The organism is Paenibacillus sp. FSL L8-0663 (assembly GCF_038008125.1).
Classification (GTDB): domain Bacteria; phylum Bacillota; class Bacilli; order Paenibacillales; family Paenibacillaceae; genus Paenibacillus; species Paenibacillus polymyxa_D.
This window is the reverse complement of sequence record NZ_JBBOYM010000001.1, coordinates 992399-1107741: the sequence shown is the minus strand read 5'-3', so window position 1 is coordinate 1107741 and position 115343 is coordinate 992399. Positions and strand designations below refer to the sequence as shown.

At 45.5% G+C, this 115343-nt stretch carries 90 protein-coding genes, 7 tRNA genes, 3 rRNA genes, 1 pseudogene and 1 riboswitch (2 of these 102 running past the window's edge); of the genes and pseudogenes, 14 read left to right on the top strand and 87 right to left on the bottom strand.

The features are described 5' to 3' along the window. From MKY75_RS04930 to MKY75_RS04870, 13 genes and pseudogenes are all read right to left on the bottom strand, one after another. Window positions 1-41, bottom strand: a tRNA-Asp gene (locus MKY75_RS04930) (it extends 36 nt beyond the left edge of the window). 26 nt (window positions 42-67) lie between these two features. After that, a tRNA-Met gene (locus tag MKY75_RS04925) sits at window positions 68-141 on the bottom strand. 26 nt (window positions 142-167) lie between these two features. Then, a tRNA-Val gene (locus MKY75_RS04920) sits at window positions 168-243 on the bottom strand. Between the two features lie 10 nt (window positions 244-253). Further along, window positions 254-325 (bottom strand) — tRNA-Glu (locus tag MKY75_RS04915). 20 nt (window positions 326-345) lie between these two features. Beyond that, window positions 346-437, bottom strand: a tRNA-Ser gene (locus MKY75_RS04910). Between the two features lie 3 nt (window positions 438-440). Beyond that, window positions 441-516, bottom strand: a tRNA-Asn gene (locus tag MKY75_RS04905). A gap of 4 nt (window positions 517-520) precedes the next feature. Continuing rightward, a tRNA-Ala gene (locus MKY75_RS04900) sits at window positions 521-596 on the bottom strand. Between the two features lie 70 nt (window positions 597-666). Further along, window positions 667-783 (bottom strand): 5S ribosomal RNA (gene rrf, locus MKY75_RS04895). 151 nt (window positions 784-934) lie between these two features. Then, window positions 935-3859 (bottom strand): 23S ribosomal RNA (locus MKY75_RS04890). A gap of 353 nt (window positions 3860-4212) precedes the next feature. Next, window positions 4213-5768 (bottom strand): 16S ribosomal RNA (locus MKY75_RS04885). Together the 16S, 23S and 5S rRNA genes with 7 tRNA genes alongside form the textbook arrangement of a ribosomal RNA operon. A 1224-nt stretch (window positions 5769-6992) precedes the next feature. Next, window positions 6993-7745, bottom strand: a complete 753-nt coding sequence (locus MKY75_RS04880) for an alpha/beta fold hydrolase (RefSeq protein ID WP_029517537.1) — start codon at window positions 7743-7745, stop codon at window positions 6993-6995. Between the two features lie 355 nt (window positions 7746-8100). Further along, a pseudogene (locus tag MKY75_RS04875) lies at window positions 8101-8846 on the bottom strand (formylglycine-generating enzyme family protein); the annotation flags it as partial. Window positions 8847-9134: 288 nt separating this feature from the next. Next, on the bottom strand, window positions 9135-9773 hold the full coding sequence (locus MKY75_RS04870) for a glycoside hydrolase family 11 protein (RefSeq protein ID WP_025720875.1): 639 nt from the start codon (window positions 9771-9773) through the stop codon (window positions 9135-9137). 763 nt (window positions 9774-10536) lie between these two features. On the opposite strand from MKY75_RS04870, the gene MKY75_RS04865 reads away from it, so the two are divergent. Continuing rightward, window positions 10537-10614, top strand: coding sequence for a hypothetical protein (locus MKY75_RS04865; protein ID WP_340887063.1), 78 nt, complete (start codon window positions 10537-10539; stop codon window positions 10612-10614). Between the two features lie 163 nt (window positions 10615-10777). Here the strand turns inward: MKY75_RS04865 and MKY75_RS04860 are convergent, their stop codons facing one another. From MKY75_RS04860 to MKY75_RS04795, 14 genes are all read right to left on the bottom strand, one after another. Further along, window positions 10778-11617, bottom strand: coding sequence for a hypothetical protein (locus tag MKY75_RS04860; protein ID WP_340884505.1), 840 nt, complete (start codon window positions 11615-11617; stop codon window positions 10778-10780). Window position 11618: 1 nt separating this feature from the next. Next, entirely contained in the window at window positions 11619-12632 is a 1014-nt protein-coding gene (locus tag MKY75_RS04855; protein ID WP_029517539.1) for a peptidase U32 family protein, read from the bottom strand. 4 nt (window positions 12633-12636) lie between these two features. After that, window positions 12637-13461 carry a hypothetical protein gene (locus tag MKY75_RS04850; RefSeq protein ID WP_029517540.1) on the bottom strand — a complete coding sequence of 275 codons (825 nt, stop codon included), beginning with the start codon at window positions 13459-13461 and terminating at the stop codon, window positions 12637-12639. Between the two features lie 3 nt (window positions 13462-13464). Next, window positions 13465-14700: an MFS transporter gene (locus MKY75_RS04845; protein WP_029517541.1), complete on the bottom strand. Its 1236-nt coding sequence runs from the start codon at window positions 14698-14700 to the stop codon at window positions 13465-13467. Next, window positions 14701-15939, bottom strand: coding sequence for an ATP-grasp domain-containing protein (locus MKY75_RS04840; protein WP_141695515.1), 1239 nt, complete (start codon window positions 15937-15939; stop codon window positions 14701-14703). Window positions 15940-15955: 16 nt separating this feature from the next. Further along, window positions 15956-17614 (bottom strand): B12-binding domain-containing radical SAM protein, encoded by a 1659-nt coding sequence (locus tag MKY75_RS04835; RefSeq protein WP_029517543.1) that lies wholly within the window; start codon window positions 17612-17614, stop codon window positions 15956-15958. Next, window positions 17595-18875, bottom strand: coding sequence for an ATP-grasp domain-containing protein (locus MKY75_RS04830; RefSeq protein WP_029517544.1), 1281 nt, complete (start codon window positions 18873-18875; stop codon window positions 17595-17597). The genes MKY75_RS04835 and MKY75_RS04830 overlap by 20 nt, the downstream gene beginning before the upstream one ends. 13 nt (window positions 18876-18888) lie before the next feature. Further along, on the bottom strand, window positions 18889-20256 hold the full coding sequence (locus MKY75_RS04825; protein WP_069012388.1) for a glutamate-cysteine ligase family protein: 1368 nt from the start codon (window positions 20254-20256) through the stop codon (window positions 18889-18891). A gap of 21 nt (window positions 20257-20277) precedes the next feature. Further along, window positions 20278-21003: a class I SAM-dependent methyltransferase gene (locus MKY75_RS04820; protein ID WP_029517546.1), complete on the bottom strand. Its 726-nt coding sequence runs from the start codon at window positions 21001-21003 to the stop codon at window positions 20278-20280. 3 nt (window positions 21004-21006) lie between these two features. Then, window positions 21007-21441 carry a pyridoxamine 5'-phosphate oxidase family protein gene (locus tag MKY75_RS04815; protein WP_029517547.1) on the bottom strand — a complete coding sequence of 145 codons (435 nt, stop codon included), beginning with the start codon at window positions 21439-21441 and terminating at the stop codon, window positions 21007-21009. A gap of 22 nt (window positions 21442-21463) precedes the next feature. Continuing rightward, complete coding sequence (locus tag MKY75_RS04810) at window positions 21464-22678, bottom strand: radical SAM protein (protein WP_340884501.1); 1215 nt, start codon at window positions 22676-22678, stop codon at window positions 21464-21466. Between the two features lie 281 nt (window positions 22679-22959). After that, complete coding sequence (locus tag MKY75_RS04805; protein WP_029517549.1) at window positions 22960-23712, bottom strand: amino acid ABC transporter ATP-binding protein; 753 nt, start codon at window positions 23710-23712, stop codon at window positions 22960-22962. Between the two features lie 15 nt (window positions 23713-23727). After that, window positions 23728-24387 carry an amino acid ABC transporter permease gene (locus tag MKY75_RS04800; RefSeq protein WP_029517550.1) on the bottom strand — a complete coding sequence of 220 codons (660 nt, stop codon included), beginning with the start codon at window positions 24385-24387 and terminating at the stop codon, window positions 23728-23730. Between the two features lie 39 nt (window positions 24388-24426). Next, the gene (locus MKY75_RS04795; protein ID WP_029517551.1) at window positions 24427-25194 is read right to left on the bottom strand and encodes an amino acid ABC transporter substrate-binding protein; all 768 of its coding nucleotides are present in this window, start codon (window positions 25192-25194) and stop codon (window positions 24427-24429) included. A 318-nt stretch (window positions 25195-25512) separates the two neighbouring features. On the opposite strand from MKY75_RS04795, the gene MKY75_RS04790 reads away from it, so the two are divergent. The 4 genes from MKY75_RS04790 (at window position 25513) to MKY75_RS04775 (ending at window position 29612) form a co-directional block, all read left to right on the top strand. Beyond that, complete coding sequence (locus MKY75_RS04790) at window positions 25513-26439, top strand: ABC transporter permease (RefSeq protein ID WP_029517552.1); 927 nt, start codon at window positions 25513-25515, stop codon at window positions 26437-26439. A gap of 1 nt (window position 26440) precedes the next feature. Beyond that, window positions 26441-27391, top strand: coding sequence for an ABC transporter permease (locus MKY75_RS04785; RefSeq protein WP_029517553.1), 951 nt, complete (start codon window positions 26441-26443; stop codon window positions 27389-27391). Between the two features lie 197 nt (window positions 27392-27588). Further along, complete coding sequence (locus tag MKY75_RS04780) at window positions 27589-29232, top strand: peptide ABC transporter substrate-binding protein (RefSeq protein WP_340884497.1); 1644 nt, start codon at window positions 27589-27591, stop codon at window positions 29230-29232. Window positions 29233-29321: 89 nt separating this feature from the next. Then, window positions 29322-29612, top strand: a complete 291-nt coding sequence (locus tag MKY75_RS04775; RefSeq protein WP_340884496.1) for a DUF3899 domain-containing protein — start codon at window positions 29322-29324, stop codon at window positions 29610-29612. Window positions 29613-29932: 320 nt separating this feature from the next. Here MKY75_RS04775 and MKY75_RS04770 read toward each other — a convergent pair whose 3' ends face one another. The 20 genes from MKY75_RS04770 to MKY75_RS04675 form a co-directional block, all read right to left on the bottom strand. Further along, window positions 29933-30610, bottom strand: coding sequence for a vWA domain-containing protein (locus tag MKY75_RS04770; protein ID WP_029517556.1), 678 nt, complete (start codon window positions 30608-30610; stop codon window positions 29933-29935). Window positions 30611-30662: 52 nt separating this feature from the next. After that, on the bottom strand, window positions 30663-31208 hold the full coding sequence (locus MKY75_RS04765; RefSeq protein WP_029517557.1) for a hypothetical protein: 546 nt from the start codon (window positions 31206-31208) through the stop codon (window positions 30663-30665). Window positions 31209-31545: 337 nt separating this feature from the next. After that, the gene (locus MKY75_RS04760; protein WP_039272510.1) at window positions 31546-32646 is read right to left on the bottom strand and encodes a toxic anion resistance protein; all 1101 of its coding nucleotides are present in this window, start codon (window positions 32644-32646) and stop codon (window positions 31546-31548) included. Between the two features lie 96 nt (window positions 32647-32742). Beyond that, window positions 32743-33423 (bottom strand): hypothetical protein, encoded by a 681-nt coding sequence (locus tag MKY75_RS04755; protein WP_039272509.1) that lies wholly within the window; start codon window positions 33421-33423, stop codon window positions 32743-32745. A 58-nt stretch (window positions 33424-33481) separates the two neighbouring features. Beyond that, a complete protein-coding gene (locus tag MKY75_RS04750) occupies window positions 33482-34513 on the bottom strand; it encodes an ATP-grasp domain-containing protein (RefSeq protein ID WP_069012937.1) in 1032 nt (343 codons plus the stop codon). A 17-nt stretch (window positions 34514-34530) separates the two neighbouring features. After that, the gene (locus MKY75_RS04745) at window positions 34531-35367 is read right to left on the bottom strand and encodes an HAD family hydrolase (protein WP_029517561.1); all 837 of its coding nucleotides are present in this window, start codon (window positions 35365-35367) and stop codon (window positions 34531-34533) included. Next, the gene (locus tag MKY75_RS04740; protein WP_029517562.1) at window positions 35364-36515 is read right to left on the bottom strand and encodes a cysteine protease StiP family protein; all 1152 of its coding nucleotides are present in this window, start codon (window positions 36513-36515) and stop codon (window positions 35364-35366) included. Before MKY75_RS04740 ends, MKY75_RS04745 begins: the two co-directional genes overlap by 4 nt. Beyond that, window positions 36512-37990, bottom strand: coding sequence for a phosphoribosyltransferase family protein (locus MKY75_RS04735; RefSeq protein ID WP_080658626.1), 1479 nt, complete (start codon window positions 37988-37990; stop codon window positions 36512-36514). The genes MKY75_RS04740 and MKY75_RS04735 overlap by 4 nt, the downstream gene beginning before the upstream one ends. Continuing rightward, complete coding sequence (locus MKY75_RS04730; RefSeq protein WP_340884493.1) at window positions 37911-39098, bottom strand: HpcH/HpaI aldolase/citrate lyase family protein; 1188 nt, start codon at window positions 39096-39098, stop codon at window positions 37911-37913. The genes MKY75_RS04735 and MKY75_RS04730 overlap by 80 nt, the downstream gene beginning before the upstream one ends. Before the next feature lie 167 nt (window positions 39099-39265). Then, a complete protein-coding gene (locus MKY75_RS04725) occupies window positions 39266-40000 on the bottom strand; it encodes a TerC family protein (RefSeq protein WP_029517565.1) in 735 nt (244 codons plus the stop codon). Between the two features lie 26 nt (window positions 40001-40026). Next, the gene (locus MKY75_RS04720; protein ID WP_029517566.1) at window positions 40027-41295 is read right to left on the bottom strand and encodes a TerD family protein; all 1269 of its coding nucleotides are present in this window, start codon (window positions 41293-41295) and stop codon (window positions 40027-40029) included. A gap of 102 nt (window positions 41296-41397) precedes the next feature. Next, window positions 41398-41979, bottom strand: coding sequence for a TerD family protein (locus tag MKY75_RS04715; protein ID WP_023987194.1), 582 nt, complete (start codon window positions 41977-41979; stop codon window positions 41398-41400). Window positions 41980-42010: 31 nt separating this feature from the next. Beyond that, window positions 42011-42586: a TerD family protein gene (locus MKY75_RS04710; protein WP_013308970.1), complete on the bottom strand. Its 576-nt coding sequence runs from the start codon at window positions 42584-42586 to the stop codon at window positions 42011-42013. Window positions 42587-42632: 46 nt separating this feature from the next. Beyond that, window positions 42633-43226 (bottom strand): TerD family protein, encoded by a 594-nt coding sequence (locus MKY75_RS04705; protein WP_340884489.1) that lies wholly within the window; start codon window positions 43224-43226, stop codon window positions 42633-42635. Between the two features lie 28 nt (window positions 43227-43254). Next, window positions 43255-43701 carry a tellurite resistance TerB family protein gene (locus MKY75_RS04700; RefSeq protein ID WP_013369616.1) on the bottom strand — a complete coding sequence of 149 codons (447 nt, stop codon included), beginning with the start codon at window positions 43699-43701 and terminating at the stop codon, window positions 43255-43257. Window positions 43702-44132: 431 nt separating this feature from the next. Then, a complete protein-coding gene (locus tag MKY75_RS04695) occupies window positions 44133-47345 on the bottom strand; it encodes an AAA family ATPase (RefSeq protein ID WP_340884487.1) in 3213 nt (1070 codons plus the stop codon). Beyond that, the gene (locus MKY75_RS04690; protein ID WP_340884485.1) at window positions 47342-48055 is read right to left on the bottom strand and encodes a hypothetical protein; all 714 of its coding nucleotides are present in this window, start codon (window positions 48053-48055) and stop codon (window positions 47342-47344) included. The genes MKY75_RS04695 and MKY75_RS04690 overlap by 4 nt, the downstream gene beginning before the upstream one ends. Beyond that, window positions 48009-49418 (bottom strand): hypothetical protein, encoded by a 1410-nt coding sequence (locus MKY75_RS04685; protein WP_340884483.1) that lies wholly within the window; start codon window positions 49416-49418, stop codon window positions 48009-48011. Before MKY75_RS04685 ends, MKY75_RS04690 begins: the two co-directional genes overlap by 47 nt. Next, window positions 49394-50584, bottom strand: coding sequence for a Toprim sub domain-containing protein (locus MKY75_RS04680; protein ID WP_340884481.1), 1191 nt, complete (start codon window positions 50582-50584; stop codon window positions 49394-49396). The genes MKY75_RS04685 and MKY75_RS04680 overlap by 25 nt, the downstream gene beginning before the upstream one ends. A gap of 434 nt (window positions 50585-51018) precedes the next feature. Then, entirely contained in the window at window positions 51019-52050 is a 1032-nt protein-coding gene (locus MKY75_RS04675; protein WP_318628265.1) for a WXG100 family type VII secretion target, read from the bottom strand. A gap of 199 nt (window positions 52051-52249) precedes the next feature. Between MKY75_RS04675 and MKY75_RS04670 the strand changes: the two genes are divergently transcribed. Continuing rightward, complete coding sequence (locus MKY75_RS04670) at window positions 52250-53032, top strand: Cof-type HAD-IIB family hydrolase (RefSeq protein WP_029517570.1); 783 nt, start codon at window positions 52250-52252, stop codon at window positions 53030-53032. Window positions 53033-53121: 89 nt separating this feature from the next. After that, window positions 53122-53910, top strand: a complete 789-nt coding sequence (locus MKY75_RS04665; protein WP_029517571.1) for a formate/nitrite transporter family protein — start codon at window positions 53122-53124, stop codon at window positions 53908-53910. A gap of 86 nt (window positions 53911-53996) precedes the next feature. On the opposite strand, the gene MKY75_RS04660 is transcribed toward MKY75_RS04665, so the two are convergent. The 25 genes from MKY75_RS04660 to MKY75_RS04540 all read right to left on the bottom strand — a co-directional run bounded on the left by MKY75_RS04660 (window position 53997) and on the right by MKY75_RS04540 (window position 91983). Beyond that, window positions 53997-54242, bottom strand: a complete 246-nt coding sequence (locus MKY75_RS04660; RefSeq protein WP_023987189.1) for an HPr family phosphocarrier protein — start codon at window positions 54240-54242, stop codon at window positions 53997-53999. Between the two features lie 90 nt (window positions 54243-54332). After that, window positions 54333-55202: a DL-endopeptidase inhibitor IseA family protein gene (locus tag MKY75_RS04655; RefSeq protein ID WP_340884480.1), complete on the bottom strand. Its 870-nt coding sequence runs from the start codon at window positions 55200-55202 to the stop codon at window positions 54333-54335. 111 nt (window positions 55203-55313) lie between these two features. Next, window positions 55314-55547: a hypothetical protein gene (locus MKY75_RS04650; protein ID WP_039272563.1), complete on the bottom strand. Its 234-nt coding sequence runs from the start codon at window positions 55545-55547 to the stop codon at window positions 55314-55316. A 175-nt stretch (window positions 55548-55722) separates the two neighbouring features. Next, window positions 55723-57588, bottom strand: coding sequence for a rhamnogalacturonan lyase (locus tag MKY75_RS04645; RefSeq protein ID WP_445671523.1), 1866 nt, complete (start codon window positions 57586-57588; stop codon window positions 55723-55725). A 157-nt stretch (window positions 57589-57745) separates the two neighbouring features. Then, window positions 57746-58303, bottom strand: a complete 558-nt coding sequence (locus MKY75_RS04640; RefSeq protein WP_069012927.1) for a DUF1273 domain-containing protein — start codon at window positions 58301-58303, stop codon at window positions 57746-57748. 212 nt (window positions 58304-58515) lie between these two features. Beyond that, window positions 58516-58857 carry an iron-sulfur cluster biosynthesis family protein gene (locus tag MKY75_RS04635; protein WP_307353907.1) on the bottom strand — a complete coding sequence of 114 codons (342 nt, stop codon included), beginning with the start codon at window positions 58855-58857 and terminating at the stop codon, window positions 58516-58518. Window positions 58858-59112: 255 nt separating this feature from the next. Further along, a complete protein-coding gene (locus tag MKY75_RS04630) occupies window positions 59113-63165 on the bottom strand; it encodes an S-layer homology domain-containing protein (protein ID WP_340884478.1) in 4053 nt (1350 codons plus the stop codon). Further along, window positions 63162-66098: an S-layer homology domain-containing protein gene (locus MKY75_RS04625; protein ID WP_340884476.1), complete on the bottom strand. Its 2937-nt coding sequence runs from the start codon at window positions 66096-66098 to the stop codon at window positions 63162-63164. The genes MKY75_RS04630 and MKY75_RS04625 overlap by 4 nt, the downstream gene beginning before the upstream one ends. 195 nt (window positions 66099-66293) lie before the next feature. Continuing rightward, on the bottom strand, window positions 66294-67820 hold the full coding sequence (locus MKY75_RS04620; protein ID WP_340884475.1) for a glycoside hydrolase family 30 protein: 1527 nt from the start codon (window positions 67818-67820) through the stop codon (window positions 66294-66296). Between the two features lie 177 nt (window positions 67821-67997). Further along, the gene (locus MKY75_RS04615) at window positions 67998-70727 is read right to left on the bottom strand and encodes a glycoside hydrolase family 3 C-terminal domain-containing protein (protein WP_340884472.1); all 2730 of its coding nucleotides are present in this window, start codon (window positions 70725-70727) and stop codon (window positions 67998-68000) included. Window positions 70728-71216: 489 nt separating this feature from the next. After that, window positions 71217-72200 carry a Gfo/Idh/MocA family protein gene (locus tag MKY75_RS04610; protein ID WP_340884470.1) on the bottom strand — a complete coding sequence of 328 codons (984 nt, stop codon included), beginning with the start codon at window positions 72198-72200 and terminating at the stop codon, window positions 71217-71219. A gap of 200 nt (window positions 72201-72400) precedes the next feature. Next, a complete protein-coding gene (locus MKY75_RS04605) occupies window positions 72401-72895 on the bottom strand; it encodes a GNAT family N-acetyltransferase (protein ID WP_340884466.1) in 495 nt (164 codons plus the stop codon). Window positions 72896-73125: 230 nt separating this feature from the next. After that, window positions 73126-78093 (bottom strand): DUF4132 domain-containing protein, encoded by a 4968-nt coding sequence (locus tag MKY75_RS04600; protein WP_340884464.1) that lies wholly within the window; start codon window positions 78091-78093, stop codon window positions 73126-73128. A 15-nt stretch (window positions 78094-78108) separates the two neighbouring features. Next, window positions 78109-78528: a hypothetical protein gene (locus MKY75_RS04595; protein ID WP_165150009.1), complete on the bottom strand. Its 420-nt coding sequence runs from the start codon at window positions 78526-78528 to the stop codon at window positions 78109-78111. 345 nt (window positions 78529-78873) lie between these two features. Then, entirely contained in the window at window positions 78874-79731 is an 858-nt protein-coding gene (locus tag MKY75_RS04590; protein ID WP_039272474.1) for a MetQ/NlpA family ABC transporter substrate-binding protein, read from the bottom strand. A 202-nt stretch (window positions 79732-79933) separates the two neighbouring features. Then, window positions 79934-80605 (bottom strand): methionine ABC transporter permease, encoded by a 672-nt coding sequence (locus MKY75_RS04585; protein ID WP_039272472.1) that lies wholly within the window; start codon window positions 80603-80605, stop codon window positions 79934-79936. Next, complete coding sequence (locus tag MKY75_RS04580) at window positions 80598-81323, bottom strand: methionine ABC transporter ATP-binding protein (protein WP_069012919.1); 726 nt, start codon at window positions 81321-81323, stop codon at window positions 80598-80600. Before MKY75_RS04580 ends, MKY75_RS04585 begins: the two co-directional genes overlap by 8 nt. A gap of 139 nt (window positions 81324-81462) precedes the next feature. Continuing rightward, a complete protein-coding gene (locus tag MKY75_RS04575; protein WP_039272469.1) occupies window positions 81463-82254 on the bottom strand; it encodes an energy-coupling factor transporter transmembrane component T family protein in 792 nt (263 codons plus the stop codon). Then, window positions 82229-83680 carry an ABC transporter ATP-binding protein gene (locus MKY75_RS04570; RefSeq protein WP_165150005.1) on the bottom strand — a complete coding sequence of 484 codons (1452 nt, stop codon included), beginning with the start codon at window positions 83678-83680 and terminating at the stop codon, window positions 82229-82231. Before MKY75_RS04570 ends, MKY75_RS04575 begins: the two co-directional genes overlap by 26 nt. Continuing rightward, window positions 83680-84276, bottom strand: coding sequence for an ECF transporter S component (locus tag MKY75_RS04565; RefSeq protein ID WP_029517589.1), 597 nt, complete (start codon window positions 84274-84276; stop codon window positions 83680-83682). The genes MKY75_RS04570 and MKY75_RS04565 overlap by 1 nt, the downstream gene beginning before the upstream one ends. Window positions 84277-84526: 250 nt before the next feature. After that, window positions 84527-84636, bottom strand: a riboswitch (TPP riboswitch). A gap of 43 nt (window positions 84637-84679) precedes the next feature. Next, entirely contained in the window at window positions 84680-85477 is a 798-nt protein-coding gene (locus tag MKY75_RS04560; RefSeq protein ID WP_029517590.1) for a TatD family hydrolase, read from the bottom strand. Window positions 85478-85497: 20 nt separating this feature from the next. Continuing rightward, window positions 85498-88107, bottom strand: a complete 2610-nt coding sequence (locus MKY75_RS04555) for a polynucleotide kinase-phosphatase (protein ID WP_029517591.1) — start codon at window positions 88105-88107, stop codon at window positions 85498-85500. Next, a complete protein-coding gene (locus MKY75_RS04550; protein ID WP_165150001.1) occupies window positions 88104-89555 on the bottom strand; it encodes a 3' terminal RNA ribose 2'-O-methyltransferase Hen1 in 1452 nt (483 codons plus the stop codon). The genes MKY75_RS04555 and MKY75_RS04550 overlap by 4 nt, the downstream gene beginning before the upstream one ends. Before the next feature lie 21 nt (window positions 89556-89576). Next, on the bottom strand, window positions 89577-90395 hold the full coding sequence (locus MKY75_RS04545) for a nucleotidyltransferase domain-containing protein (protein WP_029517593.1): 819 nt from the start codon (window positions 90393-90395) through the stop codon (window positions 89577-89579). Window positions 90396-90414: 19 nt separating this feature from the next. Then, window positions 90415-91983, bottom strand: a complete 1569-nt coding sequence (locus MKY75_RS04540; RefSeq protein ID WP_029517594.1) for a hypothetical protein — start codon at window positions 91981-91983, stop codon at window positions 90415-90417. 199 nt (window positions 91984-92182) lie between these two features. Here MKY75_RS04540 and MKY75_RS04535 point away from each other — a divergent pair, with 199 nt between their 5' ends. Beyond that, window positions 92183-93508, top strand: a complete 1326-nt coding sequence (locus tag MKY75_RS04535; RefSeq protein WP_340884462.1) for a helix-turn-helix transcriptional regulator — start codon at window positions 92183-92185, stop codon at window positions 93506-93508. Continuing rightward, window positions 93483-94283, top strand: a complete 801-nt coding sequence (locus MKY75_RS04530; protein WP_029517596.1) for a WYL domain-containing protein — start codon at window positions 93483-93485, stop codon at window positions 94281-94283. The genes MKY75_RS04535 and MKY75_RS04530 overlap by 26 nt, the downstream gene beginning before the upstream one ends. Before the next feature lie 86 nt (window positions 94284-94369). Here the strand turns inward: MKY75_RS04530 and MKY75_RS04525 are convergent, their stop codons facing one another. The 11 genes from MKY75_RS04525 to MKY75_RS04475 all read right to left on the bottom strand — a co-directional run bounded on the left by MKY75_RS04525 (window position 94370) and on the right by MKY75_RS04475 (window position 107261). Beyond that, the gene (locus tag MKY75_RS04525) at window positions 94370-95347 is read right to left on the bottom strand and encodes an aldo/keto reductase (RefSeq protein WP_039272461.1); all 978 of its coding nucleotides are present in this window, start codon (window positions 95345-95347) and stop codon (window positions 94370-94372) included. 339 nt (window positions 95348-95686) lie between these two features. Further along, window positions 95687-96445 carry a TraX family protein gene (locus MKY75_RS04520; RefSeq protein WP_340884460.1) on the bottom strand — a complete coding sequence of 253 codons (759 nt, stop codon included), beginning with the start codon at window positions 96443-96445 and terminating at the stop codon, window positions 95687-95689. Window positions 96446-96491: 46 nt separating this feature from the next. Further along, window positions 96492-97271: a LytR/AlgR family response regulator transcription factor gene (locus MKY75_RS04515; protein WP_029517599.1), complete on the bottom strand. Its 780-nt coding sequence runs from the start codon at window positions 97269-97271 to the stop codon at window positions 96492-96494. After that, entirely contained in the window at window positions 97268-98614 is a 1347-nt protein-coding gene (locus tag MKY75_RS04510; RefSeq protein ID WP_245231541.1) for a sensor histidine kinase, read from the bottom strand. The genes MKY75_RS04515 and MKY75_RS04510 overlap by 4 nt, the downstream gene beginning before the upstream one ends. A 120-nt stretch (window positions 98615-98734) precedes the next feature. Continuing rightward, the gene (locus tag MKY75_RS04505) at window positions 98735-99331 is read right to left on the bottom strand and encodes an accessory gene regulator AgrB (RefSeq protein WP_230585093.1); all 597 of its coding nucleotides are present in this window, start codon (window positions 99329-99331) and stop codon (window positions 98735-98737) included. 9 nt (window positions 99332-99340) lie between these two features. After that, window positions 99341-101134: an ABC transporter ATP-binding protein gene (locus MKY75_RS04500; RefSeq protein WP_081317629.1), complete on the bottom strand. Its 1794-nt coding sequence runs from the start codon at window positions 101132-101134 to the stop codon at window positions 99341-99343. 14 nt (window positions 101135-101148) lie between these two features. Then, on the bottom strand, window positions 101149-101706 hold the full coding sequence (locus MKY75_RS04495) for a DUF5823 family protein (RefSeq protein WP_016819877.1): 558 nt from the start codon (window positions 101704-101706) through the stop codon (window positions 101149-101151). 15 nt (window positions 101707-101721) lie between these two features. Next, entirely contained in the window at window positions 101722-102993 is a 1272-nt protein-coding gene (locus MKY75_RS04490) for a lanthionine synthetase C family protein (protein WP_107735013.1), read from the bottom strand. A 10-nt stretch (window positions 102994-103003) separates the two neighbouring features. After that, complete coding sequence (locus MKY75_RS04485; RefSeq protein ID WP_069012912.1) at window positions 103004-106087, bottom strand: lantibiotic dehydratase; 3084 nt, start codon at window positions 106085-106087, stop codon at window positions 103004-103006. A 4-nt stretch (window positions 106088-106091) separates the two neighbouring features. Beyond that, a complete protein-coding gene (locus tag MKY75_RS04480; protein WP_209018268.1) occupies window positions 106092-107033 on the bottom strand; it encodes a S8 family serine peptidase in 942 nt (313 codons plus the stop codon). A 66-nt stretch (window positions 107034-107099) separates the two neighbouring features. After that, on the bottom strand, window positions 107100-107261 hold the full coding sequence (locus MKY75_RS04475) for an epilancin family lantibiotic (protein WP_080561132.1): 162 nt from the start codon (window positions 107259-107261) through the stop codon (window positions 107100-107102). Window positions 107262-107587: 326 nt separating this feature from the next. Between MKY75_RS04475 and MKY75_RS04470 the strand changes: the two genes are divergently transcribed. Beyond that, a complete protein-coding gene (locus tag MKY75_RS04470; protein ID WP_256026159.1) occupies window positions 107588-107716 on the top strand; it encodes a hypothetical protein in 129 nt (42 codons plus the stop codon). After that, window positions 107713-108033 carry a hypothetical protein gene (locus tag MKY75_RS04465; RefSeq protein ID WP_340884458.1) on the top strand — a complete coding sequence of 107 codons (321 nt, stop codon included), beginning with the start codon at window positions 107713-107715 and terminating at the stop codon, window positions 108031-108033. Before MKY75_RS04470 ends, MKY75_RS04465 begins: the two co-directional genes overlap by 4 nt. Window positions 108034-108660: 627 nt before the next feature. Here MKY75_RS04465 and cysK read toward each other — a convergent pair. Next, window positions 108661-109584: a cysteine synthase A gene (gene cysK, locus MKY75_RS04460; protein ID WP_340884455.1), complete on the bottom strand. Its 924-nt coding sequence runs from the start codon at window positions 109582-109584 to the stop codon at window positions 108661-108663. A 216-nt stretch (window positions 109585-109800) separates the two neighbouring features. Between cysK and MKY75_RS04455 the strand changes: the two genes are divergently transcribed. Together MKY75_RS04455 and MKY75_RS04450 are read left to right on the top strand one after the other, a co-directional pair. Continuing rightward, window positions 109801-111009 carry an MFS transporter gene (locus MKY75_RS04455; protein ID WP_340884448.1) on the top strand — a complete coding sequence of 403 codons (1209 nt, stop codon included), beginning with the start codon at window positions 109801-109803 and terminating at the stop codon, window positions 111007-111009. A 129-nt stretch (window positions 111010-111138) separates the two neighbouring features. Then, window positions 111139-111624, top strand: a complete 486-nt coding sequence (locus MKY75_RS04450) for a DUF1036 domain-containing protein (protein WP_340884446.1) — start codon at window positions 111139-111141, stop codon at window positions 111622-111624. A 119-nt stretch (window positions 111625-111743) separates the two neighbouring features. Here the strand turns inward: MKY75_RS04450 and MKY75_RS04445 are convergent, their stop codons facing one another. The 3 genes from MKY75_RS04445 to MKY75_RS04435 form a co-directional block, all read right to left on the bottom strand. Further along, window positions 111744-112742, bottom strand: coding sequence for a glycosyltransferase (locus MKY75_RS04445; protein WP_340884443.1), 999 nt, complete (start codon window positions 112740-112742; stop codon window positions 111744-111746). Between the two features lie 54 nt (window positions 112743-112796). Further along, window positions 112797-113834: an aminoglycoside phosphotransferase family protein gene (locus MKY75_RS04440; RefSeq protein WP_340887059.1), complete on the bottom strand. Its 1038-nt coding sequence runs from the start codon at window positions 113832-113834 to the stop codon at window positions 112797-112799. A gap of 146 nt (window positions 113835-113980) precedes the next feature. Next, entirely contained in the window at window positions 113981-114673 is a 693-nt protein-coding gene (locus tag MKY75_RS04435) for a pectate lyase (protein ID WP_029517613.1), read from the bottom strand. A 554-nt stretch (window positions 114674-115227) separates the two neighbouring features. Between MKY75_RS04435 and MKY75_RS04430 the strand changes: the two genes are divergently transcribed. Continuing rightward, window positions 115228-115343: the 5' portion of a shikimate kinase gene (locus MKY75_RS04430; RefSeq protein WP_029517614.1), read on the top strand. It continues 457 nt past the right edge of the window; 116 of the gene's 573 nt are visible here — the first part of the coding sequence; the start codon lies at window positions 115228-115230; its stop codon lies beyond the right edge, outside the window.

Below are 115343 nucleotides of genomic sequence, written 5' to 3'. Positions count from 1 at the left end.
GCGTGACAGGCAGGCATGTTAGGCCTCTACACCACGGTTCCAGAGGAAACTTCCTTAGTTGAAGTAATTGCGGGGGCAGGATTTGAACCTGCGACCTTCGGGTTATGAGCCCGACGAGCTACCGAACTGCTCCACCCCGCGACAGTAATAAATATTTATTTTTCAAATGGTGGAGGCTGAGGGGCTCGAACCCCCGACCCTCTGCTTGTAAGGCAGATGCTCTCCCAGCTGAGCTAAGCCTCCATACTGCTTATGACCCGTAGGGGATTCGAACCCCTGTTACCTCCGTGAAAGGGAGGTGTCTTAACCCCTTGACCAACGGGCCATATATCTATTATTAAGAGCTGGCGGAGAGAGAGGGATTCGAACCCTCGAGACGCTTTTGGCGCCTACACGATTTCCAATCGTGCTCCTTCGGCCAACTCGGACACCTCTCCACATGGCTCCCCGAACAGGACTCGAACCTGTGACAACTCGATTAACAGTCGAGTGCTCTACCAACTGAGCTATCAGGGAATATTGGTGGAGCCAAGGGGGATCGAACCCCTGACCTCCTGCGTGCAAGGCAGGCGCTCTCCCAGCTGAGCTATAGCCCCATCTAAAAAATCATTTTTGTATGTATAATCAATAGCCTGATAGGCGAAAAAAAATCCCCATTATGGGGTTGCTTGGCGACGTCCTACTCTCCCAGGACCCTGCGGTCCAAGTACCATCGGCGCTGGAGGGCTTAACGGTCGTGTTCGGGATGGGTACGTGTGGAACCCCTCCGCTATCGCCACCAAACATGAATTTGCTATGCAAATTCTATCGTACGGTTATTCGCTTCACGATATATCGTGTGAACGAATAGCCATGCATTTGTTGTATGTCACTTGTACATACGTTCAAGGTTACACCCTGAAAACTGGATCCGAAACTCATTTGCGTTTTATCTTAGGATAAGCCCTCGACCGATTAGTATTGGTCAGCTCCATGCATTACTGCACTTCCACCCCCAACCTATCTACCTCGTCGTCTTCAAGGGGTCTTACATACTGGGAAATCTCATCTTGAGGGGGGCTTCACGCTTAGATGCTTTCAGCGCTTATCCCTTCCGTACATAGCTACCCAGCGGTGCTCCTGGCGGAACAACTGGTACACCAGCGGTACGTCCATCCCGGTCCTCTCGTACTAAGGACAGCTCCTCTCAAATTTCCTACGCCCACGACAGATAGGGACCGAACTGTCTCACGACGTTCTGAACCCAGCTCGCGTACCGCTTTAATGGGCGAACAGCCCAACCCTTGGGACCTACTTCAGCCCCAGGATGCGATGAGCCGACATCGAGGTGCCAAACCTCCCCGTCGATGTGGACTCTTGGGGGAGATAAGCCTGTTATCCCCAGGGTAGCTTTTATCCGTTGAGCGATGGCCCTTCCATGCGGTACCACCGGATCACTAAGCCCGACTTTCGTCCCTGCTCGACTTGTAGGTCTCGCAGTCAAGCTCCCTTCTGCCTTTGCACTCTTCGAATGATTTCCAACCATTCTGAGGGAACCTTGGGGCGCCTCCGTTACTCTTTAGGAGGCGACCGCCCCAGTCAAACTGCCCACCTGACACTGTCCTCGCACCGGTTCACGGTACCAAGTTAGAACCTAGATACGATCAGGGTGGTATCCCAAGGATGCCTCCCTTCAAGCTGGCGCTCAAAGTTCTACGGCTCCCACCTATCCTGTACAGATCGTACCCAAATTCAATATCAAGCTGCAGTAAAGCTCCATGGGGTCTTTCCGTCTTGTCGCGGGTAACCTGCATCTTCACAGGTATTAAAATTTCACCGGATCTCTCGTTGAGACAGCGCCCAAGTCGTTACGCCATTCGTGCGGGTCAGAATTTACCTGACAAGGAATTTCGCTACCTTAGGACCGTTATAGTTACGGCCGCCGTTTACTGGGGCTTCGGTTCATAGCTTCGCCCGAAGGCTTACCACTCCCCTTAACCTTCCAGCACCGGGCAGGCGTCAGCCCGTATACTTCGCCTTGCGGCTTCGCACAGACCTGTGTTTTTGCTAAACAGTCGCTTGGGCCTTTTCACTGCGGCCCCCTCGGGCTATTCACCCTACCGAGGCACCCCTTCTCCCGAAGTTACGGGGTCATTTTGCCGAGTTCCTTAACGAGAGTTCTTCCGCGCGCCTTAGAATTCTCTTCTCGCCTACCTGTGTCGGTTTGCGGTACGGGCACCTTCTCCTGGCTAGAGGCTTTTCTTGGCAGTCTGAGATCATGACCTTCGCTACTACAATTTTCGCTCCCCATCACAGCCCAGCCTTACGATGTGCGGATTTGCCTACACATCAGCCTCACTGCTTAGACGGACATCCATCCGTCCGCGTCACTACCCTACTGCGTCACCCCATCGCTCATAACGGATTACGGTGGTACAGGAATTTCGACCTGTTGTCCTTCGACTACGCCTATCGGCCTCGCCTTAGGTCCCGACTTACCCTGAGCGGACGAACCTTCCTCAGGAACCCTTAGGCTTTCGGCGGATCTGATTCTCACAGATCTTTTCGTTACTCATACCGGCATTCTCACTTGAATGCAGTCCAGCGCTCCTTACGGTACACCTTCAACCCGCATTCAACGCTCCCCTACCCCTGATGCAAGCATCAAGCCATAGCTTCGGTGGTGTGTTTAGCCCCGTTACATTTTCGGCGCAGAGTCACTCGACCAGTGAGCTATTACGCACTCTTTCAATGGTGGCTGCTTCTAAGCCAACATCCTGGTTGTCTGTGCAACTCCACATCCTTTCCCACTTAACACACACTTGGGGACCTTAGCTGATGGTCTGGGCTGTTTCCCTTTCGACAATGGATCTTAGCACTCACTGTCTGACTCCCGGAACTAAATCTATGGCATTCGGAGTTTGACTGAGCTTGGTAACCCTTGCGGGCCCCGCACCCAATCAGTGCTCTACCTCCACGATTCTTCTTTCCGAGGCTAGCCCTAAAGCTATTTCGGGGAGAACCAGCTATCTCCGGGTTCGATTGGAATTTCTCCGCTACCCCCACCTCATCCCCGCATTTTTCAACATGCGTGGGTTCGGGCCTCCAGTGCGTGTTACCGCACCTTCACCCTGGACAGGGGTAGATCACCCGGTTTCGGGTCTACGTCCACGTACTCATTCGCCCTATTCAGACTCGCTTTCGCTGCGGCTTCAGCTCTTCACCTTAACCTTGCACGGGAACGTAACTCGCCGGTTCATTCTACAAAAGGCACGCCATCACCCCTAGATCGGGCTCTGACTTCTTGTAAGCACACGGTTTCAGGATCTATTTCACTCCCCTTCCGGGGTGCTTTTCACCTTTCCCTCACGGTACTGCTTCACTATCGGTCGCCAGGGAGTATTTAGCCTTGGCAGATGGTCCTGCCGGATTCATACGGGGTTTCACGTGCCCCGCACTACTCGGGATCCGTCTCGGAGGGAACAAGTTTTGAACTACAGGGCTTTTACCTTCTCTGGCGGGCCTTTCCAGACCTCTTCATCTAACCGGTTCCTTTGTAACTCCATATGAGACGTCCCACAACCCCAAGGAGCAAGCTCCTTGGTTTGGGCTAATCCGCGTTCGCTCGCCGCTACTGACGGAATCACTATTGTTTTCTCTTCCTCAGGGTACTTAGATGTTTCAGTTCCCCTGGTCTGCCTCTATTCTGCCTATGTATTCAGCAGAAAGTGACTGTCGATGAAGACAGCCGGGTTTCCCCATTCGGACATCCCCGGATCAAAGCTTGCTTACAGCTCCCCGAGGCCTTATCGTTGTTCGCCACGTCCTTCGTCGGCTCCTGGCGCCTAGGCATCCTCCGTGTGCTCTTTGTAGCTTAACCTAGTATTTACATCGTAAATACGATTTGCTTTGAATTTCGGTTCAACACTTACGTGTGAATGAAATTCAAGGCAGCTACCTTTATTTCACTTGTTTACACAAGATCAGCTTAAAGGAATATTCTAAAACGCAATTTCGTTTCGGTATCCAGTTTTCAAGGTGCAATTCGCTTCATCGAAGCGAAACCCGATGAATATTTCGGTTCCACACGAATGTGTGAATGAAGTATTCGTCGAAGCTTGAGAGTTTGAGCTCTCAAAACTGAGCAACGAGTGAGTAACAGGCCTAAACCTGAGTTTTGAAGCTAATGCTTCAAAATTGAATGTTTCCGTTGCAGGAAACGATTCTCCATAGAAAGGAGGTGATCCAGCCGCACCTTCCGATACGGCTACCTTGTTACGACTTCACCCCAATCATCTACCCCACCTTCGGCGGCTGGCTCCCTTGCGGGTTACCCCACCGACTTCGGGTGTTGTAAACTCTCGTGGTGTGACGGGCGGTGTGTACAAGACCCGGGAACGTATTCACCGCGGCATGCTGATCCGCGATTACTAGCAATTCCGACTTCATGTAGGCGAGTTGCAGCCTACAATCCGAACTGAGACCGGCTTTTCTAGGATTGGCTCCACCTCGCGATTTCGCTTCCCGTTGTACCGGCCATTGTAGTACGTGTGTAGCCCAGGTCATAAGGGGCATGATGATTTGACGTCATCCCCACCTTCCTCCGGTTTGTCACCGGCAGTCTGCTTAGAGTGCCCAGCTTGACCTGCTGGCAACTAAGCATAAGGGTTGCGCTCGTTGCGGGACTTAACCCAACATCTCACGACACGAGCTGACGACAACCATGCACCACCTGTCTCCTCTGTCCCGAAGGAAAGCCATATCTCTACAGCGGTCAGAGGGATGTCAAGACCTGGTAAGGTTCTTCGCGTTGCTTCGAATTAAACCACATACTCCACTGCTTGTGCGGGTCCCCGTCAATTCCTTTGAGTTTCAGTCTTGCGACCGTACTCCCCAGGCGGAATGCTTAATGTGTTAACTTCGGCACCAAGGGTATCGAAACCCCTAACACCTAGCATTCATCGTTTACGGCGTGGACTACCAGGGTATCTAATCCTGTTTGCTCCCCACGCTTTCGCGCCTCAGCGTCAGTTACAGCCCAGAGAGTCGCCTTCGCCACTGGTGTTCCTCCACATCTCTACGCATTTCACCGCTACACGTGGAATTCCACTCTCCTCTTCTGCACTCAAGCTCCCCAGTTTCCAGTGCGACCCGAAGTTGAGCCTCGGGATTAAACACCAGACTTAAAGAGCCGCCTGCGCGCGCTTTACGCCCAATAATTCCGGACAACGCTTGCCCCCTACGTATTACCGCGGCTGCTGGCACGTAGTTAGCCGGGGCTTTCTTCTCAGGTACCGTCACTCTTGTAGCAGTTACTCTACAAGACGTTCTTCCCTGGCAACAGAGCTTTACGATCCGAAAACCTTCATCACTCACGCGGCGTTGCTCCGTCAGGCTTTCGCCCATTGCGGAAGATTCCCTACTGCTGCCTCCCGTAGGAGTCTGGGCCGTGTCTCAGTCCCAGTGTGGCCGATCACCCTCTCAGGTCGGCTACGCATCGTCGCCTTGGTAGGCCTTTACCCCACCAACTAGCTAATGCGCCGCAGGCCCATCCACAAGTGACAGATTGCTCCGTCTTTCCTCCTTCGCCCATGCAGGAAAAGGATGTATCGGGTATTAGCTACCGTTTCCGGTAGTTATCCCTGTCTTGTGGGCAGGTTGCCTACGTGTTACTCACCCGTCCGCCGCTAGGTTATGTAGAAGCAAGCTTCTACATAACCCCGCTCGACTTGCATGTATTAGGCACGCCGCCAGCGTTCGTCCTGAGCCAGGATCAAACTCTCCATTAAAGACCAACCGAAGCTGGTTTATAGAAAGAGCGATAAGCTCATTTTGAAACTGACGAGATAAAAAATATCTCTTGTTTGATTTTGCGAACAAAATCGTTTTACTCACTCGTTGTTCAGTTTTCAAAGATCAATCACTTCCGGACATATCAACACCCGGATAAATAATATATCATACTTCGACGATTCATGCTACTGGTAAATAATACCTCGTAGGTAATCCTTTGAATTTTTGAAGTCCATCTAACTATTACATCACAGCCTATCTTACGGCCAGATACATAATATATCATTTAAGTTTGCTGATTACTACATGTAAATTATACCAATTAACAACCGAGTTATCAAAATCAGTTCTATTACTGTACTGCTTATACTTTCGAATTTGTTTTTCTCCATTAAAAGGTACCGTGAATCTTTGACCATATCTACTGCATCCGATAAATGCTTTTCATGAATAGCATTTAGATATCTTGTGACGACTTTTTGGGCACCATGCTCTTGATCAACAGTAGCGTCGAAAGTAGCTTGGTATTTGGCCGACCGACACACAAACATAAGCCATATCTACTATATGATGCATCCCCCTTTCAGTTCCAAAAAAGGGACCATTAATACGAAACGTTCCAATAATTATTTATACACATTTGGGGGACGTGAAATAGAGTAATTCATTCTCGTTCCTATAAGCATGCTTTTAGGAACGAGAATGAATTGTAATTTTTTACATTATTGAGGTATCGCCTGCAAACGCGGATTTACAACGTTAAGGAGCCTTATATTGAATTTCGTTAATCCTCCTTTAATAATTGGATACTAACCCACATCATTTAAGGCAGATTTATTGATCCAATCGGCCTCAACTGGTATGTTGGTCCTACTAGGCCTAACATAAAATAAAAAAGGCTGCCACGGCAACCTTTTTGTTTCAACTTAACTTAATGTACCCGTTAGTTCAATTAAACACTTTCTGATTTTTGGTGGAAAGCGTTAATCTTCTTTTGATGGTCGGTACGTCAATTCAACTGCTCCCTAATGTAAGGTCTTGGTATAGACATGCTTGAGAGACATCGTGTTGATGTTATCTGTAAACATCCGCTTTCCACTCATCCGCCGCTTCCAAGCACCAAGATGTTTCTTCCGGGTTGCCCTTTAAGTTTCAAAACTTCTTATCATCCATTATAATACTTTGATTCAAGAGATGCCCAATCTATTCACGTATGGTCCTCACCTGTGACAAAACTGTCGGATGCTATTAGCTAGTTTCTCCGCATGAGTAAGGACAAGCATATGATCGGCTCCTTTGATTTCGGCAAACCTAATTGCAGGTACACGCTTGAAGTGCTCGGCGATATTGTACATATCCGGCCATTCTATGGTTCCTTGTATAAATAACGTACTCGCTGCAACCTTTTCTAAACGTTCAATCGAAGGCGCCTCTGGCCAAAGGACCTCAAAGCTTCTCCACTCGGTGAATACCCTTGTCATGTAGTGATTATGCATTTCAGTCAAAAAACTTCGATGGTGGCTAGCCATCGTAGCCCGATAGATCGGTGCGGCTAAGGACAACTCTACAAGTCTTGTAATATCGGGAGCGACCGCATTCACCGATGTCATATAATTGGTAAATTCTTGCGAATATGCAAATCCCGTTAATGAAGGGGCAATTACCACTAGCCGCTCAACCATAGAAGGATATGATAACGTAAAATCAGTCGCGACTTGCCCACCGATGGAATGGCCAACAAGTGTGACAAGATCCAGTCCGAGATGTTCAAGAAGTTTGCGCAAATCCTCCACAAGTGAAGTCGGCTCTTGCATAGCAGGTGAGCGGCCGGTTCCTCGACCATCGAAGGTAATGATCTTGAATGATTTTGCCAGTCCAGGCACCATATATCTCCATACCCTTGAGTCGACACCTCCCGAGTGAATCATGACTATAGGGACTCCATTCCCCTCGATTTCGTAAAAAAGTTCCACCTTGTCCCTCTCCCCAATGTGGTAATATTTTCCTGATTACCATTTTAGCCATGGCTGAACATACAGTCTATATTAAAAAGATATCCACTATGAAGTCACTTTGAATAACTGCCCGTCGCTTAATTAATGCCTCGTCATCTTGTGTATAGAGGACGAGAGCTGCTGGGATTATGCGAAAAGTGATGAACAAACATGGCGGAGACATATCCTGGACCATCTTCTACTCAACATGCCCAAAATATTTTTTAAGCCTCTAAATCCCTCTCTTTGTCAGCAGAAAATAAAGTATTAGACTGGCTCTATAAATTGAACAGCGACAGCCGAGGACAAAAAATAAAGTCCTAGACGGTCGCTGTCCACCACCCTTCACAACCCGGTAGAAACCGCTTTCGCTATCCAAGTCTCCATACCAGTCCCAACACCATTCTCTTACGTTGCCAGACATATCGTAGTAAATTCCTAACTCGTCGTTGGGTTTCCGGGTATCGATTGATTTTGTTTTATTATTGTTGCTCTCTATAATAAGCCAGTTCCAGTCTCCAGATAAGTATTTGTCTCCGGCGTTTTTCCAATACCATTCGACCTCGTCAGCATTATTGCTTCCGCTGTATGTGTAGCCCTTGCTCGCCTGACCTCCGTCTGCAGCATATTCCCACTCCAATTCTGTAGGCAATCGGCAACCGTTAGCTCCCTCATTAATCGTTACTGTCCATTTTATATTATCGTTATCATTCTTATTTAGTCGGGTCTTTTATTATCCTTGTCTATGTTGTAATACGGTTTTAAGCCCTCTCGTATACCTCTTTGATTACAGTACTCCACAACGTCATACCAACTCACCATTTCTACTGGCAAACTGTCGCCAATGAATACCAAGGGATTACTTCCCATGACTTCAACCCACTCTTTTTGAACTACTTCATATTTGTTGATATAAAAGTTCGATAGGGCCACGCTTTTTCCAGAGTTGTTGTACTTGTTGTTCTGAAAAGTCCCACCTTCCACGAATACAAGGTTATCCCTTTTCTCAGGCTTATCTTGCGAACAAGCGCTGATCACAACCATTGGTGCTATTAAAAGGAAAATTAATAGCTTTCTCATTGATATATCCCCTTTAAGCTGATAGGGAAAATGATAGGCCATGACGGCCCGCAATTCGCCTCCAGCAGCGTCGAAGGCCGTTCGTCTAGCAGATAACGGCCTGCAACGCATCCGCACTGACGGATAGACTGGAGGAGAACGGCCATCGGCCTGTCTACAATGCTTAGAGATCAGTGTTTCCTCCATGGACCAATTCGTGTAAATCCTATCAGACAGCTTTCGGAACCCGTTTATCCCGTGAGACAGCCCCAACCGCGCCTGTTCGTTGAACAGCTTGCAGTTAAGTGGTTACCACACCGTTACGTTAGAACTCCCGCTACTCTGATACCCCTCTGTCGCCAACACCTGGTAAGACCAGTTACTTCCCAGATTCATTCCTTTGCTCGCCCACGCTTTCACGTGGTTGCTGAAAGTGATCGTGGAGTTGCCCCCGGTCGGTCTCTTCGACTGTCGAACACTCCAGTACTGAATAAACGTCGTTTTTTGGCCTTCAATGGAAGGTGCGTCGTATCGCATTGTTGTGTAGATGTCATATGTGCCCCCATCACTGGTCACCGTACCTTTATACGTTCCGGTAGGTCGATAAGTCCCCCAGCTATCAACGACGTAATATTCAATGAGTGAGTTTCTCGTCCACCCGTAGAGAGCCAAATATCCATTACCGGACGGCGCCCAGACACCGGCATTGTAGTTAATCGTTCTGTTTGGCGATCCAGTAGTCCAGCCTTTGCCGACAACAAAATTCCCGGTATCCTTCCATGTTACGCTGTAATTACCGCCTGATCCATTTACAGCATTGACCGTCCCGCCGCCATCGGTCCAATTTTGCCAATAGTCTGTCGCTGCACTTGAGGTTGTTGCAAACAACCCAAAACTCATGGAAGCTGCAAGAACTACCGTCATCATTTTCTTACTAAACTTAAACATACTCTACCTCCTAAAATTTTGTATTTGTCCCATACACTTGCTTGTTGGTTGATTCTCTTTGCAGTATATCACCTATCCGTGCCATATTCCGTATTTTTTTACTTTAACCTCCTTTCTGAGTGAAATTATAGAATAATAGCGTTTGCATATAAACCTAGCAAATTAAAGCTTTAACTCTATTATGTTTAGCTTTCTTTGAAATTTTAGAACCCGTCGAGGGTAACAATAGATACCGAGTCCCGTAACGTTGAAAGAAGGGCTTGGCTGCTTTTAATTAATTCGAGCAATATGCGAATCCATTTTTTATGTTTTCCTTTTTAGCTATTCACCTAATCAGCAACGATACCAAGTTCTTGTCCCTTTCGGCAATGGAATCAAGTCTTTTACTCCGACACCTTTGTAGTCTTTTGTTGTTGAGGATTTTCCATTGGTTCAAAATCGGGTCAGTCCCATCACCGCGGGAGCTTTATTTCTGGAATTATTCATTTTACCTTTAACGTTTAGGATTACCTGTCTGACCAAGAATAAATTCAATGCTCACCTTATATGTAGCTTCCACATGTAGTGAACTTTGGCTTGGGTGATGGATTTACGTGAGGATAAAGACTTAGCAAAACAGAATTTATAGAGAGGAAATGGCGTCCCAGTGAACGAATAAAGTCAACCGACCCTGAGTCTCAAAAAGTGAATTAAAAAATTAGTGATCTTATGGAGATGCTAAAAAAATAAACTACCAGCAGTCGATTTTGAACAAATTGAAGTCATGCTTGATTTACTAAGCGAATCAACTTCCCTACACTCGGCAGCAGCGTTCATCCACGGCTATCGAACGGGGCATTAACGATGATTGAAGTGTTTAGCGGGAACACGAGTTTATACCAAAACGAGTGTGAAGGAACCAGTAATGGATAGGAAGATTTAACGAATGAGTTCAGAAAAGAGCAGCGAGGTTAGACCACCTGCTCTTTCAAAATAAAAGCGGGCAAACCACTCCGATCTAGTATTTATAGTACCTGAGTTATAATTCGTGAATACTCCGCTAAATTGACGGGAAGCTTGGCGTTTTCGTAATAAAGAGAGTTTCCTTTTAATATAATATCTTTTTTCATCACATCATTATAGAGGACTGTTTGACAAGTCTTGCAGCTCTTATTGCATAATGATGACGTTTTCCACTCAGACATAGATGACTTGCTATACAGGATGCTGGAAAAACATCTTCGGGCAGTTGTAATGTGTACGTAAGGGTATACTAATTCCCTGCTAAAAGGGAGCACATCAGTATCAGCATCATCAATATCATTATTATTTACCAGATCATGATTGTCTTTGATATCCAGCTTATTACCTTGTATTCTATTATCATATTGAATAGCAGAAATTTTATATTTACGCATGAACCTAATATTGGGGACAAACCCTCCCGCAGTATTCTGTAAGGCAATTTTCGAATCATCATCAAGCTTGGGAAAATAGTTTGCAATAGAAGGACTTTTTTTAGCTTTATTCAGTAGTCTACCTAAAATAAGTTTAAAGCGGCCGGGATAATGATTTTCAATAAAATACAACATTCCGAAATCATTAACCACCAACTCATCAAAAATAGATGCTTCACTTACTTCCTTTAAGATGTTCACAATCGTGTTCATACTTTCATCCGTCATATAAGGAGTAATCAAGGTTAGCTTCATGTCGTGCTGCTCACAAAAGCTGATAACTGATTTTAGCTCCCTTACTGTTAAGAAAGTACGCGGGCAAAACTCCTGTCCATAATACAGACGCTGATACTGGTTCTCCACATTCGTTAATTTACGCAGGTCGTCAACCATCATCGCTTTTTCCATATTATACACTCCCCTGAACATTATGAATGCCATTTACATGGTCCAGAATTTCCGGGTAGTAGCAATGTGTAATCAATTGATCGTTTTTCCAGCTATTCTGACATATTTGCGAAGAAATCATGTGATGGTACTCTTCGAAGTTTGCCACCTCGCCGCATAAATCTATCGCTGATTTTATCATCCTGATATCACTTAAAACCTGACTTCTGTCTGAAGCTCTCCCGACCAATTTCAAGCTATCAACCGATAATTGGTTCAGATAATATAAGCTGCACACACCACAGTCACCCTTATTGTCTAAAATCCAGTTTAGCTTTTTCTCCAGCAGTGGTACATCATACGGTATGGGCGTAATACTCTCAATAACCTGATATCTCAAAACACATGGAGGATTAAAAATGACCCCATCATTGTTATTCATAAATCGAGTCCCATGCACAAAATTACAAAAGCCATCTATATAAGTACAGCCTTCATTTTTGATAAAAACCTCAAACTCTGTATTTGGTGAGCTTTCAATTATGATTTTCATTTCTGCCATGGACAAGGAACGGGGCAAAATAAGCCGATCCGCATGAAATTCTTTGGTGTACATTTCTGCTGTGTAACAGTTAAAAATCGTGCCGCCTGTACTGATATGCACATCCACATTCGTTTTCTTATCCGCAAAATAACCGGCCAAGCCCAAATCAGCAAAAATAATAGCATCCACTTCACAACGAACAGCTTGCTCCAAATAGTAATCCAGGATACCAAGCTGCTGGTTGTTATAGCAGTGTTCGTTCATCGTAAAAAATACCTGGCACCCATGAGCATGCGCTATATTCACGACCTCCGCAAGTTCAGCAAAACTGGAAAAGTTCGCATCAGGCCAAGGTCTGCGATTCAAGGCAACGATATAGTTATACCGATCCAACCATTGTTCATCAATGACGCCACAATAAAATTCTTCGGCTCCGGCCTGAATAAAAGGCACTAAATCATCAATGGTCACTAATCCTGTACAAATTCGCATATGTCTACTCCTTTACCAGAATTCCAGCCGATTTTTCAGCCAGATGATGACTAATGATCGCTTTCAACAAAACAATTGTAAACTCCCGAAACAGGACACATGCATTGCTCTGAAGCTGATTAATCAATAAATTGCAACGTCCTCCGCACATATATCTTGAAAAACAACTTTTACAAGGTGCCAAATCGTCCACAGAATCGATACATCCTATCTCGTCGCTTGATTTCTCCAAGCCCGCCTTAGCATATCTATTGCAGCGAAAAAGCGCTCCATCACCATTTACTTGAAAAGAATGTACCCCAGCTTCGCAGGGAAACAATTGGGTTTGATTCGAGTCCAACATACTCAGCATTTTTGCAATATACTCATACTCATTTAATTCACCATAAGAAGGATGGGTATGACGCAAGTTTTTAATGTGGTTTTCTCCCTCTTGCAATTCCTCCTCCGAATACAAGGGACTACAGCCCCTGTGCCATTTTTGTAGAAAAAAATCCAGGTAAGCTGTTGGGCTACTAGGTCTGTAGTCTGCAACGAATTCAGGACGTTCCAGCGGTCCTTCAATTACACTGAAATCAGTCAGATGTAACCTGCGCGCAAGCTGGGCAATTTCGGCCTGAGCCTTGTCCGTGTTTTCCAGTTGATAAACACGCTCTATTTTCACAAAATTAGAAAGGTCATTTGCTCTTTTATGATGTTTAAATTCCGAGCTATAACTGTAATCCGTGACTTCTGAGTAGGGGTTCTCCCTATGAAAATGACCATTTTCGATATCATAGCTAAAAACAGCTTTTGGGGAAACGCGAATTAAGATGACCTCGGTATTCATCCACTACAACTCCTTCGAATCCATCATTAAAGTGCTTTTGGAGGGTACCTCTGTGTTGTTGTAGCTTCTACGGAAAATGAAGACATACAAGCAAAATAAAAGGCTAAACAAGGAATAGATAATCAGGAGTACAGCAATACTGTAGCTTTCAATAAGATGCCCACTGATGATAAGCATCATAGATAGGAGAAGATTATGTACACTGTACACAGTAGATACGGTTGTCGCCCTGCTAGTTTCGCTCGTGATGCTGGTATCAATGTGACTTTGTATTTTTGGAATAATGATCCCCCAGTTAAACCGAAACAAACAAATCAATACGATCCCAAGCCAAATGGACTTGGTTAACGCCATCCCTAAAAAAACAACAGCAAGGATCAAAGGATTAAGTATATATATATACTTCCCTTTGATTAAATGTGATAACTGAGCAGAGATGAGTGGAATAATGCCGAAAAGAGCATAAATAACTCCAAAAAAAGTCGGTGAAATTTTTAAATGCTGTAGATAGGGTTGATATTGAAAGAATACTGAGGTTAGAATGATAGCTGTGAATATATAGTAAATAGAAAATAATAGTAGTTGCCTGTTGACTCTGATTTCCTGAAAGGATTCCTTCATTATTTGTAGAGGGCGAACTCGTTGAAACGCTTTTTTACCTGTTTTGTCTTCATAAACTCTCTCCTCATGAACCAGACACACAAAAAACACCGCTAAAAAATTAGAGAATGCCGAAATGTAAAAAGTAACCGAATAGCTATATTGAATAACTACTGAGCTTAGAAGAGCAGCAGCAATCGTAGACAAAATACTTGCTGAAAAAATTTTTCCGTAGCTACGGTTCAAGACATCAAGCTTGTCATGCTTTTCATGAAGCTTATAAATCAAGCCTTGTTCCGAACCTGATATGAAGGATGAGCCCAATGCAAAAATGATATGAGCTATAATAAGTAGCATATAAGTTTGTAATGATCCCATAAGAAAGATACCAATACATTGAAAAATCGCTCCGATAAGGATAGCCTTTTTCTTCCCAATCAGGTCTCCGATCATTCCCGTGGGTATGTCAAATAGTATGGATGCCGTATAGTAACTGGCCATTACAATCCCAATTTGGGTATAGTTAAGCTTAATCATATTACTAAAATAGAAAACCAAAATGGAATTATATACATAGAATGTGTTCAGAAACCTCAATAAACCAAATAATCTGACCTGACTTTCAAACTTTTTAACCACCTACGCTTCCCCTTCCTCATCAAACAGGCTTACTTCCATTTCAAGTTCCCATAAATGCTCAATCTCATTACGAATACGCTCATTTTCCTCAAAAGAATCAACTGACCAAGTCACAACTCCAGCCACATCACCGGAACTGCCGCTAAAAGACAAGCAGTCACCCACTTGTGGTAAAATATCAGCCCGCTTCACACCTTGTATCTGAAGAAAGTCAGAGCTTGGGGTGACGTGTTTAACCCTTCCTTTCTTCTTATAGAGCAGCAGATACCCGCCATTCGTCTGTGGATAATATTGATTGAAAAGCGGCTGTTCGCCGACAAAAGCGCGAGCCCCCTCCAGTAGCGGGTTTACTCCACATGTATCCTCTATACCAAAAATAATTCCTCCGCCTGCAATTCGTGCCGCTGTTTCGCAAAATAAGATCTCCTGCTGCTTAGTGACTAATAGTTCAGTATGAGCTACTCCACTTGTGATCGGCATTGCACTCAATACTTTGTTATTTGCCGCGATAAGCTGTTGGACCAAGGGCATCTCATGGTCAGGGTAAAAATACCCGCACAGTGGCTTCCCCTCCCTGCATTCCAAAGTGCTATGCGTATAGCAGGCAACTGAAGTGAATGCAACTTGGTTATTATATACAACGCTATCCATATGGAACATTTTTCCATCAATATATTGTTCAATCTCAAATTTTCCGGCATGGTCGTTAAGCAATTGTTCATATTCGTGGATGTTATCCAAATGAACCCGAAACGTATGAAGGGACCCCGCTCCGTCAATTGGTTTAATAATGGCCTCGGGAGCATGTTTAGATAAAAAGTCGATTGCATCAGCAAAGTGGTGAACGGTTCGATATTCAGGAATAAGAATAACTTTCTCTTGAGCAAGATGATTTTTCATTTTTACCTTATCTCTAAAAAAATCACCATCTCTCCCGATGACTCCACACGTAAGACCCAATCGCTCTCTAAGCAAAGCGGTAAACTGCACCAAATCCTCACTCTCGGAAAAAATACCGTTCACGGGCTTTTCATCATGCAGTGTTAGTATAAACTCAACAACTTGAGGTGATGTTAAATCTTCGACACACAAGAAATGGTGATAATGATCACTACAACGCTCAATCAAACGTTGATTATTAGTAATCAACGTTTTTTCATACCTTAAAGAGCTCAAGCCTTCATTCACAATACGAGAAAAGTTTTCGAATTTCGCGAAAATTACATAATGTTTATCCATCCCTAATCCTTTCGTTTTATTGATAGAGAGACCTGGCATTTACAAGATTCATACAAAAAGAAAGTCCCCATTTTTTCAAATATAAAAGCAAATGTTCTTCTGACAGAAAAAAAGCATAAGTTTGTTTAATTTCCTGTTCAAACTCAGCAGCCTGTATATCTGCTTGCACCTGTGTCATCCCACTTTCCCTGCTAAACTCACTATAAAATCGTAAATGCTGGCGATTGTTAAAAGGTATTTTTTGAATGGAATACATAGCAGGATCGGCAGCAATAGGAGAATTTTCAAATAGAATAAAACGGTTATATCGGATATCTATACAATAGGGAAACAGTTCCCGTAGCCGTGCTTGATTAGCAAGAGCTTCTTCACTGGTTTCACCTGGAAACCCGATCATCGCTGTTAATTTCACCGCAATCCCAGCCTCATAGCAACTCTTAATCAGCACAGGCGCATATTCAAGATCTATTCCTTTGTTCATCAGTCTGGATACCCTTGTTTCAAAGGTCTCTACTCCAAAAGAGATCATGATGCATCCTGCACGGTTTAACAGTTCAAACAATCGGGAATTAAAACCCTTTTCCAGTCTGGCACGACAGGCCCAGGATAATATAAGCTTCCTTTCTACAATTTGAGTTGCTATTTTCTCTAAATCTGTGGGTGAAATACAGCAGTCTCTGAATCGTAATACCGAAAATGTCTGTTGTTTTGAAAAATTCTCCATTAATTGCAGGATACTCTCAATACTCTCTTTCTGATAAGTACCATGCTCTTTAATAGAACAATAAGTACATCCCTTCCAGTAACAACTTACAGACGCAGCTACATTTAAAACCTCTTCCGGCATTAGAGCACTTGCAGGAAGAGAAGATAAAACGGGTAATGTTATTTTATTGGTGTAATAGTGTTTATTAGTTTCTTCAATATAAGGTTGAAGTTCTTTTTGAGTAAGTAACCAAGATAGTTCTTCCAACTTAGATGAATCCTCAACAGCTCTAACCAGTTCGCTCAATCGATAATGCTCATTTCCCAAGCCAAACGAATCCACATGAGAAAACAACAAATGATACTCCTTATCTGGAAGATTTCGCACTAATATTTTTGTATTAATCTGATCCTCCAGATTGCCGAACAGATGAATGTGTAGATTAGAGTTATATTCTTTTAACAATGAAGTCAACGAAAATAAGGGAATAACCTGATCTGGATGAAAAATTGAAATAGCAACCACCTTGACGCCTTCAGGGACAAGATCCGGTAAAATTTCTTTGAAAAAATCAAAATATGGATTGTGTTCCTTCTGTTCGGCAATCCTTAGTACCTCATCAATATTACGTAGATCCACTCCCGGATCATATAAATTCCATCGCAGCACCGCGGGTGAAATCTGTTCACTAATACGATCATAAATCTCAGCGATTTTTTGGCAGGTTTCTTCTAAATGTTCAAAATTATAAAACAGTTCAGTGTCCGTAAGATGAGTGATGATGTCCGAACGTCCCCGAAAAAAGTAATGAAATGATTCCAAATTTAAATCACGGATTTTGGTACCCACTCCTTGGTGATGTAATAAAGCAGCCGCAGCCGTAATATCGGGTGGCACAGACTGGTAGTACCATAAGGGTGGATTAATCAGCAAAATTTCGAATTGATTTTCATCCTTTTTGCTTTTCATAAGTAGTCTCTCTTTCCATCACAAATTGGATCGTATCTTCAACTTGGTGGCTCACTTTCTCTAATTCATCATAAGTATCAGCTTTAAGAACAAAAAAACCATATCTGTCCATACTGCTAGTCATCTCATCCGGTACTGTATCTCCCTCCTTCTTTTCTATAACAATCTCTATGACACCCGGCAAACGTCTGGCTTCTTCCACCCCTGATATTTGTTTGATTTTTCCACTCTTTTGATGGAAATAACGGATTCTTGAAATATCGTTTCGGGTTTCATGCAGGTACTCATCCGGTCTTTCTCCCAAAGCGCACAAAATCGAAGCCTTATGCAGATTTACTCCGTAACTCAAGCTATACAAATCAGTTATACGGTCCCCTGCAAGACGAGTAGAATATTCGATAATATAAATATGTCCCCTGGACAGCACAAATTCCAAATGACAGGGTCCTTCTGTAATTCCAAGCTCAGCCATAAGATTTATGAAGCTGTTTAATAATTGAGTGTATTTTGAAGATTCCATAGATGCTGGAAGGGTATGCTGTAGCTCAACAAAATAAGGAAGGGGAGTTTTCATTTTTTCAGTAATATGGGCAAATTTACAAGCACCTTTAAACATAAAAGCCTCGAAGCTATATTCCTGGCCTCTGATATATTCTTCTACTAGAAATGAAAGATTCGATGGATAACCGAAGTTATCCTCATTCTGAATAATCTTTTCGGCCTGCCTAATTAATTGTTCAGATGTTTGCACACATTTGACTAACATACTACTTGTCATATCAACGGGTTTAACAATAGCGGGGAATTGGATCTGGTCCAACTGCTCCTTTAGTTCGGATACGCTGTGATACAAATGGTAATCTGGATTGGATACATACTGAGAACCTTTTAGCCCGTTTCTCATACACTCTTTGCTGCGGGCATTATGGGCTACATCTGGGCGAATGGAATTCCAGCCAAACTTTTGGGAGATAATCGCGGCGACCGGTACTGCATAGTCGTGACCAGGTACAATACCCGAGTTGCGGGATATATCCGGATGCTGACTGAAAAAATACTCCATTTTCAAGTAAGTAGACTCGGCATCTGTAATGTCACTGATGATTTCAAAATGTACCAGATGCGCCTTCTCCACCTTGGGGCCGCCTTCTCTTCGAATGACAATTACAATCAACTCAAGTTCAGCGGCAAATTCAATATATTTTTCTCCAAAAAAACAAGGCTCCAGTAAAAATATAGCCCTTGAACTATTAGCAGACATACCAAAGTCCTCCTTACGATCCCTCATTGACAGGAATACAATTTTGCGACACTATTCGCTTTATTTCTTGCGTTCCAAGAAGTGTATTTTTCGAGTTCCCCCTGATATTGTTTATTAGTGATAAGGCTGGAGGGCCTACTCTAAGTCGCTTGCTTAGTACCTCCTCCACAAGTGTTGCAGTTGAAGAAGATTTTCTTTTCCAATAATCACAAATACGCTCGCCAGCTCTATTTATTAATTCCGTGGCTGCATACTCAGTGATTCTTTTACCGTCGGATGTAAAATAGTAAAGCTCACAGTCAATTCCGTAGCATGAAGCCCTCCTGAAGTTTTCCTTCACAAAAGTAACGGGAAGAAGTCTTTCTCCGCCTTTGCTTAGGCTTAAATCCAAAAGCGCATAGACTCCGAGATGCAACGCAATATCTTCCCGAAGTGTTGGCTGGATCGGTATAAATCGCGTTTCAAGCAAGCATGCTGTGGGCTTACCGCTGCCACCTACCAGTTTTAATCTCGCAATTTTCCAATTCATTTTTTGATTGAGGCTAAATGCATACCGTGGATCGGATTTCATATGTTTTTGTTGATACAAAGTTGCCCAATAATTATGGAAATTTGCATAATATTGATGAGGAAATGAAACGCGAGTAGACAGAGCTGCCAAAAATTCAGAATAGGTCCGCAAATCATAACCAATCTCCCAAATCAGGTTACGAGTTTCGAGCAATCCGGTTAATCGCCTGTCCAAAATCGGAGAATTGGCCCCAATGGCAATAAAGAGAGGTGAGATCTCAATCGTCTTGTTCAAAAGATCAATAGCAGCCTGATTATAGTTAACCTGTACATTCATTTGTGTCGACTGACACCCGCTAATTAGCTCATGAACACGACTTGATAGATCAACTTCTCCCAAATGAAGCTCAAGGTGATGTTTTCTTGAACTTTTAAACTGGTCGAGTATCATTTGATAATTTTCCCGGTCATCTGTAATTTCCAAGTCAGTAAATGAACCAGGATAGGTACCAAGACGCGCCAGTCTATTATTTTGGGCATGTGCTATGGCTGCCGCCTCTTGCTCCATTTCCTGCATTTCATTTATAAGATTTTCAAGTCCCTCTGCAAGTGTGAAAGGACGGGATACCAATTCAATTTGGCTGGCACCTATTTCCCGTTTTATAAATGTTGCATTTTCAATTACACGATTCCGGACCTTTTCATCTACCAAATTAAACTCAAAATCAAAAAGAAGGTATTCGGTTTCAAAACCCATAATTCCGGATAAATTATTTTTAGTAACCAAAATATTTTTTTCAAGCTGTCTAAGTTGTCGTAAAAAAGCCCTGTTCATTAACGCCGTTGGATTCAATGAAACGGTTTTGGACATACCCTTATTCTCCCATTTGCTCTATTGATTGAGTTGCAATAGGTAATAGTAAGAATCGTTTCCCCGTTTAAGTTTCTGTTGTTTAACTTGCACTATTTTTAGTCCAGCAGCCTTTGCCATCTCCTCTATTTCATGTTTCAATAACATCCGACATCGACAGGTACAACGGCTGGTTTCATTTTCATTTTTATAAACTGTGAAATACATCATTAAGATCTGATTAAAAACATCGATTTTGACTTCTCCATATACTTCAAATGCTTCCCCGTCGATAGTCAGTGATTTAATCACTTTAGGTGCCCCGCCATATTCCATGATTTGATGTTCCGTCACTGGCGTAACATTAACCATTCCAACCCCTTCGGCTGATAAACTTGAAGCAATTACTCTAAAAATATCAAATTGGTTTTTATACGCAGGGAACATTTGGATAGAATTATCCCCAATGTGTACGATGTCAAATTTTTGAGGGCAAGACCAATCATTTAAGTCAGAGCATACCGTATTAATCATATTTCCATGATCGTTATGCTTGTTGAGCAACAATTGCAACGATTCCGGCGAACGATCAACTACAGTTACAGATTCAATAGACTTGTTTATAAAACCAAATAAGTGTTCACCACTCCCTGAAGCCAGGTCCAAAACCCTTGCATGTATCTTCTCAGGCCAGACATCACCAATAAACTTTTGCATTTCAATCGTATCCGGACCTAGAAAATCAAAAATCAGTTCGTCTGTCTCCATGAGTCACATGCCTATCCGGTCCGTCTGCTTCCAATCTACAGGAGAGTATTGATGATCTTCCTCGCCCATAAATCTTACTGCATGGGGTGTGACTTGAAACAATACAAACTGATTTCTTTTCTCATTGCTAAAGGTTTCTTTTATCATAGGGTTGTTTTCCAAAAATAGATCTTCTTCCTTCTTTTCACTCACCCGTTTGGCCTTACCTGCCATTCTGAGCTGAGCCCCGTCTCCAAAATAAGTAAGCTCCACATTCTCACACGTCCGGATTTGTTCAACCTTATCTGTATTGCTGAAGGTAGAGAAATATATATATCCGTTGTGAACAGTCCCCGCATCTACAGGTCTTACATGAGGTTGATTATTGAATGAATCATACGTTGCCAGATAGGCAATAGAAACGTTTTTAATCCATTTTGAATATTCTTCTTGATTCATTGTATTCACCTTCACTTTACTCTTAGTTTTTAATTTCATCCGGGGCAGTCATGAGCTTGTATCCCCAGCCATCCCTTATATAATGCATTAGTACAATCGCGCGATTTAGACTTTCTGGTTTTAATATGTAAGCCGAGTCTTGTTGTTCCACCAGATTTTCTTGAATTAAAACGGACAAAAGAATATTAACATCTTTCTCCATTTCCATTACTTTTTCAAAATTAACTCCTAGATACTGCTCTAACGTTCGTTCCTCGATTTTTCCATAGGCATTCAAATGCCCCCATACAATCGTAAACGCATAATTATCGACTGTAATTTCTTCTTCGACTGAATGTGGAAGTTCTATATAATTTTTAATATAAGGAGGTGTGAAGCGTACACGATTATTATCCCAATATCCTGCAGATCCGGGTCCAAAAGCCAACACCGGCTCAGTTTCACTTATAGCATCTTTTTCATAAGGAAATATATAATCTGGTAAAGAAAAAACAGTATTATCTACTCTTATATATCCGTTTTGTTGTAAAAGTCCGCACACTTCTTCATAAACTGAGATTTTATCGGACAATGCTAAAATATGTTTTCCTCTTTTCTCGCATCGCTCGACAAATTCCTTTCCCCCTGGATAAGAGGAGTAGAAAAGACTAACCGAAATATGTTCCGGTCGTATATTCACTGTATCCCTTATGCTTTCCATGACCGTGCTCTGCGTCTGCCCCGGGATTCCGATTAGCAGATCAATATTTAACATGTCGTAATCAATTTCTCGGATCAGGCTTGCAGCCTTTATAATTTTTTCTCGTGAATAGGGCCGTCCCAGCAATTTGAGCTCTTCATTATTAAAAGACTGGGCACCGATACTTACACGATTAAATCCTTTTCTCCTGAAAATAGACAAGGTTTCTTTGGATGCGGTATCTGGGGAAACTTCGTACGCCATAAATTTCATGTGGGTAAATTGTTCTGGGGTAATCCTATTTCGAATGGAATTTATAATAGTGTCTAGCTGACTTTCATTTAGGAGGGATGGGGTTCCTCCACCAAAAACTATCGAGGTGATTGCTGATTTTGGAAATTCAGTGCATTCAATGTCCACTTTCAAGGCTTTAACATACTCATCCATTACATCGAGGTTAATCATCTCCTCTTCCGAAAATTTGGCTGTAAAGTAGCAGTATGGACAGCGCTTCTTGCAAAACGGAATGTGACAATAAATGTGAAAACGATCAATCATTCAAATCCCAACCTTCCACTTTTAAATTGTGGAGCTAGTAACAGAATTTGTTTAAATCGTGGTAGCATGTTTTACATGTTAAACCCCATTTCTTACACAATCATATGAAATAGATCACATTTACTGGAATAAGAACCATTTCAAAAAAAAAAGCATTCTTCGTTCGCTTAACAGAGCTCAAATAGCCTGCTTCAGCTTACATCAGAATACTTCTTTAAAGTCGCTTTTGGGAGATATAAAACACATATACACAAGTATGCAAAGATGATATGCATCTTGGGCTAAGCTTCCACCCGATTCAAAAACACCTTCGTCCGCTCCAACTGCGGATTGCCAAAAATCTGCTCCGGTGTACCGGATTCTGCAATTTCGCCATTATCCATAAAAATGACGCGATCCGCCACATCTCGCGCAAAATTCATCTCGTGGGTCACGATGACCATCGTCATATTCTCCTCAGCCAGCTTTTTGATGACCCGCAGCACCTCGCCTGTCAGCTCGGGATCAAGGGCCGAGGTCGGCTCGTCGAACAGCAAAATATCTGGATTCATCATCATTGCCCGGGCAATCGCCACGCGCTGCTTCTGTCCACCCGACAATCGGGACGGATACGCGTCAGCTTTATCCGCCAAGCCGACTTTGGCCAGCAGTTCGGCGCTTTGGCGGCGCAGTTCAGCCTTACTCACCTTTTTCACCAGCTTCGGAGCCAGCTCCAGATTATCCTGCACCGTCAAGTGAGGGAACAGATTAAAATGCTGAAAGACCATGCCCATACCGGTAGTAATGCCCTTAATGTCACCTGCCGGAGCGTACTGACCATTTTCCACCAGTGCTTTATCATGAATGCGGATCGTCCCGCCTGTCACATCTTCCAGGTGTACCAAACTACGGAGCATGGTACTTTTCCCTGAACCTGAAGGACCGATGACAGCTACAACCTCGCCCGCTTTAACGTTAAAGCTCACTCTTTTCAGAACGTCGAGCTTGCCGAACGATTTTTTCAAATCGATAACTTCTATTGCATTAGTATTCATATCCCGACATTCCTTTTACTCGAATTTAAAACGTTTTTCCAGCGCCCTGAAGAATAGCGTCAGCACCAAAGCTAACAACAAATAAATAACCGCTGCTACAACATAAGGTACAATCGAAAAATCGCGGTTTACAGCCGTATTGGCAAAATGCAGCAGTTCCGGTACCGCTACTGCATACAGTAGTGCCGTATCTTTTACTAATGTTGTCGCCTCATTGGTTACCGCAGGCAAAGCGATCCGTACCATTTGCGGCACAATGACTCTTATCAGCGTCTGCGACTTGCTCAAGCCCAGCACTTGCGAAGCCTCGTATTGCCCTTTATCAATCGACAACATTCCGCCTCTAAAAATTTCTGCAAAATAAGCCGCATAATTCAATACAAATGCCAGCACGGCAGCCGTTGTTCGATCCATTACCAGATACTCCCCAATGACAGGCAACATCGGCAGACCAAAACAAAAGAACAATAATTGCAGCAAAAGCGGCGTGCCGCGTATAACATAAATGTACGTGTGCATCAGCCAAGCGATTGGCTTAATCCGGCTTTTGGCCAGCAACGTAACGACAAAACCCAATGGAATAGACAAGATGAGCGTGATGAAAAATAAAATAACCGTCATCTGTGCCCCTTCAAGCATAGGCTTCATAATTCGTAAAATATATTCCATACTCATGACCTTCGACTCCTAAACCTTAGTTCAATACACTACGTATTAATTTAATACTTTATCTTCACCAAACCACTTTTTCGAAATTTCAGCAGCTTTTCCGTTCTTGTGCAGCTCATCCAAAGCGGATTGCAGCTGCGTCAACAGCTCTTCATTCCCTTTTTTCACACCGATGCCGTATTCCTCAGGGGCCAATGATTCATCAAGCAGCTTATACGTCCCTTGTTCCTTCGACATATAATACTTGGCAACGACTTCATCAATGACAACCGCATCCAGGCGACCGGTTTTCAGATCTGTCAAAGCAAGAACGTTATCCGGGTACTCAGACACTGACTTCAATTTACTTTTGATCGGATTCGCATCCAATGCATCGGCTGCTGAAGACAGCGTCTGGAGTCCCACCGTTTTGCCCGCCAGATCAGCCAGCTTGGAAAGACTGGAAGTAGCTGGTATGACAATGACCTGACTGTTTTTCAGATATGGCTTCGTGAACAGCACTTTTTCCTTACGTTCATCCGTAATGGTGTATCCATTCCAAATGAGATCAATACGTCCGCTGTTCAGCTCGGATTCTTTGGCAGACCAGTCAATCGGCTGAAATTTCACCTGTTTACCCATTTGTTCCCCGGCCGCTTTCGCATAATCAATATCAAAGCCGGTCAGCTCATTATTTTCATCTCTAAAGCCCATCGGGGCGAATTTATCATCAATGCCAATAATCAATTTACTGTCGTCCTTACCGCCGGAACATCCGGCCAACACGATCATCATCAATCCAATTAACATCGTAAACATGGCTGCTTTTCTCATCTTATTCCCCTCCAACAATGGTGACCCCCGTATCCAAGAACAGGTGGCAAACGCTTTAGTTCGTTAACACGTTATCAGAGTATCATCATAACACACCGCAGGATACTCGTCGAGAGGAATGAGCGGAATCTTAGCCTTATATAAATGGAAAACCTGTGACGAAAATTTGACCTGTGTTCTATAATGTAAAACCTTACCTTGACATGTCACCTAAACCGTCTTATTATTTCCTAGTATTCTTATATACTTTTACTTATATTAAATTTTTAGCAGCAATAGTATGTAAATCAGCTTGATAGACAGGAGAAATTAAGCCCCATGTACATTTTAAAGCGTCTTTTTACGATGTTCATTACACTGTGGATTATCGTCACTTTAACGTTTATCATCATGCACATCATTCCGGGTGACCCATTCTCGAACGATTCCAAAACCATTCCGGAAGCGGTATTGCAAAACATGCGTGCCAGGTACAATCTGGACAAGCCGCTCGCTGTGCAGTATGTGCTGTATCTCAAAAATCTGCTAGTGCTGGATATGGGCCCGTCTATTCAATCGAAAACGACGGACGTCAATATGCTCATCGCCCGAGGTTTTCCACCTTCTGCATTGCTCGGTATTCAATCCATCGTGGTCGCGATTATTGCCGGAATTTCGCTTGGAACACTGGCTGCTCTACACCATAATCGACCACTGGATTATATCTCGATGTTTATCGCCATTGTTGGTATTTCCGTACCCAGCTTCATATTGGCACCGTTGCTAATCAAGTATGTTGCCGTTCAATGGCACCTTCTTCCGGTCGCCTCATGGGGAACCTGGCAGCATACGGTGCTCCCATCGCTGGCTCTCGCTGTTTCACCTCTTGCCGTTATCGCCCGCTTTATGCGGACGAGTATGCTGGAAGTCATGCATGAGGAGTACATACGCACTGCCAAAGCGAAAGGGTTGTCTTCTTGGGCAGTAGTTCTGCGTCACGGATTACGCAACGCGTTGGTTCCGGTGCTTTCTTTTATCGGACCGCTATTCGCTTCCGTCATTACAGGTACCTTTGTCGTTGAAAAAATATTCGCCATTCCCGGCATCGGTAAATACTTCGTAGATAGTATCTTTAACCGGGATTATCCAGTGATTATGGGGACGACCATTTTCTACAGTTCCATTCTAGTCGTTACTTTATTTTTAATTGATATTTCCTATCGCCTTGTCGATCCACGAATCAAATTAGTCAGTAAAGGAGATTAACATGAAAGCAGCACCTACTGTCGAAAAGGACAGTCTGTTCAGTCTTGTAGACCGCAGCCAGATCCCCACCGCCACGTTGACCAGACCCAAAGAATCACTCTGGCGGGATCGGCTACGCAGACTTTTCAACAACAAGCTTGCTCTTTTGGGGCTTTCCCTACTAATCATGATTATTGTGCTGGCGATTGTTGGACCTTCCATGGTTTCTTATGCACCTAGTGATCAATCTCTTTTGAAGACGAATCTCTCACCTTCCAAAGAGCATTGGTTTGGCACGGATGATCTGGGGAGGGACGTATGGGCACGGACATGGGCCGGGGCTAGAATTTCACTCATGATCGGCTTTGCCGCTGCCGCCATTGATTTGGTGCTTGGCATTCTCGTCGGCTGTGTTGCTGGCTATTGTGCTGGGCAGGGTAAAACGGGCGACCGGATCGACAGCATTCTCATGCGTATTATTGAAATTTTGTATAGTATTCCTTATCTGCTAGTCATCATTCTGCTGCTCGTCATTATGAAGCCCGGTCTGCTCACGATGATTATTGCATTATCTATTACTGGCTGGGTCGGTATGGCACGTGTAGTACGTGGGCAAATCTTACAGCTGAAGCAGCAGGAATATGTGTTGGCAGCCCGTAGCTTGGGGACATCTCATTCGCGTATTATCTTCAGACATTTGCTACCAAACGCAGCGGCAATCATTATCGTGAATTTAACGTTCACTATTCCGTCGGCTATTTTTGCCGAATCGTTCCTGAGCTTTCTCGGTTTGGGGATTCAGTCTCCTTCGGCCAGCTGGGGGACGATGGCTAACGATTCACTTGGCGTTATTTTAAGCGGTCAATGGTGGCGCCTATTTTTCCCCGGGCTGATGATATCGCTCACCATGCTAGCGTTCAATACGCTTGGAGATGGGCTTCAGGATGCACTTGACCCGCGTTCACAACATTAACAACAGAGAGATCCCAATTGGACAAGGAGGGGTGTCACCATGATCCGCAGCTTCTCGCCTAACCGCAGGAAGAACGGCAGTTCCTTTATCGAAGTGCGCACACGCGGCATACCTGCGGGAAAGGAGGATGAATCAACCTCGGTACGGTGTACTTTACTTTTTTGCATAACTAACCACAATAATGGAGGAAAACCACGATGAAAAAAATGCATTGGATGACGATCATCTTACTTTTGGCCGTAACGGCTTTGGCAGGATGCTCTGGTAATACGGACAAAACAGCAAGCAACGACCCGTCCGCTGCTCCTCAAGCAGATGTCCCGCAAGAAATTACTGCCAATCTGGCAGGTGGAGAGCCTTATACGCTAGACCCTGCTTTCGCATCAGATACAACGTCCTACTTTGTGATTGATAACTTGTATGAAGGGCTGTATACATACGATAAGGCTGGTAAAATCGTAGAAGGTGCTGCCAGCAAAGTAGACGTATCTCCTGACGGCAAAACCTACACTTTTACTATTCGTGACGGTGCAAAATGGTCGAATGGTGACCCACTGACAGCTAAGGATTTTGAGTACTCCTGGAAACGGGTACTAAATCCAAAAACAGCTGCCTACGATCCTTCTGCCCTCTACTACATCAAAGGTGCCGAAGCGTACAACACAGGCAAAGGTAAAATTGAAGACGTGGGTGTTACTGCCAAAGATGATAAAACTCTTGTAGTTGAGCTGAAATCACCGCTGAGCTTCTTCCCCACGATCGCCGTGGGTCATGCTTATCTGCCAGTAAACCAATCAGTTGTTGAGAAAAATGACAAATGGGCAGCAGAAGCGGGCACAATTGTCGGCAACGGTGCGTATGTAGCCAAGGAATGGAAACATAACGAACAAATTACGCTGACGAAAAACGATCAATTCTGGAACAAAGATGCCATTACGATGGCAACGATTAATTTTAAAATGGTGCAAGACTCCACAACGTATTATCAAATGTACAAAACGGGCGATCTGGACCTGATTTTGAGCCTTCCCGTAGATACATTGGATCAGGAAAAGAGCAACAAGGAATTCCTGTCGCATCCGTCTTTTAGTGTGTACACCTATTCTTTTAACGTAAAACAAAAGCCGTTTGAAAATAAAAAAATCAGACAAGCCATTGCCTATGCTATTGACCGCGAAGCACTGGCTACCAGCGTAACCAAAGGTGGCGAAACTCCGGCTTACGGTTATGTTCCATACGGAACAACAACACCATCCGGCAAGGACTTCCGTGATGAAGCACCGAAAAAATACTATGAGTTTGACGCTGCAAAAGCGAAACAATTGCTGGCCGAAGGTCTGAAAGAAGAAGGTTTGACCAAGCTGCCACCAGTCACCTTCAAATACAACACTTCGGACAAGCATAAAAAAGTAGCTGAAGCGATTCAGGAAATGCTGAAAACAAACCTGGGTGTTGAAGTGACGCTGGAGAATCAGGAATGGAAAACGTACATTGATACCTTTAAACAGAAGAACTTCCAGATCGCCCGTATGGGCTGGGAAGGAAACTTCCTGGATCCGCTCGGCGTATTGGGGCATTATACTTCCAAAAACTCGAACAACTTTACCAACTGGAGCAACCCGGAGTATGACAAACTGATTGAATCCTCAACCTTTGAGCTTGATCCGGCAAAACGCTTTGAACAGCTCCATCAGGCAGAAGACGTATTGATGGAAGATCTGCCGATTATTCCGATCCAGTTCTCTGCGGACACTGCATTAATCAGCCCTAAGATTCAAGGTATCGTATTTGATGCTCGTTCGAACCCAGACCTGCGCTTTGCGAAACGGGTCGAAAAATAATGATTTTACGTTTTGGGATCATCGCCCTGATTGTCAGTACCTTAGGGTTTCTGTACGCCACCCCCCATCTCTTGAATGGTCGTGAACACATGGCTACTGCAAATCTGTTATTCCTGTTGGGGTTGCTGGGCTTGGTGATCGGTGCAATCTTCCACGTTCTGCAAAGCGGTTTTCTAACCCTCTTCCTGCGGGGATTTGCCGACATCGGACAGTTATTCATTCGTCAATCCAAGACATTACGAGAGGAAAATGAGCGTTTGCGTTCCGATGAATCTTTGTCAGCCTGGAAAACATCCATGTTCCGCCACCTCAAGGTATATACTTCGGGGTGCGGAGCAGGGCTTATCCTTTGCTCGATGATATTAATGGGGATGAGTTAGGTTAAAACGATTAGAAGCCTTTGGTCGGTTGGTGGGCGTTGCGCGTGCAGATTGTTCTTCCGATCGCTGTTATCCCCGGATTTCTATTGAATAGAACCTGTAAGGGTAAAATCCGGGGATAAAGGCGAACGCTTCGCTTCTTCAGAACAATTCTGCCCGCTCCGCTGGCAACCTCCGTGGAGATTCTATACGTTTTAGAGGTGTGTAAAGAAAAAGAGAGTTTCGCAAAGCGTTTGCTAGCGGAACTCTCTCTTTTTGCATTTTTTTTATATATTAAGCTTTGAAAAGGGCTCATAGTACTAGTACAACACTTAGTATCCTTAATAAATATGCTTTTCCTTCGCTTCTTGCAGCCATGACGGGAACTCGTTAAGCAATAGTTCGTACAATTCATTATCTTCCATAGATTCGATATCTTGTATTTGAAAAAAATTAGCGTTATCTACCACACGGCCTTGTATGTTGTCGAGCTTCTTTAATACACCAAAATCGGACTCACCCACACCTATAAATTGCCAGAAAATCGGCTCTCCTGACGAATCAATGACCGCGTTGTCGATGTTGTCTCCTTTTCCACGCTTCACACCGCCATCATTAATAAAAATAACAAAGGCCGGATCAGAAGAGGGTTCTTCCTTGGTGTATTTGGCGATGACATCGCGCATCACAGGCGGCTCATCATTACGACCGAACTTGGGCAAATAATCATTGGACAGAATATGTCTTTCAACATAGTTGTCAACATCATTTTCGGTAACGGAAGGCAACCGTGAAAAACGGTGATCATACACCCATACGTCCAGTACACCATCATCATCCAAAGCACTCGCTACTGCAACAATTCGTTCCAACACCTTTTGAACGGTACCATTTTTGTACAAACTTCTCATAGATCCTGAAATATCGAGCACCAATCCAACTCTCGCAGTCACATTCGTTAGATTCTTTTTAGTCAGTACCAGTTGCGCATTCTTTTTAAGTAAAGAAATACTGCTCATGTTCCCCACGCTCCTCTATGATGTTTGCGTTTGTACGTCTAGTACGTCTACTCTACCATCTGCGTCGTTCGTCGCCTCTCAGGGGAAAGTCGCTTAATTCTCCGAGTTGGTCATGTGCAGCCTTATAGATTCGAAGAATAGCTTGTACCTTGTTAAAATCATTGTCTTCGGGGCCGAATCCTTCCATATACATCTTTTGAATGATGTTTTGGAAAAAGTCCATACGTTCGCGGACGGAATCCTGCTCGATTTGCAGTACCTCTTCAAAGCTGTGTGTCTCGGCAAAATCAGACAGTTCATCAAATTCCTGTTCCTGATATCGATCTCCCCGAGTTTCGGGATTGAGATCAATAGAGGTACGCAGGGTTGATAATAAAATATTTTCGCGTGCCAGCATGACATGAAAATCTTTGTTCTTAAACAGATCCGTAACGATCAGACGGCACATTTCCTTGTTCTGCAGTAGAATCCCGTCAAAAGGATGCAGCGTCCACACACCGTAGTTAAAAAATAAATTAAAATTGAAGCTGCTGCTTCCATACTGATATACAATGTTAATTTTCGATTCGTCTATGATTTCAAATGAAAATTCCAGCATGCATTCTCCTTTTGGATTCCAATATTTAACTCTATCCTATCAGAAAATGCATGATTTTCAATAAAAAATTTTATTTCACAGAATCATTTAACTCCACAATTGAATCTGCTTTTTCGCTACTGGCAGCCACAAGTAAATAGACAATGACACAGCCCAAAATAAAAGACATCATACGCTCGCTCTCTCCTTTTGTCATTCGCTTTTTAAGAGTTTATGCACGAGAATGCTATGTATGTTCATCATGTCCTTTATTAGCTGCTGGCAAACCAAAAAAAGACGCCCTTCGGAGTCATCCCGGCGTCTTTTTCATAGATTGGTCTATTATTCTACATTGTCATCAGTTCAAAAACGAGCTAAGACCCTCAGAAGAATTACTATCCTTCAGCGGTTTGGAAGGTTCTTTCCCTTCGATCCCCAAACGTTGGCTAAGGTTGGCATTGATTGCTGTCATTTTACTTGTATAATCATGGCAGCTTTCAATAATCCGACGGTTTGATTTTTCAGACAGATCCAAAGCAGATACCAAATCACCAATCGCCTGATTCACAGCCTCCAGTGACATAGAAGGCTTGCTAAGCAGATCTGTCGTTCTCTCGGTCGTCGTTTTGAGAAGCTTCGCATTTTCCTTGAATTGATCTTCAATGGTACGGTTGGTCGCATCGACGGCTGAAATGATTTTGTCCTGATCCGCCAGCGCCATCGCGATCATAGCCGATACAGTGATCAGATTCGATGTTTTATCAATCGCATTATTTACAGAATCAATCAGTTTATCATTGTTATCATTAATAATATCCGTTGCCGCAATCGCCTGATTGTATAACAAAATCATTTCGGTCATAGACTGCGTACGAGTAACCACCTTGCGCAATCCCCGCTCCAGATGAGGCTTGCGGTTTTCATTTTCCGGCTTGGCAATCTCGGTCTCAAACAGTTCTTTCAGGCGATTACCAAAGGCGATCTTCGTCTGTAAATTGTAGATTTCTTCAATGGAGGCTTTCTTCAACTGTCTCATGCTGACGATGTTTTCTTCCAGATTATCCTTACCATCTCTCAAGGCAGTAATGATTTTCTCGATGTTCGTCTTCACCGACTGATACTTGTAAATGTAGTTTTTTAACGGGCTTTTACGCAGAAGCTTGCCAAAAAAACTCACATTTTTGCTCTGCTGGAGCGTTTCACATTCATCACGCAGCTTTAAGATCATATTGGATACCTCAGCCCGATCACCGGACATGAGGTCGTTTACCGGACGATCCAGCATTTTAAGGGTCTGCCCCGCACGTTCCTGCGTTTTAACCCCCAACTTACCGATATCATCCATTAAGGTATCCAAGCTCATGACATCGCTTTGTGATACCTTCTGAATCAGCTGTGAAGCCTCCTCAGTCACCTTCTGTTCATCTTCTTTTTTCAACTCAGCCCATGGGGTCGCCATACGCTACCTCCTATTCTAAAAAACAACTGTTCCCAAGTATAATCGTTGTTTTTCAGAGCAGCTAATTTGCTACTTTTTTATTTTCTTACAAATCGCCTACAATTCGGAACTGCTATAACGCTGGTGAATAAGCTCCGCTTTGCTCTGTAATTCCATCAGATCCTTATGCTCCACCGTGGATACAATTACTGATATTTTACTATCCACATCCCGTAATCCGTTTAACAACGTCCTCCGGTTGGTACGCTTCGCATCGCCGCTGAGCCGAAGAAACGGATTAATTAGCCCATTCAAATCCTTCAAAATCAATCTCCGAACCGTATGATTCACTTCGCTGTTGTTCAGTTCATGCAAAAGCGGAATGACCCGCTGCAAACGTGCAAATAGAGCCAGCGCCTTCTCGACAATCTCGTTATCAAGCGCATCCTTCTGTCCCTCGGAGATCACCATATCCTCCAGTACCTCCAAATACTCCATCACCTGAGCAAATTCACTGCTCACCTGATCTGGTTGACGTACTTGTCCTGTCATAGACTGCGGTCGAACGGCAGCTTCCTTTTCATGCTGCTGTGTCTCACCGACCTGCTCCTGCACCACCGGAATCACGGAACCGGTCAGATTGGGGCGAGGATGGCGAACAGCCATGATGGCGCTGTATCCTCCCAAACCAAGGATCGGAATCGCCAAACACACAAACAGTGGCAACCAAAAACTTAGTAAAAGCGCAATCAGGTAGCTAACCACAGCAATCGTGGCACCCCACATTTTTGACGTCATAGCTTGAACCTCCTGACGTAAACCCTTACCATATTGTAGAAAACAATATTTGTGTGTGTCAATGTACGGATTTACGTATGGTGATTGGCTGCTCGATATGACTGGCTAAAATATCGTATTGCGGATGAAGTGAACCGATCTCATGACCCAAAGCCGATTTCACCGCTAGATAAGGAAAGTTGATACCTGACAAACATGATACATGAAGTCCTCCGGACATCCGCGGATTGATCTCTAGCAGCTTGGCATGCTCGCCGTTATATTTTACCTGAATGTTATAATTGTACGGAATATGATACGCCTCAGCGACCTTCTGTGCCACCTCCAACAGCTCGGGATGCTGCTCCAGCAGCCGTAATCGTCCTCCTGCCTTCCTACGCGGAACTGCTGCTAGCAGCTTTCCGTTCCGGTCAGCCAGGCAGTCAATACTGTATTCGTATCCCTCCAGCAACTCCATCACCATCAGATTGGGAAATGATTCTGTGGATGACAATACGCGGTGTGCTTCCTCGAATGAAATATGATTCAGCGCATGGCCGAACAGTTCCTCCAGCGGATTACGTTCATTGTCGATGATACGAAAGCCCATTCCGCCTTCCGCATTACATGGCTTGAAGCATACCTTATGCCCAAGTGCTATTAACGACTCATAAGCCTGTTTAAACTGCTCAGCATTGCTGGCAATGGCATAATCGGGAATCGTGACAATGTCCTTTTGACGGATGGATTCATAAAACAGATCCTTTTCCATCAGTTGCTCCAGCAGTTCGGTATCTTGGCATACCATCACTTTTGTCCCAATATCATCGAACAAATAAAGATGCTTGCTAATATCGAGCATATTCCACCGTGGGATAAAGACATCAATTCCGTGCCGCCTGCAAAAATCAGCGCAAAACCGTGCGTACTCCACACCACTGGTGCGAGGCTCTACTTCAGCTACATCACTGGCCTGTAACGCCATATGCTGCGGATCAGAGTGCGTCGCATAGATCTCGAACGGAATACCGTCCTCATTGTTACGAATAGCATTCATATAATGATACGCCACTGAAAACCAGCGGTTAAAATACACTTTAACCTTCTTCACAGAGCCACGTCCCCTATCTATTCTGAAAATGAAGTTTGAGCTGCGAACACACTCCGGTGTATTTCATGAACATACGCCATGATTTCGTTCGCTGCATAAACCCCCGACACTTCTGTAAAACGATAATTGACCTCCAGCTTATCCCGCAGTTGTTCCCGATACAATTCACCATGACGCGGAGCAATCGCATAATCGGCATAGTCCAGCAGACAACGGTCTAGCAAAGAGTCACCGGACGCAACCACGGTCCCTCCATTCGTGAGGTTACGGATATGCTCCACGGCTGCCTGTTTATTCACGGCTGCAGGTACCAAATACACCTTACGACCTTGAATGGATACCTCCCAGCCCATTTCACGCATGATTCGCGCCTTCTCCAGCACCTGTTCCAGCGGCATACGATCCCGTTCAATCATGAAAGCATAGAATAACTCGTCGCAAAAGCGTTCGTTTACCACCCAATCTTCATGCAGCACCTGCCCGAACACCTGACGTGCTTCTTCCGCGTGAGCACCATCACGGCGCACTTGTTCATGAATACGTCGATTCCACTCTCGATCCACCTCGCCTCCAACGATGATGTTTCCGCCATTACTCGTCACGGCATATGCGGGAACCAACTCCGTCTGAAACACGGTGATTCGTCGATACTGTTCCATCGTCCGAGTCGTCACGGGCATAAACATCACATCTTCAGGCAGTGTCTTTAGCCATTGCAGGGCTTGTTCAGAAATAAAAGCCGATGTCGCCCCGTTTATCTGTTCCGCAGGCAACAGACCAGGGGACTCCAGCGGTACGCCAAGCGAACGTTTGGAGTAAATCAGTGTCTGATCCAGATCACTTGCGTAGATCATTCTTGTCCCCCCTTGAGCGGCTTGATAATTCCGCAGCAGGAATAAGTCAATCCTTCAAATACCTCTACGGGCACTCCACGATCCTTTGCCAGCAGCATAATATGCTGGAGATTCGGATTATCTTCGCGATCAATCAGAATTTTCCACGGCACTCTGCGCAGCAGTACACGAGTCGTCTCCCCCACTCCGGGCTTGACCAGATTGATATCCCGAATGCCAAATGCCTGCTGAATCGCCTCAATATCCCGTAAGCCCTGCCATGTCACCGCAGGCGGATTCAATGTCATTAGTTCAGCATATGCAACGGCCGCTTCAGCCACGTCTTGAAAATACCCGGATACCGTATCCACAAACGTATTGGACTGATCCACTGACCGCCAGGATTCATAAAATTTGGCCCCATGGAAATCGTCAGGGCCTATGAGATCGTCGCGTAATACCGTCCGACTCATTAAACCTGATACAGTCGAATTCAGACAAGCACTTGGAATCAAATAATCTTCTCGTGTACCAAAGGTTTCTGAACATCTGCCCGGATCGGCCAGCACCGCCAGATCATCATTTAGGCGCAACCCGTAATCCGCATTCATCTCACGGCAGGCCTCAATCAATACCTGGCGAATTGCCCCTTTCCCCGTCCAGCCATCGACAAACTGAAGTTCAATCCCCAGCCCATGCTGCTGTAAAATGTATAATATCGCATTCCGGTCAATGCCTTTGCCACGAATAATAGAAATGCTGTAATGCGGCAAGGATACGCTATACTTCCAGTCAATATAACGCTTGATCAGGATACCAATGGGCGTCCCTGCTCTAGCCAGAGAAACAATCGCCGTATTTAAGCCTCTTTTTCTCACAATCATCTCAGCCACAGAAGCTGCCGCTAATGCAACCTTTTGGGCAGATTGGGCAAGCGTTTCGTGAAACAATGCAATATACTCTGCGGTGGGCTCGTATTCCACTGGCAGCATTTCTGAATAATGGACGCCCGACTGAATCGCCTCTTCACGATCCTCCGTCCCTTTTTCCAACGTAACCCTACTCAAATCCTTCAATAAAAATGTGACATCCGAGGCAGGATAACTGCCTAGAGGTTTGGGCGGATGAATGTTCTTCTGTTGTATTTGCTCCATGAGTGCTTGCTTCATATCCGCGCTCCTTTACTCTCCTGTCTAGTTAAACCGTTAAAATAAACGACATGCACTTTATCGCAGCCCAGACGGTTCAAAGCCTCCAGCATGGGGTTCATCCGCTCTAGGTCCGACTCCCTTTCCATCAAAACGAATATTTCGTCATACTGACCAGGGTCTACATTATAAATAAAATTGCGTATCGTACTGTCCTCAGGCGATGGATATGTCACACCACAAGCGACTCCATACCCTTCTTCTCGGTGGGGATATACCGGGCTGCGTGTCGTCGATTGAAAATACACATCCGGGCCTAACTCTGCTGCAATCCGCATTGGAATGTACATGAATTCTCCCGTGCCCATAACCAGCGTGCGTTGCCCAGAACGAAGTTGCTTCAGTCGTTCGGCTGTACGCGTGATTTCTGCATCCAACGCTGAATTGTCAATGGATTGTAGACCAAAACGGCCTGTATATTTTAGATAAGGAGCTGTATTGGTGTACCCGTCCGTTGACATGGAGCTGTGTACTACCCGCTCAAAACCGGAAGCCTCCTGTTCAAAACGGTGGTCAATTATTCCAGAAGCATCTTTATTAACCTCTGCCATGCTAGTGGCTGCATGTTCTGGGTTCCCAGCCTGTCCAGCATATTCTGCGTGATCCAGTATTGGTACTCCCTGTACCTCAATCTTTCCTTTGAGCAAGCTTAAAGGCGTAATCGTAATGCCTAGCTCTACCTCCAGATCAGCGAAAGCCTGCTCGTCGCTGTCTGTCCGCCAATCCAATAACGAAGCAATCACATACTGTTTACGCGGAAAATGCTCCTGAATATCCCGTATGATATTAAGCGTTGTTTTCCCCGTCGTAATTTCATCATCTACCAGCACAATCGGGCCATCACCCGCAAAAGCACCTTCATCCAGTGCATAGCAACGATGATCAACAGCGTGCGAATGCTCTTCTTCAAACCGAATAATAGGCCGAAGGCCCGGGATATCCTCGCGTGTCGTATGAATATACGAGGTACCGTCGTCAAACAACCGATACATACTGTGTCCCAGTGCTGTAGCCGTCTCGGCAAAACCAACAAACTTGATCGGCTCCGTAAAAGCAAAAGCTAAACGCTCATCCATCAGCTTTCGATAGGCCTCTTTCGCATAGTCTGGGTTAAGTAGTCCTCTCACGGCCTCTCCAATCAGTTCATCCATCTGTTGTCCCGCTTGTGGGACAAGCTCCTTATATAGCAGGATCGCCAGCGCCGCACCACTGAGCAGAGAGGTGTATGGGTTTACCGGAATATGCTTGCCCAGCACCTTGCTGACAAATAAAAATGAACGCTTTTTATTGACCCGTGCCGCCATCGCAAACAGCTTGTCCACAGGAAGACGGAATGGATTATGAGTCTCCGTAATTTTAACGCTGAACTGCTCCAGGATTGGCAGCAGATGTGTTTTCGTGGTTGGGTAAGAGACTGACAAAATGTTGTTGTTCATGTAACACCCCGTATACTTTTGATCTATTGATAATTCGATGAGCCCAATTCAAATGCGGCTTAATTTCATTCATTTTGTTGGCATAGGTACTTTTGAATACCCCCAGACTACCATCGTTACGCTCAACAATTTCAAGTGCATCCATATACTCTTCATGTGTCACCGCATACATGGCCTGTACCGGCTTAATATGGGAGGGATGAATAATCGTTTTGCCGATAATCCCATTCTCTTTGTCCATCATGACTTCTCGGATCAGTCCGTCTACGGCATCTGATATGAAGTCCATCCGCAAGTGTCGGCCCGGCTTCCCAAGTGCATCTTCGAAAGGAGATACTCTTAATTGAGGTTTAAAGACACGTTCTCGGTGAGAGAAATATTCCCATACAGGACCGGAAATGACGTAATTTGAGCCCACGCGTCCAAACAAGTTAATAATATCTGCGATGCAATCCCGAATGACGGCAATTTCATAAATCGTAATATCCGGGCTGCGTCTCAAGCCATATAGACTGGAAAAATCGGTTGCTCCAATGCGTACATTCAACACATATTCCTGGTACTCGTCTAAGATTTCTTTAATCGACAACAGCTCTTTCCAGCGGGATTCCCGATAAATGATTTTGGAGCTTTCAAGAATCGGTAGCCCGTACAGCACAGGCATGTTGTTTTCGTTTCCTGCCCCTGTATGCATACTCCGGTTATATTCTGCAATGAGTGCAAAATACGCTCGTCCATTATCAGAAGAGAACTTGGGTAAGACAAAGCCCGTGAGCAGCGACAAAGATTCACCCAAACCGTTCAGTAGTCGTTCCAACTGCTCCACAGAGCGCACACGCACAAATAACAAAGGTAATTGCTGTTCACTCATCATCCCCGTCCGTACATAAGACAATAGTTGAAACAGCTGCTGCGCCAGCGATTGTTCCGCCTGCCCGACCTGCTGATCCCCTATCGCATCCTCCAAATCCAAAATGACCGTTGTTAACCCTTCATGTTTTCCATTTTTGATCTCTTCCGCTACTTCCGAGCGGGTCGCTGGCATGTACAAAGCCGCTCCTATCGCATAAGCCAATATACTTTTGGGAGAACGGTTATGAAACTCCAACGGTGGAGTATAAAAGATCGCTTCTACTTCCTCAGAGGTTAAATCATTAAAATATTTCAGGGCTCTTCCCCTCCTCTTGCTCTTTCTTGCCTGACTGAAGCCCTGTGCTCCGGGTATAAAAGAAATCCCCCCTTAGTTTCAGGAGGGATTTCGCTATACTTTGTACATTAAGCCTCTTTGTCGGCCTTTTTCTTTCTTTTCGCCGAGCTGATAACCATTGTGCCTACAAAGACAGCAATCAAAATGCCGAAGAATAAAATCTGCGACATATGAAAGCCAAAAGCAGCAGCCAGCATTTTACCCCCGATAATGGCGATCATAATAAAGGCTGTCTGTTCCAGTTCCGGAAATTTATCAATGAGCTTGAGGAACACTTGAGCAACGCCACGCATCATCAGAACGCCGAGAATACCACCCAGGAACAGAACCCATACTTTCTCGCTCACACCGAAAGCTGCAATGACGCTGTCAATACTGAAGGCAATATCCATCAGTTCGACCATTAATACCGTTTTCCAAAAAGAAGTAGGTTTGTTTTTCACTTCTCCATCACCTTCGGACTTGAATAAGCCCTTATAAGCGATATAGAGCAGATAAGCTGCACCCAGTACCTTAATCAGGGTGAACTTAATCAGGAATGTACCCAAGCCGATAGCCAGGAACCTGAATATATACGCACCCAAAATCCCGTAAAATAAGGCTCTCTTCTGTTGTTCCTTAGGTAAGTGTTTAACCATAACTGCGAGAACCAAGGCGTTATCCGCCGATAAAAGTCCTTCCAGCAAAATGAGAGTTCCTATAATCCCCCAACTCACTGGATCAGTAAGCGTACCTACAACATCACTCCATGAAAAGAAATGGCCGTAGTTTTCGCTGATATTTTTAAACAAATCATTCAACATGAAAAGAGTGCCTCCGATAATTCAATTTATTTGCTACCCTGCGACCAGCGCATGCCCCAGTTATAGGCCCGATCCAACTCACGATGACCGCCATAGAACTGCACGAGTCTTTCAATGCTAAACGTTTCATCGTTTACATTTTGGATCATGGCAATTGCACACATCCCTTTGCGATTGTCATGTTCATTCATGTGAACGATAATGTCCGGCCCATCCTTCTGGTACAGCGTGACTACCCCGTCCGCTTGTGACCAGTTCGTGACTCCTTCATAGATGAAGGTAAACACCAAAATTCGCTTAATTTCAGAAATTTTAGCACCGTTGATGCGAAGATTTTCCCCTGTTTTCACAGAGCCTGTTCGGTCGTCGCCATCCAGAGCAATGTACGGAAAGCGATTTAGAGAACCGAAAACTTCCCCGAGCGCCTGTACAACGCCTTTATCTCCATTCTTCATCTCATATAAGCAGCCCAGATCCAGATCGACACCCTTGGAGCCGCGATTAAAAAATCCCTTGCTTTGCTGCACCTGATTCCAGTTCAGATTGATCAGGATTTCACCCAATCCGCCTGAGCCCTTTTTCAGATTAATGGTGTCGCCCTTCTTCTTCAGCTCAATTTTCCGCAGATTCAGATTCACCGGTGTTGCAGATGGCTCTGGCTTCGGAGCAGGTGGTACTGGTGGCGGCGTTGGTGCTGGTCGAGGCGCTGGAGACGGAGGTGTAGGCACTGGCGTGGGAGGAGCCGGATTATTTTCCACTTCAATCCCAAAATTAACGCACAACGCATCCAATCCACCGGAAAAACCTGCGCCAATCGCGTTGAATTTCCATTCCCCGTTATGACGATACAGTTCACCAATGACAATCGCCGTTTCCACTGTAAATCCACTGTCCAAATTAAACCGCAAAACCTCTCCGCTAACCGGATGAGCAAAACGAATGAACCCACCTTGAACCTGTCCAAAATTTTGCCGTTTCTGATCCGCATCATAAATCGTCAGCGTAAACGCAATCTTCTCGATGTTTGCAGGAATTCGCGTCAGATCAAGGGCAAATTGCTTTTTGTCACCGGACTGTTGTCCGTCTGAATAGGTGATAAAGGGCGTGGTCGGATTGTTATAAAAAATTAAATCCTCATCGCCCGATACTTTTCCTCCAGGACCTAGCAAAAATGCCGAAGTATCCAGCTCCAGAGACGCTGGGGACTCCCAGCCAATCCCTACGTTGACATGGGTCAGGCCCGGATTTGTTTTCGTCAAATCCGCCTTCTGTCCCTTTACTACGATAACAGCCATGATTGTGTCACCTTTCTGTCGGTTTGTCATGTGTCAGCGTACGCTAATGTAATAGCTTAAAAAGAAAGGGTAGCGCCCTATGGACACCACCCCAAGTGGATATTATTGAGCGTCCAAGCCATAGTTTTTAGCAAGCGCACCCAATCCACCAGCAAAGCCACTACCGATAGCCTGGAATTTCCAGTCTGCATTCTGACGGTAAAATTCACAGAATACGACGGCCGTTTCGGTGGAAAAATCTTCTCCCAAATCGTAGCGCAGCACTTCACGATCCGTTGCTGCATCTACCACACGCACAAAAGCATTGGATACTTGACCAAAGTTTTGCGCGCGTGCCTCGTAATCATAAATGGTAACCGTGATCCCGATACGGTGGATGTTCGCAGGAATCTTCGAGAAATCAACGATGATTTGCTCGTCATCCCCATCGCCCTCACCTGTGCGGTTATCGCCTGTATGGGTAACCGATCCTGCTCCACCTGTCGGGTTGTTGTAAAATACAAAATCATCCGCAGCTTTGGCTTTGCCGTCTTCATAAAGTAGGAAAGCTGAAGCATCCAGGTCAAAGTCCGCGCCACCACTGTATTTATTCGTATCCCATCCAAGACCTACAACGACACGAGTCAAGCCAGGATTCGTTTTGGTCAGATCAATACGTTGTCCTTTGGAAAGGCTAATGGTCATTCCGCATACCTGCTTTCTTTGTATAGATTTTTTATGCCAAACCGTAATCGCGCGTCAATCCTGCAAGACCATCTTGGTAGCCGCTACCAATGGCATTGAACTTCCATTCACCGCTATGACGATACAGTTCGCCTACAACAACGCCTGTTTCGATTGAGAAATCTTCTCCCAGATCAAAGCGGACCAATTCTTCATTGTTTGCTTCGTTTACGATACGAGCGTAAGCACGGGACACTTGTCCAAAGTTTTGGCTGCGTTCTTGTGCTTCATAGATTGTAATCGTAAAAGCGATCTTTTCAACGTTAGCTGGCACGCTACCCAGATCAATTTTAATTTGCTCGTCATCTCCGTCGCCATCACCTGTGCGGTTATCCCCTGTATGAACGACAGAGCCGTTCTCATTTTGTGGGTTATTAAAAAAGACAAAGTTCTTATCGGATTCTACTTTACCTTCCGCATTAGCCAAAAATACGGATACGTCCAGGTCAAAGTCTTTACCGCCATCATATTTGTTTGTGTCCCAACCGAGACCCACTGTGATTTTGGACAAACCTGGATTTGTTTTCGTCAAATCGATTTTTTGACCTTTGGATAAGTTAATTGCCATGAGTAAGAACCCCTTTTCACATTAAGTTTTGTATGAGTAACTAAAATTACATATAACGCTGAGCCAGCACATCAATATGTACGGCATGGGTTCCTTCACCGATTGCAGCAAACTTCCATTCGTTGTTATGACGATAGAGTTCTCCACAGACCAGTGCGGTCAGCCCTTCATAATTATCAGATAAATTAAACGTCACCAGTTCCTTGGAATTAGCACCGTTCAGAATGCGGATATACGCTTTCTCGATCATGCCGAAGTCCTGTTTCCGGTTAACGCAATCATATATATTCACAACAACAAGCACTTTGTCGACATTGGCAGGAATTCGTGCCAGGTCAATCGCAATTTGTTCATCATCACCGTCGCCTTGTCCGGTCAGATTATCACCGGAATGCACGACAGAGCCGCATGGACTTTTTTTATTGTGGAAACACACTACATTGTCCGACTGAGTCAGTTTCCCGTTTGCGTCCAGCAAAATGGCAGAAGCATCACAATCAATATTCGGTTGCTTCTTGAAGCCAAAAAATCCTTTGGACTGTACAGGGTCCCATCCCAATCCTGCTATAACCTTGGTCAGTCCTGTGTTTCCCTTGGTCAAATCAATTTTCTGGCCCTTGACCAGATTAATTATAGCCACTGATTAACACACCTCCCTTCCGTAAAATTTACAGACTAAATTCAGACGGATTCAAACCAAGCGCGCCGCAAATCTCAGCCACAATTCGCTGCTCATTGGCATCAAAGTCACCATCAGCTGCGCCAATAGCGCTACATACGCCAACGACAAGTCGGCCTACTTCTGGCTTACCTTTCAATTTACCAATCGCCTTCAGTGCTTCCTGTTTACCGATTTCAGGTGAAAACTCAAAGTTCGCTACATAGTGATTGAAACGGTTGATGACCTCACCCATATCAAACACTTTCAATTCTTCACTGATATTTATGTATCCGGCCATTTTTGTTTTCTCTTCCGGACTAATCGTACCGTCAGCAAATGCTACTAATGCACAGCCTGCAACAACAGCTTCCATAAAATCTTTATTCTTAAACTTCTTAACTTGGTCTCCAAGTCCTTTTTTAGTTGTATTCAACCAATTTTTAAATGTACTCATGTTTCCCTCCACAATTACGTATTTGGGTAAAGGCATCCTAGTTAATTTCTTCCTTTACTATAACCTGAATTACGATCTTTTTCTACAATAATATACAAAAATACGGTAAATCCGATCTATTTATTATTAGTATCCTCTCTATCTTTAGCCCTATTTTCTACATAAAAGGCCCTCTTCTATCATCCATCATTTGGTACCCCATTTGCAAGTCTGTAGCTTAATACAACCCTATTCTTCTAGATGGATTGACAGTATGAGAGGAAAAAGATATTATTCTATCAAATTACGAGTATTTTTCCGGTAATAATACAAAATAGTAAATTTAATTCAAAAACGAATAGGCACAGCCTTCCAATTCAACGGAATCCTTGCGCCTTTTACCATAATCCGCAACCGCCATATTTGTTATTTATAAGAGACACGGTCACCAATCACATACTTTTCTTAATACGAATTACCTCGCTCTTGGGAACGGAGGAGTCATGGTATACAACGAATGACTTATCAAAATGCTGCAAGTAATCAGCATTTTGCGATTTTGGCGAAAGGATAATCATTTTGCGTGTCAGTTCCTGCTCATACAATTCAAACACCCTTGCCTTGCGGCTCTCATCCAGAGCGCTGTCAAATTCATCCAAAACAATATAACCTGGATTGGTTTCTATGGTTTTTAACAAAGCCAGAGCAAACAACAGTGAACTAAGTGATTCTTCTCCGCCAGACACACCTTTACCTACTTTATTTCCTCGTCCCTTGAGGCTAACCTCCTCCAAAGGACCTCGATGTCCCTGCTTCCTAGCTCTTACGTTTAAGAAATACTTAAGCTCCCCATGTTTGCCCTCTTGATGGTGCCATGTAACTTCTCCATCAAAACCGAATAAATCCATATAATTAATGAATTTCTGATTGACGCGATGTACCTCGTTTTTAACAGTATTAAATAGCTTATCCTCCAACTCCTTAAGCTGCTCCTCCAGTTGTTCCATAAGCAACCTTGCATTTTGTACATCCTGAGTGCCTCTTTCAAATGCTTCTCGGGTACTTTCATAATTTTCAATGGAAAATTCATTAACCCTCTCATCACAAGCAAGCTGGAGTCGAGTACGAGCTTGCTCAAGCTCGGCTTGCAATGCGGGCTCTGTTCTCAATATCATATCTTCCGTTTCTATTTTTTCTTGCTCTATTTCATGCCATAAAAAATCCAGCTTTTCATGCCACTTTTCTACATCCAGATTGATTTCAGCCTGCTGTCTCTGGAAAACATCACGTTTTTCAATGTTTTTTTCCTTTTGCCGATTCATCTGTTCAATGCTTCCTTCTGTATCTAGCATTTGACTCTTCTTATCCCGTAATCTGCGTTTAGTGCTCTCAATCTGGGTATCAAGATCTTGCAGACGTTTGTTCAAATCCTTAAGTGTTGATATAAACTCTTCTTTCTGCCCCCGTAATTCTTCTAATTCTTTATCTAACTGTTGGAGACGCTCAATCTGTTCCCGTTCATGCTCATATCGTTCATACACGTCTGCATATTCTTGAAGTCGATCACAATCCTGATACAGCTTGGCAAAAGTTTCATTCAGACTCTTGATCTCCGCTTCCACTACAGTCCGTCGCTCTTTCGCCACTCCGCTCTCCTCGTTGGATTGTTCCAACTGCTTTATTCGCAGCTCCCGGTCGGCACTGTCAGCTAAAAAGGTTTCAGCCTGCTGTACTTGCAGTTGGACAGAACGAAACACCCCTAACCGTTCCTGAACCTTATCCCAAGCGGCAATACAGCTGTCATAATTCTGCTGTGCTGCTCTGATTTCTTCTTGAACCTTACGTTTGCGAATGAGAACGCCTTTCGTATGAAGCAGCGACTGCTTTTCTTCCTGCGGACCTCTCCGTACATATGGCTCACGCAATATTCCATTCTCTATTCGGGTCCAGTGTACTCCTTGCTCCAGCTCATACAACCACCACATCGCTCGTTGTGCAGCTGCATACATCTCATCATTCAGACCTTCCTTAACCTGAATATGCAACTTCTCCAGACGCTTTAGGGAACGTTCAGGAACAACCAAAGGTAGCTCAACATGGATCAGATCATTAGGTGGGGTAAAGGATTTACTGTCTACAAAAATACTGTACTTCACCGCTTCCAATTGAAATTCCTGTTCCAACGGTGCCTGCTCATTCATTTCTAGTAATTGCTGCATTGTGTACACTTGGATACCAAGCTGTCTGAACATGCGAACGGATTCTTCTTGTCGTTTAGACATGAATTTATTTGTGTTTAAAGAAGATTCCTCCTGCTTCAGATTCTCCAGCTTTCGCGATAGTTGCCTGGACTCATCTTGTAATACCAAATGCCTTGCGTCCAACTCTTCAATTTGCCTTTGCACATGAGAGCTTTCACCAAATTTCTGAAGTATTTCACGTGATCGTTCTTCTTCCTCCCGATCCTGCTCGGTCAGAGCCGATAATTTTCCTATCTCCCTTAACAACTTGTCTATTCTCGCCTGTAGCTCAAGGTCCTCAATATTTGCTACGCCTCGCTTTTCTTCCGTTTCTTTCATTCTCTTTTGAGCATCAGCTAACAGTATATTTACTTCTTCAGCTGAATACTTAATCCCCCTCATCTCTTCGGCCAGGCCTTTCAAAAGATTGGTAAGATTTTTATGTTCTTGATCTCGCTCTTTTATGTCTGTCTCTACTTTTATGAGCTGTAACTCTACAGTTTGCAACCTTAATTCAAGATCCTGTTTTTGCGATTGACGATCTGTCTGTGTTTCCTGCAGCCGTTCTATATCCGCAAGTAACGTCACCTTTTTCTCCAGATGTTCTGCCTCATCAAACTCCAACTGCTCAATTTGGCCCTCTAGTAACTTCTGCTCACGTTGATACATGTCCTGGAGCTTCGCAGATGTTCGCACAAAAATTTGCAAGTTATCGAGCCTGCTCCGGTTGCGGTTCAACAATTTATCCCGCTCTTTTTGCCATCTTTCCAACTCAAAATTATGTTGAATCTGATTACGTTCCGCTTCCTCACGGGTTTTCATTCCATCCAGTAGCTGTTCCTTGGCTCCTTCCCAGGTACGCTGCATCTTGTCAATTTGCGTCATTTCACCAAAGATGCGAAACCGTTCCTCTGGTCTCATCGTTGCAAATTGATTCACGTCCTGTTGATACCAGATCAGATAAAATGCATCGGGATCAACTACATATTTATGCTGCAATTGAAAACGATACTCTTTAAAATTGTTCACACTGTCTCCGGAGGTAAAACGAGTCTCCTTGTCCCATACTCCATTTTGTTCACCTTCACGAATCCAATATTGTCGTTTAAGCGGCTCGAAAGGCTTTTGTTCCACTTGTAATGTGAACTGGATATATGGAGCTGCATCAATCGGATTTGGACTTATATTAGCGAACACAAGCTGAATTTGAGCGTTCCAAACCTGATGCTGCTCAATATTTTTGGAACGAAGACCCTCCAACTCTACTTTAACGGAGTTAAGTACGGCACCCATACAAAATGTCAACGTCGACTTACCTGACCCATTGGGTCCTGTGATAAGAATATGCTCCATGTCCCCGCTCAGATCCAAACGTGTTGGCGGGTAATCGCGTATGCCGGAAATACTTATTTCCCAAGGAATCATCGTGCTTCTCCGCCCCCAAAATTATATCTTTTAAAAAATTTTAGCACTTCATCCATATGCAACTGTTGAGATTGACTAAACTCTGTAAAGCGCTTTAAGTAAGCATTGCCAAACATTCGGCTGCCGATGGCTGTAAGCTCATAGGCTTCCTCATCTGTATCACTGTTAAAAAGTGTAATAGCTCCAATTTTGAGTAATGGTTCAAGATTGGATTTCATTTTTCTACGAATATCTAATGTCTCATGACCGAACGTTTCGACCAATTGTTTGAATAAGGTAAATTCATTTTGCAGAACATCCTGATGATAAAAAATAAACATGAGTAGTGACAGGCTTTCAGCAGATAACATTTCCTTTGCTTGCTGTGCAGGAACGCGCATGAGCACAATGGTCTGATCCTTCCGCTCATCGTACACAAGTTGAAAATATCGGGCAACCGATTGGTTAACACGCACGATAAATTGTTGAAAAGCCTCTAATTCTTCTGGCTTAAGCTTAAGCAAACGCATAACTTCCCGTCTAGAAAGACCAAAATTGTCTTTGCGTACCGTAGCCGAAGAGGAAAACATAATTTGCATAAATGCGTGTTCTTCTTCCGGTTTTAGCACAGCCGTCAAGGACGCCATTGCGGATAAAGATTGATAATTATCAACATAGTTATCATCATTCGTTTCGGGTTGTTCGAACAACATATCGTCGGTCTGATTCATCAATCCATTCCCACTCCTTTTCTCTAACCGACTCTTCCGAATCCAACTCTGCTGCCTCAGAAGATTCTCTAAATATTTCAGCTTGCCGATTGGACACGACAGCCGATATCGCCAACAGTGCATTGATTGCATCTGTCCACTGTTCTGATCCAGCCTCTAATATGAGGGGCTCAATCCCCATTTGCTTGTGCAAAGAGAGAACGCGCTCCACATCCTCTGTGCGGATCATTGTCTTGGTCAACTGCCAAGCCGCATTCTCCATATGATCATTCAGTTCATGCTCTGTCCATTCTTTTGCATCCGTAAACTCCTCTATGATATCCGACTCTATCGGGTCTATAGAAGGCTTATAATTTTCCAAATATTCAATTGCAGATGTGATCTGCCGTTCCGGTATAGGGGAAGCAAACTTCACAGGAATCCATAATCCGTCCAGACGTTCCCCCTCATCCCGATCCTGTTCCATAAAGCTCAATATTTCCGTACCGTTCGGTTGTGTAGAATCCGGTTTTTTATGAAAGGAGTCTATCACATACTGCTTAAAAGCCATCGAATCAATTTGTATACCAATTTCTGTTTCTCGAATATGGGCAAATTTTAATATTTTTTGCAGTGTAGACAAGCTAATTTGCGTACCTTGCAGCATAACGAATGTTCCTTTTTTGAATAAACGATCCCATTTAAGTCCCTCTTCAAATGTCTTCATTTTATCCATTCGTTCATTAAGTCGCTTGTCCAATTGTCCCATTAATTCCACAATAATTTGCACCTGCGGGAGAGCATGTCTGTCTGACAAAAATTCAAGCTGACGCTCCTGAAGCTTGTCAACGGCTTCTTCCACATTCCGAACCATACTGGCTAATCGATTTCCGCCTGATATCCCCTTATCGTCATAAGCTTCGCTCAGATCCGCATCACGCGCAGCCTGAAATAACGATCTGGCAATCTCATCTCTCATGTAAAAAGCAAGGGAATCGTTCGCAAGTCGGATAAGCACATCCATCAATCGCTTACCAACATCCATCATTAAAATTCGACGTTTTCCCCGCATAATCCAATTATATTTTTCCAGTACATTCAACAACCTGTCTACAGATACAGGCGGTTCTGTTCCATAACGATTGCGATAACGATAATAAAGAGCACTGGCATTTTCAAGCGGTTGTTCCAGGCCCAAGGCCTCCTCGTGAATCAGATTAAGCAGTTGGAGCATATGTAGCACTTTTAGCGGTTCCTCAAAATATTCCCGCAGCTCATTCAACACACCTGACAGCTTAATCACATCCCGGAGTGATTCCCTGACAAGAGGTGTATCAGCATTCTCATCAAATATTGAAACTAACCGTTGATCCATGTTTTCCATAGTTCTACTCCTCCAAGGAATTCCTCCTGTTCCATGAGCCTGCCCTCAAGCAGAACCTGTTGTATAGCCTGTTGATATTGCTCCCACGTGCTATAAGCGCCCACTTGCCTGTTCATTGGCTCAGAAAGTAGCCATTTTACTTGCAGTCGCTGAAAAGGCTGTAACAGCTCCCTTACATGAGCAGCTATCACTCCACCAGACTGATCTGTATCACACCAGACAAGTACCTGGGTAACGGTCGGTGAATTGCCCATAACGTCCTGAATCAACTTGCGATGACCACTTCTGATCTGACCATCCAATCCAATAACGAGGCTTCCACTGGAGCGAAGAAAAAGAGAATCTGCACACAGCCGAGTGAGCAACGCTCTGTTTTCAACAAGCCAGATGACCCGGCATGGAGTGCTAAACTCCATTTCAAACACCGTCAGATCTGTGGTGGCGTGCATAAAACCTGTCGGGTAGTAAAGTCCTGAACTTCCAGCCAGTTCACCAGCAAACAGGATTGGCGTAACTGCTCCCAGACTAACTAAGCCAATAAAGTGCAAAGGCATGCCCAAGTCTTCCTCCAACTTGCCCAGGAAGTCTTTTTTGTCCATATCAAAAGCTTTAGAGCCCCCGATTTGACCATAATAAGCAGCTCCAATCTGCTTCCAGTCAAATTGCTCATGCTCCATTCGCACAGTAGCAACAGCCAGCACAAAATGAACATACTTGCTAAGGCGGCTTTCTCTCCATTGCACTTCTAATGCAGCGCTAACTGGCTGGAATGCTTGTTCTCTATAGCTGTCCATAAGGGCAGCGCGTAATTTTTCTATATATGCATATAGCTTGTTCAACGCTACATCCTGATATTTGTCCATACTTCGAACATCTGGTAACTGGTTTAGCAGTGTTTCCGTCTGGCTAATCCAGCCTGTCAATCGCTTAAGCATTTCCTCCTGTTCCGCTCTATAATTTTTCCTCTGCATACTGTAAAGTAAATATCCCATCACATAAAAAATTCTCTTCATTGTCTTGCCATCTTTTAAATATTCAGTCTTCCGATAAATCAGTCCTTTTTCAACCCAATCGCTAAGTCGCTCCTGGGTTATGTCCATCTCAAGGCTATAAAGCTGCTTTTCCGTCTTCTTCACAAGAGTACTGTGAAAAATCGTTAGCAACATACGAGAATCTTCACCCGTTAGGATCAAATTCTCTCGTGGACAAGAGCCTCTTATATTACCTATTTTTTTATAAATCCTGGTGGAATATTTCATAATTTCTATATCAAAAGAGTTACCTGTAAAAAGATTATTTTGCAGTTCTTCTCCTTTTTTAACATAGTTCCCTTCTATGAATGACAACACTTCCAAATGCTGTATCTTCGATTCGTTCACTTTAATCTCCCGTTCATGGCTACATTTTTCAACCATTGTATCACATAGCACCAAAGCTAGATGATGTTCTATCAACTAAACTCGAATTCATTAAACCCTAATTTAAAGGGTTCGCTTATCCTTCCAACATAAAAAGCACCGTTCAAATCGCATAATACGAAATGAACGGTGCATCCGTAAACCCCAAACTATAAATTCCAAACTTTGGATTACACACTTCTTCAGTTATAATCTTCCCAATAGCGATACTCCATTTCATTCTCACCTTTGGTGACGATGATCATGTTCTCAATATGTCCAGTTTCTTTATTCGTTCGGTAGATCATGGTACGGGTTTCGCCCTCATCGGGTACAGAGAAAAGTACTTTGTCACTGAGCATGCCGCCACCAATGCCGACGACGTGTTCCCCCCAGCCGGAGGCTGCGCCAGTACCGATGCCCGAACTTCCCCCACTAACACCAGCCCCGCGCGACAAAATAAGACCTATTCCATATCCGGTGACGGTCTGGGCCGTTTTACCTAGAGCATGCTCTCCGGCTGATTGGGTATGCTTTTGGACCCAGTAATCGTATTTATCCGTATTTTGCTCATAACTCACAACATTCCCTTTTTTATCTATAGATATATCCGTTTTGCTTCCGTCTTTACCTGTCAGTTCAGTGACGGCGACAAGGGAATCGGATGTGATCTTGGAGGTCTCTCCTGTATTGTAATCTGTACGGGTAACGGAGTCCTCATATTGCAGCTGCAGGACATTCATCTGGTCGTGAATTTTCTGCATAACCTGCTTGTCGCCGATGGCCTCGGCGTTTTTCAGTAGTTCCTCATATTGATGATATTTAACCGCGTCTGCCTGCTCCCATTCGTCTATGTTTTTGGGCTGCTTGGCAATTTCACCACCATGATCTCCAGCCTCTCCACTGCCTGCCAGCGCTGCGCTAGCGCTCATTGCCGCAGCTAGGGCTGTCCAGAAGCCACGTGTGCTTTCACCATCCGCATTTCTAAATTTCGAAGCGATGCTTTTCAGCTCAATTTCAATGGATTGAACCTTATTTAATATAGAAGATAGTGTATATTTAGCCGTTCGATAGTCATTATAAAAACGATTCCTCTCCATACCATCCCACTGGCTGTGAAGGTGGTTCATTGTGCTATCCAGGCCATTTAACTGGTTATACAGTGTGCCGTGGGCATTGGCAAATTGGGAGGCCACGCTGTCCAGCTGCTCCGGTGTGACTTGGATTTTTGTCATGGTGATCACATCCCATCTATGAAAATAGGAGATAGAAATTATATTTTACAGTAAGCCTTATTTCATATTGTAAGCTATAGAGGTCGGACATTCATGAGGATTTATACGTATTTGTGTATTCAGAAGCAGTTCCTTTGATATAATGAATCCATATGAGTTCATTTCGACAAATACATTATTGAAAGTCAGGTGTAAGGACATGTCAGACAAAAAAATTATCTTTTTCGATATCGACGGTACATTGCTGGACGATGACAAGAAAATGCCGTTAACGGCAGAAAAGGCCGTCTTTGCTTTGAAAGAGCTGGGACATGAGGTGGCCATTGCAACAGGCCGTGCACCTTTTATGTTCAAAGATATCCGCGAGCAGTTGGAAATTGACTCCTACGTCAGCTTTAATGGGCAATATGTCGTGCTCCGCGGGGAAGTGGTCGCTACCAATCCGTTGAACAGAGAAGCCTTGCAAACGATGACCGATCTGGCCCTCACACATAATCATGCCCTTGTATATATGGATCATATGGACATGAAGGCCAATATTCCTAACGATGAGCTTGTAGAGAAATCGGTCCAAACGCTTAAGGCCAAGATTTCAGTTGGATACGATCCGCTCTATTTCCAAGGAAGAGATATTTATCAGACGCTGTTGATGTGTACAGCAGAAGAAGAGCCTTTCTATGAAACGGTATTCAAGGCGTTTGACTTTGTGCGCTGGCATCCGAGTTCTGTGGACGTTGTTCCTCATGCTGGCTCCAAAGCGAAGGGTATTCGCGAAATTACGTCCAGACTGGGCATTGCCGCTGAAAATCAATACGCCTTTGGCGATGGCTTAAATGATGTGGAGATGCTGACAGCTATACATAACAGCGTCGCGATGGGCAACGGCTGTGATGAAGCCAAAGCCGCAGCTAAAATGGTCACAAAACGCGCAGATGAAGACGGTATTTTGTACGGACTGCAAAAGCTTGGTTTGTTAAGCTAACAGAATTGCTGATAGACTGGACATGTTTCGGGAAAAATAAAGTCTGTTTAAAGACTTACATATGAGAAAATAGGAGGTTGTCCTTAAATATGGAGACGGAAGGCTTACGCAATGTCGAACAGCTAGCCATGAAGAAGTACAAAATTTACAAGCAGAGCCTACTCCGGTATTTGGCACGTTCCATGCTGGCGAGTATGTTCATCGGGTTCGGCGTTATTGTAGCCTTCAAGACGGGCAACTTTTTTTACATGGAGCATTCTCCATTCACTTATCCCATGGCGGCGCTCACATTCGGAGCGGCTATCATTCTGATCGCTTACGGCGGCGGGGATTTGTTTACAGGTAACACCTTCTATTACACTTATGCTGCGCTCCGTAAAAAGCTACGCTGGGGACAGGTGCTTCGATTATGGGCTGCCAGCTATGGCGGTAATTTGCTGGGTGCGGGGGTATTTGCACTCCTTATTTACTTGACCGGTCTGTTTGACTCCTCCAGCGTGAACAGCTTTCTACTGAGCGTGGTTGAGCATAAAATGGAAGCGCCTGCAATGCAGCTATTCTTCCGAGCTATTTTGTGTAATTGGCTGGTCTGTCTTGCCTTTTTTGTTCCCATGTTTATGAAGGAAAATGGTGCAAAGATGTTTGCCATGATGCTGTTTGTGTTCTGCTTTTTCATTTCGGGATATGAGCATAGTGTGGCTAATATGTGTACTTTCGCCATTGCGCTCGTGCTGGACCATCCGGGTACAGTTTCTGTCGCTGGCGTGATCCATAATCTCGTTCCGGTTACGCTCGGAAATCTGGTTGGCGGCGTGCTGCTTATGGGGGTTATGTACTATTCGGTGAATCTCCCGTTTTTGGACGAGAAAGAACACTAAAAAAAGAAGCCGTGGGACTTAGGTTCCACGGCTTCTTTGCGTTATTTTAGTAATAGATCATCCAGTGTTTACAAGTTTCTTGCCTTTTATCCTTCTTGAGCAGGAAAATGGATAAACTCCTCCAACTCCTTGAACAGCTTCTTGGGATTAACATTGTCAGGTACAACCAGAGTTAGCGGCTCATCCAGCTTCAGCACGTACATGCCTAAAATGGATTTGGCATCTGCCATGCCGCTTTTGCCATGAATCCAGATGTCATACGTATAATTGGATACGATTTGATTGATTTTTTCAATATCCTTAACGTCTTTTACCTTGATGGGTGTCATCATTGCACAGCACTCCCCTGCATTGAATTGAGGCTTACGAAACAAGCCTTAACATCACTTTACCCCATATGAAGCCTGTTGCAAAATCTTAATTTAGAAAATGACATGCGGCGCAGAGCTGATTTTCCAGTAGCTGCCGACCTTTTCAAAATTCACGGTGATTTTCTCATTCGCCTGCTTGGTTTCTGCCGGATAAGGCACGGTCAGCAGGTAGCTGCGCTTCACCGGAGTCATGGTTACCATTTTCGCCGTAGCCCGGTTGAACTCTAACAAATTGCCACCATCTGCGTTCAACTGAGCTAATCTGCCATTAACTTCGACGAAAAATTTACCGACAAATTGCTCACTCGCCTGCTTTGTGTAGGCCTGCGTCAGATAGCTGATCAATTTGGTCTTTGTACCGATGTCCTCGGACAGATAGCGGTAGCTTTTACCGTTCAACTGGAACGACTTACCCACCGGGCTGCCACCACTGATTGCATATTGATAACGAGACTGCGCCTCCAACACAAGCGGAACCGCACTCTCGTGGTTCAGCTTGTCCAGTTGCGTCGGTTTCACGTTGGTAGCCGCTGCTGCTGGCGCTGAAGTGGACGGCTGTTGCGGCTTAGACGGCTTCACAGTCGAAGGTACGATCGGAGCAGCCGCGGGTGCTACCGATGTAGATGGACGCTGTGCTGGTGCAGACGGAGCTACTGGTGTAGCGGCTTTGGCAGAACCTGCGGCTGCAGCCGGGGGCGAGCTTGCTGGAGCCGACGGCGCTTGCGCCGGGGCTGGAGTCGTAGCCGGTGCAGACGCTGCTGGTGCTGGCACCTGATCCGGGGCGGATGCGGCCGGACTGGCAACGCTCGGTTGCGTCGCTTCCGCTGGAGCGGTCACAGCGGGCGCGGCAGCGGCGGCCTGTGCCACGCTCATAAGTGTGGCCGCAATGCATAGTGCGGATAGCTTCGTATTTAATTTCATACTTATATACACCTCCATAATCATATGTCTGCATAAACTGCAGACATTTCTATTATAAGAATTTCGCTTCTCGATTGGGTTGCTAAATTGTTTCTATTTGCCTTTTTTTGTTCATTCTGCACGAAGTTTGTCCGTATTTGCCGGGGACGGTTGTTCTGACTGTTTCACTTGCTTTGCCTCCATCTCTTCCAAAGATAGCGATAGTTGCTTAACAGATCGGTCCAGCTCCTCTAATCTGCGACTCAAAGTGACGAGGATGTATTTTAACAGAATCAGACTTAATGCAGCAGGGAATCCGACATTAGTTACGAGCTCAATCATGCCTTCAGTCGTTAAAGAACTCACAGATTCCGCCTCCTTTTTCATACATATATTCCATTGATAAGAACTAATGTTCCCATTTTTATGAAAATCATACGTTATCTTGCGGGCTATCATAACAAAAAGAGCTCCAATTCGCTTGGAGCCCTCTCTGTTTTTGTTCATTCTATTTGTTTTCAAACCACTGTCTAACGACATATCAAGGAGTATATATATTCGGCTGCTGGGGCTTGGACATCCCTTCTCCCAGATAAAACCCGGTGTGCGGCGGCTGATTATAAGCTACGTTTTGCCAGGCAACACTCAAGCGATACACTGGATCATGCATAAGCGTGTAAAATCGATGTTCTGACTCGTATGGTGTTGTGTAGATACGCAGCGCTGAATTATCACTTTTACGCCAAATGACTTCCTCACGCCAGTCACCGAACAGATCGGCCTGCAAGGACGGCGTTCCTTTGGTTCCGTTATTGGAACTCGTTCCTGTTGCCGTAAGCAAGTTGGAAGTAGTCGAGTTCGTGTAGTTCCACTTGTCTATCTTTCCAGCGCTTGATGAGGTATGATCCAGCAGTTCACGGAGGAGATCCCCATCCCACCAGATGCCAAAATTAATGGAAGACGGTAGCGTGTTGGTGATGAGCTGTCCCTTGGCTGAACGCAACCCAATACCCGGTGCCCACTGCTCGTTCCCTTTGGTCCGCGGGTCAATGTCTGCTGACATGCCTCTTCCGGTATCCTTGCCTGTATTTACGCCCCATAAAATATTTCCATTACGCGGATCGTACATGGCAGCTCCGTAGGTGGCATTTTTGTCCTCGTTCACCTTGAACACTTCATAGCCCGAACGGTCGGGGTCTAGATCGCCAACATGAAGTGCATCACCATGTCCCATCCCGGTGTTAACCAGCTTCGCTCCGTTATCGTCTACAACCAGCGAGCCATACACAATCTCATCCTTATCATCTCCATCCACATCCGCTACACTCAAGCTGTGGTTCCCCTGTCCAGCCGTTCCGGCATTGGTGGAGCTGTTGCTGTCAAAGGTCCAGCGTCGGCTCAGGTTACCATTCCGCCAATCATATGCGACCAGAACGGTGCGAGTGTAATACCCACGTGCCATCACTATGCTGGGTCTCACGCCATCCAGATAAGCAACCCCGGCGAGAAAACGATCTACACGGTTACCATAATTATCCCCCCAGCTCGATACCGTTCCGCGTGGTGGCACATAGTCAATGGTACTAAGAGCCTTGCCTGTATTTCCTGAGAACACGGTCAGAAACTCGGGTCCGTTCAAAATATATCCACTCGTGTTTCGATGATCAGCCGAAGCGTCCCCAATCTTTACACCTGTACCATCTACCGTGCCGTCTGCTGTTTTACATACGATCTCTGCTTTGCCGTCTCCATCAAAATCATAGACGAGAAATTGCGTGTAGTGGGCTCCAGCCCGTATGTTCCGTCCCAGGTCGATCCGCCATTTGCGCGTTCCATCCAGTTCGTAGCCATCCAAAAATACATTTCCCGTATAACCGGATTGCGAATTATCCTTGGCATTGGAAGGGTCCCATTTTAACACAATCTCATACTCGCCATCCCCATCGAGATCCCCTACGCTGGCATCATTGGCATGGTACGTGTAGTTCACATTATCTGGAGTTGTGCCTCCTGCGGGCTGCTGGATCGGAACATCCAGATAGTTGTTGTTCCATACCTTCACCGCAGGAGAAGCGGCCTGCTCTGCTCCATTGACCACGGCACGAACAGTATACGAAGATGAGGTCGAACCTGCCTTGTCCAAAAAGTTGGTTCTCGATGGTATCGGCGCATCATTCACCTTGCTTGTCCCTCTGTACAAATTAAAGCCGACCGAATCCGCTTCCGTGCCCAGCAAGCGCCAGCTCACCAGTACACCCTCAGGCACCTTAACAGCGACGGCTCCCCGGTTCAGCTTTTCCATTTGTCTCGTAGAGGCAGCAGAGACCTGGCTATCCATCGGGGTAACCACTCCACACAACATGACACCGAGACAGAGCAACGCAGTATACCGAAACCTTTTGTTCATCTGAATCATTAGCTCCTTTCATAGTTTGTATTTTCAATAAATTTATTTTATGTGACTGATAAGTTATTGTTGTTTAAATTCTATGACAGCGCTTACGTCAATGTAAAGGGACGAATACGTCCTTTTTGTTCAAAAATCCGGGCTAATGCTTTAAAAATCAGAGGTCCATGAATAATCGTTCTTCATCCGCAATGCTCTGGATATCCTCCGAGCTGATGCTAATATACTGATAGCCCTCTGCCTGTTGTTTTTTCAATGCAAGTTCCTTCATAAAACGTGGGCTGCCCTCTCCGGCATCCTCATCGTAAACAAGCAATAAACCGTCTGTTTTGCGGAAAAGAAGTTCATCCCGTGCCCTAAGTTGCCATATCCCCTGATAAGGCTGGCGGCTGACTACTCCTACATAGTCAACTTCGGCACAAATCTGCTGAAAATATTCCTTTTTGTCCTCCTTCCATTTTTCGTCCATATTTTGATAAGCCATCATAATAGAGCATTTGAGGTGGGGATATTGCTGTTTTAGTGCAGTAACGACCTCACAGGCCCACAAGTCCACCCCATATTGGCCTGGGGTAATCACCCATTCCAGCCCTTCTTCAATCAGGGGAATAAGCCTGCCTGCAATCGCCTTTTTAATATATGGAATGCCTTCGTGCTTCTGACTGAAAATATTCAGCTCATGGGCACGATAGCCCGAAACGAGCAAGTTTTTCATCTTCTCAACGTCCTTCTCCGATTATCATAAAGGTTATTGTACCACTTCAGAGCAGGCCACTAAACACTTCATTTTTTGGTGGAACGATTGGAATATAACACAAAAAAAACGAACCTCTGCCATATAGGCTAAACAAGGTTCGTCTTTTGGAAACTTGGTGTAAATCAGAATTGCTTTTTTGGTGCTTAATGAATTCCTATTACCTCCGCGTATCACTCCTCGGACGAGTTCACGCGCCGATCTTGAATTCTAACATTGCTACTAAATATACCGGCATCACTACTTAGCTTGAACGACGGGTAACTAGGGTCTGCCTCAAGCCGCATTCTGCTATCGAACTGCTGCTCCTGCTGCTGATCTACCCAAAAAGAATAAGGCTCAGACTGTACTGCTTTATCAGTTGCATTGGGCGCGGTGACAACCAAAATGACGAGTACGCCATTGCACCCACAATCCTCGGTGTCATAAAACAGCTTGAACATTCCCGGTCGTCCTGAAAGGGCCATTTCTAGCCTTTCAACGGATAAGGAATCCAATTCCAAATGTATGCTCATGAGATGAATCCTCTCCTTTGTGAGTAAAGTGTGTGGAACCGTCAGCCCCAAAAAGACTAAATTTAAACTATATGTACATTATAGTCATGTTTTTGTATATGTCTATGTGACTGCACTCACTGCTATAAATGATCTCTTTTATCATTACCTCTTTGTACATAAAAAGGTGTAACCCTCCATAGTTGATGGGTTACACCTTTTTAAGAATTCATGACCTGTCTTCAAAAAACAGGCGATCGCAGACAAACATACCTTTTATGGTGTATGAATGCCGACAAATTGAAAGGTCCCTTTCGGGAACGCATTCCACTCATCTGGCTGATTATAGGCAGACGATCCATAGGATATTCCTGACTTGCGGACGAACGTTCCTCCTTGTGGAGTAAACTGTTCATGTGAATTTGGATTTCCTAATACATCCACCACTTGTCCTTGGTATTTTAAAACGTATGCAACAGTGTTAAATTCGTTCGGGTTGTAGAAATCGCCCTCATCATTGAAATACCAAGCATTCGTAATATCCATGAAATCATAGAAAATAGTGTCGATGATTATATAGGGCATGGCAGGATAAACCGGATTAATCGGTAGAGTGGTAACTTTCATTTGGTTTGTTTTCTTCATCCATTGATGAAACTCCAGTGAGTAACCGTCTGCCCGATGGGAAGGATCTCCATTCCCGTTATAATACAATTGCAAAACAATTCTTCCATCCCCGCCATCCACATATTGCGAGAAATATACAGCAGGCGCTTGCTGTGGTTCCTGTTGGACCTGAAATACGACAGCTCTTCCATCCGCTCCTACCACCCATACCAGTAAAGGTTCGGGGGAAAGGGGAATGGAGGTGCCTATGAGTTCTACAGGACCGATGAATGTCGATGATGGCGTTCCTCTATATACCAGGAATTTAGATTGTCCTGGGAAATAACTGGACAGATCCACGGTTCTATGCGGCAAGCCGTATTTAACCCCTATCGGAGTGATCCCCCCGGAAACCAGTTCGGCATTGCGTGTATTCAACGTGTATTGTACAGAACCTCCCCGACCATCCGTGGCTGTAATGGTAATAGCAGCAAGACCGCTACCTGTTCCAGAAGCCACCGTTAAGATACTGCCATTAATTGATGCACTCACCAACGTCGGATCACTGGAGCTGACCGTAAACTGAAGCACATCTCCATCCTCATCGCTGAACAGCTGCTGCAAATCATAATCTCTTTGCTGTGTAACTCCGGGAGTCAATACCTGCTCGTTTATAGCCGCTACGACTTGAGGAGCTTGATTTAGCTGAGGCATGCTGACGGTAACCGGGAACGTCGCTCCCTCTGTACGTCCGTACTGATCATACACACTGAGTGTTACACTCGTGGTCCCTACACTTACTGGGTTTAACTGTAGTTTCTGACCATTCATATGGGCCGTAGCAATTCCTGGATCATACGTGTCTGCTGTCACTGACAGGGATGCTAGATCCCAGTTCAATAGGAACGGTGAGAGATCCAGTTCTGATGCAGCATCTCCCAATTGAAGCAACTGCTCAGGGATCGCTGTAATAACCGCATTTTCCAATAGATGAACCTGTAGGTCTGCGCTAATCTCTCCGCCTCTATCGTCTTTAGCCGTGATGGTAATCACGGTATTGCCGCTAGTCAACCCATGAATAACAAGCTGATCATTTTGAACTGTAGCATCTGCCACGGCTGGATCAGACGAACTGATTTCATAACGAATCGGGTCATGGTCCGGGTCAGCAAAGATGGTGGACAGATCCACAGTTCCGTCAGCCTTGCCTAAAATCAGATGTACAGCGTCTGGTGCACGGGTTACTACCGGGCTACTGTTAGGTATGGGCAAAACCGTTACAATCAAGGTAACTGTATCTGTTCCACCCTTGCTGTCGTCTGCCGTCAAGGTAATACTTACACTCCCCGCTTGCAGCGACTGCAAAGAAAGCTGAGCTCTCATTATGGTAGTCTGCACGATGGAAGCATCCGAACTGATCGCTGTGAACACCAGTGGGTCGCCATCTGCATCCGTAAATATTGTTGAAAGATCCAGTGTCATATCCGGCTGGCCAAATGTGACGGTTAACGGCTGAGGGGCTTGTCCATACGGAGCATGGTTAGGAGCGCCCTGAACCGTTAGCTTGAAATCAATCTGCTTTTGGCCTGTGCTGCCATCCTCTCCTTGCTGTCCGTCATTGGCAGTGACATGAACGCTCGTACTGCCCGCTCGAAGCGGACTCAGACGCAATTCATCCTCCGCAAGCACCACCGACGCTACAGCAGGATCATCAACCGTAACCTGATACGTTAAGCTTGCATTTTCCGGGTCCTGAACATAATCATTCAAATGCAGTACCGAGTCCGATTGTCCCACAGTAAGGGCCTGATCTGGTATACCTGCAGATACTGGCTGGCCATTCACGGTGATTTTGAAGGTAGACGACACCCTTTTTCCCCGTCCATCATTAGCCGATACACTGATGGATGCTTTTCCGACACTGACTGGCGTAAGCTTTAATATATTGCCCGATACGGACGCCCGTACGATGCCGGATTGAAGAGAAGCTGCCGAAAAGGTCAAGGTATCCCCATCAGGATCGGTAAAGAATTGGCGTAAATCGTACAACTGTTCACCAGCGCCTTCTGTGATTACACGCTCTACTGAAGCATTTACGACTTCCGGTGAACGGTTAGCGCTGCTGGATGAACCAGATGAGCTTCCAGAAGATGAGGACGTACCTGTTACACTTGCCGCAGCTAGACCCGTAACAGCGTTGGAAGCTACTCCGGTACCCAGTGTGACCGCAGAAACCTGTACATTTCCACTCACATTTACCTTAGCTGCCGGGTTGCTGACTTGAATATTTTCAATACTGCCTGTCGTTTTCAATTCCAAAGCCCCCGTCCCTGTGACGGTCAGCTGTTGGATTGTACTATTACCTGTCATCTCGACGGACTGGCTGCCATTTACCTGAACGGTCTGAACCGTTCCCTGAAGATTGACTTTGTTCGCCCCTTCATTAACATTCAGCTGCGGCAAGGAAGCATTCGCGCTAACCTCAATGCTTGCGCTGGATTGGACGTTCATGATCGTCGCGCTTGCGGTACCACTAAGTACAACGTGAACTTCTGGCTTTGTGACATCCATTTGCGTCAACGTTGAGCTATCAAATACAACTGTATTGTTATCTCCGCCATTAATATGGGTCTGTCCCTGCACCTGTACATCCTGTGCATAAAAATCCTGCTGTACCCGGGCATCCACCGTTAACTGCTGTTCCACATTCAAGTGCAGTACGGATGTAAAATCACCAGCGATCACCAAATCTCCGTTTAGCGTGGAGCCGTGTCCGTTCAGCACAATGTTGCCACTGAACTCCGCTTCGCCGTCACGAGCCGAAGTCCCGCTGCTGCGAAGCTCCAACCAAGTCACCTTGTCCACCGTCCGGCCTGTGGCATGGAAACGAATGCCCGCGTTGCGCAGCGCGGTCTGATTATCCGCGTGAAAAATGCCGCGCAGCGGCTCTGCCACGTCATACGCGATGCCATTGATCCGTATCTGCTTGCCGTCCATTTCCTCGAGCTGCGAAGCACGCTCCTGTGGAAACAAAGCAGATACGAGTAGGCTGGCCGCATCTACGCGGCTTACCGAGTCTTTGGCGTGTAGATTTCCGCCAAATTCACTCATCAGCCCGTTATTCAGCGCCGCCCGAATCATCGGGGCCGCCCACGGGCTGGCGTCCTTCCACGCCGTCGGCAGCGTCTGTGCCGACGGCGAGTCGGTTGTGCTAGCGGGCGTGCCCGCAGACGTCCCCGTCCCAGCGGACCTGACCAACAGCGCGACCAGTTCCTGGGCGCTGATCAGGTCATTCGGACGGAAGCGTCCGTTGGCGTCGCCCTGCATCAGCCCGGCCTTACGGGCTGCCTCTATAGCCGGGCGCCCCCAACTATCGGCGGGCACGTCCGTGAAGGAGGCAGCGCCGTCCAGGTTGCCCGTCGGAAGCTGCAATGCTTTGACCAGCAGTGCGGCTAGCTCCTGACGTGTGAGCTTCTGCCCAGGTCGGAGCGTTCCGGCGGGGTCGCCTTGGATAATCCCGAGTTCACGGGCTTTTTGCAGTTGTTCCAATTGCTGTGTTGTAAGCTGCTGTACGTCCGTCCAGGTGGCAGTATTGTTCCCTGTCGGCCCATTGGCTACGGAAGCCGCATCTATCACGGTAGCTTGCTCTGCTCCGGCAGGAAGCGAGGGGCTCAGCAGCAGCAATGCAGCTGCCAGCTGAGCGGTTAACTTCTTATTTTTCATGGTGTCATTCTCTCCCTACCGATAAAGTCACCTAAATTAACAGGGGAGTTCGTCCCCTCAACATTCCATTCGCCAGCTTGATATGGATCTGTATTACCAATGACCGTACCACTGTTCCGTCCCAAGGCCTGCCCTTGACCAATAACTGCCATATCAATGAGCACGTTGTTGTAGTACAGCTTAAGCGTAACGGGTTCCGAATTGTTATGTTGTAACTGCAGGAAGGTATAATACCAATCTTCCGATCCGAACGAACTCAAATCATTCGCAATTACAAAGGTTTGCCCAGGCATAATGACATCTCCGTCATTGGCATTTATGATAATCGGGTCTGGTTGGTCGGATCGCTCAATCCAGATTTTATTTTTCTCCAACGGTCTGTTGGTCGGATTGTACAATTCAATCGCCTGGTCCAGATAATCCGGTTCGCCTTGCCACACGACTTCGGAAATGAACAAATCTCTTTTCTCAACAATCACTGGAATCGTAAAAGATGTCGTTTCACCACGATTATCATTTGCTGTCATCGTAAGGAACGTCACACCATTACGCAACGGTTGTATGAAAAGTGTATTCCCTTCTACCTGCCCCCCTGCCACCAATGGATCAGAAGACACCACAGTATAGGTCAACGTGTCGCCATCCTCATCAGAGAACATATCATTCAGCTGCAATATTTGCTGACCATCTCCCGGGTCCAAATATTGAGGTTCAGGCACACGGGTCACTACCGGACGATGATTTACGGGTTGAGGAGCTTCAACTTGGAGCATAAATGAAGTGAAAGAAACGCCCCCACGGCCATCATTCGCCGAAATCTCAATCATCGTAATACCAGCGTTATGCAGTGCTACAAATGAATCTTCTCCATTCTCCACCACACTGCCTACTTGGGGATTGGAGGAAGTGAGGGTATACGTCAAGGTGTCGCCATCCTGGTCCATAAATAACGAACCTGGATACAGCATCAGCTTGTCCTGTAACACATTAGTAACTACGATAGGTAAATGAGGCAAAGCCACAGGTATGTGATTCTCAGGCTGCGGATCAGGCAAAGGCGCATTCACCATAGCAGCAAACTGAAGCGAGGCTGTGCCTCCCTTGCCGTCATGGGCTGTTATCGTCATTAGACTAGTGCCGGCTTGAAGCGGCGTAAGTATAAGCTGATCGCCTGTAACTTCTCCTGTGGCCACTTCTGGCGAAGCCGATTCCACCGTGTAGGTCAGTGCATCGCCATCCTCGTCATTAAACAAGTCAGACAGACTAATCTGCTTGCCACCTTCATTTAAGAGCAAAGGAATGTCATTTAGGCTGTTGCTCGCGACAGGACTATGATTAATATCCTCCTCATAAGTAGAGCTGGTCACTGTATAGTTGAAAAACACGCTCGCTTTGCCGCCTTTTCCATCCTCTGCCGTAACAAATACCTGTGTGCTTCCTACTGATTTAGGTTTTAAAGTAAGCTGTTTATTTGCCACTTCTGCTTCTGCTACATATACATCCGAAGTGACCGCATGATACGACAACTCATCCTGATCGGCATCGTAAAACACATTTTTCAAATCCACCAGCGTATCTCCAGAACCCATAATGGCATATTGATCGGAAGGAACTATAGCTGAGACAGGTACATGATTAGGTGTTGGTATTGGTGTTGGCGTTGGATTCGTTGTAGAACTGCCACCGCCACCACCGGATGAACTTTTTTTAGTGCTTGTTGAGGATGTATCCGAAGATGCATCCAACGTGGTATCACGTATAATTTGAGTCTCTGTTCCCCGCTCCGCAAGACGGGTCTGTACAGTCTGTATCCCATTGGCGAGACGTACCTGTGTATCGGCAAAATTCAGTTTAAGCTGCTGCCATACACCACTTCCCTGGATCTGAATAGGCTCATGCGTATCTACGATCATTTCGTTTACGTCTGCATGAATCTCTACATTTTTGGCGCCCTGCATCAAGGTTACCTGAGGTAACGTAGCTCCTTGAATTCGCACAAAATCCGCTGCAATAGCTAACTTGCCTTTAAATTCTGACCCTTTGCTATATAAAGTCACCGGATGTTGGGCCGTACCACTTTGCACAATTTGAAGCGCCGACAGATCAGCTACGTTTCGGTTCGATGCCTGATAGGTCAGGGTAGCCCCTTGAAGCGCCGGCACATTGTCCGCTCCGAACAGTTGCTTCAATTGCTGGCCGATCAAATAGGGCTTTCCATCCATATAAGCGATATCCCCGTCGATACGAGAAAGGATTCCCGTCCGTTCACCCGATTGGAACACATTCACCAGAAAGGCTGCGATATCTTGACGTTTTACCTGTACTTTAGAGTCAAACCGATTATCCGGCGTATCCATTAACCCCAGTTTGAGAGCTGCTTCTACGTTGTTTTTGGCCCATGAACTCACCTGATCCCCATCAGAAATGTCTTGAACATCTCCGCCTTGAACATGGGTTCCTCCAATCGCTCTCACCAGAATTGCTGCCAATTCCTCACGGCTCACCGCAGCATTCGGGCGGAAAGCACCTGATTCATCTCCGGTCATTAGACCTGCCGCACGCACAGCTTCTATATAAGAAGCGGCCCAACTCCCCTGCGTATCCTTAAAAGTTACTGCTTGCTCCGTAGCGTCAAGCTTAAGTGCATTAGCCAGCAAAGCTGCCATTTCCTTGCGCGTTAACGGTTGATCTGGGCGGAAGGAACCATCTGGATAACCCGTGATTAGTCCTTGCTTCACAGCCTCCTGCACCGCCTGTAATGCCTGGGATGACATAGTGGATTGATCTGTAAAAGAGACTGTACTGGTTTTAGTCACAATCGCAGACGTCTCCCCTTTCGTTTCCGCATGAACAAGCTGGGGCCCCCATGCCATACCTGCCAGCAACGTCACCATCAGCACTTTTTGCCATTCTTTATTTGTTTCTTGATTCATCAGACTCTCCCCCGTAAACGGTTCATTCTTGTTATTAGTGAAAAGATCTTATCATCCGCCTCTGAACCAATTCTGAACAATATTAAAATTTTATTTTTTTCGCAGTCTGGATTTTGTAGCAAATGAAAAAAGAGCGCTCAGCCAGATGGGCTAAGCGCTCTAAAACTTCTATAAAACGTTGATGTACAGACCGTGTCAGAAAGCCGTAGGATTCCATTGAAAGGTAGCCGCGGACTTGGATGGAAGGGTAGATTTGAAAACCTTATTTCCCTGCCGAACCTTAAATGTCTTTGTGTTCTCTCCTGTATTGGCGGCAATCAGGACAAGCGTACCGTCCGGATTGCAGTAGGCGACCGTTTCGATACTTCCACTATAATGTGTAGAATCAATACGTACCGCACCTGGACGGACAAATTTGCTGGCGTGCCCAATCGCATAGTACTCCACATTTTTCGTAACTGCACCGCTTAACGGGTCGATGGTCACTACACCTCTACAGTTGGTGCACCCCCCATTGGTCGGCCCCCCGGACGGGTCAAGTGCGATATTCCAAAAGAGGACATTTTGCGACCAGTTTCGGGGTGCACCAATGATCAGCTTGGACATATCCCAGCTCAAATCATCTCCAAAGCCCGGACTCCACGCTCCCCCACTACATTCTGTCATATATACAGGCTTATCTGGAAAAGCATGATGCACATCTTTCATCGCCGTAGGTTCTCCTTTGTAGCAATGAAAGGCTGTTCCATGCGTATAGTTTCGAGCTTGTTCATCTCCTAACACGGTCTTGGCATATTCACTCCCTGTATCCCAGTTATGGTCAAAGGCAATAATCTGAGTAGATAAATGGTTTCGATTTAGGGTTGGGCCCAGATATTGTTTAATAAAATTCGCCTGTTCTGCTGCCCCCATACTCATGCTGGGATACTTGGACGTCGTGAATTCTGGCTCATTTTGAATGGAAATCGCCTGAATCGGAATCCCTTCGTTCGCATAAGCCTGTAGGTAACGAACAAAATAGTCAGCATAAGCCTGGTAGACGCGCGGATCGGTATAGTCCAAATACCAGCCGTTATAAATCTGCTCCCCATATTTCATCCAGGGTGGAGCTGTCCACGGGGTCCCCATAATCTTTAAATCCTGGTTTCTTCTCAAGATTTGCTTCAGCACGTCGATTACATCCCGATCCTTAGCGATGGAGAAATGATTCAGCTCATAGTCCTTGCCTGTTTCCACATCGTCATAGGTATAGCTGCCAGGCTGTCCCTGTTCATCTACGGAATAATCTGAGGCTCCAATGGTATGGCGAATATAACTCAGTTGAATGCCACCGGCTGTAAACAAATCATTTAGCAGCTGATCGCGCTGATTGGCAGACATGCCATGATTCATCAGGTAAGCGGACGAACCGGACACCGCTGCGCCAAACCCTTCCATCGTCTGGTAACGAATATCTGGCTTAATCTCAATCGTCAGTGTATCCGCATTCGCAGCCTTTTCTTTACTGCTATCCTTATCATTCTTATCCCAACGGATCGGGGCTTGTTGGGTTAGACGATTCGCCGGATCGGGTGTTGTTAGCCACATGTTGACATTATTTTCTGCTTTCGGCCCCGAAACATTCCGTATAGCCATACTGGCCAGGACCGCACAGATCAAAATGGCTACTACAGCTATAAGCAGCCAGATGTCAGTACGTCGTTGCTTTTGGAGTTTCTTCATCTAATATCCTCCTCTCCCCATCACTAGCCTGTCCCCACTCTCTCTACTATTTCAGCTTTCACTTGGGTTTCCCTTTGCATACCTGTTAGACGTTTACATACCGATAGCAAAAAGAGAGCCGGTGCTTGTGCCCGTGCTCTCTTGAATATAACCATTTTAAAACAAATGTAACGGGATTTACTTTTTTGCCTTTGCTGTAGAGGTAGCCGGAATCGTAACACTTCCTGTCAGTCGTAAATCCTGTGAGGAGCTACCCACATAAATGGGCACTTCCCCCGCCGGCATAACCCATGCTTTGGACTTTTCATCCCAATAAGAGAAAGCTTTCGGGTCGAGCTCAATGCGAACCTTCTTCTCTTGACCCGGCTTTAATTCTACCTTGGACCAGCCTGCCAGTTGACGGGATGGAGTCTCTACGTTTGTCGGAAGCTTACCGCTGTACACTTGTACAACCTCAGCTCCGGCTGTTTTGCCGGTGTTCTTCAATTTGAGCGAAACTTCGACGGAACTCATACGATCGGATTTTTTTCCACTCGCATGCTGTTTGGTTTTCAGATCGCTATATCCGAATGTCGTATAGGATAAACCGTGTCCAAAGGAGAACGCCGGTTGAATACCCGATTTCTCATACCCACGATAGCCTACAAAAATACCATCTGAATAGTCACCTATACCGTTCACACCCGGAAACTTCTCAGGTGAGGATACAGGTGTAGACTGCTCGTTAACTGGGAAGGTTACCGGCAACTTACCCGAAGGATTTACATCTCCAAATAAGACGCGCGCTATAGCATTCCCTTGCTCTTGTCCAGCAAACCATGCTTGTACGATGGAAGGGACTTTGTCCTGCCATGTATCCATTTGCACTGCTCTGCCGCTCATTTGTACGACAATGGTTTTCGGATTTACAGCCGCAACCGCACGGATCAGCCGATCCTGATTATTCGGGAGCTCCATATCGGAACGCTCAACATATCCCTCACTCTCATACGTGCGCGTAACAACAATCGCAACATCCGATTTTTTCGCCAATTTCACAGCGTTGTCAATCAGCTTATCTGACGTATCTGCCGGAGGTTCCCAGCCCAGACGAACCATACCACCGGAATCACGACCATTGGTCGGATAATCAGCGCGGTATTCAATACGTATCTTGTGCTTTTCACCCGCTTTAAGGGAGATGTTTTTCTTCGTAGTGCCCAGCTTTTCACCTTGATTGTCCACGAAAAGCTTATCGTCGAGATACAGCTTGCTTGATCCCAAACTGGTTAATGACAATGCATAGTCACCATCCTTGGGAGCTGCAATTGCCCCTGTCCAGCGTGCAGATATCAAGCCGTTCAGTGTCGTTGGTGTATTTGGAACTTTAGGGGACTTCGCATTGAAGCCCTGATAATTATAAAATCCAAGGTTCATATTGACTTGGTCATCATTGCGTACAAGAATCGGATTGCCTTCCATCTTGTTATTCTTCCAGTATTCGCCTCGAAGTCCCTGTTCGCCATCTCCATAAGTCGCATATCCAACACTGATATCCTCTTTCTCATCAGATGTAGTCAACAGTGAAGACGGAACAGCAGATGGCCCTGGCATAATGTCTCCTGCAGAGATCGGGTCTGTGCCCGGTGCATATTGGACGGTAACTCCTTTGCCGACACGATTGCGGATGCCCTCTAACGGACTCACGGTATACGTCGGATTCACCAGCGAACTGCCTCCGCCTGCCACAGTGCCGTTATCTGCATCGGGGCCAATCACAGCAATAGACTTGAGTTTATCTTTAGACAATGGCAATGCATTGTTTTTATTTTGAAGCAGTACCATACTTTCCTCAGCCAATTGACGGGCTGTCTTGCCATGGTCATGGGCATCAATTTGGTTATTTTGAGCCGGGTGATCAAATAAACCTTTGCTGAACATTTGCACCAGAATGCGCCCAGCCTTATCATCAATCGTTTTTTCACTTACCTTACCATTCTTGACAGCAGCCAGCAGCTGATCTCCCCATTTTCCATAAGGAGTCCCCGGTGTTTCCAGGTCCAAGCCACTATTTGCCGATTCGACTGTACTCAGGTTCGCGCCGTAATCACTCATCACGAAGCCCTTGAATTGCATTTCCTTTTTCAAGAGATCTGTCATGATGGTCTTGTTCTCACATGCCGATTCGCCATTGACCTTGTTAAAGGAGCACATAGCTCCGCCCAAGTCTGCCTTGGCAATAGCCTCCTGAAACGGACGTATGTAAATTTCATGCAGCGCACGGTCACTGACTTTGACATTTGTTGTGAAACGCTCTGTCTCCTGATTATTCATAAGGTAATGTTTGGCAGTCGCCAGAACAGGATGACTTTGTATACCTTTGACATAAGCGGTCGCCATTTGAGATTGCAGTAGCGGGTCCTCGCCCATAGATTCAAAGTTTCGCGATCCCCATGGAATACGGGCAATATCCATCCCGGGTCCAAGCACCACATTATGAGTTGTATTAAAAGCCTCGTCTCCGAGCAAATCCCCATACTGTTTGGCAGCTTGGGTATCCCACGTTGCAGCCAGCGCAATTGGAGCAGGCAACGCAGTCGATTGCTTGTCCTGCACATCCGGATTAGCGATACGTACACCTGCAGGTCCATCTGCCATCGTCAGCGCCGGAATGCCCAACCGCTCCATCGAATTATTATAGAATCCATAGTAATTGTTGACCTTGCCAGTTACCAAATCAATTTTTTCTTCCAGTGTCATTTCCTGTAGCAGCAGCGCTGTCCGTTTCTCAGCCGACAGGCTCGTGTTCATCCAAGGCCGATCTGTCCGGCTTCCTGCCGCTCCTGCAATATTCATAGGTCCGATCACGACAGCCGCGATCACTGTCATCATCACCATACGGAACAACCATGTTGATTTCACTTTCACGTTTGTAATTCCTCCTTGATGTTAGGTCATGAGGTGACTGCCTATTCAACGCTCATAGGCTTGCAAAGGCTCTCGATCCTGCGAGCTCCGACAAGAATCCAGAGCCACGGGATAAGCAAGCAAGTCAGCAAAAGCCGCATTGGCTCAAGTGACACGTTAACCACCCTACCGCACATTTTCGGAAATTTCATTGAAAGTTTTTGGAAATTAAATACTAGGACCTTCATTCTTTTTCATAAAAAGAGAGCGTTCACAATTCAGTTAACCGATGAATAAATTACACTTTTGTAACTTTTTAATGACGGTTTTTTAACTAATTTAAATCACAAAAAATGATTCATATGTCCCACTCTAGATTTACTCATATGGCGTTACCTAGCGTGCGACCAAAGTCGCTATTTGGGAATTGGAAAGACTTATGTATACAAAAATAACGCTCACAAACAAAAAAATTCCAGAGAACCTGAAAGGTCCCTGGAATGAATATGATTATTCAAACGGATACCGAAGTCCCCACTGTGAACGAATCTGATCCATCAGTTTCATAATTCCTAATGATTCATCTAAAGAAATAGTAGAACTTTCGAGCAAACCTTCGTTCAAGCAACGCCCGACTTCTTCTGCTTCAAAGGCATAGCCTGTAGAGGATCGGTCATCCTGAAAGTGTTGTGCCTCTTCACCGTCCACAACTAAAGTAGCCGATGTGCTGTTTAGGAATGACGGAATGTGAATATAGCCCTTGGTTCCATGGATGTATGCCTCATTCGTCAATCCGAGACGGACTGCCCCGTTAAGCATAGCCGTGCGTCCTTGTCCATAATCCAGCAAGATCGAAAATGTCTCGTCAACGCCTGTCTCCCCGATATGAGCAGTGCTCCATACATGCTCAGGTTCAGGACCGAAGACCATTGAAGCAAAAGAAACCGGATAAATTCCTGCATCTAACAGAGCACCTCCGCCCAGCTCAAGGTTCAAAAGCCGGCCCTCCGGGTTCCAATCTACCCGAAAACCAAATTCTGCCTTAACCAGCTTTACCTCGCCAATGTGTCCCGCATGTATCCACTCCTGCACTTGGCGAATCGGAGGCAAAAAACGTGTCCACATTGCTTCCATCAGGAATAACTTACGCTCACGTGCAAAGCCGATCAGTTCCTCCAATTCTTTGCTATTAACGGTGAAGGGTTTCTCACACAAGACTGCTTTGCCCGCCCGAAGAGCTGTCAGAACATTTTCTTTATGAAAAGGATGAGGAGTCCCTACGTAAATAGCATCTACCTCGGGATCTTGTGCTAATTCCTCATAGCTTCCGTAAGCCTGTGAAATTTGATGTTTAGCTGCAAATTCGGTAGCGCTTTCAATAGTGCGTGATCCAACAGCATACCCTTCTCCATTCGTAACATGCGCCAAATCCGCCACAAATTGATCTGAGATCCAGCCTGTGCCGACAATTCCCCATTTAATCTTTTTGCTCATACTTGTGTCCCTCCCAGCAATTTGGTTAACGTTGACTTACAACATACCCTTTTATTCTAGCAAACGCCTGTCCTAAACAAAAGAAATTCCTGCTCAGCGATAGTTTATATTGCGGCTTGGCAGCAAGACGACACGGCGGCCACTAAGTCACACATTTTGAACTGGAATTTCCCTCAGCATCGTCTTGGTTCAGGATCATTTTATTGAATAATGTATCTGTAAAACTTTTTATCCACTTTCATGACTGGAAAACCAATCGGCAATTCTCCTGGATCTACACTAACAAATCCATTCTTCTCATAAAATCGATGAGCTGCTACGAATTGTGGTGTTGTTCCAAGATAGATTTCTTTAATAGACCTTTCCTTAGCCCATCCTATGGCATGATGCAATAATTGATTCGAAATATTGAATGTTTTACCTCTATAATTTTGTTTTACAAACATCTTTCTGAGTGCTGCCTTACGGTCCCCAATATCTAACAAAGCTACAGTCCCCACTACGGTTCCTTCACGAAGAGCCACCCAGAAGTTGCCATTACCACGCTGATAAAAGTTTTCAATATCAAGCAAATCTGGCTGATCTTCTTTGGTTATGGCGATATTATATTCATCTTTTTGAATATGTAAAATTAAATCGACAACTTGTGATTGATACTCGGTTGAGTACTCTTTTAGAAAGATACTTTTAAACATCGTTATGTTCTCCTATGATCGTCAATTGTTATACTGTTAGATTTCCATCAAACCACAGAACCTAAAATATTACCCATATCTCCTTATTCGTGCTTGATAAACGCTCAATATTAAATAACTCAACCTCCGCAACTAAACTAAGTTTCCACCTACACAGTCGAGGATTTGAAACCATTGTCTAGATGCGAACGTTGAGTTCATTATAAATCTATATACATCAGAATTCTATTCTACGCTTGAAGCTGTGTAAGAATTTGCGGGTCCTTGATCTTCTGATCCTCGGCCAACAACACTATTTTGGATAAAATCTCGGCTGTTCTTGGGTCTTCGTCCAGAAACGGCAGGAAGATGCGTCCACGATGCTGCGAATGCACCGGAATAATATGCAGCGCTCCCTTCGCTTGCTTATAGACACCCCCGCTTCCCAAATGCACAGCATATTCGCCAAGAGTCCCATCTACACGTGCATAATCCCCATCCACGCGTACATTGCTAATTTTCAGCAGGCGAAGTGATTCCTGCACAATGACCCTACGCATTTCAATCGTCGTCAGACTGGCCTCTGGATCAACGCCGCCTACATGGGCAACACTGACGACCAGATCCACGTCCCGCATAACTTCGGAGAACAGAACAGGAGGAACTTCGTCCAACGGTACGCTCTTATACGTTGTCCGATCAAAGAACTGCACGGTCTCCAGCGTAGGAGCCTCGGTATCTGCTGGTGAGAACCAGTCCGCCATGGCATACAGGTTGGCAATCAGATTCTCAGCATAGTACACCTTCTGGAGTCCATCCTCATAGCTGACCGTCCATTGGCGACCTTTCAATAGGGATACCGTCTTATTCGGCTGTACCTGGTGTCCCGCATATCGACGGGAAACGGTCGCGTTGGCACGTTCATCAGCATTCAGCAGGTACAGCTCACGGAACACCTGCTTAAATGGCTGGCGTATCTGACGGTCGAATAAGTCCTTCTGGAAGTCGCTCCAACGACCACTTTCGAACAAGTGAAGGGGGTGAGCGATAATCAGCTTATCCTCTTCTCCTATAGAATGCTGTTCAGCAGAAGGATCAGTCAACACCAACGTATCCCCATTAAAATATCCGAGGTGCTCGCCAGCCTTGAAAACCAGTGTCCGCACCAACGGAGCAAGCACAGGATTACCCAGCAATCCTCTCAATTCCTTCACCATAAAGGTCGTGCCAGACTCCATAGAGCGCTCCAATTCCTTCCGAGCTCTGCGATACTGATCCACCAGATCTCCTTTAAGCTCCTTCAATGCCGTGATATACTCATCCTTCTTGAAACGAGCCGGAATGGATTTCAGCGTCTTGCCTTTGCTTACAATTTCAATATCTGCCGCTCCTTCATCATCAATGACGAGCTGCACCGTTGTAGCCTCGTCCAAAGCATGTGGCTCAAAATAAGACCGGAGATCATCCAGCTTGCGAGCCTCCATGTCCCAGACGAGACGGGTTACGTCATCATAACCTGCGTTACGCGCCAAATTCCCGAGCGCAATCCGCGAAACCAGTGCCTCACTGGCCTTACGCTGTGCCCCAAATTTTTTGCTTTGTTCCAGAAACCTTTGGATAAAATCATAACGTTCGCGTACATCTGGTTCAGGTGGCTGAGCAAGTGGAATCAAACTGTAGGTCAGCAAATGGTCTTTGTTTCGCTTGTCTTCCACTGATTTTTCCATTTCACTCCGTTTGAGCTTACCCAGCGTCGCATCCGCAAACAACTGGGATCGACGATGATTGGCTCCAGCCGAAATATACTTGGCACAATCGTACAGCAGATCAAAACGTTCCTCGCCCAACGTCTCATAAGCCTCATGAAACCAGTGAATATCGAAGGCACCATCATTAAAATCTTGCGGAGCAATCGGCGAGTAATGAGCTACAATCGTTTCCTTCTCGGCCGAAAAACCTTCATTGATATGCGCATGGAAATACCATGCCGCACTGCGAAGTCCTTCCCATCCGAGATAACCCGCTACAATCTCAATCCACTGCGGGGCATACATTGCCGCCTCCAGCAGACGTTTATCTGTAATTTTAGTGTCCTTTAACTTTTCCTTGAGCAACGTGGCATCCTCGCCATCATTCGGATAACATGCCTTGAGCAAGTGACTGAACGATTCCTTTTTGGTAATACGATCACCGTAACCGTACACATAACCACGCACGAATGTTTCCTTGTCGAGACCCTCCAGAATACGGATAAAATAATCCATGCCTTCAATCCGGTTCAAGCCCATAACCTTTGGCGTAGCCTCGGTAGGCAAATCGCCTCGAACCAATTCAACCTCTAACAGTCGATCAATAACCGTACGGCGTATCTCCAAAAATTCTGGGTTGCTAGAAATCCATGTATTGCGGACATTGGTTAAGGTACTCATATGTCTTCTGCTTTCACTACCGGCCAGCAGTTCCCGATATACTTCCCCTACACCGATCAACCCTTTTTCATAGGCTTTGAAATAATCCTCCAGATCCAGCGGAGAATAAAAACGATTTTCCGCTCCTGGCAGTTCTGCGTAGTTCACAAAAGTATGGAAAAAGCGCTTAAAGGACTCATTATCATGAACCTGCCCCTTCTCCAGCGCCACCCACGGGCCGGACAATAGATGGAGCATTCCCAAATCCTCTGCTGGTCTGTCCTTAGGCACGCACTGCATTAGTGAATTTAAAGCAAGGTCAATTACGTCAAATGTTTGGTCACCGGATGTGTCCATAAAATAAGCATTAACTAATGTGCTTACCTGATCGGAGTAGGTCAGCTCTGCCATCCATCTTTGAACCTCGTTAATCCGATCCACAGGATACATTTGCTCAGCGAAGTCTTTACGCCATCCTTCCAGCAGCATGTGCTTGCTTAGCTCTGAATAGTCCATTTTAAAAGAAAAGTATCGATAGTAGCGATCCAGCGTTCGGTCCATAGGCTCCAATCGGTCATAAAAAACAAGCTCCAGCAGTTCATGTGCTTCTATGCCGCTTTCCTGCAAATAACGGTCCCACTCCTCATAAAGAGGATATAAAGACAGCCTGGAATCTACTTCTTCATCGACCTGAACCAGCCGTAGAGGGCGAAGGTTCGTCCCAATAAGCAATGTATCTTTGTAGCCTGAATAATATTCCGCTGTATATTCCACATCACGATGATGATGAACAAGCTCATCCAGTCCAGTCAAAAACTGCTTGAGCTTCTCCAATGGACTAACAAAAACATCGGCCAATCTAAAATCATCCAGATCCACTTTCTCTTCCAACCAAGCTTCCTTGACATTCGGATCGTACAGGCCAAAACCGTTAGCCCCTGTATAAGCATCCTCCTGTCCCAGTTTGGACAGCAGTTGCTCCTCTTTGGCGGTAGGTTGCTGTATGATATCCGCCAAAGCCCGCAGGTTTTCATACTGTTCGGCACGATCCGGGTCTGCATATATCTTCGTCAATACCTCCAGTCCACCCAATCGTTGCAGCTCCGCCTTAGCACGCAGCAAGCGTTCCAATGAGCCAGCGAGCGGCTCTTCCGATTGTGAGAGCAACACACCAATGACACTTTGTCGCAATGAGCCCGTCTTGAGCTTTAGTAAGGCTTCCATTTGTTGCATTTCTGGTTCCGACAGCGTCAGCTTACGCGCCTTGGCCACAGCAAACTCACGGATACTCATACTTTTGTCCGACAAACTGGAAAAAATAAAATCACGCTGTACCGTATCCTCAGGATTTTGCACAAAATGGTTCAACAGTTCGCCACGCAGATTAGGGCTAATCTGTTCCTTTAAGGCTATGATTTCCCCAATCCAAGAAGCGTCCATATCATAGCCAGCGAGATATAGCATTTTTTGAATAGGTGCATCTGAGCGGTGATATAGATTTACAAAATCTAGCACCTTGGAGGGCTCGGTGGACTCACCCTTTTTTATATGTACAAACAGGTTATGAAGTCGTTCAAAATCCTTACGCCGCTCCTCTTTGCTCTCCAGCAAAGGAGTGCGCACCACTTTAACGATCCGATCCGCGACTGTCCCGCCTTCTATCCATTCATAAAAATAATTGCTTGTATAGTTCGTCAGAATCCAATATTGAAGCTCCGGATCTGTTTCATCCAGATATTCTCTCGCAATTCCGAGGCGCACATCCTTGTTGTCACTGTTAGACAGTACATACAGTGCTACGATCTTCTGGTAAGTTGCTCCCTGCTCCATGAGTTTCCGAACCTGTCCATACAGATCACGTTCCTCATGTACTGCGGTAGCCCACAAACTCATATACACTTCATTAGCATTTGAGCTGGTCAGCCATTCCTGGCGCAGTTCACTACGAGTCAATGCTTCATATGCCTGCTCGATCAGTTGGCGAACGACCCGTTGATTGGCGGATTCCAAGCCCATTCCCGTCCATACTGCAAGCGCCCGCACTACCGAGCTGTAACGAATGAAGCCTTGGTCGATGATCAACTTTAACAGATATATTAGAGCCTCCGGGGTTCCTTCATCCATTTGTTCCACAATACTTTGGCGCAATCCCTCTTGGAGTTTGGCAGCTGCCAGGAGCTCTCCGATCATGCGATAATTCTCCTCCTGATGACTCAGGAGCATGCCTTTAATCATATTGCGTGTAAGTAACGCCGCCTGATTATCCCCATAAATAATAGCTTTTAGCGCCTCAAGCACCTGTGAATTGCCGTTGTCTAGCTCGTAAGCAATCCAATCACCAATCGTTTCCTGAATCCGGTAATCCCTACCTGATTCATAATCTTTTTTCGTTAAATAATCCATTATAGAGAATCCGATACAGTCCATTCGGATCAACTGCACCATTCTTTTATAAACTCGGGAAGTATGGGCCGTAATATCTGAAGTGCGGAACGGTTTTCGCGCATACCCGGTGCTGTATGGATATTCAGTCACATGCTCTGTTAGATGTGCGAATACATCGCCCGCTGTTTGTCCAATTAGAGCACGTAATACCTCTGTTAGTGGCTTAAACAGCGGTTCTCCGCTTTCTGTCGCCCGTTCTTTTAATATTCGCTGACATTCGTTAAATGGCTCCTCGTTCTCCTGTATGTAATGAAGCTTACTCAGTTCCACAACATACTGAGCCAACTCCTGTTGTTGTCCCTCCAGTTGCGCCGCGCGCTCCTTCAGTGTGGTGAAATATTCTTGCTCATTGTTCTCTCGATGCATATTTCATTTCCCCCTCTACCATAGGCCTCCAGCCAGCATTGTGAAGCGTATAAATACAATTTCATTCCCATCCTTAAGTGCCAAAGGAGCATCCAGTTCAATAGTTTCCTCGTCACACACAAAAACTCTGTATAAACCATCTTCAAAGGCCTGCATCGCTGTGTTCACAGCATCCTTAATATCCGGGACACCATCATTATATACGGAACCGAATCCTACTTTGCCTATCTCGCCTTGTGCCTCAACTTCCTCTCCCGTGAGGAATGGAATCAGCGCGACACTCTCCTGCTTATCCCGCAGCTTTTGAACATTCAAAGCAACGGTTGCAGTAATCAAATCTCGCAATGTTTTTGGAGCAGGACTCAGTTCTATTTCCTGTCGTGCGAGTGCGGGCTTGCGTTTTCCCAGACTTTTTACAGTTACAAGCAGCTTCATGTCGTTCCCCTTCCTTTTTATTCACGCTTTTGACCCGTTGTCAGCTGAATTTTTTGACCCATTTAAAACACCGTTAACGAAATCGAAAACGAATGTTTGTTCGTATATTTATTTTAATAGGTTCCTTATCATTACTCCATCACCCTTTATGACCAAAATTCATAATGCTGTAATACACTAAAATCTTAAAAAATAAGACTTTGTACCCTGATTTCGATGAAATTTATCCATATTAAGGATGAAAAAGAAAAAAACCTGCACAAGGGAGACCATCTGCTCTTCACAGACTTCACTCCATTATACAGGTCAAATATCATCATAAATAATGTTTCAATACTTATTTAATTAAAATGCTGGAACAACGCTATCCTTGTAATTGTCCTCAAAAAATTTACGCACTTCCGGTCCGGTCATTCGCTTTGCCAGCTTTTGAATGGCATCGGAATCTGCATTATCCTTACGCGCTACCAGATTAATGGCAAAGTGCGTATCGTCTTTTTCGGTAATCAGCGCGTCCTTCTTCGGTGTCAGACCGAGCGGCTTGGCATATGCGGGATACATGGCAGCCATGTCCACATCATCCAGTGAGCGCGCCAGCATCAACAAATCCACTTCTTTAAACACAAACTTTTTCTTATTCTCAATAATATCAGCCTGTGTAGCATTATAGCCTACGCCTTCTTTAAGCTTGATCAAACCGTTTTGCTCCATCATTACCAAAGAACGTCCTGTATTGGCCGGGTCATTGGCAATGGCAATAGTCGCACCTTCGGGCAGGTCTTTAACGTTCTTGTATTTTTTGGAGTACGCACCATAAATGGCGTTGTAAATTGGTTTTATCGCTACCAAATCAGACTTGTTGCTTTCATTATATTGTTGCATAAAAGGAGCATGCTGAAAGAAGTTAGCATCCACTTCATGGCTTGCCAATGCGTTGTTCGGTTGGATATTGTCTGAAAGCACGACGATTTCCAGATTGACTCCGTCCTGTTTAAGCAGCGGCTTCACGATATCCAGCACATCTGTCATCGGTGGGATGAGCGTCGCTATTTTCAGGGTCACTTCTTTTTGGGAAGTCGCTTCTTTAGACTGTGTTTCTTGTGTAGCCTGCTTTTGACCACCGCATCCGGCAACCAGTAGCATAACGACAGCAAATAGTGTAAGTAATTTCAAGTTCGTTTTCATGTTGTTTTTCCGACTCATTCGATGTGGAACCTCCAAAATTAGTTGTGATCGGGAAGATAAAAATGAGTTACAGCATAGCCGCTTCGCGTGCAGATTGTTCTTCCGATCGCTGACGCTTCTCCAGAACAATTCTGCCCGCTCCGCTTTGGAGGCACTGTAAAGTCATTTTTATTTCCCATAGTGGGCGGTGCAAGTGTTAATGAAGAGATTCATAAACCATTTACCGCTTGTCGATCCGGCGGGATATGGTGCTTCCAGTGAACTGGATCGTTTGTACGAAAATAATCATGACGACGATGGTGAACGCCATCAAGCCTGTTTCAAAACGCTGGTAACCGTAGCGGATGGCAAAATCGCCTACCCCGCCACCGCCCACAATGCCCATCACCGTGGAGTAGGAGATGAAGCTAATGGTGGACGTGGTCAAACCCAGTACAAGCCCAGAACGAGCTTCCACGTACAGAAATTTGAAGATAAGCTGAAGAGTGGATGCCCCCATAGAAGTAGCGGCTTCAATTACACCCTTCGGCACCTCAAGCAATGATTGCTCCACCAGCCTCGAATAATAGGCGATGGCCACCACTGACAAGGGAACCGTAGCAGCCATCGTACCCAGCGCCGTCCCTACGACCAGACGTGTAAATGGAATCATAAACACGACGAGCAGCAAAAACGGGAACGAGCGAATGACATTGACCACACTGTTCAATAGGGTGAACAGCAGTCGATTTTCATATTTTTGCCCTTTGCCGCACAAATACAAAATCGTTCCTGCCGGAAGCCCTAACAGTACAGCTGCTGCGATAGAAATCCCCACCATAATAAACGTCTCTCCGATGGCTTTCCATATCTCAGACTGATATTGCGCAATGATGTTCAGCATTTCATTCATCAGCTTCACCTGCTTTCGCTGTTGAACCTACCGCAGCGTCAGCTACACGTTGCGTGGAAAGCAGCTGTCCATCCCGCATTTCTGATACATGGGTACAAATGTTGCGTACCACGTCCATATCGTGCGTTACAATTACAATGGTAACTCCCAGTTCACGGTTGATCTCCCGTAACACGCCCAGAATATCCGCGGTCGTCTGCGGATCAAGCGCCGAGGTCGGCTCATCACACAGCAGCACCGCAGGTCGATTCGCCAGCGCTCTGGCTATCGCTACACGTTGCTTTTGGCCTCCGCTCAATTGTGCCGGATACTGTTCTGCTTTATCAGCTAAACCGACGAATTGCAGGCATTCGCGCACACGTTCTGCTCTCTCTTTTTTCGCGACACCTGACAGCTCCAACGGCATTGCTACATTTCCACTGACCGTCCGATTGTGAACAAGATGATAATGCTGAAAAATCATCCCTATGGATCGCCGCGCTTCACGGAGACGTTTTTCCGGCATGCGAGTCAGATCTTCCCCGTTCACAACCACGTTTCCCTCATCCGGCCTTTCCAATACATTCATCAACCGGAGCAAGGTAGACTTACCGGCACCGCTGGCACCTATAATACCGTGGATTTCCCCCTCCTCCACTTGAAGGGACACGGATTGAACCGCATGAAATTGGCCGCTTGAGGTGGTATAATGCTTGTTTACCTGATGCAGCGTAATCATGAAACCTGGCCTCCTGATGATCCATTTCTCAGGGAAAATGTAATAAGCCCGCCAGCCCAGGCGGGTCTGTACGAGCCGTCAATTCCCATTGCATTAATATACCACAGAGCAGAAAACGGGCAAAGCCTTTTGACAACAATTAACGTACATCCCACACCCCTACATAAGGAAAGCAAATCCCAAGTCCCCAAGCCAGCGTAAGCATGACGACAAAATAGAATATGAATACAATATCTATAGCCGAATAGCCGATCGCATAATAATACGTTCGCTTGGTTTCATTGGTAAAACCCTTGGCTTCCATAGCAATAGCAATGCGCTGAGCACGCCGAATACTTTGAGCGAGTAGCGGAATCGCATACCTGCGAAGCGTGGCATACATATTCCATTTGGACACATGCTGATGTAAACCTCGAATACGGTGGGCTTGTCTCAATGCCTGGAATTCCTCCACCATCATAGGCATCAACCGCATGGCTGCCAAAAAGCTGTATGCATACTTCGGAGGGAGCTTCCATTGCTGCATCAGTGAATAAAAAAGGTCCACTGGACGAGTCGTTAAACCAAACAACAAACCTACCGCAGCCATACTCAGCGCACGAAAGCCCAGATGCATGCCTCGGTAAAAGCTTTCCTGCGTCACATGGATCAAGCCCCATGTCCACCAGGTCGTCACCCCTTTGCCGAACATCATCATGCCCGTTGAAGTTGAAATAAACACCAATATAAAGGGAGACCCGTATAGCAGCAGCCTCTTCCATGGATGGCCTGACCAGACAAGCAGCAACAGCATAGCACACGCAACATTAAACATGACATTCGGATCATGAATGACTATAACGACCACAAACAGGATGGAAAACATCACGAGCTTTAGGCCCGGATTCACGCGATGCAGCCATGTTTTATGATGGGGAAAGGACAGGTTCATACTGTAGTTCCCCTTTCTGAATCCGCCATGTATCGGTACAATATCGACGGACAATTTCCGGGTCATGGGTGACCATCACAATGGCCGTGCCTGCCGCTCTCAGCTGCTCCAACATATCCAGCATGACAAAGGTATTACGCGCATCCTGCCCAAAGGTCGGTTCATCGAGCAGCAGCACTTCCGGCTCACGAATCATAGCCGTAGCAATACTCAACCGCCTTTTTTGGCCTAACGAAAGCTGATACGGATGCCGCTCGTCCAGCCGCTCCAGTCCGAACTGTACGAGCATCCGATCGACCCGTTCCCGGCACTGTTCAACGGTATACAAGCTCTTGGGTAACGAATACTCTAGTTCCTTTCGTACGGTATGCGCTACAAATTGCAGCTCGGGATTTTGAAACGCGAACCCGATACGCTCTGCCAGTTGTTCTGTACTGCCTGCCTCAATTCCGCGCACGCTATAACGTCCCTGTGTGCGAAGTAAGCGCATCATGGAGAGCAGTAGCGAGCTTTTGCCAGCCCCGTTTTCACCAACCACGCCAATCCAGTCGCCAGGCTTCACCTGCGCATGCTCCACATAAATCACTGAACTTAAACCGCGGAGGCCGCTAAAATGTTCCAGCTCCAGCACATCAGTCCCCGCACCATTCTGTTGCGTCACTGCTTCACTCCAACGTGGCGAAGACGCTTCATTCCATACTCCCGGATACCACACGCCGTACTCGGACAATGCCTGCCGGTGCACATGAAATACTTCTTGGGCCCTTCCATCTGCAATGATCTCCCCTTGAGCAGAAAGCACCACAATCCGATCCACATCATGGACAATTTCATTAATTTTATGCTCCACAATCACCAGTGTCTGGTCTACCGAAATGTTGCGAATGGTATCCCACACCTGTGTAGTGCCTTCCTCGTCCAACAAAGCCGTGGGCTCATCCAGAAAAAGCACTTCTGGCTCCATAGCCAGCACAGACGCAATCGCCAGCCGCTGCTTCATTCCCTGTGACATGCTGCCAATGGGCATATGTATATCATCCGTCGATAGACCCACCTGTATCAGCAGCTCGCGAATACGGGATCGCATCTGCTCCCGGGGAACCTGATTATTTTCCAACACAAAAGCCAGTTCCTCATCTGCATATGACATACAGAACTGCGTATCAGGATCTTGAAATACAATACCTGAGACACTTGGGATTACAGCAGCATCGCATTTCATAGGCACTTCTATCGTGCGTGGAATCAGACCGCTTAACACTTGGAGCAGTGTTGATTTACCGCATCCACTCGGTCCCAGTAGCAGCAGCTTTTCCCCCTTGCGGACAGACAAAGACATATTGTGAAAAAGCAGCTCTTGCTCACCGGGGAATTTCAACCGTAGCCGGGTGATCGAAGCCACCACATCTTCGGTTGCCCGGCTCATCAATCCAGCCCCTTATAATCTTGTTCCGTTGCAGGCCTCAAACTTCGCGTGACTCCGGTTACCTCCAATGCCTTAGCCAGATAGAACGCGAATACCCCGGCAATCACAATACTGCCAATCATCCGAAATCCAATATACAAAACATAGTTCCAAGTCGATAGCTGATCAATATACCCGTAGCTGAAGTCTAAAATCAGAGAAGTGACAGCCGCCCCAGCCGCAGCTAGCGAAGCAACCCACAGGTTTGCGTTCCGATACAGAAAAGCCGCAAAAAACAGCTCCGCTCCCAAGCCTTGCAGCAGGCCATAGTACAAGGTGGACATACCCCATTCGCTTCCCAAAAAAGCACTGACCGTTGCCGCTGCCACCTCTGCCAAAATCGCAACACCCGGCTTGCGAATGATGAGATAAGCAAACGTACCTGCCATAAACCACATGCCATACATCAGTTGCTCGGCGTGTAGACCCAATGGTTTCATCAAATCATAGGCAGGTCCCCATATTTTGTAGATCAACCCGAACACAACAGCGATCACAATCGTGACCAAAATATCCGTCAGTTTCAACCCTTTGGACGCTCTTACAGCAGTATTCATTATTGCGTGCTCCCCTTTTTCCTTATAGTTGGCCTCTTGGCCATGAAAAAAAGCTTGTCTGGAGCTGAATCTCCAGGCAAGCTTTATGCGCAGTAAAAGGTGAAGCACCATACAAAACATCATTCGTCGATATGCCTTATATAACCAGTAGTCTAAACTACTACACTGATACCCAGCCAAGTCAGGATCAAGGTAAAATGCTAGGACATACATTGAATCTATCGACAACCGCAAAAAAAAGCGGCATTCCTGTATAGTGTTCTTGGTTTCTCTACGCTGGCATTACCCAGATCAGATTTCACGGTCAGTGGCAAGGGCCACCCTCTCAGCCTGACTTTCTCAAGCTCCCGACAATGCTTTTTAATTCACTATAATATATACCACATCTATGGCTTTGACAATCCTATAATCCGAAGAAACGTTTAGCCGTTTCCGTCGTCGCGATTTCGATCTCCATCATGCTTCGACCTGTACATTCGGCTATCGTAGCAGCAATGTGAGCGAGATACATGGGCTCATTACGCCCTTCTTTAGGCTTCACAGGCAAATTACGCGGGGTCAAAAATGGAGCATCCGTTTCAATCATCAGACGGTCCAAGGGAATATCTCTGACCAGTTCACGCAGATGCTTCCCCCGCCGTTCGTCGCAAATCCAGCCGGTGATTCCGATATACAGTCCCATTTCTACATACGTACGCAATTCCTGTTCCGTGCCGGTAAAACAATGCACTACCGCTTTATCGACAAGCCCTTGATACTCCCGAAGCATAGCGACAAAGTCCTCATGTGCATCTCGTTCATGCAGAAATAACGGCATTTTCAGCTCACCCGCCAGTTGGATTTGCTCGCCAAACCATCGGCGCTGCACATCACGTGGCGAAAAATCACGGTTATAGTCCAATCCGCATTCCCCTATGGATACGACCTGCGGCTGACCCGCCAACTGGCGGAGCTGCTGAATCGTGTCTGCACTGCAGTCTTTGGCATCATGGGGATGCACGCCAGCTGTCGCATACAGCTTGCCCGGATAACGCGCTGCATACTGAGAAGCTTCCCGACTGCTGCGGACACTGGTCCCGGTAATAATCAGCGGTGAAATCCCTACAGCCGCGGCTCTCTCTACCACCTGTTCCCGATCTGCATGAAACGAACGATGCATCAAGTTCACACCAATATCAATTAACGGTGTACCCCTTTCCATCTCAATCCCTCCCTCGCAAACTACAATCTTGGATCAATCGGCTCTGATTCCAGAGATAGTGCGGCAAGGACGCATTCATGAATACGATCTACCGTATCCTTGCGGACAAAACGTTCCACGCCTTCCATACCAAGCGCTCCTTCCATCAGGGCATGACGCTCCTTTTTGTTCGTTCGACGCTGCTTCAGACGCTTTAAATTCTCAGGGGCAAGATAATCCATACCGTAAATGATGTGCAAATACTTCCGGCCTCTCACCTTGATTGCAGGCTGAATCATCTTGTCCCGATTTTTCATCAAAAAGCGTTCCGGCTTGATCACAATCCCCTCATGACCATCCTCTGTCATCTCGTTCCACCAACGAATGACCTCTTCCTCGCTTGCTTCGTCCGTGATCACGCGATACTCTGTCTCCATAAACAGGGAAGACAGCCCAGCCAGCTCCCGGTTTTGCTCCATATGCCAAATATGAGAATGGTCGAAAAAAGTCTTTCCGCTGTGTGCCAGCGTATGAAACGGTGCGATACGAATCTCATCCAGACCGTCCACATCCCAGCAATATTTTTGAAAAGCCTCTTGAAACGTCACGGCATTCGCGTACTTCTGTTCCATTTCCTCCAACCAGTCTCCAACCTCTCGGCCCGCAACCTTCGCCTGCTTCAGCTTGTCTACCAGCTTACTGCGATCCAGCAGAGCTGCTTCACCCACATGCGCATACTGTGCAGCAATCAATTCCCGAGCCTTGAGATTCCACGGTACAATTTCCGCATCCAGCAACACAAAATCCGTCTGGTTCCGTTCAAAATATCCGGCAGTCCGTAGATCCACATTCAGCTTTTCCAGCACTTGCTTCCCAAGGCTTTGTTCAAAGAAAGCTCTCCCGCTCCGACTGTAGATCGTGCCCAATGTCGGGTAGCCTACATACTCGACAGCGGCCTGTTCGTTTTTGAATAATAGCAAAATAGCCCGGCTACCCATATGTTTTTTCTCAGCCACCATCGTTTGTACCCCTTGCCCGCGATAATAAGCCAGCGCTTCACGCGGATGCTCCAGATAACCTTCCTCTGCAGACACCGCTGGAGCAGGACTCATGGTCGGTGGAATATACACCAGTTCCTCTATCGGTACTGTCACATGTGACACGGCATCTATAGCGGTTTTGACCGATTCTCCTTGAACGCGCACTTCGCCATACGATTCCGTCAGTACACTGTAACCAGCGATGAGCTTGCGTAAATTCGGCGGGGAAAACCGTTTTCTCTGCCACCGGACAAGTGGGCTATCGGGATCATTCGCATAATTCTCATGTGCCGGAACGCTGACAAATTCCTTTTCCGGAAAACGATAAGCGGTCAGCATACCGCCAAATACCACACCCTGATCAATATTCACCGTCTGATTCACAAGGGTAGGCTGCGGTCTAGGATCATGTCCCCATACTACTATTTCTCCCGATTCATGGTCTACGAACCAATCTTTGCGGATTGGTTTTCCGTCTGCATCCTGTCCTTCCGTATCTCCATAACGGCAATAATCAGAAATACGTGCCGACTGTTTGCCGATAAAATGATCCTTAATCCCCGCATGAGCCACGACCACGTGTCGCAATCCATTCCTGCCAAAAATAAGATGTGAGGGTGCATGTAGCAGAAAATCCCTTAACTCGCTTCTAAGCTGTTCCGCCGCTGCCTTGCCCGCTTTTTGTTCATACTGGGCCAGTTCCTCTGCAAATCGTTCATCCCCATGACTGAGAGTCACCTTTCTTCCATCAAGGTAACGGCCGATTTTCCAGCCATGATTGCTGTCAATCATATACGCTAGTCCAGCATCCACGTGCTTTTTCCAGAACTGCACCGCTTGTAACGATTTGGGGCCACGGCTCATCACATCCCCGACAGATACCAGTCTTCTGCCATCTGGATGATGGTATAGTCCTTCCGTATCTTCCGTATATCCTAGCCGCTCTATCACTTCCAGCATCTCACGGTAGCACCCATGGATATCACCAATGATGTCAATACCTGAGCCAATCTCATGAAACAGTGGCTGCGCACGGCGAACAAAATTCATTTCTTCTATATCCTTAAGGATATAGCAAGCGTTAAAGCCTTCCTCACGGATCCCACGCAGGTTCCGCTTTAACAGCTGTGCCTGCTGCTTGACCCGTTGGCGGCCACGCGGATGCTCCCTGCCTAAATCACGTTCCAGCAGCACAGCTTCGGATACATCCAGTACCAAAGCCATTACAGGAACATGCGCCTTGGCTGCCAACTGTACATATTTTTGACGGTCCTCAGCATACAAATGGGTGGCATCCACAACCGTCAGCTTATTCAAGCGACAGCGCATAGCCAGAATCGTATCCATCGCCTCAAACGCCTTGGCTGACATTTGCTGATACTCATAGAACAGTACGTCCGATTCCAGTCTTGGAAGTCCACTCCAGTCTATAAATTCCGTATCTCCGACCAGCTTGCGAAAATGATCCGAGGATACCACTTCTGTCTCCAGCAGAATCCCTTCGCTCACCAGCTTGTCTAATAATGTGGTTTTCCCACTGTTGGAGGCCCCCACCAACACAACCAGTCCAGCATGCGGTAAATGAATCGTACGTTTGGATGAATTGCTCATGCTTCCTTCTGCTCCTTTCTGCGCGTAAATATAGCCATTTGGGTCGGTTGTCCAAAGCCTTCGACCTCTTCTCCGATCCCCTTCAGCGCTACCGAATAAGGAGCTTCCACAATCCACTGCTCACATCGTTCCTGAAACTCGCTTCTACTCCATTCAAAACGGTGATCGCCATGCCGCATCTCTTGCTGATTCATACGATACACTTCATTATATTCACGATTGGGAGTCGTCACGATCAGCACGCCCGGCTGATACTCCGTTACAATCGTCTTCATCACCCGGTTCAGACGATGCTCATCCACATGCTCAATGACCTCACATAGGATCATCACATCTTTTCCCCGCAATTGTTCATCATAATAAAAGAGAGAGCCCATCATGGGTGTAGGACTGATCGCATCGGCATGCCTTTCCAGCTTGTTAAAACGCTCCACGGCTCTCAACTGTGCATACGCAGACGGCTCCACCGCCCAAATCTCTTCAACGCCCGTCATTCGGGCCATCCGAGCCGATAGCTTCCCTTCCCCTGAACCCAAATCTACGATTTTCTGTCTGCGAGGCAGCTTGCGAATTACGTCCATAATAGCTTGATACCGCAGCTCATTTAGCCGTACTGTAGGCTGTTGCTTCCCTTCCTCATGTGGCTGTTCTGGCTGTTGAATCTGTTCGTGCTTATCCTTTTGAGCTTGGACAGTATCCTTTTCAATATGTTTTTTAATACCTATTTCATCACAATCAGATTGCTCAAATTGCTCAATCAGATTGGTAAAACGAAGCGTGCGTCGAATGATAAGCTCGCGTAGCGGATGCGCTGACAGCCAGCCTTCACCGTAACGTCTCAGCTTGTCAAACTCTTCTTCACTGATATAGTAGTGCTTATAGTTATCCAACACCGGAATCAACAGCAATAACTGACGTAGCGCATACTGCACCGTCTGATGGCCACTTAACGTGACATATCTGACAGTGCTTCGATTTTTCAGCTGAAAAGAATAGTCTGCTTCCCCTCGTTCTATGTCCACTTGATAGCCCAGCGGAGCAAATAGTCCCTCCACCACAGAATCCGGTAAATCCGAAGCAACAGGCCCAAACGATAACTCCAGCGCGAAAGGATGCGTCACCCATTCTGCATACTCTTCTTTGGGTTTGCCGTTCAGTGCCGTACCAAGCGAGCCACGAATATAGGTGCAAAATAAGCTGCTGGTTACAAACTCCCGGTCATTAATATATTGTGTAATATCATAGCTATCTGGACTGTTTTTGACCAAATCTATCGAATCTGGCGAAGCCTGAATGACGATTTCTGCCTCTTCCTCGGTAAACACGGTGTACACCATGCGTACACGCGCACCCTTTTCCGTGCGATCATACGTATTGTAGGGATTTTTGGCAAGCAAGTGCGAAATCATCCCAGCATTGTTTCCGGTTGCTTTTAGCGTGATGTGCATACTCTACTTCTCCTTCCCAGCTTATACTTTCCATACTTCATTCACCGCAGCGCGGAACATATCATCCAACTGCTGATCACGTCCACTCTCCATATGCTGAAGCAAGGGCGCCTTTTGTTCAAAATAAGCAATTTGCTGCTGGATAAAATCATTCACCACCGAAAGCTGTGGCTCCACATCCAGCTCCTCGCCCGCTTTTTTACGATCAAGCAAATGTTCGATCACCTGATAAAGTTCGGTATGTGCCGGAATGAGTTCCTCTAGCAATTCTACGAATTCCATTGGAGGCATGCTGTTGTGACGTTCAATCCAGCTACAGGCCAGCAACGGGCGCAGCACGTAAAAATACTTTTTAATCTTCACCTGTTCTCCCTGCAAATAATCCCGATAATTTCCCCGCGCCATATTCAGATAATGGTACATGCAGGACTTCGGAGAGAAGGTTAACGGCGAGATCGCACGAATCTGATCAGCCACTGCATATTGCTCCAGATAGGAAATCGGAGATTGCAGCCATTCCAGCAAAGGCGGATTGGATTTGCGAAACAATTGGAGCGCCTTTTTTAAATCCCAGCCGTTTATATCCAGCAAATCGCTGATTGGCCGTTCAATCACATCCCGCTTATCAAAAATAGATAAATACCATTCTATGGGTCTTACATAGATAAATCGTACATCATAGTCACTGTCCTGTGAAGGAAACCCCCACGCCCGACTGCCTGATTCACAGGCGTATACAATGCGCACCTGCTCCGCTTGCTCCAACGCGCGCAGCTCACGCAAAATCGTCTCACGCATTTCCGGTTGAATGAAACCCTGCCCATGCTTCATATCCGTCATGTTGTTCCCTCCCTTATCATTAAAGTATTTCCCGAATCTGTTCTCTAATCGACTCCTCCGTTTCATCTATCGATAAGCGGCGAAGACGCTCTGTCGTTTCCTCTCCCCACATCTCAGAAGGCCATTCCTTGAGTACATGAAGTGCTGCATGACGATTGGAGATCACCGGACTCCAAAGTCCGGCAGCAACTAGCTCTTGTCCCATTCCTTCGTAAGAAGACAATAGCTGAAGCAAAATACCCAGACATTGATGCGCTTCATACTCCGGTCCAAAGCCCGGCACATCAGCAGGACCAGAAGCAATTTCTTCCAGAGGCAAGTGCTTTTCTGCAAAAGCCACCAGCTTACGAGCCCGCTGTTCATCCTCTGTCTTGATGAGTTCAAAGTATAGATTAGGCTTGACTGGATATTTACTTAATTGATCAAATAGCACGGGCCATACATCTAGTGCTAGCATTCGAGCTACGCGAATGGCGCAGTGGAGATGCGGTGAATCTGCATACTGCAGTTCCTGCTCTACCGGCTTCACCCACTGCGGATCGTCCATCATCTGCTGGCATATTGACGCGTAACGTTTACGTAATTCCGGCGTCCATTCATGCTCATAACGTGCCTCCCATGAATCGTCTTCTTCATCGAGAAAATCCGCAATATCCATGATGATCGTAAAATGCTTCACAGTCGTACACATGGTCTTAGCATGGCGAAGGTAGTTGCCTATGACCATAGTGGCATGCTCATAATCGTCTATACTTTCCGCAGGTCCGCCTGCTGCCAGCAAAGCCGATAGAATATCACCCGCCCCGTCAAACAACTCCTGATCAATGTGCGGTACAGCGATGGCTGTATGCAGTTCGCCTTTATGAGCACACTCATAAGCAAGATACTCATACATGACATTGTTGCGGAATCCTTCCCTTAATAACCAGTCACGTATTTCCTGCCGCGCAGGCTCCAGCCGTTCTACTACGTGAATACGTCCCCAGCCATGTACCTGTGAGGCTAAATTATACAATTGTTCGTTGGCCTGCTCCGAAATATTACGGATAGCTACAGCTGCATATAGCGTGAATTCATCATGCTTGGCTAGTGTTAAAATAAGTTCGTGGTGCTGATCCGTCTCCAGTAATCCAAGCAGCGCAATACCGACCTTCACCACATTGCGATGTGCTCCGTGTTCAGCCAGCCAACGTGCTTCCTCATACAATCGATCCGGCTGAATTGCTGGATGCTCGCGCACCGCATCTAGCAGCGGATCAATCAGGCTGAGCGCATTTTCCTCCATCAAGCGTACATACGTCTCACGTCTCGTCTTCATCCCTGGCTTGCGGCATTGTCTGGACAACAACTGCGCCAGATCCTTAATTTTGTCAGTCTCTCCATCTCCGACAGCGCCATGATGCCCAAATGCTCCATCCAATCCTCCTGCCACCCAACGCATCGTGTGACCTGCCCAATATTCTTCATCATCTGGTAAATGATCATCCGTAAGCCTGCCCTGAGGGTCCAGTCCCTGCTTAATCGTTTCATAAATCGAAAGCTTACCTACCCATGGATATAACACTTCATTTTTGCGTCGTCCAAACATGTTGCATCACCCTTCTGTTATGTATTGCTTCTTATTTCATCGTGCTATCTTATACTCCTATGATGCTTTATTTTGGAAGTCGTGAACATGGTGAAAGTATTACAAGGATGAATAATTTCCCTTTTTCCTACATCCCTTCCCTGTTAGAATAAAGGGATACTTACTTTCGGAGAACGGCAACAGAAACGGGGAATGCATCATGGCGAGAGAGAGTTTTGATAAAGAAATTCAATTCCTGCGTATGCTCACATTAACAAGCGGCGCCTATAATCGGCAGCAATTCGCAGATAGACTGGGCATTTCGGTACATACCTTTGATAAAACAATCCGGCGTCTCAAGGAAATTGTCCAATCGGTACAACAGCAGTTGCCTGCGGAACACGGACATGATTTTAATGAGATGCTGCGCTTTAATTATTACGAATCGGCTGATCCATTATTGTTATTTCTGTTTCGGGCCAAATCGCTCAAGGAATCGGAAAGCGTCCGTTTATCCCTTCTGCTGACAGCGCTACAGTCACAGCCTATGACCACCATGGAACTATTGGATGCTTGCTGCAACGGGCTGCCTTCCGACAGTTCACTACCGGATGAGAAAACGATTCGTTCCGATCTGAAATATCTGGTTGAAGTCGGCGTCGTTCGCAAGGAACCCGGCGGCAGACCTTACCGCTATGCTGTCCGCAACGATCTGGTGACAGAACTGACGGACGAGGAGCTGCTGGACTTATATGATTTTGTAGACATTATGGCCAACACCCAGCTCCCCTCTGTACAGGGATATCTGCTGCGAGATCATCTTAAAAAAGCCATGCGCCGTCAGCTCGGAGATCGGGAGATGGCCGAACCTTTTTTATATAAATACCACTATTATTCACGCATTCTGGACGAAGCCCATATTCATCCGCTTCTACACGCCATTCGGCAACGCCGCTGTGTAACTTTTTTATATTTTTCGACGTCCAAACGAAGCATGTACGGGTCACAAAACACAAACCCGCTGTTTGAAAAAGAGACCGACGGCCGTGAACACACCATTCTGCCCCTACAAGTCATCTATGATCATCAATATGGACGTTGGTATATTCTGGGTCATGTAGGCGGTAAAGGAATCATGAAGTTTCGTATGGAGGGCATGACTCAATTGGTGGAGGGCAAGCCTGTCCCAGAGCAGCTTCATGCCGACCTGTTAGCCGTATTGGAAGAAAAAATGCGGTACAGCTGGCTTGTTGATACGGGCCGTCCTGTAAAGGTACGGGTACGCTTTTTTAATCCTGAGGGCGCGAAGCGCAACTTTATTCGGGAACGTGTGCTGTCACAGGGACAATGGGGTACGATCGCGGAGGAGGAAAGTGAATCCTTTATCTATGAAATCACAGTGAATGGAATCACTGAGATTAAACCGTGGATTCGCAGCTTCGGATCAAGCTGTGAGGTATTGGAGCCTCAGCGGCTACGGAAGGAATTCAGACAGGAATGGAAGGAGCTGCAAGCCTATTATGAGCCTGTTCGAGAAAATATTTAACTACCAGATCGTCTCACGGCTGGATGAATCGGGCGCTTTTGCTACCACATCACAGGAAAGAATTTGGCTCAAATCTATGCTTGCAGACTCGGCAGCGACAGAGGGTTTTACCCCGGCTACACTTGATAAGCTTCGGCAATTACTTGCAGACGACGAGCCGCTGGAGGCCGATGGAAGTTTGCGGGAAAAGGCAGGTATCCCTGCTGTCTCGGTATACCATCCACTCTTGCGTGAATTGCGTTCCATTCTGCGATCCCGTTCTGGCATCTGTGTGACCTACAAACTGCGCAACGGACGCTTGCATGAGCGAATGTCCGGTTTTCCATATAAGCTGGAGTTTTCCATGGTCAAAAAAGAATGGAGCCTGCTGTGGTATAATCGCAGACACCGCGCGCTCATGTCTACCAAGCTATCTAATATCGTGAACATCACGGAAGATGAGCTTCTACCCGAAGAGGCCGATAAATTCACCCAACGTATACTCGGTATACTGGAGTCGCGCAAGGAACAGGGCATCATCGAAATTGTTCCTGTATATAACGGTGAAATGTCTCGTATTTTATATGCTTTTTCCTGCTTTGAAAAAGAGGTCGAATATGTTCAGGAAGCAGATACCTATCGTATTACACTCACTTTCCAGGCAGACGAATGTGAATATGTGTTATCCAAAATCCGTTTCCTGGGCAAACGTGTCAAGGTCGTCCAAGGCTCCCGGCTGATCTCACGAATGAAGGAGACAACAGCCAAGGCCCTTGCACGCTACGAAGAGGAATAGCTACTGAGGCAAATATGAGATACATCCATGTAAATAGCCCCTCCCTCCGTCTGTTAATGAGACGAGGGAAAGGGCTTTTAAACGAGTTATGGCAAGGCTTGTCCGCGCGCACTGACGTACAATTCATACCATTCCTCACGGGTCATCAGCTCGCTCTGGCGTTCCGCATCCTGACATGCTTTGATTCGTTCAGGATTGGCGCTGCCAATGACAGGCTGAATCCGTGCTGGATGCTTCATAAGCCAGCCAAGGACGATCGCTTCACGTGTCGTTTCCTTTTCAGAAGCCAGCTTCTGCACCAGCTCTGCCGTCTTAACGACATGCTCAGGCGCCCCTTCCAAAGAACCTCCGCTAAAACGTCCCTGCGCCAGCGGTCCCCAGGCTTGGAGCTGAATATCCTCGGTTTGGCAATATTCCAGCAAACCTTCGCCAAAATGTACATTCGTCCCCGCCTGCTGGTTCACATGTACGGTCTGATCTACAAAATGCAGATGGGCCAGGCTCATTTCCAGCTGATTAGCGATCAACGGCTCCGTTAGGCTCCGCTCCAGAAAACGAATTTGGCTTACATTCATATTAGAGACGCCAAAATGCCTTACTTTGCCGGATGCCTTGAGCTCACTGAACGCTTTCGCTACTTCTTCCGGCTCTACCAGCGGATCGGGGCGATGCAGCAGCAAGATGTCCAAATATTCCGTACCCAGACGCTTCAGGATCCCATCCACGGACTCCATAATATGAGCATATGAGAAATCAAAACGGCCCGGGAGCGTACCATCTGGCAGAAAAATACCACATTTGGACTGAATTACGATTTGCTCACGCAAGCCCGGCTGTCCCTTTAAAATCTGACCGAAAATCTCTTCCGCTTTCCCCATACGATAGATATCCGCATGATCGAACATCGTAATCCCGATGGATCGTGCAGCTTCTACAGCTCTTTCTGCTTCAACGACATGCTCCTGCGTAAACGGCGCATGGCTCCATTCACCACCAAAAGGCATACAACCAAGCGCCAGCCGACTATCGGAGATTCCACGTTTCTGTAAAGGCATAATCTTCATGCTTCTCCTCCTTTAATCTTCAAAATATTCCCTGCTTCATCCACATATGAAGAGTCCGTGGGACCGCTATCACACACCTATTTTACCACTTACTTACGATCGTGTTCGACAATGCTTGTATTGAGTTCAGTCCTTCCACAGCATACTGAAGAAAGAACTGATTCACCTTAATCGTTATGAAATCCGGGACGAGGCCAAGCAAGGTATTTTTGCGTATATTGGCGGACTTTCACCGCCAAGTTATCATTCATACCGATCGCACTATATAAAAAAATAGACGGAAAACATGTCGTTTCCCGTCCAATTTTTTTATTTTAGTTACTTATTAGACAGCCCTTCTTATATGTAATAATCAATAGCCAACTTCAGCAGATAAAGCGCGAGCAAATGCAGCGGATAAAACAAATAGAAGAAGGTTCGTGAGCCTTTTCCCCTCTCTCCGTTATATCGGGATAGCAGAGGGAGGGCAAAAATACAGGCCCCGCCGATCGCAAACGGATAAAGATATTCGTTCATTGTGCTGGCGTTGATGCCCATGATGCTGAGCGAATCGGGAACAGCCCATATAATGATGACTCCGAAAATGAACATAAGCGCAATTATTGCAATAATCCATCCGTTGTAAATCTTCTGTTGTTTGCGAGCGACATAGAAAGCTAGAACCAGTAACACTCCAATTACACTCCAGTCTCCCAAAAAAGAGACTACGCAAAGAGCCGAAATCGCCAAGTATTTAAGTACAGAATTGGTCGTGTTGTCATAGAACCATATTGCCAGTAGGCCCATCAACAACGTTAGCATGATGTTTCCCGAAGTATACCAATCTTTAAATACCAATCCGTAAGGCACCACACTGGCTAGCCCGGTTAGAGCAAGGCGTATTGTATATTTTTTGAAGCTTCTGGTATGGATATATCCTTCGGCTACAAAAAAAGCCATGATAGGCAATGTAATTCTGCCTACCACCTGAAAGCCCAAAAAATCGGCAAAAAATAGCCCTCCAATATGATCAATTAGCATTGCTAATACTGCAATTAATTTTAAACTGGTGGCATCAATGCCCTTCACCTCTGCTTGAACGGATAATCTTTGTTCCATATTCCTCCCCTTTTCTTCCCGAAGGACTATGCCCTCCATATCTATTCTATTCGTAAACAGGTCTGTTCAGGAGGCTCCGGTCTCCCATCTTATCTAAGAGGTGCTTCAACAATTGGCGGGAAACGGGAATAATGCGCCTTGCTTCTCCGGAATTCTGATTGGTTTGAAAAATGATCTCCTTCTTGCTCTTATCTATAGATTCCACCTTCATCAGGTTTACGATAAATGCCCGATGACACCGGAACAACCTGGGGTCCTTAGCCTCAATATCTTTCAGATCGCCGTAAAACTCAAGAGTTCTGTTTTCGGAAACCAGACGGATTTTGTGGGGAACACCGGTTGTTTCAAAGTAATAAATGCTGGAGAAGGAAATTTGAAATTTCGTAAATTTATTGTCGAGTATAAACCAATCATCGACATCCAACACAGGCTTTCTTTGATGGGCAACAGCAAGAACGTCTCTTACCTTTTTTTCCATTTCATCCTGAGTAGCATCCTTGATAATGAAATCAAGAGCTGCTACCTTGTATTGGAAGGTAAGCGGAGACAGATGACCGTGGGTAGTTACAAAGACAATATGCCCATACATATCATATTTTCTGATTTCTTGGGCAACTTCCAGTCCCTTCATCTGGCAACCCGAGATTTCAATATCAAGGAAATACAAGTTATTCGCACAAGCTTTAGATTCAAAAAGCAGGAGATCCGGCTTACTGGTGACAATGAGATTGCTGCAGCAGATGCCAAGTTCCTCGCAGCTTTTACGGACCATCTTTTCCATTATGCGCTGCTGGATAAACTGATCTTCCAGGATAAAAATATTCATGATGTCGCTCTCTTTATAATTAATGTTTGCGTGAAAAAATCCGGTTCCTTTTTGGTATCCAAAGTTACATACTTGTTGCTGCGCAGCACCTTTGCTATATTGTACAAGCCAAGACCCCGATTGTCCGCTTTCGTTGAAAAGTTCCGTTTGTAGAGATCATTCACCTTAATCCCGTCAAGTGCAGAATGATTATAAGAGTTTCGTATCGTCACCGTCTGAATATCGTCTTCATGGATCAGTACAATATTTATGGACGGATTGCAGGTCTCTAATGCCGCATCGATTGCATTGTCCAGGAAACAAGAGATTACTCTGCAAAGGTCTATAATATCCATATACATTTCACTGATACCGCTATCAATTTCCAGTTTTACGTCAACTCCACGCTTCTTTGCCACCAGCACCTTGGATGTAATAATACTCTTGAGCTCACTCACGTCCAGATTAATCAGGTTATCCAGACTATAGGAATATCCGTTCAACTGTGAAGCAGTAGGTTGGATAGAACTCTCATATATCCGCTTGATCATCGACAAATCCCCAGTTCTGATCCCCTCGTCCAGCATTAACAGGATATTGGTATAGTCATGTCTGAAGCCGCGGATGTCTTCGTACATTTTTTCAATCTCCATAATATAAGCCTCCAGCTGCAGGTATTGTTCCGTCTTGTTCTTCTCTAGCTCACGTTCACGCAGGAAGCGATACAGCCAATTGATCGTCATCAGGAAGATGGAGGTCAAGCCGATCAGCATCAACACAATCTTTAATCTGCTTGGATACGGATTGTTGCTTTCACACTCCGAATAGATAATGAGTCCGAGTCCGATGATCCCCAAGACTAAGATTAAAGAAGCTCCGACGATAAGCTTAATCCGATATAGCTTCAAAAGCCTGACCGCCGGAGTAGGAAACAAATAAGACACAAGCTTTCGGAGCGCCAAGTAGATCAGCGGAGGTGAACAAGCGGTTAGGAAGGGCGCCGTCCATTTGTTTTTATATTCATAAGGAACCGCATAGCTGATTACCGTTATGAAATAACCCAGCAGTGTCGTAATAAAGATGGTAAGGATGGCATAGAAGCCTATGACCCACAAGGATTCATATTTGTCGGTCAACCACCCGTATAATGCCAGTAGCACAAATAGAAATAGGTAAACAATCAGTCCGAAGTTATTCAGAGCTGTTATTCCGATAAAATAATACATGACTAAAAACAGCAGCAGCTTATAATTCATACGGAAAACGCTTAGACCATTGCCGCTGACCATATGATATATTACAAGATAGCTGGTGTATTGCAAAAAATAAATGCCGGATGTAATCATTTTTTGTTCAATTTCCAAACTTTTGGGTTGACTGGTTCATAGAACAACCCGAAACAAATCCCTCCTCCTTCACCTCTTTTACTCATATGCTCCAGTAGCTTAGCCTTGAGTCTCTGGGTATGGTTATTTCTGTGTTCTTTAATATTCTTGATATTGTTCATAATTGGCATAACTCCTTCTCATTATGGAATAGAATACTGGTGTGATGACGACTGCTTCAAGAAACAGCCCGAATATTAACCAAGGATAAAAATCTAGTGCGATGGCCACGAAAACAAACACTATACTTAAAAAGATAGCTTGTAATCTGCATGCTCTTCTTAACTTCGGATCTACCAATGGATTGCACTCCGTATCGGCCGGAGCGTATCTGGCAATCAGAATGATAGAAAGCAGACAGAGCGTCGCCAAAAAAAAGCGGTTCCATTCTACTTCCTTTAAGAGCCAGGGAACAAACACAAAGGTCAGTAGACTGACCCAGGTGCAATGATGCGACTTGCGAGCATGCCAGCCAAAGGACTTTCGCCGGACCACTGTATAGGAAAGCAGCATCGCAGCCGTTTCGGCTAATACACCGAGCAAACAGGCACTGACCAATACAAGAAGTATTTTTTCTGTGCCAGCCAGTATGTTCTCTAGATAATAAAGCACATAAGCACGCTTCTCCGCTTCCAATTCTTCGTCTTGAAAGTATTTATCAATGATCCACGTTGACAATTGATGATACAACGCCACCGCCCCTCCCTAACTTAATTGTGTGGGAAGCTGGAATTGAACATAATCACGATATTTATCATGCCAACTCATTAATTCGTGATGCGTGCCTACCCCCGTTACTTCTCCTTTATCCAAAAAGATTATCTGGTCCGCTTTGTAGATGGTTGACAAACGATGAGCGATAACAATGGTCATTTTATTCTTGGAGAGAAGCTTGATTACATCATGTACAAGCTGCTCTGACTCGCTATCCAGATTGGCGGTAGCTTCATCAAACAGCAGAATCTCATGGTCTGAAAGCAAGCATCTGGCAATCTGGATTCGCTGCTTCTGTCCCCCCGATAATTTGACTCCCCTTTCTCCAACAAAGGTATCCAAACCATCCGGTAATTGATAAATTACCTCCTTCAAGCCTACTGTATCAAGAGCCGCATAAATCTCATGGTCATCCGCGTCTCTGTTTAGGCCATATACCAGATTGTCTCTCACTGATCCTACCAGTAAGTCACTATCCTGCATAACATAGGATATTTTGCGACGCCATTCTTCCGTCCTAATCTTATCCAAATATACATTATTGTAATAGATTTCTCCATTATATTCTGAGTAAAATTTCTCTATTAAAGAAAATATTGTTGTTTTTCCCGAGCCGGAAGGCCCTACGATCGCTGTAGTGGTACCGCCTCTGAAGGTTAACTCCACGTTGGATAATACCGGTTGGCCCTGGTTGTACGAGAAAGAAACATTGGCAAAATGCAGGATATCCGAATTCTGATCATGACTTTTCATGTCCGGCACACTGCCTAACTTTTCTTGCTTCTCATCCTGCTGGTTATATATGGTATAAATTTCCTTGCTTGCTCCCTTGGCCTTCTGATACTGCGAGAAAAAACTGCTGAGCTGGGTCAGAGGCGAAACCATTGTAAACAAATAAAAGATCATGGATACCAAAGTACCTGTAGTGATATGTCCAGCGGCAATGCCGGCGCTTCCATACCAAAACATTCCTACCAAAGCTAGCATGATGATAATTGTTACAATCGGCTCAATGACAGCTGACAATATTCCCTCTTTGATGTTCAAGCGAAAGATACGTCCAAGTATCTCCCGAGTATATTTCATTTCAAGCTTTTCCGACGTCGTCGCTTTAATGAATCTGATGTTATAGAGAATTTTGGATAACTCACCGGAAAAATCTGCGGCTGCATCCTGTGCCTCAATCGCTACTCTATTCATCCTTCTTCCAATGGGATAGATTAGTAGCGCCGTTATAGGAATCAGAGCAACGAGTACACTCATTAATCTCCAATCCAACACAAATAACATGATGATGCAACCAGTGACCATCAGGACATCAGCCAGAATAGAAGGCAGAGTGATAGCCAGAAAATTACTTACAATAGCAAGGTCGTTCGTCATTCTGCTGATGATTTTGCCGTTCTCGTTGTTATCAAAATAATTAACCGGCAAATGGATAATTTTTTCCCAAATTTTCAGTCGCAGTTCCTGAAAAAACTTGCTCCCCACATATCTGAGGAGCAGAGAAGACACGGCGTTTAAAATCCCTCCGGCCAGAAACAGCGAAATAAGCACAGCTGCGGTCTGGATCGTCAGCTCCATAGCTGAGATCTTATCGACAAGCTTGCCTGTAATGATCGGCAATACTAATGAAAAAGCGGCGGAAATCAGTGTAAATACGATGCTCCAAGCAAGCGCAAGCTTGGGCCATCTCGCAATTTTGATTAACTCCAGCAAGGAATGGGCCGTTTGTTTTTCTTCACCAATCTTTTTATATGCCGTGCTCTCCATATTCAATTCCATTATGGCTTAATCACCTATTTCTCTTTGTGATTTTCGTATTCTAGCAAAAACTTCATTGCCATTGTATAGACACCTGCGGCTATCGCTACCATGACAATATAGGAGAGCGACAGCTTGGTTCCTATCCAGTCCGTTTGGTTGCTTAATTGGAACAGTAAGAAGCACACGGCGCTTCCGGCAAGAAACTCCAAAGAGTAGGAGAATTTCCGCCCTCTCTTCAACCTATCTAGTATAATATCCACTATAATTACAGCGGATGTAAGCATAAAAGAAATTTTATACAGCATAATCTTATCTCCAGCAACAATCTGCTGATCCTCAAAACTTGCAAAGTATCTGGCCAAAATTGTACCGATTACTAGGTATAATACGACAACTAGCACATTTATTCCGACACATTCGGCTGTGCTGTAGGTAATAGTCCCTTCGCTTCGTTGAACCAGGGTCGCTGCCAAGCTTGAAATAAACAGGACCAGAAACCAAATATAAAAATATGCATCCAGTTGAAAAGAGAGAAAATCGGTAATCAGTCCCACCATGACTGTAATAATTTCTTTTAATAAAATGAACATTACCGTCTCCTCCTTTTAGCTAAATACCAGCATCTGCTTCCATGTACTCAAGTTCTCATTATCACAGGTCAGCAGTGTCAGCAATACACCTGCACATCCATCGAGCAGCCCTACTTTATCGAGAGATAACGGATCATCGACGCTTCCCTCAAGGTCTGTAAAGGGTACTGCCTCTTGAGTATTCCGGTATGATAACATACGATGCAAAAAATCATTCTTGAACGGTATGGCTGCCGTACGGCTGAAATGGTGCTGAATCAGGAGCAAGCCTGCATAGCCGTGACAGATCGTCGGTGAAATTACCTTTCTTAGCGAATCTGGTCTGGAGTAGACGGTATTGAACAATTGCAGAGCCTGCTGCTGCAGCGCTTTGTCCTCCAGGGCCAATCCCAGCCGGAACATAGCCACAGAAGCTCCCGGTGTGCCGTAACACCATGCATCTCTGTGATAACCTGGATTCCGACTAGTCTCTGCGGATTCATCCGGTGTGAACATATTAGGTATGACAAGGGTGCCGTTCCACTCTCTGATATTTCCGAGTAGAAAAGTCTTGGCAACTTCCAGTACTTCTCTCAATCCTGTTAACGGGTAGCGGCGGAGATGTGCAACAGCCAGCAAATTAATGGCTCCTGTAATTCCGTGCGCCATGCCAAGATTATAGTAAATGGTCTGTTCGGGAAGTTCCCCGAAATGTCTCAGCTTGCCTACAGCATCCGTAATCAGTTGAAGGATCTTAAGGAGCACCGCATCCAGCTTCCCAGCGTATCTGTCTTGGCGTTCCTTAACCTCCATTAATGCAGCTGCAATCCCCGTCCATCCTGAAATCAAATCCAAGTCGCTATCCTCAATCAAGGAGTCTTCCAATTTCCCCCTTGTCTCCTCATAGAATTCCCCATAGCTGCTAAGAAACATATCCAGCGTCTGTGAGAGCACATTCGTATATCTTGTTGAACCTCTTGAACACTCGTTGAACAGATAAATAACACCTGCCAATCCGGTATACAGTGACAATGAATGGAACGGTATATTGCCGATTAAGCGCACAATCTCCTGATTGTACTTGAAAGCAAGCGCATCCCACCCTTCCCCCGGGTAGACTTCATCTAGTTTATCCAGAAGAAGGCTGATCCCGGGATATCCTGAAGCCAATGATATCAGCTCCATTTCAGGGTAATCATGCATGGCGTGCTTCTTGATTAGCAGGGTTACAGTATCTATATCTTTGTAAATTTCTGCGCTTTGTCTGACTATTTCAGATAAATTTCCCGGGACTTGTTTGACCGCCATAAGCTCCTCCTCAATAAGCAACATGGTATTTGCTTACCTGTAAATAATCTTCCAAACTGTAGTAGCACAGGTGTAGGGCAAGCTCTTCCTTTTCCCGGTCCAGGCCGAACACTCTGTTGCAGAACATGTGCATGATGCTGAACATAATATCATCGTAATAATTGGTTCTGTCGTCAGCTTCCCGGATAGCCGTGAAATATGCAGCGTATTGCCGCAACCTGTCGCCTGTATCGCTTGCTGGCAAGGATATGGAACGGGTCTGTTGAATTCTTTGGAATAGCGCTTCTTTGTGTTCCCGATACTCCTGTCTGAATTTCTTTGGATCAATAATCGCAGCCATAGCCTTCAATTGATCTTCTGCCAGCGGATACGCGCAGTTCACAACCTCAAAAAGTCCGGTACAGCAAAATAACATCTGATCGGTTGCATTAATTGACCTCTTGCCTGCATAATAGCCTGAAACTAGATAAGAATCGATAGCAAATAACCTCTCCGCTTGTTCAATGAAGGCTGCGCCGCCATACCGCAAAATTTCAGGCCGGTAAGGAACAACCGAATAGGAACTAACCAATCCGGACGAGGTTACAGTATTCAGGAAATCAAAAACATAGTTCAAGGCCGTGAAACGCTGATGCTCTACGCTTCCCGACATTTTGCACCTTAGCCTGATATGCGGCTCCTTATCTGCATACTGGACAAAAAAAACCTGGTCAATGAAGTACTCGGCGCTATTGTCCATGAATGTCTTAAATGCACTGCCCAGCAAATCGGTTAGCATTTCCTGATTGTAATATACCTGCAGGGATATCCAATCCGAACCTGGATAATAAACGGCATTCACCGAAGAACTCAGCACTTTATTTAAGCTTTTATCGGTAGCCTGTGCAGACAATCTGTCTATCGGCAAGTACTGAAACATCGGGCTTTTGCAAAAAAATACGCACTCCTCCATATATCGGTTAGCGGAAGCGAACAATTCTTTCTCCGTTTCCATAATAACGGCCGCCTTGCCTTCCGGATTCCGGGTATATTCTTTGTGCAAAAGCTTTCGATGATGATGGCGATCCAAATCCAGCAACAGCTTATTGTCCAGCTCCACCAAATATACATATCGCGGAATGTTATACTTTATGATCCAATCCTCCAGAAAGGACAGAAACTGTTCTTCGCTCTGGAGCTGTTTATCCGCATATAATGTCCATTTTTTGGGGCAGATGATGATATTTTTATAGGTTACTCTCGGTGTAAAAGAAGAATCATAGAGATACTCCTCCAGATGGGACCATCCGGTCTGATACTGCAGATTAATATCATTCAGAAACCGGATCAGATAAGGCGCCAGCTCTGTATTGTACATGCTGCTGAGTTTGGGAAATACCAGTTCGCCTGTTTCCCTGTGCTTCAGATAAAAGTATCCCGAATCCTCCACCCCTACCAGCAGCTGGGAAACATCTAATTTCCGATTCTCGGGAAACGTGGCCATATCCATAGATTGGTCTGGTGTCGGGCCTGCCGTCATAATATTAGTTATTTTGGGACTGAATGGGTAAAATGAGATTTCAGCGGCGCTCTCCCCTGCTTTCTGATCCTTCGGGTTCCTGACAAAATTGAAGATTTCATCACGGCTATCCTTGTCAAACATGTAGGCAAATCTTCCGAAGCTCTGACACGCTTCCAATGATCCGGCTCTGTTGTTTAAATAAAACGTAACTTCACCTTGCTCATTCTCCATGCAGGAATAATACAAATCGAACGAGACATGGACATTCTCCAGACTCAATTCAGACAGCTGTTGGATTTTGACCTCGTCAAGCACGATATCCGAATGATTGACAAGCGCTTCGGTCTGCCACTCCGCAATTAGCGCCTTAAGCTGTCGGAACCTGCCTTCATCCTTGTGCCTGTACTTATCTCCGTTCTGGTAGTGGCTCTTGTACTCTTCAGGTTTGCCGAGCCCCAAGGTTTTACTGAACAACTGCAATAAGGGCACTTCTTCATATACTCCGTACTTCTCAGTAAATTGCTGACGATAGTCGGAAAGTGTATCCTCTTTCCTGTACGTAGAAAGCATGCTCAATATTGAAGCTATTTGGGCCAACGATTGCCTATCGCTGTCCGACAATAGAATTTCATTTACCTGATTCAGTCTTACGTCTATTTTGACCAAGTCGCCCTGATAATCGGGAAGGATAAGCTGGACTAGTTTTCGGACAGCCTCAATGCCTTCGCGTTTGACCGCAGCAACTGTAATGTCCTGAATGGCTTGTCCAACTCTCTCCAAAATATCTGAGTAATATGCTGCCTTGGGAGTAGCAAGCAGCTTTAGTGTACGTATCAGATGCGCCAGAGGAGCGCTATCCCGAGGATTGGGAATCATCTCACTTACCAAAAAGCCTTGTTCTATCAATTGCTGCAAAAAATCTGTGCTGATCGTGTCATCCACGCCGAAGGCGTCTTTTATAGCTTGCATAAGCTGCAGAAAAGTCTGCTGCTCTTTATCAAGGATCTTCATGATGAAATCTATGACCGGGGTTTTGAGAATAGATATATTTTCAGTGCTTCGTTCCTCCTGATCTGCTGCAAACAGAGTCTGATAAGAGATGACGAGCCTGTGATGGTCAATGTAAGAGGTGTTATTTACACTCAGTCTCAATTCATTGCGGACATCCGTATCCCCATGGAAAAGCCCTATTAAGCGGTAAATTAGGCTATAATCCGGAGTTGCCCAGACGACATGTTCCCCGGCGCCTCCCGTTTTTCCAAATCGGGAAATGCCTACTCCCGCGAACAGTCCAAACGGTGTTGGTCTACAAATTGCCCGCGAAATGAACTTGCTTAGACTTAGGATAAGATTCCGCTTTTTTTTGGACTTCAATGTTCTGCCTTGTTCCAGGCTTTGCAGTGCAGCGTAGGTCGAGGGGCTGGAGACATAAATGGAATCTATCAACCCCTGCTGCTGAACGAACCGTACAAGTCTGTCAAGGTATTCATCATCATCTAGTTGTTCATGATCAAATATCTGCGTATAATACTCCATGCCAAGCAACGTTTTCCGGTACATGTAATTTTCCGAGATTTCAAAGTTCTCCAACATGCAATCAACCTCTCATCTGTCTTAAAGCACGAATTGAACCGGCAAGGCTTACTTCATAATAATTCCGCTGAACATCAATCAGTCTCGCGCCTTGACGGAGCAGACACTCCATTTCTGTGCGTCCGGCATTCATCCCCTGCGCGATAAGCTCTCCGCTAAGAGAGGCAACAACTCCGCTGAATAAGGCGCTGGCAATACTCGTACCGATACCCACTGTGTATGCTTTGTCAAATCCCAGCACTTCATATAAGTAATCCTCTGTGTCGAAGCTCGATTTGGCAACCATTACCCAATCATTGTTGTAATTGATTTCATACTCATCACCACTCGGCGCAAAAAATTGATCGTTGAGCGTATTGCTGAACCCGGAGATATCCCCGTTCTTATTAGTTGATCCAATTGGGTATACTCCCTTTAAATTCGCAGGTACTCTGTACTCCTGCGTAATATCGCGTCCATCGTTTCCTGCGGAACAGACTACCCATATGCCTTGCGCATTGGCGCAGTCAACCAAAGCCTGAAACCTATTGAACTCGAATAAGTCGACCTCATATTCTGTACGATAGCTGACGTTGATAATTGGATATCCTTTAGCAATACCCTCTTCCAGCGCTCTATACAACCATTCAAGCTTGCTTATTCCTTTTTTGTCCGTAATTTTGTAGACAACAACCCGAGCGAAAGGGCATATCCCCTTCAATATATATTTGCCGGTAACAGAGCTAACCATTTGTGTACCATGCCCGACGTAATCGCTTAGACAAGGCTCATAAGGTACAAATGACTTGCATTCTGCCTCAACTAGATTACCTTGGATCTCTGAGTGGGATTTATCGACGCCTGTATCAATAAACAGGATAGTAAGCGGCTGACCAACAGTTGCACCACAACTAAAATGATCGGTCAGCCGGGCTACATGCCAATTGTATATATTAGGTTTTATCATGCAATCTCCATAATGTAAGTAGGGGTAGCCTATTTCACTACCCCTGACTTACGAATCGCTTATGAATTATTTACAATTGGAACAAGAACCGGTACAGATACAGGTAAGAGTTTTACATACTGCTTTGGATACCTTAATGGTTGTTTTGATGATTGAAGCTTGTGGGCTAAGCTCACTGGCCTCATAGCTCTTTCTTAAATCAAGGTCAAACATTTGATCTACTTTCATTTTCCTCTTCCTCTCTGAATTAGATTATAATAAACATGATTTCAGTGGTACCCCTAAATCACGTTTATTGTGAGTGACCGTATGTCATATCTTGCTGTCGATGAATAAAGAATATATCTAATTCTCCCGTTTTTTATACTTTATTCCTGAAAGGTATTCCAAACCTCCTAAATTGCAGTCATTTTGCTGCCCATGCGGCATGGCATAAAAAAATACCGACACAGAGCGAAACGATTGACGCTTAGAGCATGGCGTATGCTTGCAAGAATCCGATATGTTCTTATACAGGTGTCTCGTATAAATCGGCTGAAGAAGAGATGCTTAGCATGAAGCGCTCGTCCTATGGCTACGATGTGCTGGCTCTTGTGGACGAACTGCGATTCAAACAGGACATGACTGTAAAGGAACTGACTGACGCACTACAGGCATCCCAACAAGTACCCAAAATCTGTTGAGCGATATCAAGCTCTTTTTGCTGCATCTCGATGACCATATTCGTACGATACTGGCCGAAACGACGGAACAAAACGGTGACGTTCTCTTGTCTATGGGTGGAGTCCAGCCGGAAAAAGGCAATGAAAAATTGTTCGTCTTGCGCGAAGTCTTTAGTGGAAACGTACTAGCCGCCAAAAATATGAAAAGTGAGGCAGCGAGCGATCGTTTGCTGTTCAGTCCATTTAACCTCTATAGGTGCGTTCGGAAGAGTTGTGGCCTGATGGGGTGCGAGTGGTCACAATCGATACGTGGACAACCGATCAACCCACTTGCGTAGCCGCTGCATATTTTTGATAAATAGCTTGAATTGGGTATAATCGCTGCACGAATATTAGATAAGCCAAAAAATGTCAGCGTACATTATACTATTTTCCACAACCATTTAAGCAGTCAACTAATAAGTTGACCCGTTTGAGGCAGCTCTTGCTGAAATGGATAATAGGCTCGGTGTTTCCTTCTCTGATTATTTGGGTTTTTCAAGAGGATCCTGAAGAGACAAATAAGATCGAAGAACGGAGCATGAACCGTGAGACTTTTAAAATTCTCACGAATATAAGCTATAATCGACAATTAATAAGCCACAACCTTATGGATTGTGGCTTATTAATTGTCAGGAGTGAAATTAACCTATGAATTATGAAAAGGATGTATTCAATGTCTATGTTCCTCCATTGAAAAAGAATCTACTATATCGCTCCCATCATCCTTTATTCTTTCAAAGATAATATTTCAAGGTCGAGCTATAATAGGCTAGTGAAGAAGTAGGCGCTCCAGGAGTCATCTTGTTATACTTGTGTATTCTTGATTGCCATATCGCCAATTCACTTTTGTTACTTCGCTTAATGAGGCTGGATCATACTACATATAAATGAGTCGAATCACTTTGGTCCCAATCCACATCTTCTTATCCGAATATCCCCATGCTCAGATATCGCTCTCCGGTATCCGGGGCAATGCAAAGTACCCGTTTGCCTGCTCCCAAACGCCGAGCTTCCTGAATCGCCGTCCATATCGTAGCTCCGCTAGAGGGGCCCACCAGAATCCCTTCCTGGGCAGCAATCGCCCGTGTCGTAGCAATCGCATCCTCATCCGAAACCTGCACGATTTCGTCATACACTTCCGTATTCAGCACGGTGGGAACAAAGCCTGGACTGGTGCCAACCAGCTTATGTGGACCGGGTTTTCCCCCAGATAGTACTGGCGAGCCCTTCGGCTCAACTACAACAATCCGCAGATCTGGCAAATGCTGACGCAGCACTTCACCCGTTCCCGTAATGGTACCGCCCGTTCCCGAAGAAGCGACGAACACATCCAGTTTCCCTTCCGTCTGTTCCAAAATTTCAAGTGCTGTGGTCGTACGGTGAATATCGGGGTTTGCCTCATTTTCAAATTGATGCGGGATAAAGCTCCCATCAATTTCAGCCCCCAGTTCAAGTGCCTTGCGAATTGCTCCTGGCATCCGTTCTTCTGCTGGTGTCAGTACGACCTCAGCCCCGTAGGCTTTTAAAATGTTGACCCGTTCCTTCGTCATATTCGAGGGCATCACCAAAATCGCACGGTAACCTCGGGCTGCCGCATTCATCGCAAGGCCAATTCCCGTGTTGCCACTCGTCGGTTCAATAATGGTGCCTCCCGGCTTTAGATGTCCTGCCTTTTCCGCTTCGGCAATCAGGTTGCCCGCCGCCCGGTCTTTAACACTGCCGCTTGGATTAAAATACTCCAGCTTCACATACACTTCCGCATCCTGCGGCCCTGTGAGCCGTTGGAGCCTTACACAAGGTGTATCTCCTATTAAATCTGTAATACTATATACCACTTTAGGTGCCATCGTTGTATCCTCCTTGGATCGTTCCTTACAACGTTATTTACGATCTTCATATCATACTACCAAAATAACACACTTGGCTCCTTCCTACCTGTCGCTTTTGTAAATTACATAAAACTTATCAACTTAGTATGTAAAATTCTTGCAAAATGGGTCGCCAGATATCGCCTGTAGTGATATACTCGCATTACTATTTTTTCAGGAGGATACAAGACACTTATGAGTACTCAAGAAAATATGACAGCAAACCGCTTCCCTCCCTCCTTGCTATGGTTGACCCTTGGTGCCTTCGCCATTGGCATGACCGAATTCGTCATTATGGGACTACTGCCCAACGTAGCCCATGATCTTCATGTTACAATTCCGCAAGCCGGGCAGTTAATTACCAGTTACGCACTTGGTGTGGCTATTGGTGCACCTGTGCTTACCGTATTAACTCATAAGGTTCCGCAGAAAAAGCTGCTATGCCTACTAATGACCATATTCATTTTAGGTAATCTTTTTTCCGTCATTGCTCCCAATTACGAACTTCTGATTGCTGCCCGTATGGCTACTGCATTATCGCACGGAACCTTTTTGGGAGCCGGTTCCCTGATCGCTGCCCGACTGGTTCGTCCTGACAAACGCGCGGGTGCTATTTCCATGGTGCTGACCGGTTTGACCGTGGCGAACATTATAGGCGTACCCTTTGGTACCTTTATCGGACAACAACTCGGCTGGCGTGCTTCCTTTGGAGCCATTGTGGTCATCGGCTTGATTTCTCTGTTTGGTATCATTCGTTATATTCCGGTGATTCATCAGGACAAGCCTTCCAGTCTCAAACAAGAAGTCCGAAGCCTGTTTAATCCAAAAGTGCTGCTGATGTTGCTCACAGGTGCAGTCGGTTGTGGCAGTCTGTTCACTGTCTTTACGTACATTACGCCTTTGCTTACGGATATTAGTGGCTTTGCCGAGCATAGCATTACCTGGATTCTCGTCCTGTTTGGCCTAGGGGTAACGATCGGCAACATCGTTGGCGGCAAGCTCGCAGATTGGAAACTTCTCCCATCCCTAATCGCAAACTATGCTGTACTGGCCATTATTTTGGCCATTCTGACGTTTACGCTTCAAAACAAGGTATTGGCGGTTATTACCGTCTTTATCTGGGGTATTGCCGCGTTTGGCATCATGCCGGGTATTCAGGTTCGCATCATGAATCTGGCCTATGAGGCTCCTTTGCTTGCCTCTACCTCCAGCCATTCCGCATTGAATCTGGGCAACGCAGGCGGCGCTTTTATCGGGGGAGTTGTTATTAATCAAATGGGGCTAGCCGCTATTCCATGGGTTGCATCGCTAATTACTGTCGGCGGTCTGCTACTCATGGTAGTTAGCTACATTGTGGATCGCAAGACAGCTCATACTGAAGCGATAGCAGAGATACAATCATAGAATCGTTTAGCAAGTTGGACGTAAACGATTGGTTCATTTTTCATAGATTGAGAGATATTGTCCACTCTCTTCCTCCAAATTCCTCATAGTATAACATTGTAATACCAATTTATGAGGAAAGAAGTGTGTATGATGAGCCTTTTTTTTACAAACAACACGAGTAACACGATCTATGCTGCCTATGCTTATCCTGATTCCGACTGTCACCCCACCAATTATTCTAAAATGGGCTGGTATCGGATAGAGCCAGGTAGTACGAGGGAAGTATGGAGCGGTTCTGTAGGGGGAACCACATTCTACTATTATGCTGAAGATCACTCTAATTCGTGGCGTGGTACGTACCGCACACGGCTTCCGAGAGATACTAGCCGTGATTTTCATTGGTGTTGGAACTATAGCAGCGGATCATCCAGACGAGTGGGGATGCGTAGACTTTCCATTGACTCATCTGAAGACAATTACACTGTCGAGTTCGGCAGAACAAGCCAACTGTCAACAAAGAAAACTCATAGAGCATTACCTTCCAAATCCGCAGAATCCAGCATTCACAGAATTCCGAGAAGACCGGTTCGCTTTAAAAAAGGAACCCCGGTTCCAGTAAAGTCCAAACGATAAGTCAAAGAACTGTAACCCGCAAGGTGGACATTTTGAAAAAAGTGACCCCCCTGCGGGTTATTTTTGTTTCATATGGACGCGCAGACGCGTGTTACAACCACAGTATTTTGCCTCGCTGCTCAGCTTAACCAACGATCAAAAAAGTCTCGGTATCCCCGCTTCATCACCTGACTTGAAAACTGTTCCATGGCGTATGCCTGATTTTCTGTAGAAACCCGACGGGGTGAGGCGGCAGCCATATTGACCAGCTCAAACCAGTTTTTCTCATTCCCTGAAAAAGAATGCGTAGAGCTGATATGTCCATAGCAAGGATGCTCTGGCTTAACCACGATTTTACCCATAGCGAGCGCTTCGGTCAGCGGCATGGCGAACGTATCAAATTTGGAGCAGCTCCAGTACACCTTCGCCGTGTTCATCAGCGCAAACACCTCATCTTGCGTCAACGCAAATTGAAGTTTAACATTGTCCGGGATATCATATTTCTTCATACTTTCCTTGTAGCGTTCACCGCCAAATACCATATAGACATCCTTGTCAGGATTATGCCTCGCATACTCCAGTACCAAATCCGGACGTCGGTTCTCCTCATCTCTACCAATCCACATCACCCGGCTCTCTACCACTTGCGAGGGATCAAAATGCTTTTCCACCAGCCGCTCATTAAATCCGATCGGGATGACTGTCACATCGGTTACGCCAAACTTCGAAGCCATCTCCTGCTTGAGAAAGGCAGTCTGTACGATAGCCTTGTCCACGATCTGATAAAAAGGCTTCATCATTTCATAGCCTGTCAGTGCCGGATCAGGAAAACTATGCGGAAAAAGCACGCTGTTTTTAAAAAACATGTTCAAATAGGTAAAGCCAGATACCGTATAAATAACGTGCTCAATCTGCTGCTCATGGAGTTGGTCCAGTACGACGTCATAATTGACCAGGTCGCCTTTTTCGTGTTCATAACCCGGAAGCCAGTCATGACTGCTCACATGGCGCTCCGGTGATACAAATACGATGTTCACCCCCAATTCCAACCCGATTTGCTTCAGACGTTCTGCGAAAATACGCGGACCCTGTGCTTCAGCAAATTGTATTTTTCTCATGACCAAACCAACTTTTTTCATGGATATATTCCCTACCTTCTTTGGCTAACTAAATACAGTCTATGTCTTAAGCTACTATCTACATCGCTGGGCTTGTCCCCAATCCATCATCGCAGCACACTGGTTCAAACAGGCTAACGTTTCGTCCAACTGGGACTCTAATTGCTCTTTTGACCATTTGTCGCCGTTTCTATGCAGGTGCGTTCCAATCCTTTGCAAATCACTTGTGATTAACAACAGCATCCAGAGCGAAAATACCACAGCAAACATGCCATATTCCAGCATAAAAGCCGTTCGATCCACTCTTATCCCCAACAGCTCCAGCTGCTCCACGTAGGTGTCCAGTATACGAATACGCAATTCGGACGTCATGCGTCGGGGAAACAACGGATGGGACATGTCGATCAGGTGATATACATCCCACAGCGGTGTGTTCAGATGAGTATGCTCCCAATCCAGCACCATAAGCCGTTCCCCGCTCAGCGCATAGTTCCCCGGATGAAGATCACCATGAGACAGTACAAGCTGCTGTGAAAAAGATACATGCTCCAGCTGTACATACATACGCTGCATCTGTTGCTTAGATAATCCTAGTGAGCTGCAAAGCTGTAACACATCCGGCTTGCGCGTGTATAGCTCGGAAACCATCTCCTGAATGAGTGGCTTTGGTCCCCGCAGTGGTATCCCAGCAAAACGATCCGTCGGCAAAGCATGCCACCATGCAACAAGTCTAACAGCTCGCAATAAAGTTTCGTCTGCGTGTAGATGATGTAACGGACCAAGATCCTCAAAAACCATCCATTCTTCTCCGCCATCCACACCTGCATCAGACCAGGCTAGCAATCGGGGATAGATCGGTGATAACGCAGGAAGCACATGCTCATACACCCATCTCTCCCGCCCCTTCTGATCATCATTGGTTAGCGGTTTGAATATATAACTTTCAGAGGAAGACACGTAAAAACGTTCCACATGTCGACCATTCGTACCTGTATATAAAACCTCACGATTCCGCACCAGCGTATCATTTAAGGTACCGTCAACATTCACATATTGATAAAAAGGATTCATAGCCACCCAACTTTTTTGTGTAAAATGTAATAGCACGATCATATCATAGTCCTCGTTCCGAACGAAGCCCAGATCATCTTGGGGTAACTCGCTGCACCCAAAAAGGGGCTTGCCCAAGCAGATCATACGACCTGTTGGGCAGCCCCTTATCACATCCGTACTCCTATCCTTACTCTATTCTATACCAATTAATATTGAGTATTGCCGGATTCACTCGTATTACTGGATTTAAAACCTTTGAACAATTGTTTTACATTATGATAACGAGTATTCGTAATTTTAGCTTTGCTGTTAGGACCGTCCGATCTCAGGATCGAGTCCTTTACATTGGAAATATCCGAGTTATCCAAAGTCATATTCACTCTGAATGTAGAGCCCCCAAGTTGGCGAACCAGCTTACCGATATCATCGGCTCTAAAGTTTTTAATGTTAATCGTGCCTTCGGCATTAATTTGGAATACTTTATCATATGCGTGGAACGCTCCACCACCCGTAATGTTTACCGTGCCTGGTTCTTTAAGCGTCAAGGCATCTTCACCGACATCCTCCCACGTTACGTTGGAGATTGTGCCGTTGCCATATACATGCACCCCATCCGCAGCAGGGGCAGCGATGATCACATTTTTCAGTGTTGCATTATTTTCAAGCTTGAAAATAGGCTTTTGGGCCTCTTTCTGGCTTCCATCTCCCAAGGTATCGGGATCAGCCACTACAGTCTTGCCTTTACCATCGTAAACTTCTCCAGCTTTAACAAGTATGGTCTTATGAACGACTTCTGGAGCTGCATGTGCAGAATAATTGCCGACAAATAAGGCGACCAACATTCCTGATAAAGCGATACTGATTCCCTTTTTCAATACGTTAGCTGTGTTTGTTTTCATGTCAATTCATCCCTCTCGTAGATATTTTTCATTGTTCCAACTCTTCGTTGACTAGAACGTGTAGACCGTATCACCACCTTCGCACAATGAACCCAATGACCGATACACGTCTATAAAGCATCATTCAACTATTTGCATATGTATACTTGGTTTTTGGTTCAAAGTAATTTCGTTTTATAAAAAATATAAAGAACAAATTGTAAATAGAGCGATTACATTTACAATTTGTATAATTCTATTATAATCCTATTTCCAGTAATTTCAATATATTTTCCGCCAAAATATGTCCTTTTTTTCAATTTAGTACATAAAATTGCCTCTTTTATACTTGTACAAGTTTGTTTTTCTTCAATTTACACATTAAACAATACTTGAATACCTTGTTTCGTTTGCCTGCTGTTTATCACTTAATTGGTATTCAGAGTCCCTTTTATCGTATACCTCATTGCTGATGTGATCTATACTATTGAATGACACGTTTGATGAACGTATAATGTATTTAGTGCTTTGAAGCGTTACATCTCAACATTACTGGTGAGAAAAGAGTGGTTATCGTGCAAAACAATAGTGAGATTCCATTAAAAGAACAAAATATTGTGCTCATCGGCTTTATGGGTGTAGGTAAAACAACGATCGGTTCCCATCTAGCGCGCAAGCTGTATCGCGATTT

Bases quoted from the DNA above. Each gene is read 5' to 3' on its own strand.
- MKY75_RS04755 (WP_039272509.1), bottom strand. From the start codon at position 33,423: ATGACGTCAAAAATGTGGGGTGCCACGATTGCTGTGGTTAGCTACCTG.
- MKY75_RS04695 (WP_340884487.1), bottom strand. From the start codon at position 47,345: ATGATTCCTTGGGAAATAAGTATTTCCGGCATACGCGATTACCCGCCA.
- MKY75_RS04635 (WP_307353907.1), bottom strand. From the start codon at position 58,857: ATGAGCATACATTTGGAATTGGATTCCTTATCCGTTGAAAGGCTAGAA.
- MKY75_RS04785 (WP_029517553.1), top strand. From the start codon at position 26,441: ATGAAAGCAGCACCTACTGTCGAAAAGGACAGTCTGTTCAGTCTTGTA.
- MKY75_RS04760 (WP_039272510.1), bottom strand. From the start codon at position 32,646: ATGGCGACCCCATGGGCTGAGTTGAAAAAAGAAGATGAACAGAAGGTG.
- MKY75_RS04735 (WP_080658626.1), bottom strand. From the start codon at position 37,990: ATGAACAACAACATTTTGTCAGTCTCTTACCCAACCACGAAAACACAT.
- cysK (WP_340884455.1), bottom strand. From the start codon at position 109,584: ATGGCACCTAAAGTGGTATATAGTATTACAGATTTAATAGGAGATACA.
- MKY75_RS04700 (WP_013369616.1), bottom strand. From the start codon at position 43,701: ATGAGTACATTTAAAAATTGGTTGAATACAACTAAAAAAGGACTTGGA.
- MKY75_RS04840 (WP_141695515.1), bottom strand. From the start codon at position 15,939: ATGGATAAACATTATGTAATTTTCGCGAAATTCGAAAACTTTTCTCGT.
- MKY75_RS04575 (WP_039272469.1), bottom strand. From the start codon at position 82,254: ATGAACCTGTCCTTTCCCCATCATAAAACATGGCTGCATCGCGTGAAT.
- MKY75_RS04585 (WP_039272472.1), bottom strand. From the start codon at position 80,605: ATGAATGAAATGCTGAACATCATTGCGCAATATCAGTCTGAGATATGG.
- MKY75_RS04490 (WP_107735013.1), bottom strand. From the start codon at position 102,993: ATGGCGGTCAAACAAGTCCCGGGAAATTTATCTGAAATAGTCAGACAA.
- MKY75_RS04675 (WP_318628265.1), bottom strand. From the start codon at position 52,050: ATGACAAAAATCCAAGTCACACCGGAGCAGCTGGACAGCGTGGCCTCC.
- MKY75_RS04565 (WP_029517589.1), bottom strand. From the start codon at position 84,276: ATGAATACTGCTGTAAGAGCGTCCAAAGGGTTGAAACTGACGGATATT.
- MKY75_RS04570 (WP_165150005.1), bottom strand. From the start codon at position 83,680: ATGAGCCGGGCAACCGAAGATGTGGTGGCTTCGATCACCCGGCTACGG.
- MKY75_RS04555 (WP_029517591.1), bottom strand. From the start codon at position 88,107: ATGAGCAATTCATCCAAACGTACGATTCATTTACCGCATGCTGGACTG.
- MKY75_RS04645 (WP_445671523.1), bottom strand. From the start codon at position 57,588: ATGAACAAAAGGTTTCGGTATACTGCGTTGCTCTGTCTCGGTGTCATG.
- MKY75_RS04450 (WP_340884446.1), top strand. From the start codon at position 111,139: ATGATGAGCCTTTTTTTTACAAACAACACGAGTAACACGATCTATGCT.
- MKY75_RS04745 (WP_029517561.1), bottom strand. From the start codon at position 35,367: ATGATCTACGCAAGTGATCTGGATCAGACACTGATTTACTCCAAACGT.
- MKY75_RS04710 (WP_013308970.1), bottom strand. From the start codon at position 42,586: ATGGCAATTAACTTATCCAAAGGTCAAAAAATCGATTTGACGAAAACA.
- MKY75_RS04715 (WP_023987194.1), bottom strand. From the start codon at position 41,979: ATGACCATTAGCCTTTCCAAAGGACAACGTATTGATCTGACCAAAACG.
- MKY75_RS04770 (WP_029517556.1), bottom strand. From the start codon at position 30,610: ATGAGCAGTATTTCTTTACTTAAAAAGAATGCGCAACTGGTACTGACT.
- MKY75_RS04870 (WP_025720875.1), bottom strand. From the start codon at position 9,773: ATGTTTAAGTTTAGTAAGAAAATGATGACGGTAGTTCTTGCAGCTTCC.
- MKY75_RS04775 (WP_340884496.1), top strand. From the start codon at position 29,322: ATGGCTACTGCAAATCTGTTATTCCTGTTGGGGTTGCTGGGCTTGGTG.
- MKY75_RS04485 (WP_069012912.1), bottom strand. From the start codon at position 106,087: ATGTTGGAGAACTTTGAAATCTCGGAAAATTACATGTACCGGAAAACG.
- MKY75_RS04860 (WP_340884505.1), bottom strand. From the start codon at position 11,617: ATGGAAAAAGCGATGATGGTTGACGACCTGCGTAAATTAACGAATGTG.
- MKY75_RS04500 (WP_081317629.1), bottom strand. From the start codon at position 101,134: ATGGAATTGAATATGGAGAGCACGGCATATAAAAAGATTGGTGAAGAA.
- MKY75_RS04515 (WP_029517599.1), bottom strand. From the start codon at position 97,271: ATGAATATTTTTATCCTGGAAGATCAGTTTATCCAGCAGCGCATAATG.
- MKY75_RS04790 (WP_029517552.1), top strand. From the start codon at position 25,513: ATGTACATTTTAAAGCGTCTTTTTACGATGTTCATTACACTGTGGATT.
- MKY75_RS04720 (WP_029517566.1), bottom strand. From the start codon at position 41,295: ATGGCTGTTATCGTAGTAAAGGGACAGAAGGCGGATTTGACGAAAACA.
- MKY75_RS04830 (WP_029517544.1), bottom strand. From the start codon at position 18,875: ATGTCTGCTAATAGTTCAAGGGCTATATTTTTACTGGAGCCTTGTTTT.
- MKY75_RS04595 (WP_165150009.1), bottom strand. From the start codon at position 78,528: ATGAAGCTGCTTGTAACTGTAAAAAGTCTGGGAAAACGCAAGCCCGCA.
- MKY75_RS04740 (WP_029517562.1), bottom strand. From the start codon at position 36,515: ATGAAGCAAGCACTCATGGAGCAAATACAACAGAAGAACATTCATCCG.
- MKY75_RS04610 (WP_340884470.1), bottom strand. From the start codon at position 72,200: ATGAGCAAAAAGATTAAATGGGGAATTGTCGGCACAGGCTGGATCTCA.
- MKY75_RS04680 (WP_340884481.1), bottom strand. From the start codon at position 50,584: ATGTTGCTAACGATTTTTCACAGTACTCTTGTGAAGAAGACGGAAAAG.
- MKY75_RS04525 (WP_039272461.1), bottom strand. From the start codon at position 95,347: ATGAAGATTATGCCTTTACAGAAACGTGGAATCTCCGATAGTCGGCTG.
- MKY75_RS04580 (WP_069012919.1), bottom strand. From the start codon at position 81,323: ATGATTACGCTGCATCAGGTAAACAAGCATTATACCACCTCAAGCGGC.
- MKY75_RS04475 (WP_080561132.1), bottom strand. From the start codon at position 107,261: ATGAAAGTAGATCAAATGTTTGACCTTGATTTAAGAAAGAGCTATGAG.
- MKY75_RS04535 (WP_340884462.1), top strand. From the start codon at position 92,183: ATGGCGAGAGAGAGTTTTGATAAAGAAATTCAATTCCTGCGTATGCTC.
- MKY75_RS04825 (WP_069012388.1), bottom strand. From the start codon at position 20,256: ATGTCCAAAACCGTTTCATTGAATCCAACGGCGTTAATGAACAGGGCT.
- MKY75_RS04685 (WP_340884483.1), bottom strand. From the start codon at position 49,418: ATGGAAAACATGGATCAACGGTTAGTTTCAATATTTGATGAGAATGCT.
- MKY75_RS04540 (WP_029517594.1), bottom strand. From the start codon at position 91,983: ATGTTTGGACGACGCAAAAATGAAGTGTTATATCCATGGGTAGGTAAG.
- MKY75_RS04660 (WP_023987189.1), bottom strand. From the start codon at position 54,242: ATGATGACACCCATCAAGGTAAAAGACGTTAAGGATATTGAAAAAATC.
- MKY75_RS04835 (WP_029517543.1), bottom strand. From the start codon at position 17,614: ATGAAAAGCAAAAAGGATGAAAATCAATTCGAAATTTTGCTGATTAAT.
- MKY75_RS04765 (WP_029517557.1), bottom strand. From the start codon at position 31,208: ATGCTGGAATTTTCATTTGAAATCATAGACGAATCGAAAATTAACATT.
- MKY75_RS04810 (WP_340884501.1), bottom strand. From the start codon at position 22,678: ATGATTGATCGTTTTCACATTTATTGTCACATTCCGTTTTGCAAGAAG.
- MKY75_RS04560 (WP_029517590.1), bottom strand. From the start codon at position 85,477: ATGGAAAGGGGTACACCGTTAATTGATATTGGTGTGAACTTGATGCAT.
- MKY75_RS04820 (WP_029517546.1), bottom strand. From the start codon at position 21,003: ATGGAGACAGACGAACTGATTTTTGATTTTCTAGGTCCGGATACGATT.
- MKY75_RS04455 (WP_340884448.1), top strand. From the start codon at position 109,801: ATGAGTACTCAAGAAAATATGACAGCAAACCGCTTCCCTCCCTCCTTG.
- MKY75_RS04665 (WP_029517571.1), top strand. From the start codon at position 53,122: ATGGAGACGGAAGGCTTACGCAATGTCGAACAGCTAGCCATGAAGAAG.
- MKY75_RS04725 (WP_029517565.1), bottom strand. From the start codon at position 40,000: ATGTTGAATGATTTGTTTAAAAATATCAGCGAAAACTACGGCCATTTC.
- MKY75_RS04815 (WP_029517547.1), bottom strand. From the start codon at position 21,441: ATGAATCAAGAAGAATATTCAAAATGGATTAAAAACGTTTCTATTGCC.
- MKY75_RS04495 (WP_016819877.1), bottom strand. From the start codon at position 101,706: ATGTTCATTTTATTAAAAGAAATTATTACAGTCATGGTGGGACTGATT.
- MKY75_RS04655 (WP_340884480.1), bottom strand. From the start codon at position 55,202: ATGAAATTAAATACGAAGCTATCCGCACTATGCATTGCGGCCACACTT.
- MKY75_RS04780 (WP_340884497.1), top strand. From the start codon at position 27,589: ATGAAAAAAATGCATTGGATGACGATCATCTTACTTTTGGCCGTAACG.
- MKY75_RS04445 (WP_340884443.1), bottom strand. From the start codon at position 112,742: ATGAAAAAAGTTGGTTTGGTCATGAGAAAAATACAATTTGCTGAAGCA.
- MKY75_RS04625 (WP_340884476.1), bottom strand. From the start codon at position 66,098: ATGAATCAAGAAACAAATAAAGAATGGCAAAAAGTGCTGATGGTGACG.
- MKY75_RS04600 (WP_340884464.1), bottom strand. From the start codon at position 78,093: ATGCATCGAGAGAACAATGAGCAAGAATATTTCACCACACTGAAGGAG.
- MKY75_RS04865 (WP_340887063.1), top strand. From the start codon at position 10,537: ATGCTTGATTTACTAAGCGAATCAACTTCCCTACACTCGGCAGCAGCG.
- MKY75_RS04545 (WP_029517593.1), bottom strand. From the start codon at position 90,395: ATGACGGATATGAAGCATGGGCAGGGTTTCATTCAACCGGAAATGCGT.
- MKY75_RS04605 (WP_340884466.1), bottom strand. From the start codon at position 72,895: ATGTTTAAAAGTATCTTTCTAAAAGAGTACTCAACCGAGTATCAATCA.
- MKY75_RS04530 (WP_029517596.1), top strand. From the start codon at position 93,483: ATGAGCCTGTTCGAGAAAATATTTAACTACCAGATCGTCTCACGGCTG.
- MKY75_RS04630 (WP_340884478.1), bottom strand. From the start codon at position 63,165: ATGAAAAATAAGAAGTTAACCGCTCAGCTGGCAGCTGCATTGCTGCTG.
- MKY75_RS04590 (WP_039272474.1), bottom strand. From the start codon at position 79,731: ATGAGTCGGAAAAACAACATGAAAACGAACTTGAAATTACTTACACTA.
- MKY75_RS04620 (WP_340884475.1), bottom strand. From the start codon at position 67,820: ATGAAGAAACTCCAAAAGCAACGACGTACTGACATCTGGCTGCTTATA.
- MKY75_RS04640 (WP_069012927.1), bottom strand. From the start codon at position 58,303: ATGAAAAACTTGCTCGTTTCGGGCTATCGTGCCCATGAGCTGAATATT.
- MKY75_RS04440 (WP_340887059.1), bottom strand. From the start codon at position 113,834: ATGATCGTGCTATTACATTTTACACAAAAAAGTTGGGTGGCTATGAAT.
- MKY75_RS04435 (WP_029517613.1), bottom strand. From the start codon at position 114,673: ATGAAAACAAACACAGCTAACGTATTGAAAAAGGGAATCAGTATCGCT.
- MKY75_RS04850 (WP_029517540.1), bottom strand. From the start codon at position 13,461: ATGAATACCGAGGTCATCTTAATTCGCGTTTCCCCAAAAGCTGTTTTT.
- MKY75_RS04800 (WP_029517550.1), bottom strand. From the start codon at position 24,387: ATGAGTATGGAATATATTTTACGAATTATGAAGCCTATGCTTGAAGGG.
- MKY75_RS04550 (WP_165150001.1), bottom strand. From the start codon at position 89,555: ATGCACATCACGCTAAAAGCAACCGGAAACAATGCTGGGATGATTTCG.
- MKY75_RS04470 (WP_256026159.1), top strand. From the start codon at position 107,588: ATGAAGCGCTCGTCCTATGGCTACGATGTGCTGGCTCTTGTGGACGAA.
- MKY75_RS04805 (WP_029517549.1), bottom strand. From the start codon at position 23,712: ATGAATACTAATGCAATAGAAGTTATCGATTTGAAAAAATCGTTCGGC.
- MKY75_RS04480 (WP_209018268.1), bottom strand. From the start codon at position 107,033: ATGATAAAACCTAATATATACAATTGGCATGTAGCCCGGCTGACCGAT.
- MKY75_RS04520 (WP_340884460.1), bottom strand. From the start codon at position 96,445: ATGGAACAAAGATTATCCGTTCAAGCAGAGGTGAAGGGCATTGATGCC.
- MKY75_RS04855 (WP_029517539.1), bottom strand. From the start codon at position 12,632: ATGCGAATTTGTACAGGATTAGTGACCATTGATGATTTAGTGCCTTTT.
- MKY75_RS04690 (WP_340884485.1), bottom strand. From the start codon at position 48,055: ATGAATCAGACCGACGATATGTTGTTCGAACAACCCGAAACGAATGAT.
- MKY75_RS04670 (WP_029517570.1), top strand. From the start codon at position 52,250: ATGTCAGACAAAAAAATTATCTTTTTCGATATCGACGGTACATTGCTG.
- MKY75_RS04795 (WP_029517551.1), bottom strand. From the start codon at position 25,194: ATGAGAAAAGCAGCCATGTTTACGATGTTAATTGGATTGATGATGATC.